The sequence below is a fragment of the Caulobacter sp. genome (assembly GCF_039596335.1).
Taxonomy (GTDB): domain Bacteria; phylum Pseudomonadota; class Alphaproteobacteria; order Caulobacterales; family Caulobacteraceae; genus Caulobacter.
The window spans coordinates 224819-336294 of sequence record NZ_JBCNJZ010000003.1; the positions used below are offsets into that span (position 1 = coordinate 224819).

Below are 111476 nucleotides of genomic sequence, written 5' to 3' on the forward strand. Positions count from 1 at the left end.
CAGCATCCGCGTCTCTCCATTTTTGTTGGGCGCGAGTGTGCGGATGCCGGCCGGGATTGGAAAGGCTTACCCATGGGCAAGCCTCCCGATCAGAATACCAGGCAGCCGGGCGGCTCGACCTTGAGGATCCGCAGCAGGCGTTCGTGGCCGTCGCGGTCGGGCCAGCTTATCGACTGGCCGACGGTCAGGCCGATCAGGCCGGCCCCCACGAGGGACAGCACTGAGATCTTGCCGGCCGCGATGTCGGCTTCCTTGGGATAGACCAGCAGCACCGAGCGGGCGACGCCGTTGGCGTCGTCCTCGAAGCGCACGGTCGAGCGCATGCGAACGACCTCGCCGGGCATGTCGGCGTCGGGGCGGATCTCGGCGCGGTCGATTTCGGCCAACAGCATGTCGGCGGCCAGCGGGGAGGCCTGCTGCATCTGCAGGGCCAGGGTGGACAGGCGTTCGACCTCGGTCTCGGCCATGATGATGCGAGGACGCGCGGCGGCGTCCGCTTGCGAGGGCATGGATAGCTCCTGGCGATGTGTAAAGGCGCGACGGCGCACGCACGGTGGGCCGGTCAAGGCGGAATGATGAGTGTTCGCCCCGAACGCTCGCGGCGGCAGGCGCGCGAACGGTTCGGGGCTAGTAGGCTGCGAGCAGGCTACCGCCGTGATGGCAGAAACGCCGGAAGATGGGGCGCGAGAACATGCGCCATTGTCCACCGCCGGCCCGGCTTGTCAAACCGGAGCTTAGGCGGCTTCAGACTTGCTGGTGGGCCGATCGAGGGCGGCGGCATCGGCCAGGGTGCGGGCCACGGCCGCGACGCTGACGGGCTTGCGCAGCACGATGTCGGCGCCCGCGTCCAGGAATTCGGTGGCTTCCTCGCCGTCGCCGTCGATCATGGCGACGATAGGAGCGTGGCGGTTGGGACCGTCGGCCTGGCGCAGGGCGGCCGCCGCGCCCGGGCCGTCCAGAACCGGCATCCGGTGATCCAGCATCAGCAGGTCGAACTCGGCGATCCGGGCCAGATCGGCGGCGCGGCGGCCGTTCTGGGCGTGGACCACCTGGTGGCCCAGCTGCTCCAGGATGGCGCGCAGCATGGCCGCGTTCAGGGCGTCGTCCTCGGCGATCAGGATGCGCAGGGTGCGCGGCGCGCCGGGCGGCTCGTTGGCGATGGCTTCCAGCTCCTCCTCGAACTCGCACTCGACGGCGGCGTCGAAGGGCAGGGTCAGGGTGAAGCAGCTGCCCACGCCCACGGCGCTGCGGGCCTCAAGCGCGCCGCCCATCAGCCGCGCCAGCTGGCGCGACAGCGACAGGCCCAGGCCCGCGCCGTTGACGCCGGCGCCGGTGCGCTCGACCCGGCGGAAGGGCTCGAAGGCCTGTTCCATCTCTTCGGTCGACAGGCCAGGGCCGGTGTCGGCGACCTCGACGGCCACCTGGTCGCCGCGCAGCTCGACGCGGACCTCGATGCGGCCGCGCACGGTGTACTTCACCGCGTTGCCCAGCAGGTTGGCGACGATCTGGCGGGTGCGCAGGGCGTCGGCGATCACCGCGCCCTTGTCGCGGCCGCGCAGCAACGGATCGATGTGGACGGCCAGCTCCAGCCCCTTGGCGGCGGCGTGCGGCTTGTCCAGCAGGACCAGGTCCTGGATCAGGCGGGCGGGATCGAAGGGCAGGGCCTCGACGCTGAGGCGGCCCGATTCGGCGGTCTCGGAGTCGAGCGTGGCGTTCAGCACCGAAATCAGGTCCTGGGCGGCGTCCAGCGCGGCGTTCAGCTGCTCGCGCGACGGCGCGGCGCGGCCGCCCTTGCCGGCGGCCGCGGCCAGCACGTGGGTCACGCCGGTCAGGCCGTTGCGGATTTCATGGCTCAGCGTGGCCACGATGTCGGACTTGGAGCGGGCCGTGCGTTCGGCGTCCTCCAGCACCCGCAGGCGCTCCTCGACCAGCTCCTCGTGAGCGACAGACAGATCGTGCTGGCGGCGGAACATGCGGTTCAGGATCAGGGCCAGCGTCAGGCCCAGCGCGGTGGCGCCGAAGGTCAGCTCACCTTCCTGGCGGTCACCGCCGCTGGAGAAGTGGGCGATCATCGGACCTGCCGCCGCGATCGGAGCGATGATCAGCAGGCCGGGCAGGTAGGGAGCGGCGAAGAAGGCGCACATCACCGCGCCGGCGGTGGCCATCAGCAGCAGGGTGTCGCGCGCGGGACCCGCGCCCTGGGCGAAGGCCGCGATCTGGCCGACCGCTAGCGCCCACAACACGCCGCACAGCACATAGACCCGCGCCCGGCGCGCCAGGTTCTGCGACGTGTCGTCGCGCAGGCCGTTGATGGCGACGTAGAAGGCGCCCCAGTTAATGGCGAAGACCGCGAAGGTGGCGGTCATCCAGATGCGGTTGGCGGCGAACGATCCGACCCACACGAACAGCGGCAGGCTGATCGCGAAAACCCCAAGCGCGTAAGGCAGCAGCGCGGACTGGGCGTCCAGGGCCTTGGCCAGTCGCGCGCCGTCCATCGTGTTGTCGTTCGGCCGGCGCTCTACGAGCAAGGTCGCGCTCCTGTTCATCGAGCGCGCATCATGGCGATGTGTGGTTTGTACCCAGTTACGGTGTATCGTTAATCCACAGCTTCGAAGCGCAAACAATCATTAAGCCTAACCGCCGAGGATCGACTCTCAGCATAGGTCGGGCGGAACCCCCATGGCCACCACACGCGCCGCACTCACCGATTTAGATATCCGCATGCTCGTGAAGGGCGCGACGCCGGACGAGCGCGCCCTCGCGGCCCATAAGCTGTGCCGCAGCATCGATCGCGCCACCCTCGACGAGGAGGGGCGACAGGTCGCCCACGACATCCTGCGGGTCATGGCCGCCGACGCCGCCGAGCTGGTGCGCCGGGCCCTGGCGGTCACCCTGAAGAACTCGCCGGTCCTGCCGCCGGACGTCGCCAACCGCCTGGCGCGCGATGTCGACAGCGTCAGCCTGCCGATCATCAACTTCTCGCCGGTGTTCACCGACACCGACCTGGCCGAGATCGTCCGCGTGGGCGGTCCGCGCCGCCAGATGGCGGTGGCCAAGCGCTCGAAGCTGTCGACCCGGATCACCACGCTGCTGGTCGACCAGGGCGACGAGGCCGTCGTGGCCGCGACCTGCGCCAACGACAACGCCCGCTTCTCGGAAGTGGCGCTGCAGAAGGCCCTGGACCGCTTCGCCAAGTCCGAGCAGGTGCTGCAGGCCGTAGCCTATCGCGCCGCCCTGCCGCTGGCGGTGACCGAACGCTTGATCGACATGGTCGGCGACCAGATCCGCGACCACATCCTGTCGCATCACGCCTTGTCGGCCGAGCTGGCCCTGGAACTGATGATCAGCGCCAAGGAGCGGGCCACCATCGACCTGGTGGACCAGGCCGGCCGCGCCGCCGATCCCAAGGCTTTCGTCGCTCACCTGCATCGCGTGGGCCGTCTGTCGCCCTCGCTGATCCTGCGGGGTCTGGCCCACGGCCACATGACCTTCTTCGAGTGGGCCGTGGCCGAATTGGCCGGCGTGCCGCATCACCGCACCTGGCTGATGATCCACGATGCGGGCCCGCTGGGCCTGAAGGCGATCTGCGAGCGCGCCGGCCTGCCGCCGCGCCTGCTGCCGGCCTTCCGCGCCGGCGTCGACGCCTTCCACGGCCTGGAGTTCGACGGTCGCGCCCACGATCGTGAGCGTTTCCAGGAGCGGATGATCCAGCGCTTCCTGACCTCGTCCCACGCCGTGTCGCGCGAGGACAGCGAGTACCTGCTGGAGCGCATGGACCAGAGCGTCGAGAAGCGTCAGGCCGCCTCGGCCTAATCTGCGCCCCGAACGGTTGTTCGAATTTGGACTGTGCAAGCGCTCGGACGTGCGCCAGACTTACCGTCATGTCTGATCCGTCGCTCGGGGATGCTCGTCCCGCCGCCACCGTACTGCTGCTTCGAGACGCGCCCGACTTCGAGGTGCTCATGGTCAAGCGGCACCACCAGATCGACTTCGCCGGCGGGGCCCTGGTGTTCCCGGGCGGCAAGAGCCACCAGGGCGACCACGACCCGCGCTGGCGCGAGCTGGCGTACGGCTTCGACACCGAATGCCAGGACGGCGCGCCACTGCGCATCGCCGCCATCCGCGAGGCCTATGAGGAAGCCGGAGTGCTGCTGGCTCGTGACAAGGACGGCGCCTTCTATGCAGGCGAGGCGGCCAAGGACATCCGCGCGGCGGTGGCCGAGGACAAGGTGGCCTTCATCGACGTGGTCGAGGATCTGGGCCTGAAGCTGGATCTGTCGGCCCTGACGGTGTTCGCCCGCTGGATCACGCCCAAGCTGATGCCCAAACGCTTCGACACCTGGTTCTACGTCGCCCACGCGCCGCTGGCTCAGCAGGCGATCTGCGACGGCCACGAGGCGGTCGATGCCGAGTGGATCGCCCCGGCGACCGCGCTGGACATGGCCGCGGCCGGCGCGCGCAAGGTGATCTTTCCCACGCGCATGAACCTGCAACTGCTGGCCGAAAGCGCCAGCCCGAGCGATGCAGTGACGAGGGCCGAGGGCAGGGCGCTGGTCACCGTCGAGCCGTGGGTCGACGGCCGCGTGCTGCGGATCCCCGGCAACGCCGGCTACGGCGCAGTGACTGAGCCGCTTGAGGCGCTCTAGGCCTTCGGCGCCGGCTCGGCGGCGTTGATCCAGTTGACGATATCGCCCAGCACCTTGGCCACGGCCTGGTCATAGGCCGGCACAATGGCTCCGACGCGGTTGTCGGCGGCGCGGATCTTGGCCTCGAAGATCTGGTCGCCGACCAGGGCGCGATCGCTGCTGCGGCTCAGGACGCCCCTGACGCGGACGACGATCTCGGGCGCGGCCTTGGGGCCCTGGTCATAGACCGCCTCGAAGGTGCGGACCTCCAGGCGCAGCACCAGCTCGGCCTTGCCGACCTCGCCGCGACCGATCAGGCGCGCGCGGCCCGGATCGTTCTCGAACGCCCGGGCGGTGGCTTCCTCGAACAGCACGAAGGCAGGCGACACCCAGCGGGCGCCGGCGATGTAGGCCACCTCGCCATTGGTGACGGTCTGGATGCGGTCGCCGGCCGCCGATCGGGTGAAGATGGTCGGAGCCTTCAGCACCCCGAACATCGCGCCGGGCGGGCCCTTGGAGACGTTCACCTCGGCCTGGCCGAAGCGGTACATACCGACCGGCTTGGTCTTCGGGAAGACGCTGATGCAGGCCGATAGGCTGACGGCGACCGCCGAGATGGCCGCGACGCGGAGCAGGTTACGGATCACGGCTGGACCTCCACTTCCTTGGCGGGCGCCTTGCCGACCAGGCTTCGGGGATTCTGTTCGACCTGGCCGACCAGACGGTCGAGGGACTCGGCGGCCCCCTGCAGGGTGACGATGGCGGCTGACAGCTGCGGCAGGCCGGTGGTGGCGAAGTCGCTGGTCGGACCTTCCAGCTTGCCGACCATGCCGCGGGCGTCCTTGGCGGCGGCCTTCAGCTCGGCGGCGGCGTCGCCCAATTCCTTCAGGGTGCGGCGGCCGTCGCCGTCGACGATGCCGTTGGCGGTCTTGGCCACCTCGGTGATCGACTGCGCCGTCTGGTCGATGCTCTGCAGCGCCTTCTGAGCGTCGGCGATGATCTCCTTGCGCTCGCGCAGTTCGGCGGTGACCGCCTGGACGTCGCTGAGCGAGGCGCTGAAGGTCTTGATGTTCTTGTCGCTGAGCACGCGGTTGACGCGGTCCAGGGCCTCGATCGTGCGGGTCAGCACCGTGCCGCCGCCTTCCAGCAGGTCGGACAGGGCGCTGCGCTGGCTGCGCAGGACCGGCACCTTGCCGCCCTCGACGGTGTCCTTCAGCAGCTCCTTGTTGGGCGAGCCGGCGGTGATCTGGACGTAGTTGACGCCCGTGATGCCCTGCGGCTCCAACGTGGCGTAGCTGTCGACCTTGATGGGCACGTCCGACGAGACGCGCACGCGGGCGATGACGCGGTTCGGGTCGGTCTTGTCCAGCTCGATGCGGCTGACCTCACCGACCTTGATGCCGTTAAAGTGCACCTCGCCGCCTTGAGACAGGCCGCGCACCGGACCGATGAACAGGATGTCGTACAGGTCGTAGTCGCGGCTGAAGCTGAGCTTGGCCAGCCAGACCACGAAGATCACCAGACCCATGAACAGGGCCAGCGAGATGGCCCCGACCAGGGCGTAGTTGGCGTTTCTTTCCATCAGTTACGTCCTCGCCTCGGCCTGGCTATGCGCAGGGGACGCGGCGGCGCGTCCTCGCGGGCCCAGGAAGTATTTCTGAATCCAGGGATGTTCCGAACGCTCGAGCTCGCGCACGGGCGCCACCTCGACCACCTTCTTGTCGGCCAGCACGGCGACGCGGTCGGTGATGGCGTACAGGCTGTCCAGGTCGTGGGTGATCATGAAGACGGTCAGATCCAGGCTGTCGGACAGGTCCTTGATCAACTCGTCGAAGGCCGCCGCGCCGATCGGGTCCAGGCCCGCCGTCGGCTCGTCCAGGAACAGCAGCTCGGGGTCCATGGCCAGGGCGCGGGCCAGGCCGGCGCGCTTGCGCATGCCGCCCGACAGCTCGGCCGGCTTCAAGGTCGCGGCGCGGGCGGGCAGGCCGACCATGGCGATCTTCAGGTCGGCAATTTCCTCGATCTCGCGCTTGGGCAGGCGGGTGTGTTCGTAGAGCGGCGCCGAGACGTTCTCGCGCACGGTCAGGTTCGAGAACAGTGCGCCCTGCTGGAACAGCACGCCCCAGCGGCGCTCGACCGACGACCAGCGCCGGCGCGAGGCCGTGCGCATGTCGCCGCCGAACAGGCGCACCTGGCCGCCGTCGGGGACCTTCAGGCCGATGATACTGTTGAGCAGCACCGACTTGCCGGTGCCCGAGCCGCCGACCACGCCCATGACCTCGCCGCGCTGGACCTGCAGGTCCAGGCCGTCGTGCACGACATTGTCGCCAAAGCACGAGACCAAGCCGCGCACCTCGATCGGGAACTTCTCCGACTCTGCCGACTCGGCGACAGGCGGGGGAGGCGGAGGCTGTTTGCGGGAGCGGGTCATATATCCAGCTCCATGAAGATCAGGGCGAAGACAGCGTCGATCAGGATAATGGCGAAGATGGCGTGGACCACGGCGGCGGTGACGCGGCGGCCCAGCGACTCGACGTCATTGCCGACCTCCATGCCCTGGCGGCAGCCGATGGCGGCGATCACCGCGGCCATGACCGGAGCCTTGCACAGGCCGATCCAGAAGTGGGTGACGCCGATATAGTCGACGATGCGCTGCAGGAAGAAGGTCGGCGACAGGTCCAGCACGACCCACACCACCAGCATGCCGCCGGCCAGGCCCGCCAGGGTGGCCACGAAGGTCAGCAGCGGGATGGTCAGCAGCAGGGCGGCGAAGCGCGGCAGCACCAGCGCTTCGTACGGGTCAACGCCCATGACCTGCATGGCGTCGACCTCCTGGTTCATCTTCATCGAACCGATCTCGGCCGCGAAGCTGGAGGCCGAGCGGCCGGCCAGCAGAATGGCGGTGATCAGGATGTTGAACTCGCGCATCACCGAGATGCCGATCAGCTCGACCGAGTAAACCTGGGCCCCGAAGTCGGTCAGCATGTTGGCGCCCAGCAGGGCCACCACCGCGCCGATGAAGAAGGTCGTCACCGCCACGATCGGCATGGCGTCCAGGCCTGCGCGCTCGGCCAGCGAGATGGTCGGCGCCCAGCGGATGCGGCGCGGATCGGCGATGCAGCGACCCAGGGCGCTGAGCAGGTGGCCCAGAAACACCAGGGTGCTGTAGCCGTCGCTGAACAGGCCATAGACGCCGCGTCCGACCCGCTCCAGCAGGGCGTGGAAGCCATTGGGGCGGATCGAGGGTTCGGGCTCGACCTGGATCGCCGCACCGACCAGTTCCAGCAGGCGCAGCACCTCGGGGCGGGCCTCGACGCGCTGGGCGTCTAGCCTGTCGCCGCCGGCCCGCAGGATGGCGTAGGCGCCGGCAGTGTCGCAGCGATTGACGCCGGTCAGGTCGAAATGGATGTCCTTGGGCGACTTGACCGCCGCGGACAGCCGCAAGCCGGCGTCCAGCAGGCCGCGAGCGGTCCAATCTCCCGAGAGCGCGGCCGTCGTGCGGCCGTCGTGCTCGGTCAAGATGAAGTCCGCCGGTAGCGCCATGAAATCCGTGAGCTTGTTTACGGGCTATATCCAAGCCCCGCGCAGGACCTGACAAGGGCAAAACGCGCCAAGGCGCAGCTTGTTTCTGCTTGTGGCGACTCTGTGACGAAAAGTTTGTGGAGAGAGGTGTGACCACGGGGCGCATCGCGTCCCGGTTCAATCTTGGTTAACGGATAACCGTCACGAACATGGTCAACGAAATCTTACCGTCGAGTCGGAGTACCTAGAGCATGAGCGCGGACGCGAAGCTGGACCAACGTATGGCCTTCATGCGCTTCGACGAACGTTCTCGCGCCGCCCTGCGGGCGCTGAAGCCCCTGATCGACAGCGAGATCGGGCCGGCGCTGGACAAGTTCTACGGCCAGGTCCGCAGCTTCCCCGAGGCGCGCTCGCGCTTCCGCGACGGCGAACACATGAACGGCGCGCAGTGCGCCCAGGCCGCCCACTGGCGCCGGATCGCCGAGGCCAACTACAACGACCGTTACGTCGCCGACGTCGAGCGCATCGGCCACGCCCATGTCGACGCAGAGTTGGAGCCACGCTGGTACATCGGCGGCTACGCCGTGGTGGCCGAGGAGCTGACCCGCGCCGTGGTCGCCAAGCGCGCCAAGGGCCTGTTCACCAGCGCCAAGTCCGACCAGGAGCTGGCCGACAGCCTTTCGGCCCTGAACAAGGCCGTGTTCCTGGACATGGATCTGGCCATCTCCAGCTATCTGGCGGTGATCGAGGACGAGCGCGCTGAGCTGGAAGCCGAGCGCCTGGCCGCCGAGCAGCGTCAAGCCGACGCGGTGAAGGCTGTCGGCGCGGCCCTGTCGCGCCTGGCCGCCGGCGACCTGACCGCCCGCATTGAAGGCGATCTGGCCCCCGAGTTCCAGGGCCTGCGCACCGACTTCGACCACGCCGTCGAATCCCTGAGCGAGGCCATGCGCGCCGTCGATCACTCGGCCGGCGGCATCCGCTCGGGCGCGGACGAGATCGCCCGCAGCGCCGAGGACCTGTCGCAGCGTACCGAGCAGCAGGCCGCGACCCTGGAACAGACCGCCGCCGCCGTCGAAGAACTGACCAGCGCCGTCAGCCGCACCGCCAAGGGGGCCCGAGAGGTTTCCTCGCGCGTCGGCGAGGCCTCGGCGGAAGCCGAGCGCTCGGGCGAGGTCGTCACCCGCGCCGCCGAGGCCATGACCAAGATCGAGGCCCAGTCGCAACAGGTGAACCAGATCCTGGGCGTGATCGACGAGATCGCCTTCCAGACCAACCTTCTGGCCCTGAATGCCGGCGTCGAAGCCGCTCGCGCCGGTGAAGCCGGTCGCGGTTTCGCGGTGGTCGCGCAGGAAGTACGGGCCCTGGCCCAGCGCTCGGCCAACGCCGCCAAGGAGATCAAGTCGCTGATCACCGAAAGCAGCCGGCAGGTCAGCGAAGGCGTCGACCTGGTCGGCCGGACGGGCGAGGCGCTGCGCGGCATCGTCGACAAGGTCGGCGGCATCGACGCCCTGGTGAACGACATCGCCGCCTCGACCGGCGAACAGGCCACGGCCCTGGGGCAGGTCAATTCGGCCGTGAACCAGCTGGACCAGGTGACCCAGCGCAACGCCGCCATGGTCTCGCAATCGACCGAGGCGACCCACGCCCTGCGCGTCGAGGCCCTGGACTTGTCGAACCGCGTCGGCGCGTTCCGCCTGGGCGGCCGTCCGCAGGTGGTGACCCCCGCCTTCCAGTCGACCTATCGCGAGCGTCCGGCCGAGAACCCGGTCCACGCCGCCCGCGCCCGCGTCGCCGCCTTCGCGCGTCCGGGCCGCTAAGGCTTCCTACTTCGGCGGCGGGGCCGTCGAGGCGCGGTGGATCAGGGTGAAGGGCAGCAGCTCTTCGCTCGGCCACTCCGGCGCCTCGTCGCCGCCCTTGGCCCGACCGATCAGCAGCCGCGCCGCCAATGACGACATCTCGGCGACGGGCTGGCGCACGGTCGTCAGCTGGGGCCTGCTGAAGCGGGCGCTGGAGCTGTCGTCGAAGCCCGCCACCGAGATGTCGCCCGGCGTCATCAGCCCGGCCTCGGCGATCGCGGCCATGCAGCCCAGGGCCATGTCGTCATTGCTGGCGAAGATCGCCGTCGGCCGCTCGGGCGTGGCCAACAGGGCCCGGGTCTGCTCGACCCCCGACTGGAAGGTGAAGTCGCCCTGGCGCACCCAGCTCCCGGCCACCGGCAGGCCGCGGGCGCGCATCGCCGCCAGATAGCCCTCGCGCCGGGCCTGGCTGGCGGCATAACGCGGCTCGCCGACGACGAAGCCGATGCGGCGATGGCCCAGGCCGATCAGGTGCTCGGTCATGTCGCGGGCGGCGGCGACATCGTCCATCCGCACGCGCGGCCCCGGGCCCTCGACGCGCTGGGGACCGACGCGGACATAGGGCGTGCCCGCCTTGTCCAGCATCTCCAGCACCACGGCGTCGTCGGAGGAGGGCGGGGTCAGGATGACGCCGTCGGGTTTCAGGGCGGCCAGGAAGGCGGCGACGTCCTGGCGGACGTTGGGGCCCTGGTGGTCGATCAGCTCGATCAGCAGGTGATAGCCGGCCTCGCGGCAGACCAGGGTCGCGCCCAACTGGACGCGCGACAGGTAGTCGGCGCCGCGCTCGCTCTGCCAGTGGTCGATGGTCAGGGCCGCATCGACAAAGACGGCGATCACGAACGAGCGCGAGCCGGCCAGGCTGCGGGCCGAAAGATTGGGGCTGTAGCCGAGGTCGCCCGCCGCCAGCAGCACGCGGTCGCGCATGGCGGGCCGAACGTTCGGCTCCTTGTTCATCACCCGCGACACCGTCTTGATCGAAACGCCCGCCTGGGCGGCGACGTCATAGATCGTCACCGAAGCCATCAGTCCGCCCCACGCCCCGCGAAATACCTGCACATGCTCACAACCTAGAGCGTAATCGCTCGGCTTGGAAACCTCTGGATCAAGTGTTGTAGCCCCTTGTCCGCAAGGCGTTGCGCAGCCACTGTCCCTCCGGCGCGGCGTAGACCGTGGGGAGGTGAGATGACGCCCGAGGAGGAAGCGCGGCCCAGGGAGCCCGTACGTGCGAGCTTCGTCGCCGCCTACACCCTCGCCCAGATCGGCGCCTTCGTATCCTTCCAACCCCTGATCCAGGTCCTGCTGCCGTTGAAGGCCGAGGCCATCGACCCCGTCGGCAAGGCGGTGGTGCTGAGCCAGGTGGCGTTCTTCGGCGCTGTGGTCGCCAGTCTCGCCAACCTGCTGGCCGGGGCGATCAGCGACCGCACCACCTCGCGATTCGGCCGTCGTCGCCCTTGGATGGTGGTGGGCGGGCTGGGGGCGGCCCTGGCCTATCTGGCGATCATGCAGGCCAAGACGCCGTTGGCCCTGATCGGCGGCATGATCCTGTTCCAGCTGACCTTCAACCTGTGCTTCTCGGCCCTGGTGGCGGTGATGCCCGACCGGGTGCCGGACACGCAGAAGGGCACGGTCGCGGCGTTCCTCAGCCTGGGCAATCCGATCGGCACGGCCATGGGCGCGATCATGGTGGGCGGCCTGCTGGTCGCAGAGGGCCATCGCTATGCGGCGATCTCGGCGGCGCTGCTGCTGGGCCTAGCTCCGTTCGTGCTGCGCCTGAAGGATCCGCCGCTGCCCAAGGCCGACGTGCCGCCGTTCAAGCTGGGTGAGTTCCTGGCCGGCCTATGGGTCAGTCCGCGCAAGCACCCCGACTTCGCCCTGGCCTGGATGGGGCGCTTCCTCGTGCTGATCGCGCTGAGCCTGGTCCAGTGCTACATGCTCTACTTCCTCAAGGACGTGATGGACTACGCCACCCTGTTCCCCGGCCGCCGCGCCGAGGAGGGTCTGGCGATCCTGACGGCGGTCTCGACCGTGGCCAGCATTCCGCTGGCCATGCTGGGCGGCCTGCTGTCGGACCGGCTGCGGCGACGCAAGCTGTTCGCGTTCGGCGCGGCCCTGACCCTGGCGATCGCCATGCTGGCATTTTCGATGTCGCCGACCTGGCCTGTGTTGGTCGCGGCCTATGTGGTGTTCGGTTGCGGCCTGGGCTGCTTCACCGCCGTCGACATGGCCTTGGTGGCGCAGGTGCTGCCCTCGCAGCGCGACGCTGGCAAGGATCTGGGCGTCATCAACCTGGCCAACACCCTGCCGCAAGCCCTGGCCCCGGTGCTGGCGGTGTGGAGCCTGGGGCCAACGCACCAGAACTTCCACGTCTTCTTCCTGATGGCTGCGGGCCTGGCCCTGACTGGCGGTCTGGTGATCCTGCCGATACGAGGGGTGCGCTAAGCCCCGAGGTTCTCCGTTGCCCCAGTTCCGCGTCGTCTCCGATCCCGACGATCCCGCCGTCGCCCCATTCCGGGCGATCAAGGAGCGCGACCTGGTGGGGCGAGAGGGCCTGTTCATCGCCGAGGGCGAGACGGTGCTGCGGGCCTTTGTCCGCGACGCGCCGGAGCGGGTGGTGTCGCTGCTGATCGATCCCAAACGCCGGGACAAGCTGGCCGAGGTCTTCGCCGGCCTGCCCGAGGACACGCCGGTCCACTTCGCCGACCAGGCCGTGCTGGACGCCATCGCCGGCTTTCACCTGCATCGCGGCGTGCTGGCGGTGGGTCACAAGCCTGAACCGATCGCGGCGCGCGACCTGCTGGCCAGCCTGCCGGAAAGGGCGGTGGTGCTGGTGCTGTGCGGCATCGCCAATCACGACAACATGGGCGGCATCTATCGTAACGCCGCCGCCTTCGGGGCTGACGCGGTGGTGCTGGACGCCGACTGCTGCGATCCCCTGTACCGCAAGGCCATCCGGGTCTCGGTCGGGGCGGTGCTGCCGGTCCCGACCGCCCATCTGGCGCGCGGGGAGGACATCGCCGATCTGCTGGCCGCGACCGGTTTCGAGGGGCTGGCGCTGAGCCCCTCCGCCGACGAGATCCTGGCCCGGCTGACGCCGCCGCCGCGCACCGCCGTGCTGCTGGGCGCGGAGGGGCCGGGCCTAACGCCGGCGGTGATGGCGCGGGTGCGGACCGTGGGCATCCCGATGGCGGGCGGCTTCGACTCGCTGAACGTCGCCACCACCAGCGGCATCGTCCTGCACCACTTGCGGTTCTCCTGACGGAAACCGGTTTCCAAATCGGACGAAGCGGCCTTAGGGTCGCGACCAACGAAAACCCGCCAGAAGGCTTGATCCCATGCTGAACCGTCGCGGCGCCCTGACTGCTTTCGTCGCCGGCGTCTTGGGATCCCTAGCGGCCCGGCGAGCGGAGGCCGCACCGGTGGACCAGTCCCAGATCACGCCCCCTGACCCGACCGAGGTCATCACCCTGTGGCCGGCCGGCGCGCCGGGCGGGGAGGGCGTCACGGTCACCGAAGAGATCATCGAGCGCGGCGACGCCAAGGGCCTGCGCGACCGGGCCATGGCCCACACCCGCAAGCCGATCCTGGTGGTGTTCCGGCCGAAAAAGCCGAACGGCGCGGCGGTCATGCTGATCCCCGGCGGCGGCTACCAGCGCGTGGTGCTGGACAAGGAAGGCTACGAGACCGCCCGCTGGCTGAACGAGCGCGGCTACACCTGCTTCGTGCTGTTCTACCGCATGCCAGCCGATGGCTGGGCGGCGGGCGGCGATGCGCCGCTGCAGGACGCCCAGCGCGGCATCCGCGTGGTCCGCTCCAAGGCCGCCGAGATGGGCTTCTCGCCCGACCGCGTGGCGATCATGGGCTTCTCGGCCGGCGGTCACCTGGCCGCCAACCTGACGGTTCGCTACGACGCCAAGACCTATGAACCGACCGACGCCGCAGACCAGCTGCCGACCAAGCCGAACCTGTCGGCCCTGGTCTATCCGGTCATCAGCATGGACACGGCGATCGCCCACGGCGGCTCGCGCGCCAACCTGTTGACCAAGGACGGCTCGGCCGAGCGCGCCCTGACGCTGTCGCCGGAAAAGCAGGTGCGTGAAGGCCTCTCGCCGGTGTTCCTGCTCCACGCGGCCGACGATCCGGGCGTGCCGGTCGAGAACAGCCTGGTGATGTTCGCGGCGCTCAAGGCCAAGAAGATTCCGACCGAGATGCACGTCTTCGAGGAGGGCGGTCACGGCTTTGGCCTGCGTTTCACGACCGGCAAGCCGGTGGCGGCCTGGCCGACCCTGTTCGAGACCTTCGCCAAGCGCCACGGGCTCTAGGCGCTACAGCCTTCCTTCTGGCTCAGGTTCCAGGCGGCGATCTCGGCGTCTCGGAACTTGATCCACTCGCCGCGCAGCACCGCCGGCCGCTTGCCGTGGCGCTCTTCCAGGAACTGTGCGCCGACCACGCGATCGGTGCGGAAGGTGCGGAACGCCTGGCGCAGCTCGCACCAGGCGATGATCATGCGGATGGTCTCGCGATAGCCCACCGTCACCGGCCAGATCACCCGGGCGCTGACCGCGCCGGCCCCGTCGCTGTAGTCCAGGCGGATCTTGCGACCGGCGTGGATCCAGGCGCGGACCTGGGCGACATCAATGCGGTCGGTCTCGGGCTTCCAGGCAGGGGAGGCGGCCGCGGCCGGCTCCAGAACGTAGGGCCGCAGGCGATCGGGCACGGCGGCGGCGATCTTGCTGATCAGGTCGTTGGCGGCCTTGGCCAGAACGGGGTCGCCGCGCCCGGCCACCCATTGCGCGCCCAGCACCGCCGCCTCGATCTCGTCGGGGGTCAGCATCAGGGGCGGCATGTCGAAGCCGGCCTCCAGCACATAGCCCACGCCGGCCTCGCCGCGGATCGGCGCGCGCTGGCCGACCAGGGCGGCGATGTCGCGATAGACGCTGCGCTTGGACGTCTCCAGCTCGGCGGCGATGGCGTCGGCCGTCACCGGCGCGCGGCTCCGGCGCAGGATCTGGATGATCTGGAAAAGGCGTTCGGCGCGTCTCATGACTTCGACTATCGGCCAGGGTTGCTGACAGCATGCTGGCAGTAGCCTGGCGGTAGCAAGTCGTCACCACGACATTCGAGATCGGAGAGGGACGATGATCACGCTGTTTGCCGCCGGAGCCGGGTTCGGGCTGCCCGAGATCAGTCCCTATGTCACCAAGACCGAGGTCCAGCTGAAGATGGCGGGCCTGGACTATCGCAAGACGCAGGGGTCTCGCGAGACCGCGCCCAAGGGCCAGTTGCCGTGGATCGAGGACTGCGCCCAGGCGATCGGCGACTCGACCTTCATCCGCGCCCACATCGAGCAGAAGTACGATGTCGACCTGGACGTGGGCTTGAGCGGCAAGGAGCGGGCCCAGGCGTGGGCGATCGAGCGGATGATCGAGAATCAGCTGGGTTGGGTATCGACCTGTTTCCGCTTCCTGGAGCCGGCCAATTTCGCGCGCGGGCCGGGCCGCTGGTTCGACCGGGCGCCTGAGGTCATGCGCGATGACCTGCGCCGGGGCCTGCTGGAGGCCGTGGCCGGCAATGTCCGCGCCGTCGGCGTGGGCCGACACCTGAGCGAGGAGGTCGTGTGGCTGGGCAGCCTGTCGCTGCGGTCGCTGGACGAGCTCCTGGAGGACAAGGCATATCTTATGCGCGACAGCCATCCGGTCGGCGTCGATGCGACGGCCTTCGCCGTGCTGGCGGGGATCCTGACGCCGTTCTTCGACTCGCCCCTGCGCTGCGAGGCCGAAAGCTATCCGCGTCTCGTGGAGTATGTCGGTCGGATGATGGCGCGGTTCTATCCGGCCCACCCGTGGGGGTTGCGTCAGGCAGCTTGACGCGGATCAACTGAAAACCATTGCACTGCGCCGCCATCCGGGGTTGTGATGGCGGCGAGATCAACCTTGTGCGCGCCAATTCGCCGCACAATTCAAGGTCTTGCGGCGCCAGCGCGGTGCGTGCTCCTTTGCGGCCCTGGAATCAGGGGGACTGGATGTCTGACAAGTTGGCGCCCGTGAGCGTTGAAACGGTGCTGAGGGCGATCTCGACAGAGATGTCGATCGCCGCCGTCGCGTGCGGACATCTGGATGTCGCCCTGGGCAAGATCCTGGAAGTCGTTCCCGCCGAGCACCGTCTGATGGTGATGCACGAGCTACACACCGTCGACCTGCTGGCCCAGCACGTCACCGCCCTGACCGACTTCACCGGCAACCTGTCGCAGCAGCACGGGCAGGGGGTGCTGGAGGTCAACGAGTCGCTGTCGGCGATCACGCTGGGCGATGTCGCTGCTCGCCTGCGCACGGCGATCACACCCGAATAATCCCTGACCGATACCGGAGCGTCCAAGGCGATCCGGATCCGTGGCCGCGCCGCCCACCGGGTGAGCGCGCGCTTTCGCGTGGGTGCCGGCCAGCCCGGCGCACCGTCCTCAGGCGGATTGATTGGCTACACATGTGCGAATAGTTCGCAATCGCTATTGCAATCTCGCAACAAGGAAATAAGAACGCCTCGCAGTCTCAGTTTTAGGCCGTGTCGGTACGGCTCTTGAGGGGGATATCGAGGATGAACAGCAGCAATCGCGGCTATGTGCGATCGCGCAGCCGCAGCGCGTTGAGCCTGAGCGCCGTCGCCGGCCTGGCCGGTCTGGGCCTGGTGCCCGCCTTGGCCCACGCGGCCGACGCGCCGCCCACCGCCGAAGGCGACAACGAGATCTCCAGCGTCAAGGTCGACGGGAAGAAAGACCACGCGTCCTCGTCGAAATACACCGCCAACCTGCGCGACACTCCGCAGACGATCACCGTGATCTCGTCCGAGACGATCACGGCGCAGAACCTGCTGTCCCTGCGCGAGATCCTGTCGACCCAACCGGGCATCACGTTCGGCGCCGGCGAGGGCGGCGGCGGCTACGGCGACAGCATCAATCTGCGCGGCTACTCGGCCAACAACGACATCACCGTCGACGGCGTGCGCGACAGCGCCCAGTACACCCGCACCGACTCCTTCAACCTGGAACAGGTCGAGGTCATCGCCGGCGCCAACTCGGTCTATTCGGGCTCGGGTTCGCTGGGCGGCACGATCAACATCGTCACCAAGACGCCCAAGGCCGCCGACCAGACCATCGTCAGCGCCGGGGCCGGCACGGATGCCTACGGTCGCCTGACAATCGACACCAACAAGCGCCTGACCGACACTATCGCGGTTCGCCTGAACGTCATGGGCCACCGCAACGACGCGCCGGGCCGCGACGTCGAGCAGTTCAAGCGCTGGGGTATCGCACCGTCGATCGCCTTCGGACTAGGCACGCCCACCCGCGTGACCCTGAGCTATGTCCACCAGAAGGACGACAACATCCCGCAGTACGGCGTGCCGTACTATGTCAACGCCCTGTACGACGGCCCGCTGCCGGGCGTGAAGCGCAGCAACTACTACGGCTACTCGAACGTCGACCGCCAGAAGAACGGCGTCGACTCGCTGACCGCCCGGTTCGAGCATGACTTCAGCGAGGACTTCACGGTCCGCAACCTGACCCGCTACCAGGAAGTGACGCAGTTCGTGCGGGTGAACCCGCCGCAGGGGACCTGGTGCCTGGCCAACGGCCAGCTGCCGACCGGCGCCAGCTGCGCCGCGCCGGGGACGTACCAGCCCAGCGGCCCGCGCGGCACCACGCGCGACAGCAAGAACAAGCTGTTCTACAGCCAGACCGACTTCAACGTCCGTTTCGCCACCGGCGCCGTGACCCACAACCTGGTGGCCGGCTTCTCGATCGGCGTCGAGGACTATCACCTCGACAACGGCAACTCGCTGCGCAATCCGGGCGGCGCGACGCCGAATCCGACCCTGCCGCTGATGTCGATCAGCGATCCCAACCACGTCTATACCGGCCCGCTGAACTTCGTGGTCACCGGCCGCAGCGACGGTCAGATGAACAACAAGGCCGTCTACCTGTTCGACACGGCCAAGCTCAGCGACAAGCTCGAGTTCAACTTCGGCCTGCGCTACGAGAAGAGCGACGGCGAGTATGTCACGACCTCGATCGCCACGCCCTATCCGGCGACGGGGCCGGTCGAGGTGGTCGCCCCGGTCGCCCGCAACGACGCCAATCTGTTCTCGTACCGCGCGGGCCTGGTCTTCAAGCCGGTCAAGAATGCCAGCCTGTACCTGGCCTACGGCAACACCCAGACGCCGTCGCAGGCCTCGGTCAATGGCGGTTGCGCCGTGCTGCCGGGCACCAACGGCTCGACCTGCAACGTCAAGCCCGAGAAGGGCGAGAACATCGAGGTGGGCGGCAAGTGGGAGACCTTCGAAGGTCGCCTGCTGCTGACGGCCGCGATCTTCCGCAACCAGCGCACCAACTACAAGGTGCCGTCGCCCGACCCGGTGACGATCCCCGACCAGCCGCTGGACGGCAAGTCGCGCGTCGACGGCTTCTCGCTGGGCGCCAGCGGCAAGATCACCGACCAGTGGTCGATCTTCGCTAATTACACCTATCTGGACAGCGAAGTGCTGCAGAGCGTCGCCGACGGTCGCGTCGACGTGACGGCCGGAAATCCGCTGACCAACACGCCGGAAAACTCGGGCAGCCTGTGGACGACCTACCAGGTCACGCCGCGGATTAGCCTGGGCTATGGCCTGACCTACCAGGGCGCGTTCTACCTGAACAACGGCGCGGCGCCGCTCTACAAGAGCCAGGACTATTGGGTCCACAACGCCATGGCCGCCTTCAAGGTCAATGACGCTATCGACCTGCAGCTGAACCTCAAGAACATCGGCGACGAGGAATACTACACCCGCGGCCGCCTGAACGGCTGGGCCACCCCGGGCGACGGTCGCGCCGCGGTGCTCAGCGCCAACTATCGGTTCTGATCAACTCCCCTTGAGATCGGAAACCTGACTCAGCGCCTCGCCCCTCCGGGCGGGGCGCTTCTTTGCGGCCCTAGCGGGCGGCGTCGCGCAGCGGACCCAGGGGCGAGGCGCGCAGATACTGGTCGATGATGGCGCGGAAGCCCGGCGGGCTGGCCTCGCGGGCCTGGGCGACCAAGGCCAGGGCCTCGTCCAGGCGACCGGCCTCGGCCAGCAGGCGGGCCAGGTTGAACTGCCCCCGGAAGTCGCCGCCCTGCGCGGCCTGGACGTAGCAGTCGCGCGCCTTGGCCAGGTCGCGCGGAACCAGGCGGCCCTCCTCGTGGAAGGCGCCGACGAAGTTGATCGACTTGGCGTGGCCCAGGGCGGCGGCCTTCTGGAACCACGCGAGCGCGGCGACCTCGTCCTGCTCGACCCCCGCGCCCAGGCCCAGGGCGCTGGCGTAGTTGTACATGCCCCAGTCCAGTCCGGCCTCGGCGGTGGCCTTGAACCAGCCGGCGGCGGCGACCTTGTCCACGGCCGCGCCCCAGCCCTGGTCCAGGCAGCGTCCGGTCATGTTCATGCCCATCGGGTGGCGCTGGTCGGCGGCCTTCAGGAACCAGGCGTACGCCTCGACCGGATCGGCCTTCACGCCGCGGCCGTCCAGCAGCATCTGGCCATAGACGGTCTGGGCTTCGGCCAGGCCGGCCTCGGCGCCAGCGCGCAGGACCGGCGCGGCCTCGGCCGGCGAGGTTTCCAGCAGAGCCTGGAGTGACGCGGTCGACAGCGTCTCCAGGCGAGTTACGCGGATGGGCGGCGGGGCGGGCGCGTCGATCAAGTTTGCTTCCAGCGGGGCAAGGCGGCCTCCAGCAGGGGAGGGAAGTGCCGCTTTTAATAGAGGTTGTTCTTGGCGTCCTGCTTCAGCGCGAAATCGATCACCTGCGAGGGGACTAGCAGCTTGAACTGGTCGCGGGCGATCTGGCCCAGGGTCGGAAACTCGCCCTTGGCCAAGCGCTTGTCGGGGTTCCACAGGTCTGACCGCCTCAAGGCTTTGGAGCAGTGGAAATAGACCTCGCGGATCTCGATCAGCACCACCGAGCGCGGGCGTTTGCCGTCGTGGGTGAAGCACACCATCAGGTCCTCGCGCGTGGTCACTCGGGCCAGGCCGTTCAGGCGCAGGGTCTCCTCCACGCCGGGGACCAGGAACAGCATCCCTACCGACGGCTCGCGCATGATGTTGGAGAGGGTGTCCAGCCGGTTGTTGCCGGGGCGGTCCGGGAAGGCGATCTCGCTGTCGTTCAGCGCATGGACGAAGCCGGGTTCGCCGCCGCGTGGACTGACGTCGCCCAGGCCGTTGGGCTGGCTGGAGCCGATGCAGCAGAACGGCGACAGCTCCAGGAACCGGCGGCTGTGCTTGTCCAGGGCGGGGAGGGCCTTTTCGGCGATGGTCTTGGCGGGATGGGCGTAGACCTCGCGCAGGCCGTTCTCGCTCGTGATCTCGCCGTTCATGCCGCCTACGTCCTCATCACAATGTTATTTTGCGAATGACTCGCAATAACATGCGTTGCATCGGAAGTCGACGATCCCCGGAATGGGGTGTTGTCGGACGGACACGGCCATCCCGAAAACATGTGGAGAAATCCTGGAGGGCAACCGGAAAAAGCGCAGGAAAACCGGCCCCAATCCTGAGATATCGTTGAGGAATTGTGGAGATTTGCGGGTTCCGGCGCGATGAGCGCGCAGAAAAAGTGTCACAAAAAGTGCGGCTGATTGTCTCTCAACCCGGTTAGCGCCGATCCCGAGGCGGCGAAGGGCAAGGCTTTTCCATTGGTGGGGACCAGGGGTCTTCGCCGCCGATTTTTTTCGGCTGCGCCACTGGAGAACTCCCTATGATCCGCGTTGGACACGTTAGCTTGATCGCGCTCGGGCTGAGCGCCTGCTTGGCGCTCGCTGGTTGCGGCGGCGCCGACAGCGTCGCTTCCCCGGGTGAGGGCAGCTTTGCCGGCGGCGGCGGCAACCCGACCAATCCGACCAACCCCACGACCCCGACCCCCGGCACCCCGGCGACGGACTGCCCCACCGGCTTCCTGAACGTCGGCACCGTGGCCAACAACACCCTGCGCAACTGCCAGCTGCCCGCCGCGATCACCGGCTCGCTGGTCGTTCCGCTGCGTGACGGCACCGTCTACTCGGTCAGCGGCCGCGTCGACGTCGGTCAGGACCAAGGCGGCGACGCCAACGCGCCGATCGCCGGCCGCGCCAAGGGCGTGCTGACCGTCGAAGCCGGCGTGAAGGTCTTCGGTTCGGCCGGTCTGGACTACATCGTCGTCAACCGCGGCTCGCAGATCTTCGCTCAGGGCACGGTCGCCCGTCCGATCGTCTTCACGTCGAAGCAGAGCATCGAAGGCCAGACCAACGCCGACTCGATCGGTCAGTGGGGCGGCATCGTCGTCCTGGGTCGCGCGCCGATCAGCAACTGCTCGGGCGCTGGCGCCACGCCGGGCACCGCCGGCTGCGAAGCCCAGGTCGAAGGCACCAACGCGTTCTACGGCGGCAACGCCGCCCAGGATAACAGCGGCGTCATGAGCTACATGCGCGTCCAGCACTCGGGCTTCGTGATCGTGGCCAACAACGAACTGAACGGCATCACCATGGCCGGCGTCGGCGCGGGCACGACCTTCGACCACATCCAAGTTCACAACAGCTCGGATGACGGCATCGAGTTCTTCGGCGGCACCGCCAACGGCAAGTACATCGTGCTGACCGGCAACGACGACGACAGCCTGGACACCGACACCGGCTACAACGGCGCCATCCAGTTCGGCATCATCGTCCAACGCGCCAACGGCGGTAACCGCGCCTTCGAAACCAGCAGCGCCGGCACCGCGCCGCGCTCGAACCCCAAGTTCGCCAACTTCACGGTCATCGGCCGTGGCGGCTCGGGCAACGACCTGCTGGTCGCCAACACCTCGACGAACAACGTCTGGGTCAACAGCGTCGTGGCCATGACCGCCTCGACCGCCGGCTGCATCGACATTGACGATGCGACCACCCAAGCCACGTTCCACTCGGTCGTGCTGGCCTGCGCCACGCCGTTCACTGACGACAGCAACGTGAACGCCGCCGCCGTCCAGGCGCTGTTCACCGCCGGCACCAACAACAGCTCGACCCACACCTCGACGCTGAGCGGCACCTTCATCAACGGCGCCAACGAGAACGCCCGCACCCCCTACGCGGGCATCACGGGCCTCAGCAGCTTCCTGACGAACCCGGGCTACATCGGCGCCGTCAAGGACGCCAACGACACCTGGTGGCAGGGCTGGACCTGCGGTCTGACCTCCAGCTCGACCTGCTGATCCAGAACGGGGGCGGTGTGAAAGCCGCCCCCGGCTCTATCCGACGTCCGCCAATCCAAGGTTCCCGAGATGAACAAGCTGTTCCCGCCTCTGAGCGGCCTTCTGCTCGCGACGTCGGCGCTGGTCGCGCCGCAAGTCGCCCTGGCGCAGGCGTCCGCCTCGCCGTCCACGCCCGCTCCCCAGCAGCTGGCCATGGCCGACACCGACCCGAGCTCCGTGTCGGAAGTCCTGATCCTGGGCCGCAACATCCCCGAGCCGATGCGGACCACGTCGGAAGTCGCCAGCTTCCTGACGCCGGAAGACCTCCAGCGCCAGGGTGACAGCACCGCCGCCGAAGCCCTGACGCGCGTCAGCGGTCTGAGCCTGGTGTCGGGCCGCTTCGTCTATGTCCGCGGCCTGGGCGAGCGCTATTCGTCGGCCCTGCTGAACGGCTCGCCGCTGCCCAGCCCCGAGCCCCTGCAGCGCGTCGTGCCGCTGGACCTGTTCCCCTCGGCGATCCTGTCGGGCGCGGCGGTCCAGAAGAGCTTCTCGCCCAACTATCCGGGCGAGTTCGGCGGCGGCGTCATCGACCTGCAGACCGTGTCGATCCCGGACGAGCCCTTCTTCGAGGTCGAACTGGGCACCGGCGGCAACACCGAGACCACGTTCAACCGCGGCCTGACCTACTACGGCTCGGACACCGATTTCCTGGGCTATGACGACGGCACGCGCAAGAAGCCGGCCGCGCTGCGTGAAGCGATCGCCACGGGCAAGCGCATCAACAGCGGCAACTTCACCAACGCCCAGCTGATCCGCATCGGCCAGAGCCTGGTCAATGCGAACCTCAACCTGATCCAAGTGAAGAACAAGATCCCGGCCAACTTCTCGGCCGACATCAGCGCCGGCCGCTCGTTCGACTTGGGCGACAAGCGCCTGGGCCTGGTGGCCATCGCCGGCTTCGAGAACAGCTGGCGTTCGCGCGAAGGCATCCAGCAGCAAGGCCTGGAGCAGCGTGGCGTTCTGGAGCCGCGCACCAGCTACAACTTCAACAACACCAGCAACAACGTCACGGTCAACGGCCTGGTGGGCCTGGGCCTGGAGTGGGGCGACCACGAGATCAAGTGGACCAACCTCTACGTCCACAACACCACCAAGTCGGCGCGCCAGCGCGCCGGTGAAGACTACGCCGCCGGCCAGAACGTGCTGGACAGCTATACCGAGTTCTTCGAGCGGAACCTGTACGACACCCAGCTGTCGGGCAAGCACGAGTTCGGGGCCTGGAACTTCGACTGGCGCGGTTCGTACGCCAAGTCCGAGCGCGATGCGCCGTACGAGAAGTTCATCCGCTATCGCCTGGAGAACGGCGTCTACTACCACAGCGCCTCGCAGGAGCAGAACTCGACCAGCTTCTCGACGCTGGACGACACCATGGCCAGCGCCGGCTTCGACGTGCAGTACACCCTGCCGCTCAGCTCGGGCCGCGACGCCATTTTCAAGGGCGGCTACTCGTACCTGGACAACCAGCGCGAAGCCGAACGTCGCGACTTCCGCTACCAGGGCGGCTCGATCCCGCTGACCGTGCAGCAAGAGCGCGTCGACTTCCTGCTGTCGGACTACAACATCGCTCAGGGCTACCTGACCTTCACCGAAATCACCGGCGGTGACGGCGCGGCGGCCTATGAGGCGGACCTGAAGGTCCACGCCGGCTACCTGCAGGTCGAGGCCGAGTTCCTGCCGCGTCTGCGCACCTCGTTCGGCGCCCGCGTCGAGCAGGGCAAGCAGACGGTCAGCGTCGTCGACCTGTTCGGCGGCGCCAAGGGCACTCCGACCGCGCTGGACAAGACCTATGTCCTGCCGGCCGCGACCCTGACCTACAACTTCTACGAGGACATGCAGCTGCGTCTGGGCGCGTCGAAGACGATCGCTCGCCCGCAGTTCCGCGAACTGGCCCCGCAGCAGTACTTCGATCCGGACAGCGACCGCCTGTTCATCGGCAACCCGTACCTGCAGGACACAGAGCTGACGAACCTGGACGCCCGCATCGAGTGGTACTTCGGCGCGAACCAGTACCTGTCGGGCGGCGTGTTCTACAAGGATCTGGAAAAGCCGGTTGAATCGGTCGTCAGCGAGCAGGGCTCGACGATCGTCCAGACCTACGTCAACGCCCCGAAGGCTTCGCTGTACGGCTTCGAAATCGACGCCAAGAAGACCTTCACCATGCCGATCGACGGCGCTTTCTTCAACTCGAAGGAATGGCTGATCGGCGCGAACTACACCTACTCTTCGTCGGACGTGAAGGTCGGTTCGGGCGACGTCGTCTACCCGCTGGCCGGTTCGGGCGCCCCGCGTCCGGCTTCGGACTACGTCAAGGACGGCAGCCAGCTGCAGGGTCTCTCCAAGCACCTGGCCAACATCCAGTTCGGCTACGAGGACAAGGAAGCCCGCGCCCAGGCCACCATCCTGGCCACGTACGTCAGCAAGCGGATCTCCGCGCGCGGTCGTCCGGACCAGCCCGACCTGCTGCAGGAGCCGGGCGTGACGGTGGACTTCACCTATCGCAAGGGCTTCGACCTGATGGATCGGGAGCTGGAGTTCACCTTCAAGGCCCGCAACATCCTGGGCGAGGACTTCGAGGAGTACCAGACGCTGGGCGGCGGCCGCGTGGACGCCAACACCTACGATCTGGGCCAGAGCTTCACCTTCTCGCTCTCGCACCGCTTCTAAGACCGGGCCGCAAGGCCTGAACTCTACAAGTTGAGAGCGCTCCCCATTCATCCGTATGGGGAGCGCTTTTCACATAAGTGTCGTGAAATCGTCGCTGAAACTACGGGCAAGGTCGGTATTCCGTCGTCGGAAATTGGGGTCGACGATGTTCACAAAGCTGGGTGAGACGGTTCGCGCCCACCGGCGCAGGGCGCTTCTGGCGCTGGAACTGGCGATGCTGCTGCTTGTCGCGTTGCAGGCCGCGCGGCTGATCTGGATCTTCGCCGCGCCGCCCGAGCCGACCGCCCCCAAGGCCGCTGCCAGCGTCTTCCGCGCGGTCGACCACAAGATCCTCACTTCTTTCGACGCTTTCGGCGCCTCGGGCGCCGCGCCCCAAGCCGGCGGCCAGGCCAACGTCGAGGGCTTCCGCCTCTATGGCGTGCGCCAGGACGGCGCCAGCGGCTCGGCGATCATCGCCGGCCCCGATGGCGTCCAGAAATCCTTCGCGGTGGGCGAGGCGGTGGCGCAGGGCGTGACCCTGGCGGCCGTCGGCGCCGACCATGTCGAACTCTCGCGCGGCGGCGCGCGCATGACCCTCTCGTTCCCGGAACGCCCATGACCAAGGTTCTCAGCCTGCGCGCTCGCGCCCGGGTGCTCGCCGCCAGCGCGGCGATCGCGCTCGCCATGCCGTTGGCGCCGACGGTCGCTCGGGCCCAGGCCCAGGTGCTGAACGTCCAGGACGCCGACATCCGCGTCTTCATCCAGGACGTGGGCAAGTCGACCAACACGACCTTCGTCATCGACCCGCGCGTCAAGGGCACAGTCTCGGTGACCAGCAACGGCCCGCTGAACCGTCGCGAACTGTTCGAGCTGTTCCTGGCCACCCTGCGCGCCAACAACCTGGTGGCCGTGCCGGCCGGCAACGGCGTCTATCGCGTCGAGCCCGCCGAGAACGCCGCCCGCCAGCCCAACGCCGCCGGCGGCCAGTTCGCCACCGAGGTCTTCCGCCTGCGCGCGCTGGATCCCGCGACCGCCGCCGACATGCTTAAACCCCTGGTCGGGCCGCAGGGGCAGGTGGTGGCCAATGCGCGCGGGGGCACGGTCGTGGTGGCCGACTACGCCGACAACATCCGCCGCATCCGCAGCCTGCTGGCCCAAGTCGACCAGGACCGCGCGAGTGTCCACACCGTCACCCTGACCAACAGCTCGGCGCGCGAGATCGCCCAGGTGATCAACGACCTGATCGCCGGGCCGGGCGCCGACGGTAAGGCCGGGCGCGGCGCGGTCACCGTGGTGGCCGTCGAGAGCAGCAACTCGATCCTGCTGCGGGGCGACGCCGACGCCGTCCAGCGCCTGCTGCCGCTGATCACCGACCTGGATCGCCGGGCCGAGTCCAGCGACGATATCCGCGTGGTCTTCCTGCGCCACGCCAACGCCGAGCAGATGCTGCCGGTGCTGCAGCAACTGGTGGGTCAGGCCCCGACGACGACGGCCAGCAGCGGCCGCGCCTCGACCAGTGGAACCACCGCCTCGACGCCCGCGCCGGCCACGACGGCGGCGTCCACGGCCTCGATCGCCCCGGCGGGCACGCGCGCCAGCGTCGCCCGCTATCCCGGCGCCAACGCCTTGATCATCAACGCTCCGCCCGAGACCCAGCGCACCCTGGCCGAGGTCATCCGCCAGCTGGACATCCGCCGCGAGCAGGTGCTGGTCGAAGCCATCGTGGTCGAGGTTTCCGACGACGCCGCCAAGCAGCTGGGCGTGCAGTTCCTGCTGGGCGGGACCAACGGCACGATCCCGTTCATGGGCACCAACTACACCAACGCCGCCCCCAGCCTGTTCCCGCTGGCCGCCGCCGCGGCCGCCGGCAACGACGCCGACACCGATGCGACGCGGGCCCTGCGCGACTCAGCAGTCAGCTCGCTGCTGGGCGCCGCGGGCGTCACCGGCGGCGTGGCCGGCCGCAGCGGCGACGTGCTGTTCGGCGCGATCATCAACGCGGTGAAAAAGGACAGCGGCTCCAACCTCCTGTCCACGCCCTCGATCATGACCCTGGACAACCAGGAAGCCCGCATCCTGGTCGGCCAGCAGGTGCCGATCACCACGGGCGAGGTGCTGGGCGACAACAACGCCAATCCGTTCCGCACGATCCAGCGTCAGGACGTCGGCGTGCAGCTGGAGGTCAAGCCGCAGATCAACGCCGGCGGCGGCATCACCCTGTTCCTGCGCCAGGAGGTCAGCGCCGTGGCCGGGCCGATCAGCGTCGGCTCGACCGAGCTGATCATCAACAAGCGCGAGATCGAGACCACCGCCCTGGTGGACGACGGCGATATCGTCGTGCTGGGCGGCCTGCTGGACCAGAACGAGACCGCCTCGACCCAGCGCGTGCCGGGCCTGGGCGATGTGCCGGGCCTGGGCGCGCTGTTCCGCAGCAAGGTGCGCGAGCGCGGGCGGACCAACCTGATGGTCTTTATCCGTCCTCGGATCATCAAGAGCGTCGACGACGCCCGCGCCGTGACCCTGCCGCGCCTGGACGCCATCCGCCGCGTGTCCCGCCTGGCCACGCCGGAAGGCGATAGCTCGCTGGACGCGGTGATCCGCGACTATCCGGCCATGACCCCGCCCGCGGCGCCGGCCAAATGACCACGGCCGTCCTCGACTACGGCTTCGCCAAGCGCCACGGCCTCGTGCTGCTGTCGATGGACGAGCGCGCGGTGATCGGCCTGCGCGAGGGCTTCGATCCGGCGGCCCTGGTCGAGGTGCGCCGCGCTCTCGGGGTGCCGCTGGCCTTGGAGCCGATGGCCACCGCCGCCTTCGACCGCAAGTTCTCGGAAGTCTATGCCGGGGCGGGCCTGGCCTCGGCCTCCAGCGGCGACGCGCTGGAAGACTCGCTGGGCCACCTGCTGGAAGACATGCCCACCGCCGCTGACCTGCTGGACCCGCAGGACGACGCGCCGGTCATTCGCCTGATCAACGGCTTGATCGCCGAGGCCGTCCGCTCGGGCGCCTCGGACATCCATATCGAGCCCTACGAGCAGGCCCTGGTCGTGCGCCTGCGCGTCGACGGCGTGCTGCGCGAAATCCTCAGCCTGTCGCCGCGCATCGCCGCCATGCTGGTCTCGCGCGTCAAGGTCATGGCCAAGCTGGACATCGCCGAGAAGCGCCTGCCACAGGACGGCCGCATCTCGCTGGCCCTGGGCGGCAAGAGCCTGGACGTCCGCGTCTCGACCCTCCCGGCCCGCATGGGCGAGCGGGTGGTGATGCGGATCCTGGACAAGGAGCAGGCGGGCCTGGGTCTCGCGGACCTGGGCATGTCGCCGCGCATGCTGTCGGCGCTGGAGGCGGCGCTGCGCGAGCCCAACGGCATTGTGCTGGTCACCGGGCCCACGGGCTCGGGCAAGACCACCTCGCTGTATGCCGGCTTGGCCATGCTCAACGACAAGAGCCGCAACATCCTGACCATCGAGGATCCGGTCGAATACGCCGTTCAGGGCGTGGGCCAGACCCAGGTCAACACCAAGGTCGGCATGACCTTCGCCGCTGGACTGCGGGCCATCCTGCGTCAGGACCCGGACGTGGTGATGGTCGGCGAAATCCGCGACGCCGAGACGGCCCAGATCGCCGTCCAGGCCAGCCTGACCGGCCACCTGGTGCTATCGACCGTCCACACCAACGACGCGGCCGGGGCCGTGGTGCGCCTGCGCGACATGGGCGTGGAGCCGTTCCTGCTGGCCTCGACCATGCGACTGATCATCGCCCAGCGCCTGGTCCGCCGCCTGTGCCCGCACTGCTCGGTCGCCGAGCCGGCCGATCCCGGCGCCGCCGCCCTGATCGACGTTCCAGCCGGCACGCCGCTGCGCCGCCCGGTCGGCTGCAGCGAGTGCGGCCACACCGGCTTCCAGGGCCGGGTCGGCGTCTATGAGGCCATCCGCGTCGACGACACCGTCCGCCGCCTGATCGGCCAGAACGCTTCGGAGCAGGAGATCGCCGAGGCCTCGCTGGATCACGGCCTGAAGGACGAGGCCCGCCGCTACGTGCTGGAAGGCCTGACCACGGTCGAGGAGGCCCTGCGCATCACCGGAGCGGGGGCGCGCGATGGCGAGGTTTGACTATGTCGCCCTCGACCTGGCCGGCGCCACGCGCTCGGGCCGCATAGAGGCCCGCGACCCCGACGAGGCTCGCGTCCAGCTGGAGCGCCGCCGCCTGGCGCCGGTCAAGATCGCCGCCCACGTCGCGCCACCGGCCAAGGGCAAGGTCCTGCGCGATCGGCTGGGCGGCCGCGACCGCTCGCTGTTCACACGCCAGCTGGCGACGCTGGTGGCGGTCTCGACCCTGGAAGAGGCCCTGCGCACCATCGCCCTGCAGGCCGACCGGCCCAAGCTGAAGCGCATCGTCGAGCAGGTCCACGCCGCCGTGCTGGAGGGCTATCGCCTGTCCGACGCCCTGGCGCGGCCGGCCGGGGCCTTCCCGCCGCTGTACCGGGCCATGGTCGCGGCCGGCGAGGCGTCCGGCGCCCTGCCGACCATCCTCGACCGCCTGGCCGACTTGCTGGACCAGCAGCAGAAGGTCGCCGCCAAGATCACCGCGGCTCTTGTTTATCCGGCCGTGCTGGCCGCCGTGGCCTGCCTGGTGGTGACCATCCTGATGGTCTTCGTCATCCCCAAGGTGGTCGAGCAGTTCGACTCCATGGGCCAGACCCTGCCGCTGCTGACCCGCATCGTCATCGGCGTGTCCGAGGGCCTGCAATCGTTCGGCTGGCTGATCGCGCTGATCCTGGCGGCGCTGATCGCGGCCTATCTGCGGGCGCTGCGCAACCCGGCCTTCAAGCTCAAGGCCGACCAGTTCTTTCTCGGTCTGCCGTTCCTGGGCCAGCTGATCCGCAACGTCCACGCCGCGCGCCTGGCCCGCACCCTGTCGACCATGATCGCCAGCGGCCTGCCGGTGCTGGAGGGCCTGGTCCTGACCGCTGGCACCGTCCGCAACGCCGCCCTGCGCGGCGGCATGGACGAGATGATCGCCGGCATCCGCGAGGGCGGGGCGCTGTCGACCGCCATGCGCCGCACGGGCGTCTTTCCGCCGGTGCTGATCTACATGACCGCCAGCGGCGAGAGCAGCGGCCGCGTCGACGCCATGCTGACCCGCGCCGCCGAATATCTGGAACGCGAGTTCGACACCTTCACCGCCACCCTGCTGAGCCTTCTGGAGCCGGCGATCATCGTCGTCCTGGGCGGCGTGGTGGCGACCATCGTCCTGTCGATCCTGCTGCCCATCCTGCAGATCAACACCTTGGCCATGAACTAGGAGCCCGAGATGAGCGCCCCCAACACGTCCCCGCGCCGTCGTCGCCGCCGTTCGCGCGAGGCCGGCTTCACCCTGGTTGAGATGATGGTCGTCATCGTCATCCTGGGCCTCTTGGCTACCGTCGTGGCGATCAACGTCCTGCCCAGCCAGGACAAGGCGATGAAGGAAAAGGCCCGGGCCGATGTCTCGGTGCTGGAGCAGGCGCTGGAAAGCTATCGCCTGGACACCTTCAACTTCCCGCGCACCGAGGACGGCCTGCAGGCCCTGGTGACGCCGCCGGCCAGCCTGGCCCAGCCCGACCGCTTCCGCGAGGGCGGCTATATCCGTCGCCTGCCCAAGGATCCGTGGGGTAACGACTACCAGTACCGCTCGCCGGGCCAGCATGGCGCGATCGACGTCTTCTCGTTCGGCGCCGACGGCCGCGAGGGCGGCGAGGGCAAGGACGCCGACATTGGCAACTGGGGCTGATCGCCAGACCCGCAAAGGACGGCGAGGGGGCTTCACCCTCGTCGAGCTCATGATCGTTCTCGTGATCATGGGCTTGCTGGCCAGCGCCGTCGTGGTCGCCTTGCCCAACGGCGGCCCCAGCCTGCCGCAGGAGGCCGAGCGCTTCGGCGCCGTGCTGCTGCGCGCCCGCGACGAGGCGGTGTTCGCCAATCACCAGGTGCGCGTGGTGCTGGCCGCCGACGGCTACCGCTTCGAGCAGCGCCAGGGCCGCGCTTGGCAGCCGCTGGAGACGCCGCCGTTCCGCGCCGGCGCCTGGACGATTGGCACGCAAGTGACCATCGCGCCCGAGGCCGCCGTCGTCTTTGAATCCACCGGCCAGGCGACCCCGGCCGAGTTCGCCTTCGCGCGCGGCGATGCGCGCCGCACCGTCGTCGTCGACACCGCAGGGAACGTCTCGCTCGATGCCCCGCGCCCGTTCTGAAGCCGGTTTCACCCTGATCGAGCTGCTGGTCGCCCTGGCGATTTTCAGCCTGGCGGCGCTCGCCCTGCTGAACCTAGCGGGCGAGAACACCCGCGCCGGCGCGCGCCTGGCCGACCGCGCCCTGGCCGAGGTGGTGCTGGACAATCGCGCGGTCGAGGTGATGACCGCTGCCGGGCCGCTGACTTTGGGCCGGACCGCCGGGATCGAGATGGCCGGCAATCGGCCCTGGGTTTGGGTGCGTCAGGTCAACCGCACGTCAGACCCGGCCCTGGTCCGCGTCGACATCGCCGTCTCCTCGCCGCGCGGGCGCACGCCCTCCGCGCAGGCGACCCTGTTCAGGGCGGCGCGATGAAACAGAACGGCTTCACCCTGGTCGAAGTGCTGGTGGCCCTGCTGATCTTCGCCCTGATCGGCGCGGCCGGCGTGGCGGTGATGGGCTCGACCCTGACGAACCAGGAGCGCGTGCGCGCCCATGTCGACCGTTATACCGAGCTGCAGCGGGCCCGCGCCATCCTCAAGGCCGACCTCTCCCAAGCCGCGGCCCGCCGCACGCGCGGCGAGGACGGCCTGCCGGCCCTGACCGCCTTCGCCGGTGGCAGCCCCTGGGGCGGGGGCGGACCGATCCTGGCCTTCACCCGCCGCGGCTGGGAGAACCCGGACGCGACCGCCCGCGCCTCGCTGCAATATGTCGAATACGTCCTGGTCGAGGGGCGGCTGGAGCGCCGCGCCCGCCCGGCCCTGGACGGTGCGCGCCTGGGGCCGCCGCAGGTGCTGCTGCGCGACGTGCGCGCCATCGAGCCGGCCTTCCTGTCGGCCGGCGCCTGGACTCCCGCCTGGAAGGGCGATCCGCAGAGCGACATCCCCGCCGCCGTCCGACTGAACATGCAGCTGACGGACCTGGGCCAGATCGACCAGCTGTTCCTGACCTCGGGAGAGGGCCGATGAAGCGACCCCACGAGGAAGGCGCGGCCTTGCTGACGGTGCTCTTGATGGTGGCCGTGATCGGCATCATCGCGGTCGGCGTGCTGGAGGACATCCGCTTCGGCATCCGCCGTGCGTCCAACGCCCAGATCGGCGCCCAGGCCCGGTGGTTCGCCCTGGGCGGCGAGCAGCTAGCCCGCAACCGCATCGACCAGCTGCTGCGCCGCGACCAGAACAAGACCTTGCTGGAGGGCGGCTGGAATGGCCGGGTCGTCGAGTTCCCGATCGAGGACGGCGTCATCCAGGCCAAGGTCAGCGACGCTACCGACTGCTTCAACCTCAACAGCGTGGTCGAGGCCAATGCCGGCGAGCCGTTCCGCCGCCGCGAGCTGGGCGTGCGCCAGTTCGCCAGCCTGCTGAGCCTGCTGGGCGTGGGCGATGGTCCGCAACTGGCCGAGAGCCTGGCCCAGTGGGCCGACAGCAACGACGTCGGCCCGCCCGGGACCGAGGACGACGGCTATGCCGAGGGGGGCATTCCCTATCGCACCGCCGGCGGCCCCCTGGCCGAGGTCAGCGAGCTGCGCGCGGTGCGCGGCTTCACGCCCGAGCTCTATGCGCGCCTGCGCCCCTATGTCTGCGCGCTGCCGACCACCGAACTGTCGCCGGTCAACGTCAACACCCTGCCGGTGGAGAAGGCCGTCGTGCTGTCGGCGATCACCACCGGGGCCGTGCCGCTGGAGAGCGCCCGCCGGGTGCTGAACGCCCGTCCGGCGCAAGGCTGGTCGGACGTCGAGGCCTTCTGGGGCCAGCAGGCCCTGGCCGCCACGCCGCCGATCGAGGGCGTGCGCAACCAGATCAAGTTCCGCACCCGCTACTTCTCGCTCGAGAGCCGCGTCGGCCTGGCCGGCGGCTCCACCTTCATGACCGCGCTGTTCGAGGCCGGATCCGTCGACCGGATCCGCCTCGTCGCCCGCCGCTGGACCCTGGAAGAATGACCCAACAGCGCCTCCTTCTGCTGCCCAGCGGCCCCGATGGGCCGGCCGAGATCGTCGAGCCCGGCGACTACGGCCCCGTGCGCCGTGTCCTGTCGGCCGATCAACAGGACGGGGGCTCGGCCCTGCTGGTGCTGCCCGGCGCGGCCGTGGTCAGCCGCTGGATGGAGCTGCCCGCCGGCAGCGCCGCCCAAGCCCGCGCCGCCGCCGCTTTCCGCATCGAGGGTGAGGTGGCCACCGACGCCGTCGGCCTGCACATCGCCGTGGGGCAGCGCGACGCCGAGGGGCGCATCCAGGTCGCCTGGATCGAGCGTGACCGGCTGCGCGCGGCGCTACAAACCGCTCAGGACCTGGGCGTCACCGTCACCGGCGCGACGCCCGACTACCTGCTGCTGCCCGACGACGCCGAGGGGAGGATGGTGCTGGCCGCGTTCGGCGACGGGCTGGGCGTACGCGGTCCCGGCCTGGCGTTCAGCGCCGAGCCGGAGCTGGCTTCGGCCGTCGTCGGCGACCAGCCGCACCGCTACATTTCGGCCGCGACCCTGGACGGCCACCTGCTGGCCAGCGCCGCCCATCCGGCCCTCGACCTGCTGCAAGGTCAGTTCGCGCCACGCGCCGAGGGGCAAGCGGGCGGCTGGAAACGGCTGGCGATCCTGGCCGCCGTGGTGGTGGTCTCGCCGCTGATCCTGCTGGGCGCCCAGGTCGCTCGCGACAGCCTCGCGGCCGGCAAGCTGGAGCGCCAGAACCGGGCGGCCGCCGTCAAGCTGGTCCCGCAGGCAGCGCGCTACGAGGATCCGGCCAAGTACGCCCTGGGGCGCCTTGCCGCCCGCGAGCGGCAGGGCTTCGGCGACCTGGCGGCGGCCTATCTGACCGCCGTGCGCTCGGCCCCCGGGATGCGGCTGGACACCCTCGTTTATGGCCGCGACGACGGGGCGATCCGCTCGTCGGTGTCCTACGCCAACTATTCGGACCTGGACCAGCTGCGCACCGCCCTGAAGGCCGGTGGCCTGGACCTGGTCGAGCAGGGCACCGTGACCGAAGGCCAGCGGGTGACCAGCGATCTGATCGTCAGGAGAAAACCATGAGCGCGGCCCTGCAGGCCTGGGACAGCCGCACGCCGCGCGAGCGGGTGCTGCTGGCGGTGATGGCCGCCGCGATCGTGGCGGTCGTCGGCTTCTACGGTGTCATCCAGCCCCTGAGGCTGGGGGCGGAAGACGCCCGCGAACGTGCCACCATCGCGCGCCAGCAGGCTGATGCGCTCGCCGTCGCCTCGCGCCAAGCCGCGCCGCGCGCCGCCGACACCCGGCCGGTCGGCGCGATCGTCGAGGCCAGCGCCGCCAGCCTGGGCGCGCCGATCGCCCGCAAGCGCCAGGAGGCCGACGGCGCCTTCACCATCTGGATCACCGCCGCCGACGCTCGCGCCCTGCTGACCTGGATCGCCGGGCTGGAGCGCCAGTCGGGCCTGTCCGTGGTGGGCGTCACCACCTCGCGCCTGGACAATGGCCTGGTCGAGGCCGAGGTCACCTTCGGGAGGACCGCGGCGTGAGCAGTCGCCTGCTGATTATCCTGCTGGTCGCCCTGACGGTCGTCCTCGTCATCGTCCTGGCCCCGGTGACCCTGCTGACCGATCGACTGTCGAACGGCGCCGCCGTGCGCGTGGCTGAGGCCAGCGGCACGGTGTGGGGCGGCAAGGTGCGCCTGACCACCGTTCAGGGCCGGGGTCTGGGCACGTTCAAGGTCGGGCTCTCGCCCTTGGCCCTGCTGACCGGCGAGACGCGCATCGCCGTTTCGGACAAGGCGTCGGCCCGCACCGCCGTCTTGCGCAACGGCAAGGACAAGGGCGTCGACAAGCTTACCGGCGCAGCCGTGCTCGAGGTCGAGGGGCTGACCGGCCGCGTCGAGCTGGAGAAGCTGGCCGTGCTGTTCCGCGACGGCCAGTGCCAGCGCGCCGAGGGCCAGGTCCGCTTCCGGCCGGCCGCCGATCCGCTGTTCGGCAAGACGACCTTTGCCGGCACGCCGGCCTGCATCGGCGGCGACTGGGTCACGCGCCTGACGCCTGTGAACGGCGGCGGGGCCACGGCCATCACCTTGCGCGTCGACGGGGCGGGGCGGTTCCAGGCCGAGATCGCCATGGCCATCGCCGATCCGTTGCTGGTCCAGGCGGCGCTGGACCAGGGCTTCGTCAAGGACGCGGCGGGCGTGCGAAAGATCGTGACCGTGCCGCTGCTGCCCTCAGCGCGCCAGAAGGCTGTGCAGGGGGCCTAGCAGCCAGGTCAGCCAGGCGCCGATCGCCAGGAAGACGCCGAACGGCAGGCGGTCGTCGAGGGCGACCTTGCGGCGCAGGATCAGCTGCGCCGCCGCCACGCTGAGACCCGCGACGCCGGCCCACAGCACCACCGAGGGCAGGCCGGTCCAGCCGGTCCAGGCCCCGATGGCGCCCAGCAGGCGCGGGTCGCCGCCGCCCAGGCCCTCGCGGCCGCGCAGCAGGCGGTAGAGGAAGGCGACCAGCCACAGCGACAGGAAGCCGGCCGCCGCGCCCAGCAGCGGCTCGGTCCAAGGCTGGCCCATCACCAGGATCGACACCCCTGTACCGACGACGCCCAGCGGCAGGGTCAGCATGTCCGGCAGCCAGAAGTGCTCGCCGTCGATCGTCGCCAGCAGCAGCAGCCACCAGCCGAACACGGCTGTCGCCAGGGACAGCGGGCCGGGGAACACCAAGACGCTCCAGGCGCCGAGGACCAGGCAGGCCAGTTCCAGCAGCAGGTAGCGCTTGGGGATCGCGGCGCCGCAGGTCCGGCAGCGGCCACGCAGAGCCGCGAAGCTGAGGATGGGGACCAGGTCGATCGGCGTCAGCTTGCGGCCGCAGCCGTCACAGGCCGACCGCGACGCCGCCCAGGGCCGCTCGGCCGGCAGGCGCAGGGTCAGCAGGCCGATGAAGCTGCCCACGAACGGTCCTAGCGCGACGGTGATGACGCTCCAGGCGATCGTGGGCAGCTGCATGCGGCCTTTCTAGGCCTTGGCGGGGCGGGGTGTCACCAGCATCCGGCCGTAGACGATGGCGAAGCCGCCGAACGCCAGGCCCCACAGCAGGGCGGCCAGGCCCAGCAGGCCGGCCATGGCCTCGGGGACTAGGGGCGCGGCGACCCGCAGGATCGTGGCCAGATTGGCGGCCAGGTAGATCGCCACGGTGGTGCGATCGGCCTGCAAGGGACGGCCAGTGTGGCCGCGGCTGGCGCGGGTCATCATCGCCAGGACCATGACGCCCATGGCGCCCGCCGTCAGCGCGTGCAGGCCGGCCGAGGATGGGATGAGGCCCGCGACGCCCAGGCCCAGCAGGATCAGGCCGGGGATAAGCCAGCCGTAGCCGACGTGCAGGATGGCCACCAGCGGATCGCGGCGGGCGGCCCAGCCGCGCCAGCGCCACAGCCGCACGGCGTGGACCAGGCCCGCCAGGACCAGCAGGGCGCCGACCGGGGCGGTGGTCGGCAGGACGACCCACAGCAGCATGGCCGCGACGGTCAGGACCAGGGCGGCCTTGTCGACGATGCCGAAGACGGCGGGCTCGACGGCGATGGCGCGGGCCTTCAGCCAGTTGCGGGTGAAGCTGGGCGTCACCCGGCCGCCGATCAGGGCCAGCATGATGGCGACGACGCCGATGGCCACGCGCTCGCCCATGCCACCAAGATTAAGGCCGCCCAGACCCACGGCGGTGTCCAGGTGGAAGCCAATATTGGCCAGGGCCAGTACGCCGGTTAGCAGGGCGATCGGCAGGTTTCGCCAGTTCTTGCCGGCCAGCACCTCGCGGGCGATCACCCCGGCGAACACCACCAGGAAGGCGCTGTCGATCACGGCGGCCCAGGGGGCGAAGGCCGGCGGGGTCAGCATGGCGATCCGGCCGGCCAGCCACAGGATCCATAGCCCCGCCAGCGGCGCGCCGATCACCGGCATCCGGCCCGTCCAGTTGGGCACGGCGGTCGTGAGGAAGCCGGCGACCACCGCGGCGATGACCCCGAACAGCATCTCGTGGACGTGCCAGTTGCGGTCGATGGCCAGCGGTCCGCCCAGGAAGGTCCAGACCCACAGCGGGACCGCCGCCGTAGCCCACACCGCCGCCGACAGGAAGAACGGTCGGAAGCCGTAGCTGAACAGGGGAGGGCCGGCATATTCCCGGCGGCGTTGGGCGGTGGACATGGGCGGTCTCCAAGAAGAACCGCCAGTCTCGCGCGAGGGGCCGCCGCGAACGTTGTCGGGGCGCAAAGATGACCGATGTTCCTTGAGCCTCGCCAAGGCTGCGCTTGATGGAAGTTTGACGTGGCGCAACGTCAGGTCGGGCGCCGGGGGCTAGGGTCGATGACCCGACCGCTGTCCGAGACGCCCCTCATGTCGATCAAACCCGCCGATCTGGCCCGCATCCGCGAGCTGCCGCTGCTGGCCAACGCCAGCGACGAGTCCATGACGCTCATCAGCCAGAGCGCCTTCCTGCAGTGGACGCCCAAGGGCGCCGACCTGGTCACCGAAGGCGACCACAACGACTTCCTGTACATTCTGCTGCAGGGCGCGGTGGAGCTGGAGGGCACCTGGCGCGACCGCGACTCGACCCTGGCCGTGCTGCGACCGCTGTCGACCTTCGTCGTCGCCTCGGTGGTGCTGGAGGCGCCGGCCCTGATGACTGCCCGCACCCTGGCGCGCAGCCAGCTGCTGATGGTGCCCGGCGAGATCTTCCGGAGGATCATCCGCGAGGATGCGCGCGTGGCCCTGGCGGTGATCGAGGAGTTGTCGGGCTGCTACAGCGGCGTGGTCCGCACCCTGAAGGCCTACAAGCTGCGCGCGCCGCTGGTGCGCCTGGCCAACTATCTGATCGTCCAGCAGCGCCGGCAGGGCGGGTCGATCGTGCGCCTGCCGCTGCAGAAGCGGATGCTGGCCTCGCTGCTGGGCGTCACGCCCGAGAGCCTGTCGCGAGCCTTCGCAGCGCTCAGCGAATACGGCGTCCAGGTCGACGGGCCGCTGGTGACCATCGCCAAGCCGGCCCTGCTGGCGCGGCTGGCCGGACCGGATCCGCTGATCGACAATCCGATGCCGGCGGCCGGCGTGCTGATGGGTCAGGCCAGCCGCGAGCGCGCCGCCCACGAGGACGGCGTGGTCGCCTGATGGCCTATCGTTCGATCAAGACCTATGGCGCGGACCGGGGCCTGTCCTGCGCCTATCGCCAGTGGGCGGCCGAGAGCCACTGCCAGCTGCTACATGGCTATTCGCTGGGTTTCGTGTTCGACTTCGCCGCCGAGCAGCTGGATACGCGCGGCTGGGTCGTCGACTTCGGCAAAAGCGGCTTCGGCGCGATCCGCGACTGGCTGCACCACATGTTCGACCACACCCTGCTGGTCGCCGCCGACGACCCGGCGCGTGCCGAGTTCGAGCGGCTGCAGCGTCTTGGCCTGGCCCAGGTGCGCATCGTCCCCGGCGTCAGCGCCGAGGCCCTGGCCGCGCACGTCTTCGAGCACGCCCAGAACTTGATCGCGATCGCCACCAAGGGTCGCTGCTGGGTCGCCAGCGTCGAGTGCCGCGAGCACGGCGCCAACGGGGCGGTCTACGAAAACCCCGACGCTGTGCTGCGTCAGGTCAGCGCCGAAGCGCTGACCCGAGCCTTACAAGGCGCGGCTTAACCGCACTTGGAATAGCCGCAGTCCAGGCAGCTGTCGCAGCCCTCCTTGCGCATCAGATTGGCCCCGCCGCAGCGGGGGCAGGCGCGAGGCACGAATGGACGGGCTGCGGCTTCGGGTTCTGCTTCCACCGGCTCGGCCTTGCGCGGCTCGCTCGGCGTGCGCGCCAAGTGCCGTTCCACGACCCCGCCGATCGCCGCCGGCAGCGAGGGGACGTAGCGGCCCGATAGCCAGGCGCCGCCCTGGGGATCGAACACCGCCTTCAGCTCCTCGGCCACGAAGGCCACGTCGCCGCCGCGCCGAAACACCGCCGAGATCATCCGTGTCAGGGCCAGGGTCCAGGCGTAGTGCTCCATGTTCTTGGAGTTGACGAAGATCTCGAACGGCCGCTCGCCGTCGGGGGCGTCGTTTATGGTCACGTAGACGGCGTGGGCGCTGTGCGGCCACTTGATCTTGTAGGTGACGCCATCCAGAGCGTCGCTGCGGGCCAGCAGATGCGTCGGCTCCGGCGGGGCGGTCGGCGCGTCGCTGGCCACCGACAGCACAGAGCCGGTGATGGCGTTCGGGCGATAGGTGGTCAGACCCTTGCAGCCCATCCGCCAGCCCTCGAGATAGACGTCGCAGAAGCGGTCGAAGTCGATGTCTTCGGGGCAGTTGACGGTCTTGGAGATCGAGCTGTCGACCATCTCCTGCGCGGCGGCCTGCATCAGCAGGTGCTGAGCCGGGGTCAGGGTCTGGGCCGTGACGAAAACGTCGGCCGGCGGGGCCTCGTCGCCGCGCAGGCGCTTCCAGACCGACAGGGCGTAGTCCTCGACCGCCTCGTCACGGGTGCTGCCATCGGGCTGGCGCACCTTGCGGACATAGGAATAGGCGAACACCGGCTCGACGCCCGATGAGACATTGCCGGCCACGATCGAGGTGGTGCCGGTGGGCGCGATCGAGGTCAGGCAGCCGTTGCGCAGACCGTGCTGGGCGATCAGGGCGCGGGTGTCGTCGTCCAGGTCCAGCAGGTTGGGTCGGTCCAGGATCGCGGGGTCGTAGAACGGGTAAGGGCCCTTCTCGGCGGCCAGTTCGGCGGACGCGCGATAGGCCTCGCGCTTGATCACGCCCAGCCAGCGACGGGTGGTCTCGGCGGCTTCTTCCGAGCCATAGGCCTGGCCGCAGAAGATCAGGGCGTCGGCCAGGCCGGTGATGCCCAGGCCCAGCCGGCGCTTGTCGCGCGCCTCCTTGCCTTGCGCCTCCAGCGGGAAGCGCGAGATGTCGATGACGTTGTCCAGCAGACGGATGGCGGTGCGGGTCAGCTCGGCCAGCCGCTCCTGGTCCAGCGCCGCGCCCGGCGTGAAGGGTTCGGGCACTAGCCGCGCCAGGTTGATCGAGCCCAGCAGGCAAGCGCCATAGGGCGGCAGCATCTGCTCGCCGCAGGGGTTCGAGGCGCTGATGGTCTCGCAATCGGCCAGATTGTTCTGGGCGTTGACCCGGTCGATGAAGATCACCCCCGGCTCGGCGCAGTCATAGGTGGCCTGCATCAACCGCTTCCACAGATCGGCGGCCGGTACGGTGCGATAGGTCTCGCCGCCGAAAGTCAGCGGCCACGCTTCGTCGCGTTGCAGGGCTTCCAGGAAGGCGTCGGTGACCAGGACCGACAGGTTGAAATTGCGCAGGCGCGTGGCGTTACGCTTGGCGTCGATGAAGGCCTCGATGTCGGGGTGGTCGATGCGCAGGCAGCCCATCATCGCCCCGCGCCGCTGGCCGGCCGACAGGATGGTGCGGCACATCGAGTCCCAGACGTCCATGAAGCTCAGGGGCCCCGAGGCGTCGGCACCGACTCCGCGGACCGGCGCGCCGGAGGGACGGATGGTCGAGAAGTCCATGCCCACGCCGCCGCCCTGCTGCATGGTCACGGCCGCCTCGCGCAGGTGGTCGAAGATGCCGGGCAGGTCGTCGGGCAGGGTCCCCATGACGAAGCAGTTGAACAGGGTCACCGACCGCGCCGTGCCGGCACCGGCCAGGATCCGCCCGGCAGGGATGAACTGGAAGTCCTCCAGCGCCGACAGGAAGCGGGTGCGCCAGGCGCTGCGGTGGTCGGGGTCCTCGGCCTGAGCGACGGCGTCGGCCACGCGGGCCCAGGTGTCCTGCACGGTGGCGTCGCCGCCGCCTTCCGCAGGGTGGAAGCGATACTTCGACGCCCAGATTTCCGCGGCCAGGGCGGTTTCGAAGGTCATGACGGGACTCCGGCTCGACTAGGGGGACATCGAGGCTCCCGGATTCGCCAGACGGGGGGATTGTCGAGGCGCAAGGACGCGGCGCTTTTGCGAGCGAGTCGCGGGATGCGCCCACAACCTTGATCGCGACGTGCGCGCCATTGTAGATCGCCGCCATCGCGGGGGCGCGATCGCTTACGGAGTCTGTAAGTGTTGAATGCAACGCACCGTGTCGGCGGACTCACGCCGGCCGCGGACCCATCTCTGCCGCCCAAACGGATCCTGGCGGCGCTTACCCCTCTCATTCTTCTCCTGGGCTCGCCGCTGGCGGCCAACGCTCAGGAGGCATCACGGAACTTCGGCGGGACCGAGCTCACCGACGGCGCCGACGCCATCACCAACGACAAGACCGTCGATCTCTTCGAGGACATCAATTTCGGCGAGGGTTCGGACTCGCTGACCAACAACGGCACGATCACCGTCGGGGCCAATGCGACGGCGCCGGTCCACGTGACGTTGCTGTCGCTGGAGGGTCTGAAGAACAGCGGCATGATCGACATGCGCAATGGCCGGGTCGGCGACGTTCTGGCCATGCCGGACGACTATAACGGCGCAGGCCAGGGCCGCCTGGGCCTGGATGTCGGGGCCAGCGGCGCCGACCAGCTGATCGTCGGCGATGTCGCCAATGGCAAGACGGCCATCGTCCTGGGCGGTCTCACCACTCAGACAGCGGTGCTGACCGGCGACAAAGGCCCGATCCTGGTCAAGGCCGGCGTCGGCTCGGCCAAGGACGCCTTCAGCATCGAGAACGACGAGATCGGCTTCATCCACTACAGCGTGGTGTTCGACCCGACCGCGGCGACCTATCGCCTGCAAGGGCAGGCTGGCCGGCGGGCCTTCGAGGCGTTGAAGATCTCCGAAGGCGCGGGCGCGGCCTGGCGTCAGACGGCGGACGCCTGGAGCGCCCACGTCGCTGGCCTGCGCGAGGCGGGCGAGGCCGCCAATGGTCCGGGCCTGTGGGGACAGGTGCTGGGCCAGCGGATGGATCGCGAAGACAGCATCGCCTCGGGCGACCGCAAGGTCACCACCGACTATCGTCAGACCAGCTACGGCGGCCAGGTCGGTGTGGACCTGATCAATGTCAGCCTGGGCGACGAGCATGTCGTGGCGGGCCTGACGGCCGGTTATCTCGACACCAAGATGCGCTTCAGCGGCGTCGCCGGTCAGGATGTGGATCTGGGCGTGGCCAACTTCGGCGGCTATCTCAGCCTGACCCGCAGCGGCTACTTCCTGAACGCCCTGGCCAAGGTCGACCGTCAGTCGATCAAGGCGCGGGCGGATCTGGACGGCCTGGCCGCCAAGTTCGACGGGACCTCGTACGGCGGCCAGATCGAGGCGGGCGGGCGTTCCGAGGACGGCGGCCTGTCCTATGAGAAGCTGGTCAGCATCGCCTATGTCAGCACGCGTCTGGACGACATGCTGGTCGCCGGCCAGCGGCTGGACTTCGAGAACGCTACCGGCTTCGTGGCCAAGGCGGGCGTGCGGGGGACCGCGCGCAACGACCTGCTGGGCGGCGTGCTAAGCACCTACGGCGCGGCGTTCGTGGTTCATGACCTGACGATCAAGAACCAGCTGGACTTCGCCAGCGGCGGCCAGATTGAGCGCCTGTCCCGAGACGGCGGCCGCACCTATGGTCAAGTCCTGGCCGGGGTCAGCTTCCGCGCCGTGGGCGGGGCGATCGCGTTCCTGGAAGCCGGCGGCGACTATGGCGGCGATCGTGAAGGCGGCAGCCTGCGACTGGGCGCCCGCTTCGGCTTCTGACCCCAAGGCCGTCGAGCCATGCAGGCTCGGCGGCCGATCAGGGCTCAGGCTTGTGGACGCGGCGCTCGATGCTGACGGCGCCGTTCGGGGCAAGGGGGAGGGTGTTCGGCGTCTTCCCGTGCAACAGCTTGCCCAGCACCCAGCCGGTGTCGCCGTGGGGACGCTTGAAGACCTTCACGCCATAGGGACCAAAGGCCAGGTCTGCGCCGTCGACGACCGTGCATCGCTGGAGGTTCGGGAAAGCAGCCTCGCCGAGATGGATGGTGGAGGCGCGCCGGTCTGGTCGGCGATGGCCGGGGCGTCGAGAGCATGGTCGTGGTGCATGTGAGCGACGAGCACGCCCGCGCTGTCCATCCGCTTGTCGAGGTCGGCTGCGGGTCCTATCGCCTGGGAGGCGGTGGTCCATAAGCCGGCGCCGCTAAAGGGTGTTATCGAAAATTGGCTAGACCATTTTCGGGCCGGCGATATACCGGTCAGGTATCTGGACGCGCCAAACTGGAGGGCTCGATGCTCAAGCGGCTTTCTCTCGCCGGGATGCTTGCGCTGTCCGTGGGGGCGGCGCGGGCCCAGGATCACGCGCCCGCCCAGCCGCTGACCAAGCCTGACGCCGAGGGGCAGAAGCCGCGCGCCACGGTCGTGATCGCGCCTTACCGCTTCAACGACATCCTCTGGGAGAACGACCGCACCGCCCACCGAATCTACAGCCGCGACCTGGAGAAGAACGAGCCGCCCTCGACCTCGGGCATCGACGCCTGGGGCAAGAGCGAGCGCTGGCCCTACATGGACCGCCAGCTGCGGACCGGCGACCAGCACGCCAACCACGGGGAGGGGCTGGACTTCTATGATGTGGGGACTGGTCGAGGCTCTGGCGGGCTGGGCGTCTGGGCCGACAACAAGCTGTGGACCTCGCGCAACTGGGCCGACTGGAAGATGATCCAGAACGGGCCGGACGTGGCCAAGTTCAGCGTCGACTACGCGCCCTGGCCCGTGGATGTGGACCGCAAGGTCTGGGAGACGCGCACCTTCACCCTGCCGCTGGGCACGAACTTCACCCGCATGGTCTCGACGATTAGCTCGGACAAGCCTGGGCCGCTGGTCGTCGGGATCGGCATCTCCAAGCGCAAGCGGGCCAGCGGCTCGGGCGTGTTCAAGAAGGACCTGGCCCCCGGCCGCGTCACCTTCTGGGAGCCGGCCGATCCGACCAAGGGTTCGATGGCCATCGCCCTGATGGTCGACCCGGCCTCGGTGGTCGAGGTGCGACAGGACTTCGACAACTACCTCGTCCTGATCAAGGTCGAGGCCGGCAAGCCCTTCGTCTACTATATGGGCGCGGCCTGGGACAAAGGCCTGGACTTCCACACCGCCGCCGAGTGGGACGCCTATGTGACGGCCCAGAAGCCCGACTTCGACCCCAACCGCTAGCAGCCCTTCGGCTGCTGGGCGGGGGCCAGTCGGATGTCTTCCAGCGTCAGCGATACAGCGCCCGTCGTCGACAGCTTGAACGGCTCACTGACGGCGGCGAGGTCGGCGCCGGCCTTGGCCAGGCAGGCCAGCGCGACTTCGGCGGTCTTCCAGGCGCCGACGCTGGCGCCGGCCAGGCCGAGATCCACCGCTCCGGCGCCTAGGCCGAAGCTGGCCGTGCTGCTCGTCGCCGCATCCAGGCGATAGCGGACGCGTAGCGCCAGGCCTTGCTGCGCCTGGGCCGTCAGGCTGACCGGCTTGCCCGAGAGGGTGACCGAGCCTGGACCGGCGAACACCAGTGAGCGCCCCGACTCCTGGGCCGAGCCGTCGACCACGGCGTAGCGCGAACCGCCGCCAGGCGTGGCGGCCTGACGCGATTGGCCGGCGCGGACCGCGCCGCTGGCGTCCTTCAGGCTCAGCGACCAGGGCGGGATGATGCGGCCATCGGCCAGGAAACGTTCGACGCCGCCGGCCAACACGCCGGAGACCTCGGCTAACTGTGAGACCTGCGCCGGCTGCTTGTAGGAGAGGCCATAGCCGTAGGCGAACTGCGGATCGTAGCCGGCCTGGCCGACGTTCAGCGGACCCTGGACGGCGGTCTTGGGCCAGGAGAACGACAGCTTGCCGGTGAAGTCGTGGCGCGGCTTACCGTCCGGGCCGGCGACCAGCACATCGGCGACACCGCCGCCCTCGGTCCCCGGCAGCCAGGCGGCCACGAAGGCGTCGGCGGCGTTGATCTCGGGATTGGTCCACAGCGGCCGGCCCGACAGGAACACCGCCACGGTCGGGACGCCCTTGGCCTTCAGCGCGCGCAGCAAGGCCAGCGGCCCCTCCGGCGCGAAGTCCAGGTTGTCGACATCGCCCTGGAACTCAGCATAGGGCGTCTCGCCGAACACGACCACGGCGACGGCGGGCTTGTCGGTGAAGGCGCCGTCGGGGCTGAGCACGGCCGAGCCGCCGGCGGCGGTAGCGGCGTCGCGCAGGCCGGCCCAGATCGACTGGCCCTGCTTGAAGTCGGCATTGGTGGCGCCCGTGCCCTGCCACGAGATGGTCCAGCCGCCCGAGGCTTGGCCGATGTCGTCGGCGGCCGTCCCGGCGACCAGGATCTTCGCGCCCGGCTTCAGCGGCAGCACGCCGCCGTTGTTCTTCAGCAGCACCAGCGACTTGCGCACGGCCTCGCGGGCGAGGGCGCGATGTTCAGGCGAGGCGATGACCTTGAAGTCACCCTCGGCGGCGGGGCGTTGGGCCTCGAACAGGCCGGTCTTGACCTTGACGCGCAGGATGCGGGTCACGGCCTGGTCCAGGCGGGCCATCGGGATCTCGCCCGACTTCACCTGCGCCAGGGTGTTGGCGTAGAGGCCCTTCCAGCTGTCGGGGGCCATGTACATGTCGAGGCCCGCGTTCATCGCCAGGGCGCAGCTTTCCTTGGTGCAGCCCGGCAGCTGGCCGTGGGCGTTCCAGTCGCCGACCGTGAAGCCGGTGAAGCCCAGCGGCCCGCGCAGCACGTCGGTCAGCAGGCTCTTGTTGCCGGTGTGCTTCTCGCCGTTCCAGCTGGAGAACGAGGCCATGATGGTCAGGACGCCGGCGTCGATGGCTTCGCGATAGCCCGACAGGTGGATGTCGATCAGCTCGCGCTCGCCGCCCTTGTAGTCGCCCTGGTCCAGGCCCGCCTCGGTGCCGCCATCCGCGAGAAAGTGCTTGGCCGAGCCGGCGATGTGGCCGTTGGCCAGGTGTCCGTTGGTCAGCTTGCCCTGCAGGCCCTCGGTCATCGGGCCTTCGTAGCGGCGGGCGATGTCTGGGCTCTCGGCGTATCCCTCGTAGGTGCGGCCCCAGCGGTCGTCGCGCGGCACGGCCAGGGTCGGGCCGAAGGTCCAGTCGGCGCCGGTGGCGGCCACTTCCAGCGCGGTGGCGCGCCCGATGCGGCGGATCAGGTCGGGGTCATGCGCCGCGCCCAGGCCGATATTGTGCGGAAAGAGGGTCGCCCCGACCAGGTTGTTGTGGCCGTGCACGGCGTCAATGCCGAACATCAGCGGCACGCGGGCGCCGGGACGCTCGGAGGCGGCCTGGCGGAAGGCGCGGACCATCTCCAGCCACTTGACCGCGTCGCCGCGCTCGTCGCCGAATGGACCCGAGCTGCCGCCGGCCAGCAGCGAGCCCAGCGGGTAGGTCAGCAGGTCCTCGGGCTTGATGTAGGAGATGTCGGCCTGGATGGTCTGGCCAACCTTCTCCTCTACGGTCATGCGCTTGAGGAGGTCGGCGACGAAGGCCTCGGTCTTGGCGTCGCTCAACGCCTTGGGGCTGGCGGCCTTGGGCCAGTTGGCCGGCTGGGCCTGGCTGGAGGGCCCGGCGACGGCCGGCGCGGCCGCCAGGATCGCGGCGACGCAAACGCCCGCGGCGAGTTCAAACCGGACCATGAGTACTCTCCCTAACGCTGTTCTTCCGGCCTCGTTAGCGGAGGAAGCGTATCGTGGCCAGACCAATCTGAGTTGTCTTCGAAATGGCTTGACCAAATCCGAGCGGCGGCTAGTGATGTCCCAAATAATGGGAGGTTTCGATGCAACGACGCAGCGGCGGCGCAGCCTTGGCGCTTGTTCTTCTGGCAGCGACCGCTTCATTCGGAACCGTCCAAGCCGCGCCCTCGGCGACAGCCCGAGCCGTCTCGCCGCTGGCGGTGGCTCGTCCGGTCGCTGACTGGCAACTGGCCCACATGGACCGCTTCGACTACGTCAGCAGCTTCCGCCACCACACCGAAGCGCCGCGCGACTGGATCCAGGCGACCTTCTATATCGGCCTGACCGACTTCGCTGACGCCACCAAGGATCCGCGCTACGCCGCCGCGCTGCAGGCGCACGGCGTCAAGGAGCAATGGGGCTTCGATGGCCGGCCGCGCCACGCCGACGCCGACGTCACCGGCCAGGTCTGGCTGTGGACCGCCGCGCGCTCGGGCGATCGCAAGCAGCTCGAGCCGATCACCGCGCGCTTCGACGCCGTGCTGGCCGCGCCGTCGACGGTGTCGATGGACTTCGTGCCCAAACCTCCGGAAGGCGGCGATCCCTATTGCCAGGCCCGCTGGTGCTGGAGCGACGCCCTGTTCATGGCCCCCGCCGCCTGGGTCGGCCTGTCGAACGCGACCGGCGATCCGCGCTACCTAGCCCATGCCGACCGCGAGTTCTGGGTGACCACCGACGCGCTCTACGACCCGGTCGAGCACCTCTATTTCCGCGACAGCCGCTTCATCGAGCGTCGCGACGCTGGCGGCCGCAAGATCTTCTGGGGGCGGGGCAATGGCTGGGTGTTCGGCGGTCTGGTGCGGATCCTGTCGGCCCTGCCGGCCGACCATCCCAGCCGTCCGCGCTACGAGGCGCTGTTCAAGGACATGGCCGCAAAGCTGATCACCCTGCAGGGCGCGCAAGGCTATTGGCCCGTCTCGCTGCTAGAGCCGCAAGACGTCCCCGAGACCAGCGGCACGGGTTTCTTCGTCTACGGCCTGGCGTGGGGGATCAACAACGGCCTGCTACCGGCCAAAACCTACAAGCCGGCGGCCGTGAAGGGCTGGAACGCCCTGCAGCACGCGGTCGGTCCGGACGGCAAGCTGGGCTGGGTGCAGCAGGTCGGCGTCGCGCCGGACAAGGTCACCGCGACCGATACCCAGCTCTACGGTGTCGGCGCATTCCTGATGGCCGCGACCCAGATGGAAAAGCTGAAGTGATCAAGGCGAGCTACGCCCTGGCGGCGGTCTTGGCCGCAGCGTGCCTGGCGCCCGCGGCTCAGGCCGCCGAGCCGGGGCCGCAGTGCGTCGGCGCCCAGGGCTACGCCGCCAGTTTCGGCGAGCGGCGCACGTTCCGCTGGCGTCCGGAATGGCTGGCGGCCAGCAAGGCCCGGCGCACCGACACGCCGGCCTACAAGGCGCTGATCAAGCGGGCCGACGCGGCCCTGGCCGGACCGGTCTACACGGTCACCGACAAGCTGCGCACGCCGCCCAGCGGCGACAAGCACGACTATATCAGCATGGGGCCGTACTGGTGGCCTGACCCGGCCAAGCCGAAAGGCGAGCCCTATGTGCGGCGCGACGGCCAGGTCAATCCGGAGCGCAACACCAAGGCCTTCGACGTCACGGCGCTGGAGGCGATGAGCGGGGCGGTCGAGGCGCTGTCGCTGGCCTACTACTTCACCGACGACGCCCGCTATGCCGACAAGGCCGCCCAGCTGCTGCGGGTCTGGTTTCTGGATCCGGCCACGCGGATGAACCCCAACGCCAGCTTCGCCCAAGGCGTGCCGGGCCGCACGCCGGGCCGCGCCGAAGGGGTTCTGGACACCTTCCGCCTGCTGCGCGTGGTCGAGGGCGTGGGCCTGCTGGCGCCGTCCAAGGCGCTGTCGGCTGCCGACCAGGCCGGGCTGGAGCGCTGGTTCGCCGACTATGCCCGCTGGATGCAGACCAGCCCGACGGGCCGCGAGGAACGGGCGGCCACGAACAACCACGGCATCTGGTACGACTATCAGCTGGCGACCTTCGCCCTGTTCGCCCGCGACGAGGCTCTGGCCCGCAAGGTCATCGCCAAGACCGGCGAGGTGCGGATCGCGCCCCAGGTCGCGGCCGACGGCGGTCTGCCCGAGGAGCTGAAACGCACCCGGGCGCTGCACTACAGCTATTTCGCGCTGGAGCCGCTGGTCGGCCTGGCCGACCTGGGCCGCTGCGTTGGCGTCGACGTCTGGGGTTACCAGACCAAGGACGGGCGCGGCCTGCGCAAGGCCTTGGGGTTCCTGGCCCCCTATGTCGGGCGCGAGGCCAGCTTCCCGCACAAGGAGCTTAATCCGGCCGGGGCGGCGGGGGAGGGCGCTGAGCTCTTCACCCTGGCGGCCTGGGCCTATGGCGACGCCGATTTCGCCAAGGCCGCTGCGGTGTCGGCTGAGGCCAGTCCCAATGCGCTCGAGCGGCTGCTGATCGCGCCCTACGAGCCCTGAAGTCTGTCGATCAAGCCGGGCGATGCGTTGATTTCGCCCACCCTCCCGTATCGACGGAACGGGCGGCTGGATCCTCCTCCAGCCGCCCACTTTTTTACGCTAGCGAGTGGCTGCGTACAGCGTCAGCCAAGCCGGCGGCGACTTGCTGGTGGCCTCCGACACCGCCTTCAGCACCGGCGCGTACCGGGCGTCCAGCTGCGTCGCCAGGGCGAAGGTCTGGACGCCGTTGGCGCGGTCCCACGGATGGGGCTGATATTCCTTCTGGCCCGCCGCCGCGCGCTGGGCGTCGAAGGCGATCTTCGAACGGGCGAACTCCTGATGGGTCTTCTCGCCCAGCGCATAGGGCGCCAGCCAGTCCAGCGCGCCGGGTAGGCTGGAGCCGGCGGCGCTCTTGCGCCCGAACCAGTCCTGGCCGTGGGTCTTGGCCGTCAGGGCCGCCATCATCAGCGGATCCAGGTCATAGGTGACGTAGTGCAGGGCGTCGCGTTCGTGGAAGTCGAACACCGTGCCGTCGGGATTGATGTTGGCGGCGATCTGCCGGTCGTAGGCGTCGCGCGCTCTGGTGATCAGCTTGGCGTCGCTGGTCAGGAAGGCGGCCATGGTCGCCAGCTTCACGCGGTGGCTTTGCCAATTGGTCTCGGGCTTGTCGCGTGGCTTGTCCATCGCGTCCAGATAGCCCTCGGCCATGGCGCGGGCGAAGCGCTGGATCTTCTCGCGCCCGGCCGGCGATATCTCCGAACAGGTCAGATCACAGGCCATCATGACCTGGTCGAAATGGGTCTCGTCGATCGGATTGAACGAGATCTTGTAGACGTCCGCCCAGGCCGTCAGGAAGTGCTCGGCCGACTCGAGATAGCGGCGATCGCCGGTCATCCGATAGGCCAGCGACAGGTTCAGCATGATCGGCAGGTCCTCGCGAGCCTTGGTGCTGATCTCGCGAATACCCTTTCCGGGTAGGGTGCCTTCGGTGTGAACGACCGGCAGAGGACCGGGTTTTCGGCTCAGTCCAGCCTGGGCGCGGCGCACGATCTCGACAGCTGCCGGACGGTCGCTCAGGCCGGGCAGGGCGGTGGTGAAGCGGCCGTCCAGAAGCGCGAAATCCTGGGCGTGGGCGGTGTTTGCGAGCGCCAGCGCACAGGCCGCGCCGGCGAGAAGATATCTGACCATCTGAAAAGCCTCCTCCTTGCGTGGCCGCTTCGTTTTGAGACGCGCTTCCACATTATGGTCTGACCATATAGCGGCGGTCAGGAAGATTGGCATTACCAATTCTTGACAACGTTGGACAGTCGTCAGATACGTCATCCCAAGGGAGCCGCAAAAGCGCGCCCAGGGAGGGAATTTTCAGATGATCCAAGATCGTAGACTCGTGCGCCGCGCCACGCTGCTGGCGTCCTGCGCCGTTCTGGCCATGAGCGCATCGGCGCAGGCCCGCCAGACCCAGCCGGCCGCGCCCGCGCAAGCCGAATCCGAGACGGTCGACGCCGTCGTCGTCACTGGCTTCCGCCAGGCCTATGCCAACGCCATCGCCACCAAGCGCGACACCCTGCAGATCTCGGACGGCATCTCGTCCGACGGCCTGGGCCGCTTCCCCGACCTGAACGTCGGCGAGGCCATCCAGCGCATCCCCGGCATCCAGATCAACCGCGAGGCCGACAGCCGCAACGCCACGATCAGCCTGCGCGGCCTGCCGGGCACCTTCGCCCGCACCACCCTGAACGGCGGCGCGTTCGCCGATCCGATCCTAAACGGCTCGACCCCGCTGGGCGCCTTCAACTCGGACATCTTCTCGTCGATCAACGTGATCAAATCGCCGATGTCGACCGACCTGGCCGGCGGCCTGTCGGGCAATATCGATCTGCGCATCGCTCCGGCGCTGCAGCGCAAGGACGGCGGCTTCGCCAAGGTCAGCTATGAGTACAACGACCTGGGCAACCTGGGCAGTCCGCTGGCCTCGATCGGCTACAACAAGCACCTGACCGACGACTTCGCCGTGTTCGGCGTGGTGGCCTGGAAGGACGAGAAGTTCCGCCGCGACTCGATCACCGTGAACTCGTGGGCCAACCGGCTGGGTTCGATCCAGGTCGGCAACCAGGCCACGCCCGGCAACAACCCGACCTATGACGCCCTGATCGCCCAGTATCCGGGCGGGGTCTACTATCCCAGCCAGACCCGCCAGCTGGTCAAGTTCAACCGCGGCACCACCCTGTCGGCGGCCACCGGCTTCGAGTGGCGGATGAACGAGAACTGGAAGTTCGGGGCCAACGGCTTCATCACCAAGCGCAAGCTGGACGAGGCCACCAACAACCTCCTCTATATCGACGCCGGCGGCGGGCAGGGCTCCAACACCGCCCTGACGGCGACCTCGGCCGTCGCCGTGATCAGCGACATCGGCACCCCCTTCGTGGTCAAGACGCCGAACGGCGACCGCGCCTACATCAACAAGTTCTCCGCCGCCAACATCAACACCTTCGACTCGATCCGTTCGGAGCCGGCCACCAACCAGACCTGGGCGATCAACCCGACCCTGGAATTCAAGACCGACGACTGGCGCGCCACCGCCAACCTGACCGTCTCGCGCGCCAAGGCGATGGCCAACCAGATCGAGTTCGACATCGTCCAGAACCCGTATCGCAACCTCGGCGCGGGCGGGCTGAACGGCATCACCACCTCGGTGGACCTGGGCGGCACGGACCTGTCGAACTACACGGCGATCCTGAACACGCCGCGCGCCACCCACCTGCCGACGGGCGGGTTCACGATCCCGGCCGCGGCCAACGCCGCCACCCAGGCCGGGGCTCAGATGCCGGGCCAGGCCGCCAACGTTCCGGCCGACCGCTTCGGCGTCACCGGCACCAACGGCCAGGCCAACAACAAGCTGGACTCGCTGCAACTGGATCTGGAGCGCTCGTTCGCCGAGAATCCGTTCCTGACCAGCTTCCAGTTCGGCGGCCGGGTCGAGCGCGGCGAGTTCACCTCGATCGGTTCGCGCAACACCTCGCTGGGCTCACAGACCCAGAACATCACGCCGGCCATGGCCGCCCAGCTGTCCTATGCCCGTGACTTCTTCGGCGGCAAGGCAAGCGGCGCGACGTCCAACTGGATGGGCGTTGACGTCAATCAGATCCTGAGCGTGTTGACGCCGATCAACACCAATCCGCGCTCGGCGACCAATCCCAACGGCCTGCCGGACCAGTTCGCCCTGGGCGCGCCCGGCGTGTTCCTGACGCCCTACGGCTTCATCAACAACTACTGGGACGGCAACTACTGGAACAACAATTTCAGCACCCGTAACGACGTCTACTCGCTGTACCTGACGGCGAAATTCAAGGCTGACGTGCTGAGCATCCCGGTGCGCGGCGCCGCGGGCGTCCGCTACGAGTACACCAAGAACGACATCACGGCCCTGGACTGCAAAAACTGCTCGGCCGCGACCTCGGTCGTCGCCGGTCCGATCAACCACAGCCTGACCACCCGCAAGACCGGCCAGAACTACGACTACTGGCTGCCGTCGCTGATCGTCGCCGCCGACCTGCGCGACGACCTGGTGCTGCGCTTTGCGGCCTATTCGACCTATGTCCGCCCGCAGCCGCGCGACAACGTGCCGACCTCCTTCGTGCAGGAGCCGATCAACCTGACGCCGCCGGTCGACCCGATCTACACGGTCACCATCGGGGCCACGGACATCAAGCCGTACACCTCGGACTCGTTCGACGCCTCGCTGGAATGGTACAACCGTCCCGGCGGCCTGGTCTCGCTGGCGGCCTATCGCAAGAAGATCGATGGCTATATCGGCCCGATCACCGACCAGTCGGTGCTGTGCCCGTCCAGCGGCGTGATCCCCGGCCTGGACGTCGCCCTGGGCACCCTGACCATCGACAACTCGGCCGGTACGCCGCGCTGCATGAGCTCCAACCAGTTCATCGGGGCCGGCGGGGTATTGAAGAACGCCCAGGTCAACATCAGCGGCCGCACCAACCAGAACCCGATGACCGTCACGGGCCTGGAATTCAACATCCAGCAGAACCTCGACTTCCTGCCCGGCTTCTGGAAGGGCTTCGGCGGCGCGTTCAACTACTCGCGCACCAAGATCGACGGCGTCGACACGGCGGGCAACAAGATCACCCTGCCCAGCGTGTCGAAGAACAACATCAACGTCATCGGCTACTACGAAGCCAAGTGGGGCGGCGTGCGTCTCGTCTACAACTGGCGCGACAAGTACGACCTGGCGGCTGGCAACTCGTTCGTCGGCGACGCCCGCACCGTCAAGGCGCGCAGCCAACTGGACGCTTCGGCCTCGTTCAACGTGACCCAGGATCTGACCCTTTCGCTCGACGCCTTCAACCTGACCGACGCGACCCGGTCGGAGTACGAGAACGACCCGATGCTGCCCCGCCGCATCGACTATGACGGCCGCACCTACCAGGTGACCGTCCGCGCCAAGTTCTAGCGTTCGACCCCCCACCGCCTTGCGGCCCAGGCGCTTCCTGCGCGCCTGGGCCGTTATTTTTTGAGGAGCAAATCGGCTGGCGCGTCGTTAAGAAAACAGACCGTCATCCTGGATGACGCGCACAGCGGCCGCAGAGTCGCGAGGGGAGGTGAAGATGTTCCGGCGCGCCGCTCCCGGTCGCCGCATTGATTACTGCGCTTTGGCGCTTTCGACCCTCTGCGTCCTCGCGCCAGTAAGCGCTGTCTCCCAGACGATGTCCCGTCCCGTCGCGCCGCGCGTGCTCGACCAGGACGCCTCCAGCCTGACTTTGGCGCTGCAGCGGCTAAGCCAGACGACGGGCGCGCAGCTGCTCTACGGGCCCGACCTCGTCGCCGGCCAGTCCGCCCCGGCCTTGAGAGGCCGCATGGGTGTGGAGCGGGCGCTGACCCAGCTGCTGTCCCGCACCGACCTGGCCTTCCGCCGGACCCCCTCGGGCGTGTTCGTCATCTATCGCGCGCGGTCGGCCGCGCGTCCGGTCCACGACGCTCCGGTGGTGCGCCAGGCCGCGTCGATCGAGCCGGTCGTCGGCCTGGAGGCGGTGGTCATCACCTCGGGCAAGCGCCTGGAGACCCTGGGCCGCTCCGACGCCTCGGTGCAGGCGCTGTCGAGCCAGATGATGGATCGCACCGGCGTGCGTGACTTCGAGGACCTGGCCAAGCTGGCCCCGTCCCTGACCATCTCGAAGACCACCCAGCCGGGCAACAACAGCATCAATATCCGCGGGGTGGGGACCTATTCCTATTCGATCGGCACCGAGCCCAGCGTGGTGGTGGTGGTCGACGACGTGCCCCAGGCCTTCCAGGCGATGGCGTTCTCGGCCCTGGCCGACGTGCAGCAGGTCGAGATCCTGCGCGGGCCGCAGAGCACCTTGTTTGGCAAGTCCTCGGCGGCCGGGGTGATCTACATCACCACCAAGCCGGCCAGCGACGTGTTCGGCGTCCAGGCCGAGGCGCTGATCACCGACGACCACGAGGAGCGGATGCAGGCGGCCGTCACTGGGCCGATCAGCGACACCCTGAAGTTCCGCGCCGTCGCCGCGTACAGCCGCTATCGGGGCACCGTCTACAACCTGGCCACCCGCCGCTGGCTGAACGGCCAGTCGGACGTCAATCTGCGGGCCAAGCTGGTCTGGACGCCGGGCGACGACTGGACGGTGTCGGTCTCGCCGCACATGACCCGAACCCTGTCGTCCTGCTGTGTGGGGGCGGACACCTACATCTCGCCCAACGCCACCCTGGCCCGGGCCGAACTGAACCGCGAGGCGGTGCTGCGCGGCATCGTGCCGGGGCCGGACAATCGCGAAGCCCGATACAACATCAACGCTCGGGGCAATTCCACCGACGTCGGGGTCAACGTCCGCGTCGTCGGAGCGGTCGGCTCGTGGCGGCTGACTTCGATCACGGCGGTGGATCGCTACACGCTCTACGACCGCCAGGACACCGACGCCACCGACCTGGACTACAGCCTGCTGGATCCGCGGCTGCCGCGCGGTGGCTCGGCCAATGGCGGCGACTTCCTGATCCGGGCGGAGAGCCAGGAGGTGCGGCTGAACAGTCCCTCGGGCGGGCGCTGGGACTATGTCGGCGGGCTGTATCTGGGCCGGACGCGGTCGGAGCGCTATTTCGTGCGCGGCTCCGACAGCCTGGGCGACTACAACGGCTTGCCGGCGCTGCCGACCACCAACAGTACCCTCTATTCGCGCTACATGGCCCGCACGACCCTGCGCACCTTCGCCGCGTTCGGCCAGGGCAGCTATGCGGTCAATGACCGGCTGTCGATCCTGTCAGGCTTGCGGTTGAGCCACGAGCGGATCGGCTATCGCTTCTACGACCTGGGCGCGGGCGTGACCTACGGCGCGCCGGCCTGTTCGCGCACCACGCCCTCGGTGGCGATCGAAACCTGCCACGCCGACACCGCGCTGAGCGGCCGGATCGGCCTGCAGGGCGCGCTGGCGCCGGGCCTGACCGCCTATGCCACCTACTCGACCGGCTACAAGGGCCGGGCCTATGACCTGACCAGCAGCCTGACCATGCGTACGCCGCTGGCCAGCGGACCCTATGCCGGCCTGCCGGCCGCCGATGTCGTGGCCGCCCAGCAGCCGATCGCCTCGGAGACGGTGGCCAATTACGAGGCGGGTGTCCGGGCGATCTCGGCCGATCGCAATCTCAGCTGGAACTTGACGCTCTACCAGGAGCGCTTCGCCGGCTTCCAGGCCCAGAGCCGCGACGACGCCATCGGCCTGAATGTGCTCAACAGCATCGGCAGCATGCGCGCCGAGGGCGTGGAGAGCGAGTTCAGCGCCCGCCTGACGCCACGCCTGACCCTGGCCGGCGCGGCCAACTACAACCGGGCGATCATGCGCGATTTCGCCAATGCCGCCTGCTATCTGGGCCAGACGGCGGCGCAGGGCTGCGTGGGCGGCCGTCAGGACCTGTCGGGCAAGACCCTGTTCAACGCCCCGCGCTGGTCGCTGAACCTCAACGCCTTCTACCAGCGGCCGCTGGCCGGCGATCGGCGGCTGGAGATCAACGCCGGCTACCGTTGGCGCTCGCGGGTGATCTTCGGTCTGCTGCAGGACCCCGCCTCACGCGACGGAGCCCAAGGCGTGCTGGACGTCTCGGCCGCGGTCGGCGGTCCGGGCTGGCGTCTGACCGGCTTCGTCGACAACGTCCTGGACCAGCGCATCGCCCTGACGCGGGGGCGCAATGTGCAGTGGAACCTGCTGGGCGTCGACGGCCGGCCGGCCCAGGCCACGCACTGGAAACCCTCGCGCGACAGTGGCCGCCACATGGGCCTGCGCCTGGCGGTGGATTACTGACGTGTGGTTTTCTTTGAGGATCGGGCGAGGAGGCGCGTCGGAACAGAAGAGCGGACAACAGAGCCGTCTTTGGGAGGTACTGGTCTAGGCATGGTCGCGCAGCCCAAACTCGATCCGCGCGAGCAGGCCTTCTTCGAGCGCCTGTCGGTGGCCTATCGCGGGCCGCTGATCGCCTATTTCCAGCGCCGTGTGCGCTCGCGCGAGGAGGCCGAAGACCTGACGCAGGAGGTGTTCCTGCGCCTGGTGCGGCGACCGGAAGGCGCGGACCTCGACAATCCCGAGGCGTTCGTGTTCAGCGCGGCGGTCAATCTACTGCGCGACCGGATGCGGCGGGACAAGACCTTCCGCAGCCACTTGAACGAGACCGAGCACCGGCAGGAACGCTTTGAGGGTATTTCGCCCGAGCGCGTCCTACAGGATAGGCAGGCGCTGCAGACGGTGATGCGGCGACTGGACGAGCTGGACGAACGGACTCGCGACGCCTTCATCCTGCACCGGCTGGAGGGCTGGAAGCACGCCGAGATCGCCCGCGCTTTCGGTGTGTCCGTCAGCTCGGTCGAGAAGTACATCATCAAGGCCCTGGCGCACCTGATGCGGTCGCCCGGTCCCTACAAGAGCTGAGCCGTGACGAACCCGTTGCAACAGTCCCTGATCGACGAAGCCGCCGCCGGCTGGGCCGCGCGGCGCCTGGGCGGCGACGCTATGGACGAAGCCGGCTTCACGCGCTGGCTGGACGAGAACCTGGCGCACGCCGAAGCCTATGACCGCGCCGAGGCCGCTTGGAGCCTGATCGGGCAGGGGGCGGGAGCGCCGGATTTACTGGCCGCCCGCCGCGACGCCCTGGCGCGCGCGCGTCGTCCCAAGGTCGTCCGGTTCGATCGCCGTCTGGCGGCCGCCGGCCTGGTCGCCGCCGTGGCCGCGCCGCTGGGCGGCGCCTGGTGGTGGAGCCGCCGGCGCGAGGACGACCAGCTGATCCAGACCGCCCTGGGCGAGCAGCGCACCTTGACCCTGGCCGACGGCAGCCGCGTGACCCTGGACGCCCTGACGGTCATGCGGGTGCGCTACACGCCCGGCCTGCGATCGATCGATCTGGTCGCCGGTCGCGCCTATTTCGAGGTGGCCAAGGACGCCAGCCGGCCGATGCGGGTCCGCGCCGGTCCGCGCACCGTCACCGCCCTGGGCACGGCCTTCTCGGTGCGCCGCGAGCCGCGCGAGACCATCGTCGTCCTGGCCGAAGGCAAGGTCTCGGTCAGCAATCACGAGAGCACGGCCGCCCTGGCGGTCATGCATCCGGGCCAGACCATGGTGTTGGGCGACGGCCTGGGCGTCAGTCCGCCGAGCGCTGTCGACTTGGACCGCGCCCTGGCCTGGCGGCGCGGGCAGGTGGTGCTGGACAATGTCGCCCTGGCCGACGCGGCCGCGGAGATGAACCACTACTCGACCCTGCAGGTGGTGGTCGCCGACGCCCGCCTGCGGACCTTGAGGGTCAGCGGCACCTTCAACGCCGGCGACAGCGCCGCCTTCGTCGAGGCCGTGCAATCCTACTTCCCGGTGCGGGTCGAAAAGCGCGCCACGACGGTGGAGCTGCACGCCGCGCGATAAAAATCGCGGGCCCCGAAAAAACTTTTGAGGAGGTCGCCGGCCAGCGCGTCGGAACGGTCAAGAGCAAGGTCGAAACGACCATCTTGGGAGGACCGTCCTTGAAGCTGACACCGGTTACTTGTGCCGCGCTCTCCAGCGGCATCCTGCTGGCCCTGGCGAGCCCTAGCCTCGCCCAGCCCGCGCCCATCCCCGCCTTCGACGCCACGGTCCGCGACCGCATCCAGCCCCAGACCGAGCAGCTGCTGATCAAGCTGGTGCAGGACGGCCGCAAGCTGGAGCTGGACGGCACCCCGGTGTTCAACGGCAGCGACAAGTTCCTGCCCGGCAAGATCGCCCTGGGCCTGGTGGACTATCTGATCGCCCTGCCGGCCGACGATCCGCGCCTGCCCAAGTACCTGGCCGACTTCCGCAAGATCGCCAAGCTGACGGCCGACGACGCCAATGACAGCTGGGGCGCCTACTACTACCTGTCGGCCCTGAACAAGCTGCGGGAAGCCGGCCGCCTGAAGGAGGCCGTCGATCCTCTGACCCTGGCCAAGCTGCGCGTGCGGCTGGACTGGCGGATGTTCGTCGACGTCGACACCTATGCGCTGATCGACCACCCCAACAACTACTACTGCGTGGCCTTCGCGATGGCCCGCCTGCGCACCCGCATGGGCTGGGACGACGGCGCGCCGGCCGAGAAGCTGTATTCCAAGATCGCCGAGCACTACGACCTCTATTCGGGCCAGTACGGCTTCGCCGACGAGACCGACGGCGACGGCCGCTTCGACCGCTACAGCGTGCTCTTGGCCGGCGAGATCGCCCAGCGCTACATCGAGACGGGCGGCAAGCCGCCGGCTGAGACCATCGCCTGGCTGCGCAAGTCGGCCGACGTGATGATGATGCGCCTGGACGCCGAAGGCCGCGGCTTCGAATACGGCCGCAGCATCGGTCCCTACGGCGAGACGGCGATCATCGAGGTGCTGACCGCCGCGGCGGTGCTGGATCTGCTGACCCCGGCCGAGAAGGATCTGGCCTATGCCTACTCGGCCCGCGCGGCGCAGCGCTATGTCGAGTTCTGGCAGGACCCCAAGACCGGTTCGGTGAACCTGTGGGACGGCGGCCGTCGCACTGACGACTATCGCGGCAAGTTCCGGATCCTGGGCGAGAACCTCTCCCTGGCTCACCAGTACGCCTACACCAGCGCCCACTGGGCGCGGATGGGCTATGCGGGCAAGGCTCCGGCCGCAGACTGGGCCAAGGGCCTCGCCACCCTGCCGCGCCGCCAGGTCACCTGGTTCGCCAAGGGCAAGTACGACCGCCTGCTGGTCAGCACCCGCGACGGCGACCGGATGGTCAGCCTGCCGGTGATCAACGGCGGCGCCAGCCAGCACATGCACAATCCGTACTTCCCGATCCCGTTCTCGCCCGGGATGCTGGAAGCCTCGCCCGACGGCGTCGCGCCGTTCCTGACCCCGCGCCTGACGCTGGCCGACGGCGCGCAGCTGATGCCGCTGGCCTACATCAAGGACGCCAAGGTCGAGGCCAAGGGCGCCCGCACCACCGTCTCTTGGCGCCAGGACGAACTGGACCGGATGGGTGAGCGCGCCCCTGTCGCCGACGCCCGCGTCTCGGTCGCCACGACCTATGTCCTGGAGCCTGGCCGCATCACCCGCACCGACGTCTTCACCCCGGCCAAGGGCGTGACCGTCAAGGACGTCGAGCTTCAGCTGGGTTCGTTCTCCAGCGGCCCAAGTCAGGCCGGCGGCGTCACCACCTTCGCCGACGGAGCGGTGCGCCGCTTCGCCGTCGAGGGGATCAAGGCCTGCGCGTCCAGCGCGCCGGGCCAGGACAAGGAATACCGCGCCGCGACCGGGGCCATGGCGACCAAGGTCGTCTGCCAAGGCGCGCCGGCGGCCGCCTCGGGGTCGTTCAAGATCACCTGGCGGATCGACTACCGCTGAGCGGAAACCGCCAACAAAAACAAAGATAAGTAAGAGGGGAAGAGCCTATGAAGTCCCAGTTCTATCGCGGCCTGCTGCTGTCGGCGGCCATCATCCTGCCGGCTCAAGCCTGGGCCCAGACCGAAGCGCCGCAGGCTGAAAGCGCCGCCGTCGACGAGATCGTCGTCACCTCGGCCCGCGCCACCCAGCGCAGCTCGATCGAGACCAAGCGCACCGCCAGCGTCATCGTCGACGGCATCGTCAATGACGAGATCGGCGCTCTGCCCGACAACTCGGTGGCCGACACGCTGGAGCGCATCACCGGCGTCACCGCCGACCGCTTCAAGGGCAACGCCAACGAGCTGTCCGTCCGCGGCCTTGGCCCGACGCTCAGCTTCTCGACCTTCAACGGCCGCGAGGTCTCGACCGCCGGTCCCGACCGCTCGGTGGCCTTCCAGCAGTTCCCGTCGGAACTGGTCAACGGCGTGCTGGTCTACAAGAGCCAGCAGGCCGACTTCCTCGAAGGCGGCCTGGCCGGCGTCATCGAGCTGAAGTCGATCCGTCCGATCGACTACGGCCGTCGCCGCATCCAGATGGAGGTGCGCGGCGCCTACCTGCCCAAGGACGACGACATCCGCGGCCGCAACGGCCTCGGCTATCGCGGCAACATCTCCTACACCGACAGCTGGGACACCAAGCTGGGCGAGATGGGGGTGAGCATCGGCTACCAGCGTCTGGATCAGGCCACGCCTGAGGACTACTACATCACCAACTCGGCCTTCGTGCCGTGCACCACCTATGCGGCGGCCCCCGGCACCTCGACGGCCAACTGCTCGAATGCTGCGACCGCGCCGACTGGCTCGACGATCGGCCCGCGCTACTTCGCCACCAGCGCCCGCACCTTCCAGGCCAAGGTCACCGACGAGGTGCGCAAGGCGGTGATGGGCACGTTCCAGTGGAAGCCGACCCCCAACCTCGACATCAGCCTGGACGGCCAGTACTCGACCCGCAACAGCGGTGAGCGCCGCAACCAGCTGGCCATCACCGAAGGCCTGCGCGGCATCCAGCCGCTGCTGGTCGGCGACGGCGGCGACTACAGCAACGGCGCCCTGATGCGCTACAGCGGCAACTCCAACCTCGAGATCCAGCTCGAGAACCGCCAGCGCAACGAGAAGTACATCGGCGGCGGCGGCGCGGTGACCTGGACGCCCACCGAGCGCCTGACGGTCAGCGGCGACCTGTCCTATTCGCAGTCACACCGCACCGAGCTGCAGAAGGCCACCAACATGCGCTCGGCCAACCGCGTGGCCTATACGCTGGACGCCACCGGCGACGAGGTCCCGTCGGTGACCTTCACCAATTTCGACGTCAGCGATCCCTCGAACTTCCTGATCGCCACGCCGACCAACAACAGCAACTACGCGCGCTATCGTCAGGTCACCGACCGCTTCGACAAGATCGGCGCAGTGCGGGCGGACGTGACTTACGAGCTGGCCGAGGATGGCTTCTTCCAGAGCATCAAGTTCGGCGGCCGCCTGTCGGATCACCGCCGCACCCAGGACGCCAACAACAACGCCGACGTGAACCTGCCCGTCGCCTATGACGGTCGTACGCCGGCCCAGCTGGTCGCCGCCGCCAACGCCAACTGCCGCACGCCGTTCGTCAACAGCAACTTCATGGACGGCAAGGGCAATGTCCGCTCGTGGGCGCTATTCGACAACGACTGCCTGTTCCGCACCTATACCGGCCGCGACAGCAACCCGCTGCCGTCCAACGCCCCCGGTCCGGAAGACTCCAACATCCGTGAGCGGATCAGCACCGCCTATGTGATGACCAACTTCCGCACCCAGCTGGGCGACACCCCGGTCTCGGGTAACGCCGGCGTCCGCTATGTGCGCACCCGCGTGCTGTCGAAGGGCTTCCGCGGCGAGGTCACCGTGACCCCGTCGACCGGCGGTTCGGCCGCGATTGTGATCCGCACCCCCGGCACCCCGCTGGAGGAGATCGAGGGCACGGGCGGCTACGAGTACTTCCTGCCCAGCGCCAACGTCGCGTTCGACCTCAGCGACGTGATGAAGCTGCGCCTGGCCGCCTACAAGGGCCTGTCGCGCTCGGGCATCGAGGACTTCAACGTCGGCATCACCCCGGTCGCCGACGCCAACGGCACCACGGTGGAATCGGTGCTGGTCAACAGCACCACCGGCAACCCGAACCTCAAGCCGATCCGCGGCTGGAATCTGGACGCCTCGCTGGAGTTCTACGTCAACCGCGACACCTCGTTCGCCGTCGCCACCTATTACAAGTGGCTGACGGGGGCGGCGTTCGACGCCCGCGAGCCGCTGCCGACCACGATCATCGCCAACGGCCAGCCGGTGACCTTCAACGCCATCGCGCCGGCCAACGACCCCAACACCCGCGAGCTGTACGGCATCGAGTTCAGCGGCAACCACGCCTTCACCTACCTGCCGGGCCTGCTCAGCGGCTTCGGCGTGTCGGGCAGCCTGGCCATCACCGAGGCCGACTTCGAGTTCGCCGACCCCTCGACGGTCGGTCCTTATGTCGATCCGGCCAACCTGATCGGCCTGTCGAAGTACACCGGCAACGGCTCGGTCTTCTGGGAGAACGACAAGCTCTCGCTGCGCGCCTCGTACCGCTACCGTTCGAACTACTTCAAGCCGAACAGCGGCTCGAACCGCAGCGTCAAGGGCTCGGGCTTCCTGAACCTGTCGGCGACCTACGACTTGACCAAGCAGGTCCAGTTGAAGCTGCAGGCGCTGAACGTCACCAACACCCGGGACATCATGTTCAAGCCCGGCGAAGACTCCATCACCGAGGTCAGCGACAACGGTCCGCAGATCTATTTCGGCGTCCGGATGCGCTTCTAAACCCGATCTCGGCGCGGTTTAATTCCTCGTTCCCATCGCGCCGACACTGTCCCGCCGTCCTCTCAAGCTTTGGGCGGTCCGTTAGTCTGACAGGTGCGTCGTCCCTCCCGGGGGCGCACCTGATCACGGATGCTCCCGCGCAGGCGGGGCGCGGGATTTTCTTCTTCGTTCCCGCAGGAGCCGTTTCATGAACCGACGCGACTTCTGTCTGGGGACAGCCCTCGCCGCCGGGGTCTTTGCGACCTCGGCGGCGGCAGGCTCTTCTCTGGATCTGGCCACCATTGACCGGGCGCGGATCCTCAAGGCGGCCGACCGCTATCTTGCCGAGGCGCCGGTGACCATCACCGCCTACAAGGCGCAGCGCAGCCCGGCCGGTCCGCACGACTACTATTCCGAGGCCGACTACTGGTGGCCCAATCCCGCCAAGCCGGATGGGTCCTACATCCGCAGGGACGGCTTTTCCAATCCCGACAAGTTCACCGCCCACCGCGATGCGGTGATCCGCCTGGGCGTCCAGCTGCCGGCCCTGGCGGCGGCCTACAAGGTGACCGGCCAGGCCCGCTATGCCGAGCATGCCGAAAAGCATCTGCACGCCTGGTTCGTCGCGCCCGAGACCCGGATGAACCCGCACCTGGAGCACGCCCAGGCGATCATCGGCGTCAACACCGGCCGCGGCATCGGCGTCATCGACACCCTGCACCTGGTCGAGGTCGCCCGCGCCGTCTCGGTGCTGAAGGCTGCGCGGCCCAAGGCGGCGGTCTATGCCCCCGCCACGGCCTGGTTCGACGCCTATCTGACCTGGATGACCACGTCGGCCAACGGGATCGACGAGCGGAACCAGAAGAACAACCACGGGACCTGCTGGGCGCTGCAGGCCGCCGAGTTCGCGCGTCTTGTGGGGCGTCTGGCCGAGCTGGACGTCGCGCGCCAGCGGATCAAGACTCTGATCCCCGGCCAGATCGCCGCCGACGGCTCCCAGCCGCTGGAGCTGGCCCGCACCAAGCCATACGGCTACTGCCTGTTCAATCTCGACGTCCTGGCCGCCTGCGCCCACGTGCTGTCGACGCCGCGCGAGAACCTCTGGACCTGGAAGGACGCGAGCGGCGGCTCCATCGCCGACGCCCTGGCCTGGATGGCCCCGTTCATCGCCGACAAGACGACCTGGCCGAGGCCCCCCGATGTCGAGGCCTGGGACGGCTGGCCGGTGCGCCAGCCCAGCCTGCTGTTCGGCGGCCTGGCCCTGAAGCAGGCGGACTATCTCGACCTCTGGAGGCGGCTGCATCCTGATCCCGCCGACGCGGAGATCATCCGCAACTATCCGCTCCGTCAGCCGGTGCTGTGGTTCGATGCTTAGGGCCGCTTTTTATCTGCTAGCCTTCGCCGGCGCAGCCCAGGCCGCCGAGGTCCGGCGCGAGCCGTTCGGCCAGACCCAGGCCGGCGTCGCCATCGTCAGGACGGTGCTGCGCAACGATCTGGGCATGAGCGTCGCGGCCATCGACTTCGGCGCGACCCTGACGGCGATCGAGACGCCCGACCGCCAGGGCAGGTTCGCCAATATCGTGATGAACCGCCCCGACATCGCCGCCTACGAGGCCAACCAGCGCCGCTATGGCGCGGTGGTCGGGCGCTATGCCGGCCGCATCACCGACGCGCGCTTCACCCTGGACGGGACGACCTACGCGCTCGAAGCCGGCCGTAACAACATGACCCTGCATGGTGGCTCGAACGGCTACGACAAGCGGGCCTGGACCAGCAGCCTGGTCTCCGACCGCCGCTCGATCGGCGTTCGCTATCGCCTGCTCAGCCCGGCCGGCGACCAGGGCTTTCCCGGCGCGGTCGAGCTGACGGTCACCTACCGGCTGATGCGCAAATCCAACGAGCTGCGCATCGAGTACGAAGCCCGCACCGACGCGCCGACGGTGATCAACCCCACCAACCACGCCTTCTTCAACCTGGCCGGGGCGGGGCAGGGGATGGTGCTCGACCATCGCGTCCAGATCGCCGCCGCCCGCTACGCCGAGGTCGACGCCCGCAAGGCCCCGACCGGCGGGCTGCCATCGGTGGACGGCACGGTGCTGGACTTCCGGACACCGCGGCGCGTGGGCGACGTGCTGAAGCTGGACGACCCGCTGCTGGCCTCCTCGAACGGCTTCGACCACAGCCTGGTCCTGGCCGATGCCGCCGCGCCGACGCCGAAACCCGCCGGCTGGATCGAAGACCCGGTCAGCGGCCGCCGCATGACCATCCTGACCACTGAACCCTCAGTGCAGTTCAATACCGGCAACGGCTTCGACGGCAGCGAGACTGGCTCGGAAGGCGTCGCCTATCCCCGCTACGCCGGCCTGGCCTTCGAGACCCAACACCTGCCCGACAGTCCGAACCAGCCAAGCTTCCCGGCCACGGTGCTGCGGCCAGGCAAACCCTTCCAGTCCGTCACGGTGCTGCGCTTCACGGCGCGGTGAGCCGGCTTAGCGGCCGCGGTAGGCGTCGGCGTTTGGCGCCAGGTAGCGTTGGGCAGCCCAGCAGGGTGGGTGGGTTGGGGTTCGGATCCTGGCCCAGGCGCCGCTGTGTCCCACGATCCGCACGCGGTCGCCGCGCCGCAGCTTGGCGACGACCTGGCCGGTGGGTTCGGGCGTCGCGCGGCACTTCAGGCTGGAGGCCGTCACGTGGCCGCGTTCCTCGGCTTGGACCGGATGGATCAGCGAGAAGCCCGCCAGCGTCGTCGCGATGGCGATCACAGCCAGGGCAGGTTTCATGGTCATCCGTTTCAGCAAGCCGCGCAGCAAGGTCTATCGGCTTCGGTAAAGCCTGCCAATTTGGCGATTTTGAGTAGGGGTCTGCATCGCTGGCGCAGCCTCGTCGTGGCGCCCCGAAGGGCGTTGCGTGGAAGCTCGAATTTTCCGGAAGGCAAAGAATGGTGGATGCGACAGGGATTGAACCTGTGACCCCCTCGGTGTGAACGAGGTGCTCTCCCGCTGAGCTACGCATCCGCCGGTGTGGAGAGGTCCGCCGAAGAGGACCGATCCGCGAGAGGAGGGGGTCTATAGTCTGGTGTTCGGCGCGGGGCAAGAGGCCAAAAGCGATAAGCAGGCCTGGGGCACATCCAAAAAGCTGTGGATGACCAGATCGGCCCCCAGGGTGTCGACCGGATCCTCGGTGTAGCCGAACGAGACGAGCACGCTGGGCACGCCGGCGTTCTTGGCGCCCAGGGCGTCGTTGATGCTGTCGCCGACCATGACGGCGCGGGCAGGATCGCCGCCGACGGCGGCGATGGCGGCGGCGACGTGGCGGCCGTCGGGCTTGGCGGCGGGGGCCAGATCGGCGCCGATCACCGCGTCGAAGAAGGGGGTCAGGTCGACGGCGTCCAGCAGGGCGACCGACAGGTTGGTCAGCTTGTTGGTGCAGACGACAAGCTTGGCGCCGGCGGTTTTCAGCTGGGTCAGGACCTCGACCACGCCGGGGAAGGGCGCGCTCTCGTCGGCAATGCGGTCCAGATAGATGGCGATGAAGCGCTCAACCAGGGTCGGGGCGCGATCGGCGCCGAGCGGCGCGCCGGCGGCGGCGAAGCCGCGCTCCAGCAGGGCGCGGGCGCCGCGGCCGACCATCAGCCGCACCTCGTCGAAGGGCAGGGGCGGCAGGGTTTCCTGGGCCAGGATGGTGTTCAGCGCGCCGACCAGATCGGGGGCGGTGTCGACCAGGGTGCCGTCGAGATCGAAGGCGATCGTGACCCCATTCAGGGCCTCTTTCAGGTCATGAAGCTGGCTCATGGGACTGGCCTTTCCGCCAATTGGGCGGCTAATGCAACGCTGAACGCGTCCCCCGCCTGTCTATCCGGTTCGGACGGAATCGTCCGAACCGGATAGACAGGCGAGGTCTCTAGATTCGGGGACGCGTTCGGGCGGCGAACCGCTCGCACTTCGCCTAACGCGTCCCAGGGAGTCGCCTTACGCCCATGACTGATTCCGTTTCGACTCCCGCCCGTCCCCGCGCCGCCGTGATCCTGGCCGCCGGCCAGGGCACGCGGATGAAGTCGCCGACGCCCAAGGTGCTGCACAAGGTGGCCGGTCGCACCCTGATGGACCTGGCGATCGACGCCGCCGAGGGGCTGGGCTGCGAGCGGATCGTGGTGGTGGTCGGCGCCCACAGCCCGCAGGTCGGCGAGGCCGCCCGCAAGCGCTTGGGTCCGAACACGACAGTGATCCAGGATCCGCCGCTGGGCACCGGCCACGCCGTGCTGGCGGCTCGCGAGGGCCTGGCCGATTTCGACGGCGACGTGGTCGTCACCTATGCCGACTGTCCGCTGACGACCGCGCCGGTGATCGCGCCGCTGTTCGAGCTGATCGCCAGCGGGACCGACGTGGCGGTGCTGGGCTTCGAGGCCGCCAACCCGACCGGCTATGGCCGTCTGGTCCTGGCGCCAGGGCAGGTGCTGCTGCGCATCGTCGAAGAGAAGGACGCCGACCTGGTCACCAAGCAGGTCAAGCACTGTAACTCCGGCGTGCTGGCCGCTGACCGCGCCACCCTGTTCAGCCTGCTGGCCGATGTCGGCAACGACAACGCCAAGGGCGAGTACTACCTCACGGACGTCGTCGGCCTGGCGCACGAGCGCAAGCTGACGACCGCCGTGGCCTTCGCGCCCGAGGCCTCGGTTCAGGGCGTCAATTCGCAGGCCGAGCTGGCCGCCGCCGAGGCGGTGTGGCAGGGCGCGCGCCGCCGGGCCCTGATGGTCGAGGGGGTGACCATGCCTGCGCCCGACACCGTCCACCTGTCGTGGGACACGCAAGTTTCCGCCGGCGCAGTGATCGAGCAGTTCGTGGTCTTCGGCCCGGGCGTCAGCGTCGCCAGCGGCGCGGTGATCAGGGCCTTCAGCCACCTGGAAGGCGCGGTGGTGGGCGAGGGGGCGCTGATCGGTCCCTATGCCCGCCTGCGGCCCGGCGCCGAAATCGGGCCTGAAGCTCACATCGGCAACTTCGTGGAAGTGAAGAAGGTCAAGGTCGGGGCGGGCGCCAAGGCCAACCACCTCAGCTATCTGGGCGACGGTTCGGTGGGCGAGAAGGCCAACATCGGGGCCGGCACGATCTTCTGCAATTACGACGGCTTCGAGAAGTTCGAGACCCATGTCGGTAAGGGCGCCTTCATCGGCTCCAACAGCGCCCTGGTCGCGCCCGTGCGGGTCGGCGACGGGGCGATGACCGGCTCGGGCTCGGTGATCACCAAGGACGTCGAGGACGGGGCCCTGGCTCTGTCGCGTGCCGAACAGACGACCAAGGCCGGATGGGCGACCAAGTTCCGCGCCCTGAAGCAAGCCCAAAAAGACGCCAAAATGAAGGACAGCAAGAAATGAGCGCCGACGACCAGAAGCGCGCCTCGGGCGAAGCCGCCGCCGAGCTCGTCGAGAGCGGCATGACGGTAGGCCTGGGCACCGGCTCGACGGCCGCCTGGTTCGTCAAGGCGCTGGCCGCCCGCGGTCTGAAGGACATCCGCGGCGTGCCGACTTCGGAAGCCACCGCCAACCTGGCCCGCGAATTGGGCATTCCGCTGGCGGCGCTGGACGACGTTAAGACGATCGACCTGACTGTGGACGGCGCCGACGAGATCGGCCCGGGCCTGTCGCTGATCAAGGGCGGCGGCGCGGCCCTGCTGCGCGAGAAGCTGGTCTGGGAAGCCTCGACCCGCTGCGTGGTCATCGCCGACGCGGCCAAGAAGGTCGAGGCCCTGGGCAAGTTTCCGCTGCCGATTGAGGTGGTTCGCTTCGGCCACGTCCACACCAGCTGGCGCCTGGCCGACATCGCCGCCGAGTTCGACCTGCCGCCGCCGCGCCTGCGCCAGGCCGATCGTGGCATGGTGGTCACCGATGGCGGCAATCTGATCTACGACATCGCCTCGGGCCGCATCGACGATCCGACAGCCCTGGCCGCGGCGCTGAAGAGCGTGACGGGCGTGGTCGATCACGGCCTGTTCCTGGACCTCGCCGACGAGGCTCTGGTCGGAACCGACGACGGTGTGGTGCGCCTCGTTCCGTGACGTCCTAAGTAAGCCATCCAAGCTAGAGTTCTTCCGGAGGCCGCGATGGCTGACTACGACTTCGATCTCTTCGTCATCGGCGCCGGCTCGGGCGGCGTGCGGGCGGGGCGTCTGGCGGCCATGACCGGCGCCAAGGTCGCCGTCGCCGAGGAGTATCGGGTCGGCGGCACCTGCGTGATCCGCGGCTGCGTGCCCAAGAAGTTCATGGTCTATGCCAGCGAGGTCACCAGCCAGCTGAAGACGGCCAAGGGTTATGGCTGGACGATCGGTGAGGCCAGCTTCGACTGGAAGAGCTTCATCCACGACAAGGACGTCGAGATCGCGCGCCTGTCGGGCATGTACGTCACCAACCTGCAGAAGGCCGGCGCGCACCTGCTGCACGGCCGCGCCCAGATCATCGACGCCCACACCGTGGAAGTGCTGCCCAAGGACGGCAGTGACGATGCGGGGACCTATACGGCCAAGAAGATCCTGATCGCCACCGGCGGCCGGCCGGTGAAGCCGGACTTCCCGGGCGCCGAGCACGGCTTCACGTCCGATGAGGCCTTCCATCTGCCCAAGCTGCCCAAGAGCATCCTGATCGTCGGCGGCGGCTATATCGCCGTCGAGTTCGCCGGCATCTTCAACGGCCTGGGCGTGCAGACGACGCTGCTGTATCGCGGCGCCAACATCCTGCGCGGCTTCGACGACGACGTCCGCGCCCACCTGGCCGACGAGCTGGAAAAGCGCGGCATCAAGGTGGTGCTGGGCTGTTCGCACCAGAAGATCGAGAAGAACGACGACGGCGTCCTCGTCAGCACCCTGACCAACGAACTGACCTTCGAGACCGAGGCCGTGATGTTCGCCACCGGCCGCGACCCCTATGTCGAGGGGCTGGGCCTGGAGAAGGTCGGCGTGAAGCTGAACGACAAGGGCGCGATCCAGGTTGACGAGCACTCCAAGACCAATGTCTCCAGCATCTGGGCCGTCGGCGACGTCACCGACCGCATCAACCTGACGCCGGTGGCGATCCGCGAGGGCGCGGCCTTTGCGCAGACCGAGTTCTACAACAACCCGACCACCTTCGATCACGACTGCGTCGCCTCGGCGGTGTTCTCCCAGCCGCCCGTGGGTTCGGTAGGCATGACCGAGGCCGAGGCGCGCCACGCGTTCGGCGGGGCCGACATCTACCGCTCGGTGTTCCGTCCGATGAAGATCACCTTCTACGGCGGCCAGGAGCGCTGCCTGGTGAAGCTGGTGGTGAACCCTGAGGACCAGAAGGTCGTCGGCGTCCACGTGGTTGGCCCGGACTCGCCGGAGATCATCCAGATGGCCGCCGTCGCCGTGAAGATGGGCGTGACCAAGCAGCAGTGGGACTCGACCTGCGCGGTGCACCCGACCCTGGCCGAAGAGCTGGTCACCCTGCGCGAGAAGTACATGCCCGTCGAAGTCGGCGGGATTGGATGACGCAAGACGAGGTCCTGGGAGAGGGCGAGCGCCGGACGCGCTGGCTGGGCGGCGTGGCCGTCTTCCTGATGGTGATGACGCCGCTGCTGGGCTACCTGGCTCCGCTGGGCTTTGCGCCGCTGCTGACCCTGGTCGGCCTGCTGGCGATCCCGGGCCTGACGTCCTCTAGCCTGGCGCGCTCGCGGCCGGCCATCGGGCCGATGGCGCTGCTGGCGGTACTGGTGGTCTGGGCGCTGATCAGCCTGTCCTGGAGCCCGGCCGCGCCGGACGTCGAGCGGATCAAGCGCGGCAAGGACATCGGCAACTTCACGGCCCTGAAGCTGCTGCTGCAGCTGGTTTTCTACGGCGCGGCGGTGGCGGCGCTGGGGACGATGTCGCGGCGCTCGGCGCGCCTGGCCGGCTGGGTGATGCTGGTCGGCGTGGGCCTGCTGGCCCTGATCGGCGTGCTGGATGGCCTGCTGAAGGCGGGCATCTACCAGGCCGCCCGGGTGGCGATCGGCGATCCGATCCGCCCGGACCTGGCGATGGTCAAGGTGTCGCTGGCCATGTACCCGCTGGCCCTGCTGATCTGGCCCTGCGCGCGCATCCTGGACGCCGCGGGCTTCCGCGGCCGCAACGTCCTGATCGCCCTGCTGGCCGGGGCGATCGCCCTGGGCGGCCACCTGACTGGGGCCGATGCGCCGGTGGCGGCCATCCTGCTGGGCGGCCTGACCTGGCTGGGCGTGCGGGTGCTGGGCAAGCCCTTCACGCGCACCCTGATCCCGATCGTGGTCACCCCGTTCGTCTTCGCGCCGATGGTGGTGCTGTGGGGCGTACGCTCGGGCTTCTTCTCGTGGCTGCACGTGCTGGTGCCGCCGTCTTGGGATCACAGGCTGAACATCTGGGCGTTCACCGCCGACCAGATCCTGCACCACGCCCTGCGCGGCTGGGGGATCGACGCGGCCCGCACCTTCGGCGACGCCATTCCGCTGCACACCCACAACGCCGCCATGCAGCTGTGGCTGGAGCTGGGGGCGGTCGGCGCGGCCTTGGTCGCGGCCTTCTTCGCCTGGGTGCTGTACCGGGTCGTGGGCTGGACCGAGGAAAGCCGTCGCGACGGGGCCATGGCGGCGGCGGCCACGGTGTCCTATCTGGTGATCGGCGGTTTGAGCTTCGGCGTCTGGCAGGAATGGTGGCTGGCGCTCGGGGCGCTGACCGTCATCGCCTGCGGTGTCGCGCAAAAAACCGGCGCTGCTTTCCGGTAACGCGACAACGAAATTTCTAGCCCGGGTCTATCTGCGGTATCGCGCCGCACGATTTTGCCTTTTTATTCCTTTCGCGGTATCTACGCCGCCCTTCTAGTTACAGAGCCTGACATGACCGCCCGTTGGACCCCCGCCGCCTGGAGAGCTAAACCCGCCAAACACATCCCGTCCGATTATCCGGATGCGGGCGCTGTGGACCGGGTCGAGCAGACGCTTCGCCAGATGCCGCCGCTGGTGTTTGCGGGCGAGGCGCGTCGTCTGAAGAGCCTGCTGGGCGACGTGGCCGAGGGCCGCGCGTTTCTGCTGCAGGGCGGCGACTGCGCCGAGAGCTTCAAGGAATTCCACGCGGACAACATCCGCGACACCTTCCGCCTGATCCTGCAGATGGCGGTGGTGCTGACCTTCGCCGGCGGCAAGCCGGTCGTGAAGGTGGGCCGCATCGCCGGTCAGTTCGCCAAGCCGCGCTCGGAGCCGATCGAGACGATCGACGGCGTGACGCTGCCGTCCTATCGCGGCGACATCATCAACGGCATGGACTTCAACGACGCCGAGCGTCAGCCCGACCCGGACCGCCTGCTGAAGGCCTATGGCCAATCGGCCGCGACCCTGAACCTGCTGCGCGCCTTCGCCAGCGGCGGTTATGCCGACCTCTACAACATCCACCGCTGGACGCTGGGCTTCGTGGGCGACAGCCCGCAGGGCGCGCGCTACCGCGAGCTGTCGGAGAAGATCAGCGAGGCCCTGACCTTCATGTCGGCCGTCGGCGTCACCCCCGACACCCAGCCCGACCTGAAGCGCGTGGAGTTCTTCACCAGCCACGAGGCCCTGCTGCTGGGCTTCGAGGAAGCCATGACCCGCGTCGATAGCACCTCGGGGGACTGGTACGACACCAGCGCTCACCTGCTGTGGATCGGCGAGCGCACCCGTCAGCTGGACGGTGCGCACATCGAGTTCATGCGCGGCGTGAAGAACCCGATCGGCCTGAAGTGTGGCCCGACCATGGAGGGCGACGACCTCCTGCGTCTGATCGACGTGCTGAACCCGAACAACGAACCGGGCCGCCTGACGCTGTACGGCCGCTTCGGCTCGGACAAGATCGCCGACCGCCTGCCGCGCCTGATGAAGGCGACCAAGGCCGCTGGCCGCTCGGTGGTCTGGGCCACCGACCCGATGCACGGCAACACACTGAAGGCCTCGACCGGCTACAAGACCCGTCCGTTCGACCGCATCCTTGGCGAGGTGAAGAGCTTCGTGGAGATCGCCCAGGCCGAAGGCGTCCACCCGGGCGGCGTCCACCTGGAGATGACCGGCCAGAACGTCACCGAATGCCTGGGCGGCGCCCGTGCGGTCTCGGAGACGGATCTCGCCGACCGCTACCACACGCACTGCGACCCGCGTCTGAATGGCGAGCAGGCGCTGGAACTGGCGTTCCTGGTGGCCGAGAAGCTGAAGGCCGCCCGCGACGACCAGCGTCGCCAAGCCGTCGGCCAGGACTAAGGATTATCAGCGAACGGCGCTATCTGGCGCTGTTCGGCGGACCTGTATAGCGTCCTTCCCATAAGAGAACGTCCCCAGCGGAACGTTCCAGGGGAGGACGCGATGGTTGATCGTGGCGTCGAGCGCCGCGCGCTCATGGGACTGATCGCCGGCGCCGCAGCCTCGCCCAGCGTGGTGCTGGCCGGGCAGGACGCGCCGCCCGCAACGCCAACCACCGACCCCCTAAAATATCTGGACGCCGCCCGGCGGCTGACCGTGCGAACCTTGGTCAACGGAGAGGGGCCGTTCGATTTCCTGGTCGATACCGGCGCCAACAGCTCGGTGATCACAACGGAGCTTGCGGCCGCCCTTTCCTTGCCGCGCGGCGGGGTCTTTCGGCTGCACAGCATTGCGGGCTCGCAGGCGGTGGAGACGGCGAAGGTCGCCAGCCTGGGGGCCGGACGACGTGTCCGCCACAACATGACCGTCTCGATCTTGCCCCGTGCGCAGCTGCGCATGGACGGTGTGTTGGGTCTGGACTGGCTGAGCCGCGCGAGCCTGCTGCTGGACTACAAGCGGCGACGCATGACCGTGGGCGAGGCCTTGCCGGTGGCCGACGCTATGACGGTGATCGTCAAGTCGCGGCTCTTGCGCAGCGGCCTGACTCTCGTGGACGCCTTCATGCCGCTGCAGCGCCTGATCGCCTTCGTCGATAGCGGCTCGACCACCACGGTGGGCAACCTGGCGCTGCTGGACGCCGCCCGCGACAACGACGCAGTGCTGGGGCCGCTGATGGCGACCGAGTTGCGCAGCGTGACCGGCCAGGTGATGCCCGGGCGCCAAGCGATTCTCTCGCGTCTGACCGTCGGCAAGATGACGCTGCGGAACGTGCCGCTGGTCATAGGACCCATCCACACCTTTGATTATTGGGGCTTTCGCGAGCAACCGTCGATCATCATCGGCTCGGACATCCTGCAGCGGTTCGACACGGTGGCCATGGACTTCAAGCGTAACGAGGTTCGCTTTCGCGTCCCGGGTTGAACCCAGACATGCTTTGAAGCGCGTTAGGTTTGCGATGCAGCACCGGTCGGCTTGACCCGACCCCCGGCGCTCTCCAATGGTTGTTTTAATAGGGAGAGCCGTATGCGTCTGAGCGTGAAGATCAAGCGGGAGCTGAAGTTCCTCGGGGGGCTGACCCGGACGCTGAAGCGCGTGAAGTCGATCGCTCCCGACAGCAACAACCTGATCTGCGACGACCTGGAAACGGCCGTCGACAAGTGGCGCGACCGCCCCGCCATCACCTTCGAAGGCAAGACGATCAGCTATGCCGAGCTGGACGCCATGGCCAACCGCTACGCGCACTGGGCCAAGGGGCAGGGGATCACCCGCGGCCAGACCGTGGCGCTCTTCATGCCCAACCGGCTGGAGTACATGGCCATCTGGTACGGCCTGACCAAGGTCGGCGTAGCCACGGCCTTGATCAACAACCAGCTTACCGGGGCTGCCCTGGCGCACTGCCTGAAGATCTCTCAGGCCATGCACTGCATCGTCGATCCCGAGACCTCGCCGTGCTTCGAGGATGTGAAGGGCCAGCTGGACCGCCACGTGCACCAGTGGGTCCTGGGCGCGGCCCACGGCGAGCAGCGCGATCTCGTCAAGGCGTTGAAGAGCTGCAGCCAGCTGCGCCCCGACCGCGAGACGGCCCGCGACGGCCTGGTGGCCAAGGACACGGCGCTGTTCATCTTCACCAGCGGCACGACCGGCCTGCCCAAGGCCGCGCGCATCACCCACATGCGCGCCCAGCTCTACATGCGCGGCTTCGCGGGGTCGACCGGGGCCAAGGAAACCGATCGTATCTACGTCACCCTGCCGCTGTACCACGCCACCGGCGGCCTTTGCGCCCTGGGCGCGGGCCTGCTGAACGGCGGCTCGATCGTGCTGCGCAAGAAGTTCTCGGCCACCCACTTCTGGCCCGACATCGTCAGCGAGAACTGCACGATGTTCGTCTATATCGGCGAGCTGTGCCGCTACCTGGCCAACCAGCCCGAGCACGACCTGGAGCGCGCCCACAAGCTGCGCCTGATCTTCGGCAACGGCCTGCGCCCCGACGTCTGGAACGACATGCTGGACCGCTTCAAGGTCGGCGACGTGCTGGAGTTCTATGGTGCGACCGAGGGCAACGTCTCGCTGTTCAACTTCGACGGCCGGCGCGGCGCGGTGGGTCGTATCCCGCGCTATCTGCGCAGCAAGTTCAACATCCGCATCGTCAAGTTCGACGTCGAGACCGAGCAGCCGATCCGCGGGACCGACGGCAACTGCATCGAGGTCAAGCCCGGCGAGGTGGGCGAGTGCATCGGCTCCATCGGCAGCGACGCGCGCTCGAACTATGTCGGCTATGCCGACAAGGCCGCCACCGAGAAGAAGGTGCTGCACGACGTCTTCAGCAAGGGCGACGCCTGGTTCCGCACCGGCGATCTGATGCGCATCGACGGCGACGGCTACATCTATTTCGTCGACCGCATCGGCGACACCTTCCGCTGGAAGGGCGAGAACGTCGCCACCAGCGAGGTGTCCGAGCGCCTGGCCGGCTTCGACGGCGTACAGGAGATCAACGTCTACGGCGTCAAGATCGCCGAGCTGGACGGCAAGGCCGGCATGGTCTCGCTGGTCACCACGCCCGAGTTCGACCTCGAAGCCTTCGCCAAGCATGTCGACGAACAGCTGCCGACCTATGCCCGCCCGCTGTTCGTGCGCCTGCAACCGGCCATCGAGACCACCGGCACCTTCAAGTACCGCAAGATCGACCTGGTCACCGAGGGCTTCGACCCCGCCAAGACCAAGGACCCGCTGTACTTCCGCGACCCGGAAAAGGGCTATGTGAAGATCACCAAGGCCCTGCACGCCAAGATCGAGGGCGGGGCCTTCAAGCTCTAGGGCGCTGGTCCTCCGGTTCGGGGAGGAGGGCGTCGGCGACGACCTCCTCGAGCACGGCCAGGTCCACGTCCTTCACGGACCTGAACCGGATGCAGTAGCCGGTGATCGTGCAGGTCCCGCAAGTCCTGGCGCTTGGCCGGGGGCTGGGCGTCGATATAGCTGTCGATCTGTTCGCGCACTGTCATGCGGGGCCTCCTCTTCCTGGAGAAGACGATCCGGCGCGGCCGCAGCCGACAGGGCGCTCCGACTTTTCTCGGCCGCGCGCGCCATGGCGGACGTCCGTGCGGGGTGTTACAGGCCCGTCCCTATACTCAGGCATGTGAAAAGAGCTGGCGATGATTCAACCGGGCGCGACCTTCAAGGACAATCTCCAGCACTTGCCGGCCGTCGACGGCGTGCAGCGCATCGACCTGACCAACGCCCAGGGCGCCGTGGTCGCCAGCATCGAGAACGCGCCCGGCAAGCAGGGCTCGCTGGCGGTCTATCAGTATCTGCACCAGCAGTTCGGGGCCCTGGACGCCAAGGCCGCCGAGCACGGCCTGGCGGTGTTCGGCGAGCACGCGGCCGACGCCCGTCAACGTCCTGGCGCGCACCCCAACATCGACCGCCTGATCGCCATCGTCGACGGCGGAGAGGCCCTGGCCATCGCGGTCGTCGCCGCCGGCTGAACCCCGGCTCAGAGAGGCGGCGGTCCGTCCCGCCACTGCGGCCATTCGGCGACGATGCGGTCCACGACCCGCGACCCGACCGCGCCGATATTGGCGACCGTTTCGGCGAAGCCGCCGGCCGTCTGGCCCGGCGCAGGATCCAGGTGCTGCAGGGTGGTTTCCCCGGGCGCGCCCTGGTCGAAATTGACCGCCCCGCGCAGGCTCAGGATGCGGTCCGTGCCCCACTGGCGCTTGATCACCAGGGCCAGGGCGGCGGCCTCCATCTCGGTGATGACGTAGTCGTCGGCGCCGTAGAGCTTGGCGATGTACTGGGCCTCCTTCGACAGGCCCGGGCCGTGGAAGAAGGCATCGCCGGTCATGTGCGTGCCGAGTGTCACCGAGGGCGCAGCGCGGGCGCGGGGATCGGCATAGCGCATGCGGTAGCGGCGGGCGTCGTCGCTGTCCTGCAGGGGAGCGCCTTGGGACAGGCGGACGGCCCAGGCCACCAGGGCCGGGTTCAGCTGGAAGCGGCGATAGTCCTCATAACCGGCCCGCGGCATGAAGGTCGGCGCGCCGGGCGTGTTCTCTTCCGGCGCCCAGCGGTGGCCCAGGTCGTAGTCGACCAGCCAGCTGCCCCACGAGACGTCGCCGATCGTGCCGCGCGACGGCGGGGTCCCGCCGACGCCGCTGAGGATGAAATAGGCCTGCGAGAAGTCGTAGGCCGGGTCCAGCAGGATGGCCTGCATCGAGGCCGAGGCGTTGACCTTGCCCATGCCCAGGGTCGCGCCGCAGACGCCGTCGGCGTCGCAATAGACGGGCTTCAGCGCGCCTCGCACCGTTCGGGGCGGGCTCTGGCGCCAGTAGCGCTCGTACCAGGGCTGGAACTCGCCGGCCCGGTCGCCGGTGTTCTCGCCGATCTCGAACATGGCCGCGACGAAGACCTTCACCTTGATCGGGGCAGGGGCGGGGGCCTGAGCCCGGGCGACGCCGGAGAAGGTCAGGGCGGCCAGCAGGGTGGCGGCCAGGCCTAGGATCTTGTGACGGTTCATGGCGGCCTGTTCCCCGAGATCCTGACTGGTCCTCGAGGCTAAAGGCTGGGACGGCCGCCGCCAACCCGGGCGGGGTCATTATCCGGCCCAGAGTCGCCCGGCGCCTTCAGCTCGCGCAGGGCTTGCCGTCCAGCTTGCGCTGATAGGCCTCCGCCAGGCTCAGATAGGGCGGCAGGAAGGTGTGCAGGGCGATCGGCTTGCCATCGGTCGTCGTCCCTGCCACGCCGGCCCGCAGCTCGAAGTGCAGGTGGATGGTGGTGGGCGTGCCGCCGAAGTCGTTGGACACCTTGCCCAGCTTTTGCCCGGCCACGACCTTGTCGCCTTCCTTCACCGCCAGGGTCGCCATCTGCATGTGCAGGTAGCGATAGGTGTAGTGCGGCGCGGCCTTGGCGACGAGCGTCACCGTATAGGTCCCGATGTCGGTCACCGTGCCGGCCTCGGCGGCGACGGCCCAATGCTCGTTCTTCTTGCAGCTGGCCGGGCGGATGTCCTGGCCCTGGTGGCCCGTGCCGGCCCCGGCGCACAGCGGGTTGGCGCGCGAGCGGGCCTCGCAGAAGTTGTCACGCCAGGGCAGGCTGTAGTTCAGCGTATCGCATTGGCTGGGCTTGCCGGCCGGACCCATGCCGCCGCCCGGGCCATAGACCTGGGAATTGGCGAAACCGGCCTCGGCCAGCGGCCAGCACATGGTCGGCGACCACACCGTGCGGTCCAGATAGCCGGCGCCCTGGCCGGTCGGCAACGACCCGGCCGGATTGTGCGGGAAGCTGGCGCCCGACGGCGCGGACGGCTCGCTGGGCTGCACGGCCGGTTCGGGGCTGGGCGGCACGGGCTCGCTGGACGGCTGCTCGGCCCCGCCGTCGACCGGCGCGTCGTCGGGCTTGGGCGGCCCCGGCTCGGGCGAGGGCGGATGGACCGCGCCGCCGGCGGTCTTGGTGGTGTCGTCGCAAGCAGCCAGCGAGCCAGCGGCGAGCAGGGCGGTCAGAAGGAAAGGCAGGGCGCGCATGGTCAGCCTCCCAGCCCGGCGGCGGCGCGGGCGGCCTGGCCCATCACAACGGCGTTGGTCTTGCCGACCAGGCCCAACACGTAGTTGTCGTCGACGCAGCGCGGGTCGCTGGGCGCGTCGCAGCGGATCTCCACCGTGTAGAGCACACCGTAGCGCACGAAGCTGGCCAACTGGCCGTCGACCGTGCGCTGGACGGTCAGCATCTCGGCGGCGTCCCCCTCGATCTTCAGCGGCTTGTTGGCGGGCAGGGGCACGGTCGTGGTCGTGCCGCTGAACGACACCCCGCCGCCGGCCGTGTCGGCGGTGATCGTGTAGTAGTCGCCGAAGCTGTAGATCCGCGCCCCGGCCGCCAGCTTGGCGTCGCGTGGCAGCAGGATCGGCACGGCCATGCGGTCGACCTCGGCCCTGTCGAGATTGGCCCCCAGGCTCTCGCCCGCGCCGCCCGACTGCCTCAAGCCGCCGACCGCGCCCTGCCAGTCCACCCGGCTGCGCGGCGGGTCGACAAAGGCGGCGGCGATCCCTGGCCGAATGGTCGGTGCGCCTGTGGCGTCTCTGGGTGCGTTGCCCTGCCGCGTCTGGGCCAGGCTAAAGGCCGCCCCCGCAACCGTCACGACAACGACCGCCCCCGCGATCGTCCATGCTCTTTGGTGACGCATCGGCTTCCCCCACAGAACCGTGTTCTTTCAATCCATAGCGCGAAACAGCGACGCTGTTAACGTTTTCCGATGCTGCGGTGCGATTGTGTGGGGCGGGGTTCGTGGCTATATGGCGAGACCTCATAGCGGGCCTTGTGTGTGGCGGCTCGGAAAACAACAGTTCCATCAAAGGGATAGGTTTCCCCGCCATGCTTCTGACCATGCTCAAGGCCAAGCTGCACCGCGCCACGGTCACCCAGGCCGACCTCGACTACGAAGGCTCGATCGCCATCGACCGCGACCTGCTGGACGCGTCGGGCATCCTGCCCAACGAGCAGGTCGACGTGCTGAACATCACCAACGGCGCGCGCTTCACCACCTACGCCATTGAGGCCCCGCGCGGCTCCAAGGTCATCGGCGTGAACGGCGCGGCCGCCCGCCTGGTGCAGAAGAACGACCTCGTGATCGTGGTCACCTACTGCCAGATGGCCGCCGAGGAAGCCCGCAACTACGCCCCGACCGTGGTGCTGCTGGACGAAGGCAACCAGATCAAGAAGGCGGCCTGATGCGGCGCCTGATGCGGGGTTTGCTGCTGCTGGGCCTCACCTTAGGTCTCATGGGGGCGGGTCTGTCGGCCTGCTCGCCCAAGTTGCCCGAGGGCGTCGACGAGAGCGCGCTGGTCGAGGCGATCGGCCGCTCGATCGGCTCGCCCTCGACCTGCGTGGTGATCGGCGACGAAAAGGGCCGGCTGGTCTGGCGCGCCGGCGGCTACGTCACCTGCGCCCGCACCCTGCCGACCTGCGACGGGGCCGAGACCACGGCCGAGGCGCTGCTGAAGACCAGCGCCGGCAAGCCCGCCCGCTTCTTCAGCTGTCCCAATCCCGCCGTGGCCGCCAACACCGTCGGCTGGGCCATTGGTCCGGTGCCGGCCAGCCCGGGCAAGCCGTCCCAGGCCCTGACCTATGTCGCGGTCATGGAGGGCGAGAAGGCCCTGCCGGGGCTGGAGATCCAGGACCGGGTCGAGCGGGCCTTCAAGAAGGCCGGCTTCTAGGGCCAGATACAAACCAGCCGCCGCCGGATCGCTCCGACGGCGGCTTTTTCGTGCGTCCCGGGAAGGGCGCTTACTTCGCGGCTTCGTAGGTGGCGCTGACGTCCACCCGAACCTTCAGCTCACCGGCCGAGATGCTGGTCGAGTCGGCCATTTCGCGCTTGGCGAAGGCCATGACCGGCATCGGCGGGGTCGGCTGGCTGAAACCCGCGCCTTCGTTCAGATTGACCAGGCGCACGGCCTTGTAGCCGGTGGCGCGGCCATACAGCTCGGCCTTGGCCTGCAGCGCCTTGACGGCTTCCAGGCGGGCGGCGTCCTCGGCGACCTGCGGGTTCTTCAGGCCGAAGCTGATGCCGTTGATGGTGTTGGCGCCGGCGCCGACCGTGGCGTCGACCGCCGCGCCCAGCTTGGTCAGGTCGCGCACCGTGATCGTCACCTGGTTCGAGGCCTGATAGCCGGTCAGCTTCGGCGGCTGATTCTGCTCATAGGCGTATTGGGCGTTCAGGTTCAGGTTCGAGGTCTGGATGTCGCGCTCGGCGATGCCGGCCTTCTTCAGGGCGGCCATCACCTGGTTCATCTGCGCGCCGTTAGCCTTCATGGCTTCGGCGGCGGTGGCCTGCTGGGTCTGCACGCCCAGAGTAATGGTGGCCATGTCCGGCGCGACATTGGTCTCGCCATAGGCCGACAGGCTGAAGGTCGTGGCCCGGAAAGCGGCGTCGTTCTGGGCCAGGGCCGGCGCGGCCGCGCCCAGCAGCAGCGCACCGCCGACCAGGGCAGGCAGGGCGATGGCGGGGAGGCGGCGAGCGGTCTTGATCATCGTGTTTCTCCAGGGCTGTCCGGCGCAGGGGAAGTGTGGCCGAACACCTACGGTTCCTTTGGTGACAGTTCCAACCTGAACCGGAGCTTTAAGCCGCGTTCGGCTCATGTTATTCGCCGGCTCTCGCGTACGCTCACACGTATCCGCGCGGGCCTGTAGCTCAATGGTTAGAGCCGACCGCTCATAACGGTCTGGTTGGGGGTTCGAGTCCCTCCGGGCCTACCAAACCTTCCCAAGATTGAAAGTTATCCACAGGGGACCTCCCTAGGGGAGGAGACGCTTCCTCCTCACCCGTGAATTGGGGGAGCTGGCCCGAAGGGCTGGAGGGGGCGCTGTATCCCCATGCTTTTCCGGAGGCGGCTAAGCGATTTCAACCGCTTACACGAAAACGCAGATTTCTTATCCTCGGCGCCCGGGGCGGCCTCATGCTTTGAACATGACCCAAGCCCAGACTCCCGCCCAATGGTGCGCCGCCCTGCAAGCCAAGATGATGGCCGCCCTCGACGCGGCCTGGGATCTGGCCGAGCGCAGTGATGATCCCGCCGTGCTGCTCAAGGCGCGCGACAAGGCCCGCGTGTGCGGGCAGATGGCCGCCGCCGCCCGCAAGGTCGCTGCCTTGGTCCCCGCGCCCAAGGTCAAGGCTGGGGCGCCCGTCGCCGATCCTGAAGCCTTCGAGGAGGTCCGGGTTCAGGTCGCCGCCCTGGAGGCCGCCGTCGAGGTGACCGGCGCGCTCGATCCCGGCGCTGCGCCCGGCAAGCCGCCCGCCGCCCAGGCCGTGGCCATGCGCGCGGCGTTGCGGAAACTCGGACGTCGTTAGTTCTCTATTTGTTCCAATTTCCGACACATCATGATCGTCGTGAGTCTGCGTCAGATCCGGACGCATGGGCTTTCGAGACCGATCGACTCTTCGCCTCCCGCCCGGCACATTTCTTAACGGCGGGGCCGCCTGGGGCGCCCTTGAGCCGACATTCCCAAGATCCCGGGCTGAGGAGGCCTCGATGGAGTTCGATCCCGATCGCCTGCGCGCGATCGTGGGCGCGCTGGGCGGCGTGGCCGTCTACGGCTTGGTGCTGGCCGGCGCGCCCGACCGCGCCGCCTTGCGCGAGCTGCTGATCCGGCTGGCCTGCGCCACGCCGGCCGCGGTCATCCTGGCCGTGTTCTTCGTCAAGGCGGCGCTGCCGGTGATCCCGTGGACGCCGCTGCGCGAGGCCTATCTGTTCGGCTTCATCGTCGGCGCGTTCAGCTGGGAGCTGCTGCCGCTGCTGTTCCGGGTGGTCAAGCGCCGCGCGACCGAGCGGGCCGAGAAGCTGTAAGGCCTCAGGGCGTCGTGAATCAGGGGGCGGTGAAGCGGTCCGAGACGAACCGGGCCAGGCGACCGGCCAGACGCGGAGGGGCGACGTTGCTGAGGGCGACGACGACGCCTTCGCCGTCGGCGATGATCCGCAGTTCGGCGGACATGCCGGGGGCGATCCCGTTGTGGCCGACGATGGGCAGCGCGCCGGGATAGATCGCAACGCCATAGCCGAACCGCATGCCGTCACCGTCGTCGAAGCGGGCGGTGGTCAGGATCCGCCGGTGCTCGGCGTCCAGCAGGCGGCCGTCATATAGCGCGATCGCAAACTTCAGCAGATCCTGGGCCGTCGCATAGCCGCCGCCGGCCGGCGTGCCGCGCCAGGGCAGGGTGGGGCGGGTATAGGCCGCCTCTTCGTGTTCGTAGGCGACGGCGCGATCGGGCACATCGACGGTCTCGGGTTCGAAGCCGCTGCCGGTCATGCCCGCCGGCGCGAAGACGTGGTCGCGCATGTAGTCGGGATAGCTCTGGCCTGACACGACCTCGACCACTCGGCCCAACAGGATGAAGCCGTAGTTGGAATAGTCCCACTTGGCGCCAGGCTCGAAGTCCGGGGCGCGGGCGCCGTAGAGGTCGATAAAGTCCTGGGGCGTGCGCAGCGCCTCACGCCGGGCGTCGTACGCCGGCCCGAAGATGTCGCCGGCCCTGCCGCTGTGGCTCAACAGGTGGTGCAGGGTGACCTTCCGTGCCCAGGCGGCGTCGGGATAGGCCTTCAGATAGGTGATCAGCGGCGCGTCCAGATCGACCTTGCCGGCCTGGACCAGCTGCAGCACGGCGACGGCGGTCTGCATCTTGTTGACCGAGCCGATGCGGAAGCGGGTCTCGGCGCGGTTGGGGATCTGGCGCTCGCGGTCGGCCCACCCCTGGGCGAAGGTCGCGAACGGCTGGCCGCGACGGGCGACCAGCACCACGCCCGAATAGTCCTCACCCAGTTCCGCCAGCCGTCCGGCCAGGGCCTGGCTCAGAGCAGCGTCGTTCAGGCGCGCTGGCGGGGCGACCTGGGCCAAGGCAGGCGCGGAGAGGGTGAGCGCCAGGACGCTGGCGAGGGCGAGGCGCTTCATCGATCGGTCCATGATGGTTGAGCAAGGCTCGCCCTGGCCGGTCGTCGGGTCAATGGCTCTCTTTGAGGTTTAGTAAGGGCGGCCGGCCTAGATGGAGCCAAACGGAGGGTTTTCGATGTCTCGCGCCCTGATCCACGCCGTCGTCGGCCCTGTCGTCGCAAGCCTGCTGCTGCTGGCGATCACCTTCACCACCGATCTTCTGTTCCGGATGGGCGCGCCCGGTAAGCTGGTCGCCCAGCTGACCGAGGTGGTTTCGAACATGCTGCGGCCTGGCCCTCTGCTGCTGTTTCCGTTTTGGGCGCTGCTGGCGTGGCTGGGCATGGTCATCGCCGACGCGCGCCGGCCCCGAACCGTGCTGGGCAGGCTGCGTCTGGCGACCGGCGCGCTGCTGGTCGGCGGACCGGGCGTGATGGCTCTGCTGACCTATTGGCGCACACCCGGCGGCGGGCCGCTGGCCTGGGCGCTGATCGGGGGCGGTGCGCTCGTGGTCTGTCGCTGGCTCTGCCGGCTGGCCGGTGCGGAACAGATCTGGCGCGAGACGGCCGTTCGGACGCGGACGGCGGCCATCCCGGAGAGCCGCGCAGTGTTCGGTCGTCGCGGACTGACCTGAGATCGCGATCAAACCCCTCTGACATCCCCCGCGCGGCGCGCTATATCCCCGCCATGGCCGAAGCGTTCAACGACATCATCCTCTCCGCCGACAAGGCGACCCGCTATGCCGAGGTCGCCGACGAGATCGCGTCCGTGCTGGACGGCGAGCCCAATGTCACCGCCCGCATGGCGACGGTGGCCTCGATGCTGGCCAACAGCTTCGACCACTATTTCTGGACCGGCTTCTACGTTGTGGATCCCGCGAAGGAGCGCGAGCTGGTGGTCGGGCCCTATCAGGGCACGCTGGGCTGCCTGCGCATCGCGTTCGGTCGCGGCGTGTGCGGAGCTGCAGCGTCCACGGGTGAGACACAGCTTGTCCCAGATGTGCACTCATTTCCGGGACACATCGCCTGCGACGGTCGCTCGCAGAGCGAGGTGGTCGTGCCGGTCTTCGGTCCGGACGGCCAGCTGATCGCTGTTTTCGATGTGGATTCAGACCGTCCCGCGGCGTTTGACGAGACCGACCAGCACTGGCTGGAGACCATCCTGAGAACGACGTTCGGCTAAGTGTCGGCTGGCTGACACATGGCCTGACGATTGCAGGCTTTGGTCCATCTTTCCCTAACCCGCCCCGGAGTAGGACAGATGGACATGTTGGACGTCGAGACCTTTCACCCGAGCCTGCTGAGCGCCGAAGACGTGGCGTTGTGGCGGAGCCTGGCGAGCGCCGGGCAGGGCTTCGGCAATCCCTTGCTGGGTCCCGATTTCGCCCTGGCCGTCGGCAAGGTGCGCGAGGACGCGCGTGTGGCTGTGGCCCGCCGCGACGGCCAGACCCTGGGCTTTCTGGCCTATCACCATCGTCCCGGCGGTCTGGCGCGGCCGATCGGCTCGCCGCTGTCGGACTATCATGGTCTGGTCGGCCGTCCCGACGCCAATCTGCGGATCGAGGACGTGCTGCGCGCCGCCGGCGTCAGCCTGTTCCGCTACACCGGCCTGATGGATCCGCACGGGGTGTTCCCGGCCGCGTCGCGCACCGATCGTACGGCCTATGTCATCGATCTGGCCGATCTGACCGCCGAGGCCTATCTCGAGGCCGTCCGGGCGCAGAGCCCGAAGAAGATCAAGAACTACCGCCGGCTGGACAACAAGCTGGGCCGCGAGGTCGGCGAGGTGCGGCTGGTGGCCGGCGATGCCTCGCGCGAGGCCTTCAACCAGCTGATCGACTGGAAGCGTGAGCAGCTGATCCGCACGGGCGGCCACGACTTCTTGCGTTCGGACTGGACGCGCGAGCTGATGGCCGACCTGTTCGCCCAGCGCGACGGCGATTTCCGCGGCTGGATGATCAACCTCTATGCCGGCGACGAGCTGGTCGGCGGCCACTTCGGCATTCGCCAGGGCGACGCCTATCACCCGTGGATCGCCTCGACGAACCCGGCCCACGCGGCCTGGTCGCCGGGACAGATCTTCTTCCTGCGGGCCATCGCCGCCATGCCGGAGATGGGCCTGACTCGCTACGACCTGGGTCCGGGCCACGACCACTACAAGCGTAGCTACGCCTTCAGCGCGGTGACGATCGGCGAGGGCGCCGCGACGGCGGCCAGCATCGCCGGCCGCATGGCCCTGTCGGTCGAGAGCGCCTGGAGCCTGGCCGGCGCCCATAGCACCGGTCCGGTCGGCCAGCTGCGCCGGCGCATGGAAGCCATCGCCAGCACCGAACTGACCATGGGCGGCCGGGTGCGTGACTTCGTCGAAGCGGTCGCCGCCAAGGCGCAGCGCCGGCATGGAGAGCATCCGGAGGGCTGATGGCGCGCGTGACGATCATGATCCCGACCCAACGACGTCCCGACGGCCTGGCCGTCGCGGCGCGTTCGGTGTTCGGCCAGGCCGGCGTCGATCCTTCGACGCTGGAGCTGGTGATCGTCGACAACGACCAGGTCCCGTCGGCCCAATCCGTGGCGAATGACCTGGCCAAGACCGCGCCGTTCCCGGTCCTATATGTCCACGAGCCGCGCCCTGGCGTAGCCTTCGCCCGCAACGCCGGCATGGCCAAGGCTTCGGGCGACCTGATCGCCTTCCTGGACGACGACGAGGAAGCGCCGGCCGGCTGGCTCGCCGGGCTGCTGGCCGCGCGTGAGCGCTTTGACGCCGACGTGGTGTTCGGACCGGTGAAGACCCGCGCCCCGGCCCATGTCGTCGAGCACCGCGACTATCTGGAGCGCTTCTTCTCCCGCGAGGGACCTTCCGAGGCGGTGGTTCTCGATCGCCACTATGGCTGCGGCAACAGCCTGCTGCGCCGCGCAGCCCTGCCGGACCCGGTCGCGCCGTTCTCGCAAGAGCGCAACCACATCGGCGGCGAGGACGACATGCTGTTCGGCCACATGGGCGCGGCCGGCGCGCGCTTCGCCTGGGAGCCGGCCGCCTGGGTCTGGGAAGAGCCGGTGCTGTCCCGCCTGAACCTTCGCTACACGATCGCCCGCGCCTTCGCCTACGGCCAGGGGCCCAGCTCGCACTGCGCCGCGGCGATCCCGAGAGATTACGTGGGCGTGGCCCGCTGGATGGTCATCGGCCTGGGACAGGCGGCCGTGTTCGGCGCCGTCGCGGGCTTCAAGTGGCTGACCCGCGCCCACGACCGCGCCGACTGGCTGGACCGCGCCGCCCGGGGGCTGGGGAAGACCCTGTGGTTTGGCCCCTTCAAGATCCAATTCTACGGGAGGACCGCATGAGCGTGATCACCGACTGGACGCCGGAAAAGGCCAAGGCCTTCGGCCAAGAAAACCTGATGTTCAAGCACGCGCTGCATGAGCGTCCGATGTTCGACGACGAGGGGCTGGCGCGCCTGCTCGACCTCTATCCCCGCGACAGGCTGGGCGTCTTCACCATGGGCGAGGACCCCAAGGCCTGGACGACCTGGCGCAAGGGTTCGGCCGGCAATCTGACCGGCGACCAGCTGCTGGAAGGCGCTAAGACCGGCCGCATCTGGCTGAACCTGCGCCAGACCAATGACCACGTGCCGGAATACGCCGCCCTCAGCGACGAGATCTTCGCCGACAAGCAGGCGCATGTGCCGGGCCTGCACACCTTCAAGCGCGACGTCGGCATGCTGATCAGCAGCGCCAACGCCCAGGTCTTCTACCACCTCGACGTGCCGCTGGTGTCGCTGTGGCAGATCCGCGGCGAGAAGAAGGTGTGGGTCTATCCGGTGGCCGACCCCTATGTAGGCGACCTGGCGCTGGAGAAGATCGTGCTGCGCGAGACCGCCGAGCAGTTCGCCTTCGAGCCCGAATGGGACGCCGCCGCCCAGGAGGTCACCCTGACGCCGGGCAACATGGTCACCTGGCGTCAGAACGCCCCGCACCGTATCGAGAACGGCCCGATGCTGAACGTCTCGATCTCTATCGAATTCATGACCCCGCCCGCCCTGATGCGCGCCAACGTCATCTACGCCAACGGCGTGCTGCGCCGCCGCCTGGGCGCCAAGCCGCGCATCCAGAACGGTTTCGGCCCCACGGCCCTGGGCAAGCTGGCGGTCGCGCGCGGCGCCAAGGCGCTGGGCCTGCAAACCCCGCACGTGCGCCACCTGCCTGTCACCTTCGGCCTGGATGCGAGCCGGCCGGGCGTTTTGATTGAGGGACCTCAAGCCTAGAGCTTGCCCGCTGTCGCGCTTTGCCCCACATCCTTAGGTGATGAGTAAAGCGGTCACGATCGAACTGGGGGAGGGCGCCGAGCATGACGCTCGCGCCCTGCGCAACGCCTTCGGATGCTTCACGACCGGGGTGACGGTGGTCACCACCCTGGCCGAGGACGGTCGCAAGGTCGGGCTGACCGCCAACTCCTTCACGTCGGTGTCGCTGAATCCGCCGCTGGCCCTGATCTGCGTCGACCTGAAGTCGGCCAGCCTGCCGGCCCTGGACGCGGCCGGGCGCTTCGCCGTCAACGTACTGCACGCCGAGCACCAGGCCCTGGCGCGACAGTTCGTGCAGAAGGACGCTGACCGCTTCGCCGGGCTCGAGACCGAGACCTGGCGCACGGGCGTGCCGATCCTGCCTGGCTGCATGGCCAATTTCGAATGCGAGACCCACCAAGTCTTCGACGCCGGCGACCACCGGGTCTATGTCGGGCGGGTGGTCAAGCTGCGCTACGATCCCGACCACGAGCCGCTGGTCTATCTGCAGGGCCGGTTCCGTAGGGTGCATGTCGACGCCGAGTGAGGCGGGGCTATAATCACCCCGAAAATAAAGCGTCAGGGAGCGCATCATGCGAGACATCGCCCATTTCGTGAACGGCCAGGCCCTGGTCGGTAGCTCCGGCCGGTTCGGCGACGTCTTCAATCCCAATACCGGCGAGGTCCAGGCCCGGGTCCAGTTCGCGACCGACGCCGAGCTGGACGCCGCCGTCCAGGTCGCCGCCAAGGCCCAGGTTGGCTGGGCCGCGACCAACCCCCAGCGCCGCGCGCGGGTGATGTTCGAGTTCAAGCGCCTGATCGAGCGCGACATGAACTCGCTCGCCGAGATCCTGTCGTCGGAGCACGGCAAGGTCATCGCCGACAGCAAGGGCGACATTCAGCGCGGCCTGGAGGTGATCGAGTTCGCCTGCGGCATCCCCCACATCCTGAAGGGCGAATACACCGAGGGCGCGGGCCCTGGCATCGACATCTATTCGATGCGCCAGCCGCTGGGCGTGGTTGCGGGCATCACCCCGTTCAACTTCCCGGCCATGATCCCGATGTGGATGTTCGGCATCGCCATCGCGGTGGGCAACAGCTTCATCCTCAAGCCGTCGGAAAAGGATCCGACCGTGCCGGTGAAGCTGGCCGAGTTGATGATGGAAGCCGGCGCGCAAGTTGGCCAAGAGATGGAGGGCGTGCTGAATGTGGTTCACGGCGACAAGATCGCCGTCGACGCCATCCTGACCCACCCGCTGATCCGCGCCGTCAGCTTCGTCGGCAGCAGCGATATCGCCCACTACGTCTACCAGACCGGCACGGCGAACGGGAAACGCGTCCAGGCCATGGGCGGGGCCAAGAACCACGGCATCGTCCTGCCCGACGCCGACATGGACCAAGTCGTGAAGGACCTGTCAGGCGCGGCCTTCGGCTCGGCCGGCGAGCGCTGCATGGCCCTGCCGGTGGTGGTGCCGGTCGGCAAGAGCACCGCCGACGAACTGCGCGAACGCCTGGTCGCCGAGATCGGCACACTGAAGGTGGGGGTCTCCACCGATGCCGACGCCCATTACGGTCCGGTGGTCAGCGCCGCCCACCGCAACAAGATCGCCGACTACATCCGCATCGGCCAGGAAGAGGGCGCGGAGCTGGTGGTCGACGGCCGTGACTTCGCGCTGCAGGGCTACGAGAAGGGCTTCTTCATCGGCCCGTCGCTGTTCGACGGCGTGACCAAGGGCATGAAGACCTATCAGGAAGAGATCTTCGGTCCCGTCCTGCAGATCGTGCGCGCCGAGACCATGGACGAGGCCATGGCCCTGCCGTCCGAGCACCCGTACGGCAACGGCGTGGCCATCTTCACCCGCAACGGGCGCGCCGCCCGCGAGTTCGCCAGCCGGGTGAACGTCGGCATGGTCGGCATCAATGTGCCGATCCCGGTGCCGGTGGCCTATCACACGTTCGGCGGCTGGAAGCGCAGCGCGTTCGGCGACACCAACCAGCACGGCGTCGAGGGCGTGAAGTTCTACACCAAGGTCAAGACGGTGACCGCCCGCTGGCCGGAAGGCGATGTGGGCGACAGCAGCTTCGTCATCCCGACGATGAAATAGGAGACGGCTGAGTGGCGCTGCTTCGACGTTCGTTCCTGGCCGGCGCCGCCGCCTTCGCGGCCGCCCCGGCGCTCGCCCAGATCTCTAAGCTGACTGGGGCCGAATGGGCCGCCATCGGCCAGTACGGCGACAAGGCCGCGCCGCTGACGGTGTTCGAGAAGGACGGCGCGCTCCATGTCGACGGCGCGGTCCTCACCTTGGCGCGGCTGACGGGGCAGGGCGCCGGCCGCTACGCCATCGCCGGCGGCGGCGAGTTGGTGCTGGAGAAGGGCGCGGTTCGGCTGAACGGCGCGCGCCTGGCCTTCCACGACTTCGGGGCCGAGGCGCAGGACGCCATCCACGCCGCCGTCCGCGCCGACCCGGTCGCGCTGCGCCAGCGGGCCCTGGCCGCGACCCCGCCGGTCGAGACCCAGACCCACCGGCCGGCTGACCTCGTCGACCTGACCACCGTCGACCCGCGCATCAAGCTCGACATCCGCTATGCGGGCTCGAACAACTTCATGGGGATTCCGCTGTACGAGCGCGCCGCGGCCTATCTGCAACGCCCGGCCGCCGAGGCCTTAGGCCGCGCCCAGGCGGCGTTGGCGGCCAAGGGCTATGGTCTGCTGATCCACGACGCCTACCGGCCGTGGTTCGTGACCTGGATGTTCTGGGAAGCCACCCCGCCCGAATACCACGCCTTCGTCGCCAGCCCGGGCAAGGGCTCGCGCCACAATCGCGGCTGCGCGGTGGACCTGACGCTATACGATCTGAAGACCGGCAAGGTCGTCGACATGCCCAGCCGCTACGACGAGTTCTCGCCCCGCGCCTATGCCGACTTCGTAGGCGGCACGACGAAGCAGCGCGCCGCCCGGGCGGTGCTGCGCCAGGCCATGGAGGCCCAGGGCTTTGAGGTCTACACCGAGGAGTGGTGGCACTTCGAACACAAGGACTGGCGGGAGTACGGGATCGGGACGCAGACGTTCACGGAGCTGGCGCAGGGTCGGTGACCGCTGAGGGACCGAAACCTCGCCCTTCGACAGGCTCAGGGTGAGGTTTCTAGTGCGACGCCGAAAGTAGTCCTCGGCAAGTAGCCCTCACCCTGAGCCTGTCGAAGGGCGAGGGCGGCCGCTCCGCGCCAGATCTGGGAGCGCCTCCCAGGCGCCTTGGATCACGGCTTCCTTCTTCGCACGGCTCCAGCCCTTGAGCTGGCGTTCGAAGGCGATGGCGTCGGTGATGAACTGGAAGTCGCCAGCCCAGACCAGCTCCACGGGGCGACGGCGATAGGTGAAGGCTTTCGGATCGAGGCCGGCATTGTGCTCGCTTACCCGGACCGCGGGATCCGGTCCGCGATGTGAGCCGACGTAGTAGAGACCGTCCGAGCAGCGCAGGATGTAAACCCAGGCGGATTGGACATCGTACATGTGCGACCCTCCAGCGTCGGTGGGGCCGAAACCTCGCCCTTCGACAAGCTCAGGGTGAGGTTTCTAGTGCAGGTCAGTAGCCCTCACCCTGAGCTTGTCGAAGGGCGAGGCGTCACCCCCGCGGCCGCCACGCGATCACGTCCGCGCTATGTCCAACCCCGGCCTTGGCGCACATGGTTCGCACCGGGCACGCTCCGCAGCTGGGCCCTTCGTGCGGGCACAGCATCTGGCCCAACCCCCGTTTCATCAGCCAGTGCAGTTCGAAGAGGTCATCCGCCGTCCAGGCGTCCGGCGCCAGGCTCATCAGCGTGTGGTAGGTCTGGGTCGCGTCGCCGGCGCCCACCAGGCCGATGCGCTTGGCGACGCGGTCGACGTGGGTGTCGACGACCAGGGCCCGCATGCCTAAGTCGCTGAAGTTCAACACGCAGGCGGCGACCTTGACGCCGACGCCGGGCAGGGCCTGCAGCTCCCATCTGGCCTGGTCGACCTCGAGTGTCTTGAGGTGGTTCAGCGACAGCCAACCGACCTTGGCCTCGATCATCTTCAGGGCGGTGGTCAGGTGGCGGGCCTTGTCGCCGGGGAAGGTGACGTCCTGGATGACCCGGGCCACGGCGGCGACCGGGGCGCGGGCCAGGTCTTCCCAGCACTTGAACTCGGCCCGCAGCTTCAGGAAGGCGTTCCACGAGACGGCGTCCTGGGTGCGGCCGCTGATCGACGACTTCACCAGCTGCGAGATCGGGTCCATCCGCGCCTGCGGCCGCTGCGCGCCGAACTCGCAGAGCAGGGCGTCGCGGACGCTTTCCAGCGGCGATCGGGCCAGGCCTAGGGACAGCTGCATGGAAACTCGCCGTGCAAGAACATAATGAGAACATTATGCGCGCGCGACAGGCTTTGTCCACAGGCCTTGTGCGCAGAAGCCCTTGCGAACATGTTCATCACCACGCCGGCGGAGCCAAAAACCCCGCCCCTCGGCGCTGAATGTCGATAGGGCTAGCGCTGGTAACGGCCCCACAGCGCCGTGACGCGGCGGCGCAGGCGCTGGAAGGCGACGCGAACCGGCGTCGGGGCGGCGGCCGGATGGGGCCGCTCCTCCTCGGGCAGGGTGACGCCGGCGAAGCGGACGATCAGGTCGCGCAGTTGCGGCTCCTGCACGGCCAGGGCGGCCTCGACCGGAGTCATCCACTGCAGGGTGCGCTGGCCCTTCTCGGGGAACACGGAGCGCTCGCCGGTGACCTGCATCGGGAAAACGTCGACCGTGACCAGCCGCGCCGCGCCGCTCTTCAGCCGCTTGAGGTACTCGTACTCGCCGACGGCCGTGTGTTCGATGACGCCGTCCAGGCCGGCTTCTTCCAGGGCTTCCTGGGCGGCGGCCTGCCAGGCGGTCTTGTTCTTCATCGGCCAGCCCTTGGGGATCACCCAGCGGCGGGTCTCGCGCGAGGACACCAGCAGGATGCGCAGGTCTTCACCCTCGCCCCGCCAGGGCAGGGCGGCGACCTGACGGCGCTTGCCGTTGCCGGACTTGCGTCCCGCCTGCTGTTTGCCCCGCGACGTCGTCACGTCATCCAGAACCCGAGGTAGTAGAACAGCGCCGCCGTCAGGGCCGCCGCCGGCAGGGTGACGATCCAGGCGATGACGATGTCCTTGGCCACGCCCCAGCGCACGGCCGAGACTCGGCGCGAGGCGCCGACGCCGACAATAGCGCCCGTGATCGTGTGCGTTGTCGAGACCGGAACACCAACATGGGTTGCAAGGAAGAGGGTGATCGCGCCGCCCGTCTCGGCGCAGAAGCCCTGCATGGGGGTCAGGCGGGTGATCTTGCTGCCCATGGTGTGGACGATGCGCCAGCCGCCGAACAGGGTGCCCAGACCCATGGCCGCCTGGCACGAGAGCACGACCCAGAACGGGATGTGACCCGGCTCGTTGGTGGCGCCGTGGGCGAACAGCAGGGCGGCGATGATGCCCATGGTCTTCTGGGCGTCGTTGCCGCCGTGGCCCAGGCTGTAGAGGGCGGCCGAGACGAACTGCAGCTTGCGGAACACCCGGTCGGCGAAGAACGGCGAGCTCTTCACGAAGGTCCACGAAACGATCAGCACCAGCAGCAGCGCGAGAATGAAGCCGAAGGTCGGCGACACCACGATGCCGGCCGCCGTCTTGCCCAGGCCCGCCCACTGGATGGCGCTAAGGCCGCCGACCTTGGCGATGGCTGCGCCGACCAAGCCGCCGATCAGGGCGTGCGAGCTGGAGGAGGGGATGCCCGCCCACCAGGTCAGCAGGTTCCAGCTGATCGCCCCCATCAGGGCGGCGAAGATCAGGCGGTCGCTGATGATGTGCGGATCGACGATGCCCGAGCCGACCATCTTGGCCACGTGCAGGCCGAAGAATAGAAAGGCGATGAAGTTGAAGAACGCCGCCCAGATCACCGCCCACTTGGCCGACAGCACCCGGGTCGAGACGATGGTGGCGATCGAGTTGGCGGCGTCGTGCAGGCCGTTCAGGAAGTCGAACGCCAGCGCGACGACGACCAGGAAGACCAGGATCAGGAACGTGGGGTCCACAGGGATCAGACCTGCTCGACGACGATGCCGCTGATGCGGTTGGCCACGTCCTCGAAGCGGTCCATGACCTTTTCCAGGTGGCTGTAGATATCGACGCCGACGATGAAGGTCATCGGGTCGCCGCCAGCCTGGCTGGCTTGGAACAGATCCTTCCGGCCCTGGTCGTACATCTGGTCAGACTGGTCTTCGATCTGGGTGATCTTCACCGCGATGTCCGACAGCTTCTGGGCGTTCAGGCGCATCTTGGGCAGCAGGTCGACCGCCTCGAGGGTCAGTTCCGCGGCCTCGACGATGATACGGGTCATCTCGCGCATCTGCGGCTCGAAGGTCTTGACCTCGAACAGGCTGACGACCTTGGCGGTCTTGCGCATCTGGTCGATGGCGTCGTCCAGCGAGGTGGTCAGGTCCTGGATGTCGCTGCGGTCGAACGGCGTGATGAAGCTGCGGCGTACGGCGACCATCACCTGTCGGGTGACCTCGTCGGCCTCGTCTTCGTGCAGGTCGACACGGGCGCTGGCCGGGCCGACGGCGTCGCCGCCCGCGGTCATGTCGTGCAGCGCCTGGGCGCCTGCGACCAGGGTGCGGGCATGGGCCGAGAAGAGGTCGAAGAACTTGTCTTCCTTCGGCATGACGGCCTTGAACAAGCCCAGCATCGTCGTTCTTTCCTGAAATGGTATCGCAATCATCCGTATAGGGATGACGTGCGGGCGCACCGGAACCACGGAAGGGGCGCAGGCGTCAAATCCTAATGTTTCAAAGTCGTTCTCGGGGTCGCGCGATCGCCTTGCCTGGTGCAGGATCGCCACTTGTCGAAGTTGGGAGCTGCGTCATGGCCTTCACCCTGACCATCAACGGAGAGGCCCGTGTGGCCGATGTCGAGGGCGACACGCCGCTGCTGTGGGTGCTGCGCGACACTCTGGGACTGGTCGGGGCCAAGTTCGGCTGCGGTGCGGCGATCTGCGGCGCCTGCACGGTGCATATCGACGGCGTTCCGGTTCGCTCTTGCGTCATGCCGGTGCGCCGGGTCGGGACCAAGGCGGTGACCACTATCGAGGGCGTCGGCGCGACCCCGGTCGGGGCCAAAGTGCAGGAAGCCTGGAAGACCATCGACGTGCCGCAATGCGGCTACTGCCAGGCCGGCCAGATCATGTCGGCCACGGCCCTGCTCAACGCCACGCCCCGGCCGACCGATGACGACATCGACGCGGCCATGGACGGTAACCTTTGCCGCTGCACGACGTACTTGCGCATCCGCGAGGCCATCAAGGCCGCCGCCGGTACGGAGGCCTAGGATCATGGACGGCGAGATCCTGCGCGACCCGACCCGGCGCTTCGTTCTCACCAGCGGCGCGGCCGTCGGCGGCGGCCTGCTGTTCAGCTTCAGCGTGGCGGCGGAAGGCCAGGCGGCTGAGGCGGCGGCGACCTTCAACGCCTATGTCCGTATCGCACCGGATAGCGGCGTGACCATCGCCTCGAAGATCCCGGAGGTGGGGCAGGGCATCAAGACCGCCATGCCGATGCTGATCGCCGAGGAGATGGACGTCGACTGGTCGGCCGTCACGGTCGAGCAGGCTCCAGCCGACTTCAAGACCTATGGTCGCCAGGTGGCCGGCGGCAGCATGGCCACGACCCTGGAATATGACGGCTTCCGCCGCGTGGGGGCCAGCGTCCGGGCCCTGCTGATCGCGGCGGCGGCCCAGCGCTGGAAGGTCGCGCCCGACAGCCTGACGACCGAGCCTGGCTTCGTCGTCCACGCCGCCAGCAAGCGCCGCACGGCCTATGGCGAACTGGCCGAAGCCGCCGCCAAGCTGACCCCGCCCGATCCCAAGACCCTGGCCCTGAAGGACCCCAAGGCCTTCCGCATCATCGGCCAGAGCCACAAGAGCCAGAACCTCGACGCCATCACCACCGGCCAGCCGCTGTACGGCATCGACGTGCGCGTGCCCGGGATGCTGTTCGCCACCTTCGCCAAGGCCCCGGTCTATGCGGCCAAGGTGGCCTCGGCGGATCTGGCAGCGGCCAAGGCGGTGAAGGGCGTGAAGGACGCCTTCATCATCGAGGGCGGCACGAACCTGCAGGGCCTGATGCCGGGCGTGGCGGTGGTCGCCGACACCTGGTGGGCGGCGCGCAAAGGCCGCAACGCGCTGAACATCCAGTGGGCCGACCACCCGACCGCGGCCCAGAGCACCGCCGCCTTCGCGGCCAAGGCCGCCGAGCTGGCCAAGTCGCCGCCGCAGCGCGTGGACCACGCCGACGGCGATGTCGACGCGGCCCTGAAGGGCGCGGCCAAGGTGGTCTCGGCCGCCTACAGCTACCCCTTCATCGCCCACGCCAATCTGGAGCCGCAGAACTGCACGGCCCACGTCAAGGATGGGAAGGTCGAGATCTGGGCCCCGACCCAGAACCCCGAACCGGGCCGCAAGCTGGTCGCCGCCGCTCTGAACGTGCCGGAAGAGGCGATCACCATCCACCTGATCCGCGGCGGCGGCGGCTTCGGCCGGCGACTGAACAACGACTACATGGTCGAGGCCGCCGCCATCGCGGCCAAGGCCGGCGTGCCGGTCCAACTGATCTGGACGCGCGAGGACGACCTCCAGCACGACTTCTACCGCCCCGGCGCCTGGCACAACTTCACTGCCGGCCTGGACGCGGCGGGCAAGGTCGTGGCCTGGAACGACCACTTCGTCAGCTTCGGCAAGGACAAGGAATTCGCCCCCAGCGCCGGCTTCAACGCCAGCCAGTTCCCGGGACGGGCGATCGACAACTATCGCCTCGAGGTCTCGGTGATGCCGCTGGGCTTCCCGACCGGGCCGCTGCGCGCGCCGGGCAACAACGCCTTCGGCTTCGTGCTGCAGAGCTTCACCGACGAGTTGGCGTTGGCGGCCGGGAAGGACCCGGTCGCCTTCCGCCGCGAGCTGCTGGGCGAGCCGCGCCTGCTGGGCAAGCCGGGCGAGCGCGACAGCTTCCACACCGGCCGCATGCGCGGCGTGCTGGACAAGGTCGCCGACATGTCCGGCTGGGGCCGCAAGCTGCCGACGGGCACGGGCCTGGGCGTCTCCTGCCACTACAGCCACCTGGGCTATGTGGCGGTGGTCATGCAGGTTACGGTCAAGGAGGGCGCCCTGAAGATCGACAAGGTCTGGACCGCCGCCGACGTCGGCCGTCAGATCATCAATCCCAAGGGCGCCGACCAGCAGATGCAGGGCTCGATCCTGGACGCCATCAGCTCGACCCTGCGCCAGGAGATCACCTTCGAGGGCGGGGCGGCGGTGCAGAGCAACTTCGGCGACTTCCAGCTGCTGCGCATGTCCGAGGCTCCGCCGATCGAGGTGGCCTATGTGCTGTCGGACAACAATCCGACCGGCCTAGGCGAGCCGGCCTATCCGCCAGCCCCGGCGGCGCTGTGCAACGCCATCTTCGCCGCCACGGGCAAGCGCATCCGGTCCTTGCCGATCGGCGACCAACTGGCCTAGGACCAGCGGCTAGCTTCCAGGAAGGTTCGTTCATGGCCCAGGTCACCGTCGTCGATCACCCGCTCGTCCAGCACAAGCTGACCCGGATGCGCGACAAGACGACCTCGACCAAGACCTTCCGCGCGCTGATGCGCGAGGTGGCGACCCTGATCTGCTACGAGGTCACCCGCGACCTGCCGATGGACGAGGTCGCGATCGAGACGCCGGTCGCCCCGACCACGGCCCGCGAGATCGCCGGTAAGAAGCTGGTCTTCGCCCCGATCCTGCGCGCGGGCCTGGGCATGGCCGAGGGCATGCTGGACCTGGTCCCGTCGGCCCGCGTGGCCCATGTCGGCCTCTATCGCGACCACGAGACGCTGGAAGCGGTGGAGTACTACTTCAAGGCCCCGGAAGACATCGCCGGCCGCCTGGTCATCGTCGTCGACCCCATGCTGGCCACCGGCCACTCGGCTATCGCGGCGATCGCGCGGCTCAAGCAGTCGGGCGTCACCAACCTGCGCTTCGTCTGCCTGTTGGCCGCGCAGGCGGGCGTGGACGCCCTGCGGGCCGCGCACCCGGACGTGCCGATCTGGACGGCGGCGATCGACGCGACGCTGAACGAGCACGGCTATATCGTCCCGGGCCTGGGGGACGCGGGCGACCGGACCTACGGGACGCGGTAGGGTCTATTTCTTGGTGGCGTCCTTCACGGCGTCGCCAAGCTCGCCCTGCTTCACATTGCCGGCGACCTTGTCCTTCTGGCCTTCCTTCTTCAGGTCCTCGTCTCCGATGACCTTGCCGACACCGGACTCGACCTTGCCGACGGTCTCCTGCTTGCGCCCGGCGTCCTTGTCGCAGGCGCTGAGGCCGGCGAGCGCGATGAGGGCGGCGACGGTGAAGGCGAGGGGACGGATCATGGTCTGGGCTCCGAGTTGTTCGCTCGGAACGCAAACGGAGCCATGAACGATCCCGCGAAGCTTCAGGTCGGTCGCTGCGCCGTATGCCGGATCCGCACGACCTCGACAGTGTTCGCCCTGACCCGGTAACGGATGACGTAGGGCTGGACGACGACGAGTTCATGGAGCCCGCCCGGCGCCGACCGTCCCCGCTGCGGATGGCTTTCGAGCGTCTCGATGGCCTCAAGAAAGCGCGTCGCCAGGCGCTGAGCTGCGAGGGGTGATCCCTGCGCGTGGATGTAGGCGCACGCCTCGTCCAACTGATGGAGCGCCAGGGCCGAGACGGTGACGGTGTAGACCGTGGGCTTCGAAGTCATGCGCCGATCTTGGCGTCACGACGCCCCGGGTTGTAGGTCGGTTCAGTCGCCTGTGCGCGGCGTAGGCGGGCGTTCGGCCGTTCCCCAGGAGCGAAGCCAGCGCTTCACGGCCTCGCCCGATACGACACGTCCCGCGTCGAGATCGGCCAAGCCTTGAGTGTCGGCCGCTTTCTCAGCAGCGTTGTCGCCATCGCGCAGATCGGTGGGCTCTAGCTTCATAGCGCTCGGAGAATAGCACTATCAGAGGCCCTCCGGGAGCCTTAGTCCGCCAGCGCCCGCACAAACGCCTTCACCACTGTGGCCGAATTATTCGAGGCCAGGGCCATGAAGGTGTGCATCTCGTTGGCGCCCGCGCCGCCGCCGGCCAGGTCAGAGAGGCTGCGGAAGGCGACGAAGGGGGTCTTGTTGACCAGGGCGACGTGGGCGACGGCGGCGGTTTCCATGTCGACCACCCGGGCCTTGAACGTGGCGCGCAGATATTTGCGGTAGTCGGCGTTGTCGAGGAACACCGGGGCCGAGACGCCGGCGCCGCCGACCACCACCTTGGGCGGATGGGCCAGGCACTTGTCGGCCGCGCAGCGCTTCATGGCGACCTGGGCGGCGACCTTGCGGGCGGTCTCCAGCAGGGCCGGATCGGACGGGAACCAGACGCGAGCCGGAGCGCCCAAAGCGTCGCCCGGCATGTGGATGCCGCGCGGATAGATCATGCCGTAGTTGGCCAAGTCGGTGGTGCGGATCTCGGGCGAGATCTCGTAATCCCCTTTGCCCTTGTCGCGGGCGAAGGCGCTTTCCAGGTTCTGGGCCCACTGGTCGGCGACCACCACGTCGCCGATGTCCAGGCTCTCGTCGACGCCGCCGGCGATCCCCGAGAACACGATGCGGGTGATGTTGAAGCGGTCCAGCGCCATCTGGGTGGTCATGGCGGCGTTGACCATCGACACGCCGCTGAGGAACACCACGACGGGCTTGCCCTCCATCCGGCCGGTCATGAACTGGACGCCGTTGACGTCGTAGGTCTTCTGCTCGCCGGTCGCCGCGTTCAGCGCGCCGATCTCGGGCGGGAAGGCCGAGATCACCGCCACGCGCGGGGTGTCGTCCAGGCGCTGGGCCATCACCGGCGTGGTCAGCAGAGCAAGGCAGGCGAGGGCGAGTAGGGGCAGACGCATGACGACTCCTTGGAAGGCGCCGCCTGCTTAGCGAGGCGCGGCCTTCGCCCCAAGCGTAACTTTCACGCCCTTAAACCGCCGGATGTGGTTTGACGCCTTAACCATCTTCAGGTTTGTACCGCAATCGATGGCACAGCGTATTCCTCTGATCTACGTCGCCGACGATGACGACGCGACGCTCGAGTTGGTCGAAGCCTTTTTGTCCCGCGACGGGCTGGAGGTGACGGGGTTCATGGATGCCGAACAGCTGATCGCGGCGATCCCCACGCGACGGCCCGACGCCATCCTGCTGGACGTGCGCATCCCCGGCCAGAGCGGCCTGGACGCGCTGCGGGCGCTTAAAGAGTCCGACCACGCCGACATTCCCGTGCTGATGCTGACCGGCGATGGGCGCCTGGACCGCATCGTCCAGGCGATGCAGCTGGGCGCGACGGGCTATGTGATGAAGCCGTTCGACGGCCCCAAGCTGGTCGGCGAGGTCCGGGCCATGCTGAAGAGCGGCCGGCCGCTCTAGGCCAGCAGGCTCTGCACCCAGGCCACCAAGTTGTTCCACCAGGCCAGCACCTGCTGCCACAGGCTGGGCGGCGCAGCCGGGGCCGGCGGCGGGGCGGGCTTGACCTCCACCGGCACAAACCAGCTGGGCGCGGCCGGCGGGGCGCAGTTCATGCGCATGCCCACGCCCTTAAGATAGCCGCGGCGCACGCTGCCGCTCTCGATGGCCTTGCGGATCGCCTTGTCGTGCTTGGCCGCGCCGGTCAGCTTGCGCACCCAGCTGCGGAATGGCAGCACGTCGCGGGTGGTGTCGCGCACGCCCGAGACGCCCAGGCCGTAGGCGGCGTCGGCGACCTTCTTGCCGCGCGAACGCTCGTCCGGCGGCGGGACCTCGTCCAGGTCGGGACCGAGCGCCGCGTCCAGCCGGCCGATCTCGGCGGCGATCGGCTCGCAGCGGTCCAGCCCGTTCACGTCGTAGGGATCCTCGACAGCCCGCTGCAGCACGGGCGGAATGGACTTCTGCTTGAGGTTCAGGTCCTCCAGCGGCGCGGTCGCCGCATCGCGGAAGGTGTCGCGCTGCTGCATCGTGCCCTGGTCCGTGCGGGCCAGGGACGGGCCGGCGAGGGCCAGCAGCAGGAGGGCGGGGGCGAGGCGGATCACGGACGCCGCACCACTTGTCCGCCCTTCATCACGAAGACGACGGCCTTGGTCGCCTCGATCGCCTGGGTCGGGTCGCCGGTCACCGCCACGATATCGGCCAGGTAGCCGGGCTTCAGCTGGCCCAGGTCGTGGGCGCGGCCCAGCACCTTGGCGTCGACGGCCGTGGCGGCCAGCAGGGCCTGGGCCGGGGTCATGCCCTCACGCACAAGCCAGACCAGCTCGCGAGCGTTGTCGCCGTGCTTGAAGACCCCGACGTCGCTGCCCATGCCGATGGTGACGCCGTTCTTGACCGCCAGCTTGAAGGCGCGCTCGGCATTCTGCATGGCCGCGGTCGGCGGGGTCTGGCCGGCGACATAGCCGCCGAAATAGGTCGAGGTGCTCTCCACCGCCGTCAGGGTGGGGAAGAAGACGACGCTCTTCTCGGCCATCAGCTTGAAGGTGGCGTCGCTGCCGCCGTATCCGTGCTCGATCGTGTCGACCCCCGCCAGGATCGCCCGCCGCATGCCCTCGTCGCCCGAGGCGTGCGCGGCCACGGGGCGGCCGCTGGAATGGGCCGCCTCGACCAGGGCCTTCAGCTCCTCGAGGCTGAAGGTCGGCCGCGTCGCGCCGTCGGGACCGAAGCGATAGTCGGCATAGACCTTGATCCAGTCTGCGCCCGAGCCGGCCTGCTGGCGCACGGCCTTGACCACCTCGTCGACGCCGCTGGCTTCTTGCGCCCCTTGGGGCAGCTCGGCCTCGGGATTGTAGTTGCGGCGGGCCGGGCCGTAGGAATTCGTCGCCACGATCGCGTTGGTCGCCACGAACAGGCGCGGACCTAAGATCAGGCCGTCATTAATCGCCTTCTTCAGCGGCGCGTCGGCCGCGCCCACACCCTCGGTGCCCAGATCGCGCAGGGTGGTGAAGCCGGCCTCCAGCGTGGTCTTGGCTTGCACCGCCGCGCGCAGGGTGCGGTAGGTCGGGCTCTCCTTCAGCACCTGATCGTCCCACAGGGTCTCGTTGTAGGGATGCAGGAAGAGGTGGCTGTGCAGGTCCATCAGGCCCGGGATCAGGGTCGCGCCGGGCAGGTCGACGATCTCCGCGCCGGTCGCGTCGATCTGCGCGGCGGGGCCGACGGCGGCGATCTTGTCGTCCTTGACCAGCACCGCCCAGCCCTCGCGCGGCGGACCGGCGCTCTCGGCGGTCCAGACCCGGGCGGGCTTGAGCAGGATCGGCTGGGCGGCCTGGGCGAAGCCGGGGCTCAGGATCAGGGCGAGGGCGGTCAGCAAGCGGCGCATGGACGACTCGAAGGTTGGACGCCCAGCTAAACCCGTTCAGCCGCCAAAGCGAAGATGGATCAGCGGGTAGGGACGGCCCTGGCTGTCCAGGTCCGAGCGGCCGGTGCGCGTAAAGCCCATATGCTCGTAGAAGCCCACGGCCTGGGCGTTCTGCTCGTTGACGTCGGTGGTCAGGGCGGGGTGAACGGCCAGGGCGTAGTCGATCATGATCGCGCCGATGCCGGCTCCGCGGTGCGCGGGATCGATGAACAGCGCCTCCATGTGGCCGTCGTCGATCAGCATGAACCCCAGCGGCCGGTCACGATCATCGACGGCCAGGGTCATCGGAGCATAGGGCAGAAAGCCTTCGACCTCACGGCCGATGGCGGCCCGGTCTTCGGGCGTCAGGAAGTCATGGGTGGCGTCGACGGCCGCGGCCCAGATCTCGACGACACGCGCGCCATCGTCGGGGCGGGAAGGGCGGAGCTTGATCATGGGCAGGGTCTACTCGGCCATTGCCGGCCACGCCAGCCGCAGTCGAAATCCTCTCCCTATGGGAGAGGAGAGGACCCGCCGCGCAGCGGTGGGGAGGTGAGGGGTTACACCGGCTGACGTTTAAACCCCTCACCCTCCCACGCCGGCGGCGCGGGCCCCTCCCTCTCCCTATGGGAGAGGGAGGCAATGCGGCAGCTCAGATTTCCTGGTTGTACTTGCCGACCCGGTCGCCCAGGCGCGGCTTGACCTCTTCGCGGAACAGCGCCCGCATGTCGTCTTCGGACTGGGTGCTCTCGACAACGACCACGACTTCGGGCTTGTTCGAGGAGGCGCGGACCAGGACCCACGAGCCGTCTTCCAGGTGGACGCGGACGCCGTTGACGGTGATCACCTCGGTGATCTTGCGGCCCAGGATCGAGCCGCCGGCGGCGAACAGGTCCTGGTATTCCTTCACGACGTCAGCCACGACGCCGTACTTCACTTCGTCGCCGCACTTGGGGCTCATGGTCAGGGAGGTGAAGGCCACCGGCAGGGCCTTGCGCATGTCCGACAGCTTCACGCCCGGATTGCGGTCCAGCATGGCCAGGATGGCGGCCGCGGCGGTCAGGCCGCAGTCGTAGCCGTAGCCCAGGTCGCCGTTCATGAAGAAGTGGCCGCTCTTCTCGAAGCCGGCCAGGGCGCCCAGCTCGGCGCTCTTGCGCTTGATGTAGCTGTGGCCGGTCTTCCAGTAGATCACCTTGCAGCCGTGCTGCTGCAGGATCGGGTCGGTGGCGTAGAGGCCGGTCGACTTCACATCGACCACGAACGTCGCGCCGGGGTTCAGCGGGGCGAGATCCCGGGCCAGCATCAGGCCGATCTTGTCGGCGAAGATCTCCTCGCCCTCGTCATCCACCACGCCGCAGCGGTCGCCGTCGCCGTCGAAGCCGAAGGCCAGGTCCGCGCCGGTCTCGCGCACGGTCGCGGCCATGGCGTGCAGCATCTCGGCGTCTTCGGGATTGGGATTGTACTTCGGGAAGGTGAAGTCGAGGTCGGTGTCCATCGGCACGACCTCGGCGACGCCCATCTTCTGCAGGGCCTCGACCACGAAGGCGCCGGCCGTGCCGTTGCCGCAGGCGGCGATGACCTTGAGGGGACGGGTGACGCTGGCGCGCTTGGCGACGTCGTCGATGTAGCGCTGGGCCTCGCCCTGGACGCGGATCAGCTTGCCGCCGTCGCGCTCGACGAATTCCGCGCCCAGGACGATGGCCTTCAGGCGGCTCATCTCGTCGGGGCCGAAGGTCAGGGGCTTCTGGGCGCCCATCTTCACGCCGGTCCAGCCGTTCTCGTTGTGGCTGGCGGTGACCATGGCCACGCAGGGGATGTCCAGGTCGAACTGCGCGAAATAGGCGGTGGGCGACAAAGCCAGGCCGATGTCGTGCACTTCGCAGCCGGCGCCGACCAGGCCCAGGATCAGGGCGTTCTTGATCGAGGTCGAATAGGAGCGGAAGTCGTGGCCGACCACGATCTTCGACTGGCCCAGTTCCTGGATGTAGGTGCCCAGGCCCAGGCCCAGCGCCTGCACGCCCAGCAGGTTGATCTCGGGGCCGAACAGCCAGCGCGCATCGTACTCGCGGAAGCCGGTCGCCTTGACCAGCGGCTCGTTTTCGTAGGCGGCGGTATTCGCAACGAGATCGGCGCGGGGCGCGGAGAACATCGACAGGCTCGCTTTAGTTGTGATGGCGTGGCTTTAGCCGCCTGAAGTCCAGGCGACTAGCGCGTTCGCATGACAAAGTTCGATTAAATCGAATGTGACTTAGATCACGCCGGCGCGAAGCAGGTCGTGGACATGCAGTATGCCGACCGGTTGGTCAGCCTCGACCACGAACAATACGGTGATCCGGCGCTCGTTCATGATCTTCAGCGCCTCGGCGGCCAGGGCCCCCGGCGTGATGGTCAGGGGCGAGCGGGTCATGACCTGGTCGGCGGTGTGCTGCAGCAGGCCATCCATGTGGCGGCGCAGGTCGCCGTCGGTGATCAGGCCGACCAGGCGACCTGCCGCGTCGATCACGCCCACCGCGCCGAAGCGCTTCTCGCTCATGACCAGCAGGGCGTCGGGCATGGCGGCGGTGGCGGGGATCAGCGGCAGCTCGCCCTGGCCATGCATCAGGTCACCGACCGTGCGCAGCATGGCGCCCAGCTTGCCGCCGGGGTGGAAGACGCGGAAGTCGCTGGCGGTGAAGCCGCGGCGCTCCAGCAGGGCCACGGCGATGGCGTCGCCCAGGGCGATCTGCAGAGTGGTCGAGGTGGTCGGGGCGTTGACCTCCGCCGTCGCTTCCGGCGCGTCGGGCAGCAGCAGCACGATATTCGCGCCCTGGCCCAACTGGCTGCCGGCGAAGGCGGTCATGGCGATCAACGGGATCGCGAAACGGTTGGCATAGGCGATGACGTCGGACAACTCGCGCGCTTCGCCCGACTTCGACAGGGCCAGCACCACGTCGTCGGGGCCGATCATGCCGAGGTCGCCGTGGCTGGCCTCGGCGGGGTGGACGAACATCGCCTGGGCGCCGGTCGAGGCCAGGGTGGCGGCGATCTTGCGCGCCACGTGGCCGGACTTGCCCATGCCGGTGCAGACGATGCGGCCCTTGGCGGCGAACAGGGTCTCGACCACCTGGGTGAAGGCCTCGCCCAGCGACTCGGACAGGGCGCGCAGCGCGTCGGCCTCGGTCAGCAGGACCCGGCGGCCGATGGAGACGGCGTCGAAACTCATTGGTCCATCTTGCCCGCGGCTTCGACGGCCTTCTTGGCGGCCTCGTCGCGACGACGCGCGGCTTCCTTTTCCTTCTGGATCTTGGCCTTCATCTCGGGGGTCTGCTGCACCGGCGTGTGGCCGAACGGGCCCCACGAACGGTCGCCCTGACCCTGCGGCCAGACGAGGGAAAAGGCGATCAGCGCCACGGCGACGAGGCCCATCAGCGGCATGAAGAAGCGATCCGGCATGGCGCCGCTATAGCACGACCAGGCCCGAGGGGGAGGGGCGAGAACGAGGCCGTTATAGGGCAGGTTGTAGGGCATCCGCGCTTGACGCTCGCGGCGGCTGGCCTTAGCCCGCCCTGACACCTCCCGATATGAAGGAAGCCCGATGCCGACGCTCGTCCTGCTCCGCCATGGCCAAAGCCAGTGGAACCTGGAAAACCGCTTCACGGGCTGGGTCGACGTCGACCTGACCGCCGAGGGCGAAGCCCAGGCCAAGAAGGGCGGCGAACTGATCGCGGCCGCCGGCCTGGACATCGACCACGCCTTCACCTCGGTGCAGACCCGCGCCATCCGCACCGGCAACCTGGCCCTGGACGCGGCCAAGCAGTCGTTCGTGCCGGTGACCAAGGACTGGCGCCTGAACGAGCGCCACTACGGCGGCCTGACCGGCCTGAACAAGGCCGAGACCGCCGAGAAGCACGGCGTCGAGCAGGTCACCGTCTGGCGCCGCTCGTACGACGTGCCGCCGCCGGAACTGGCCCCAGGCGGCGAGTACGACTTCGCTGCCGACCGCCGCTACAAGGGCGCGACCCTGCCGTCGACCGAGAGCCTGGCCACCACGCTGGTCCGCGTTCTGCCCTACTGGGAAAGCGACATCGCTCCGCACCTGAAGGCCGGCGAGACCGTGCTGATCGCCGCCCACGGCAATTCGCTGCGCGCCATCGTCAAGCACCTGTTCAATGTGCCGGAAGACAAGATCGTCGGCGTCGAGATCCCGACCGGCAATCCGCTGGTCATCGAGCTGGACGGCGACCTGAAGCCGACCAGCGCGCGCTATCTCGATGAAAGCCGCGCTGAGACGCTTCCCCAGATCGGGTAATCGTTTAAATTAACCTTTGCCAGAAGCCCTTGGAAACACGGCGTTAATTCTGCGCGTTGCATGGTAGCCCTTCAGTCCGGGATTCCATGCGAGAGATGAGCGCCGCCGCGCAACCGACCCAGGAGTACAAGCGCCTGACGCAGCATGATGTCGACGTCATCTGCGCCAAGCACGATCGCCTGTGGACCGCCCGGTTGGGCGGGGCTCGCGCCGTGTTCACCTTCTGCGACATTTCCGGCCTGTCGATGACGGGCCGGAACCTGTGCGACGCCGACTTCACCGGCGCCATCATGGTCGGTTGCGACCTGCGCAAGACCAAGCTGGACAACGCCAATCTCTACGGCGCCGACATGCAGGGCGCGGACCTGACCGACGCCTCGCTGCGCCGGGCCGACCTGCGCGGCTCCAGCCTGCGCGGCGCCAATCTGACCGGCGCCGACATGTTCGAGGCCGATCTGCGCGAGGGCACGATCGCCGCCGCCGACCGCAAGGAAGGCTTCCGCGTCATCGAGCTGACCCAGCGCGAAGCCTACGCCACCGGGGCCAACCTTTCGGGCGCCAATCTGGAACGCTCGCGCCTGTCGGGCATCGTGGCGACCAAGGCCGACTTCAGCGACGCGATCCTCAAGGACGCCAAGTTGGTCCGCGCCAATCTCAAGCAAGCCAATTTCAACGGGGCCAACCTGGCCGGGGCCGATCTGTCGGGCGCCAACCTGGCCGGGGCGGACCTGCGCAATACGGTGTTGGTCGGCGCCAAGACCATGTCGTGGAACATCAACGACACCAATCTGGAAGGCGCCCTGACCGACAAGCCGGCCGGCACCAGCGTGTCGGACATGCCCTACGAGCAGATGATCGCCGACCACGCGCGATGGATCGAGACGGGCGGGGCCGAGGGCAAGCCGTCGGTGTTCGACAAGGCCGACCTGCGTAACCTGCGCTCGATCCGCGGCTTCAACCTGACGGCCCTGTCGGCCAAGGGCGCGGTGTTCTACGGCCTCGACATGGAGGGCGCCCAGATGCAGGGCGCGCAGCTGGACGGCGCGGACCTGCGAGCCTGCAACCTGCGCCGGGCCGACCTGCGTGGCGCGCGGCTTAAGGGCGCCAAGCTGACGGGTTCGGACCTGCGCGACGCCCAGCTGGGCCCGCTGCTGATCGCCGCCGACCGCGTGCTGCCCGTCGACCTGACCGGCGCGATCCTGGCCAATGCCGACCTTGCCCGCGCCGATCTACGCCAAGCCAAAATGGCGGGGGCGGACGTCTCGCGCGCCAATTTCAGCGGCGCTCAGTTGCGTGACGTCGACCTGACCGGCGCGATCCGCCTAGGCGCGCGTGGGCTGGACGACGTGATCTGACCCTTACGCGATATTTTCGCGACATTCGGACGCAGGCTTAACGGTTCGCTCGTCCATCGGCCTCTACAGTGCGCGTAACTTAAGAAAAGAACCTAACGGGGAACCTACGTTATGAACGCCGCGCAAAGCGTGGCCGGGCGTCGTCGCCTGAGCCAAGCCGAGCTCGACATGATCGTAACGGCGCACGAGAAATTCGTTACCGGCAAGCAGGGCGGCAAACGCGCCTCCCTTCGCTTCATGCAGCTGTCGGGCCTTGATCTGTCGTTCCGAAACTTGACCGACGCGGACCTGTCCGCCTCGATCCTAGAAGGCTGCCGCATGGTCCGCACCAAGCTGGATCGCGCCAGCTTGTTCGGCTGCGACCTGCGCAAGAGCGACATGCGCCAGGCCTCGCTGATCCGCGCCGACCTGCGCGGCGCGTGCCTGCGCGGCGCCAACCTGGCCCAGGCCGACCTGACCCAAGCCGATTTCCGCGAAGGCCAGATCGCCATTCCGCATCCTCGCAAAGGCCTCGACACCTTGCGCCACGAGACGCGGCAGGGTGAAGTGGACGAAGTGAACTTCTCCGGCGCCACGCTGGACGGCTCCCAGTTCGAAGGCGTGTCGGCATTCAAGGCCGATTTCAGCGACTGTTCGTTGCGCGGCGCCAAACTCGCGGGCGCCAATCTGAAAGAAGCCAATCTGGTCGGGGCCATTCTGGACGGCGCCGACGTCAAGGGCGCGAACCTGGAAGGCGCCAACCTGACCGGCGCGGTGATGGCCGGGGTCGACACCTCGACCGCCCGCGTCAGCGGCGCCCACATGAACGGCGCGCTGCGCACCTCGACGCCCGAGGCGGTGTCGCGGGCCCAGGCGCTCTACAAGATGTGCATGGACAACCAGCTGTGGTGTCAGACCGGCGGCAAGGAGGGCGCGTGCGCCCGCCTGGACGGCGAGGATCTGCGGCCGCTGGGCGCCAAGCTGAAGGGCCTGCGCCTGACCGCCATGAGCGCCAAGGGCGCCTGCATGGTGGGCCTGGACCTGTCCGGCGCTCAGCTGCAGGGCGCGAACCTGGCCGGCGCCGACCTGCGGGCCGCCAATCTGCGCGGGGCGGACCTGCGCGGGGCCAAGCTGACCGGCGCCAACCTGACCAAGGCCGACCTGCGCCAGGCGTTCCTGTCGCCGCTGCCGCTGGGACCGGCTCGCCAGACCCAGGCCAACCTGCAGGGCGCGCGCGTGCGCTACGCCATGATGCAGGCCGCCGACCTCAGCGAGGCGGTGCTGGACGGCGCCGACCTGCGCGGCTCGGACTTCACCGGGGCCCGTGTGGCCAAGGCCAGCTTCCGGGACGTCGAGCTGAGCTCGGTGCAGGGGCTGGAGTTCTAGGTCCCTCCGAACACGAAAAAGGCGGCGTCTTGCGACGCCGCCCAAGTTCAGAGGGGATTAGGGGAGACTAGGAACTCAAGGCCGCCGCTTAGGCGGCCTTTTCGCCTTCGATCAGGGTCGAGGACGGGTTCGACTTGATCTCCACCGTGCGGGGCTTGAGGGCTTCCGGCAGCTCGCGCTTCAGGGCGATCGACAGCAGGCCGTTCGACAGATCGGCGTCGACCACCACCAGGTAGTCGGTCAGCTGGAACTTGCGCTCGAAGTTACGCTCGGCCAGGCCGCGGTGCAGGTACTGCTTGGCGTCGCCGTCGTTGGCCGCCTTGCGACCGGTGACGGTCAGCAGGTTTTCCTTCACCTCGACGTTCAGCTCTTCGGGCTTGAAGCCGGCCACCGCGATCTCGATGCGGTAGTCGTTCTCGCCGGTGCGTTCGATGTTGTACGGGGGATAGCCCGAGGCCGTTTCACTGCGGGCCGCAGCGTCGAGCTGGGCGGCGAGGCGGTCGAAACCGACGAGCGAACGGTGCAGGGGCGACAGGTCGAAAGTACGCATAGAGTCAGATCCTTCTTATCAAGCAAGGTCTTCAAAAGGTTCGTCCCGTGGCGACCCGAGTTCGGCGTCGCCTGTGGTCCGGAAGGCCCGGGTTTCCAGCGCCTTCGTGAAACTAGTTGGTGAGCGGATTTCCACGTTCAAGGGCTTGCCTCGATGGTGAACGTGAATCGTTTGACGCACCCCTCGTCGCGGTTAAGGTCGCCCCGCTCCATCACCGAAGGACACGCCGCCATGCTCCGTCGCCACGTCATGCTCGCCGCCGCCGTGCTCACCCTGGCCGCGCCCGCCGCCGCCTTCGCCGAGGACGCCGCCCTGAAGGCCGCCGTCGCCTCGAAGACCCGTCCCGCCGCTGATGTCGCCCGCGACGGCGCCCGTCACCCGGTCGAGAGCCTGACCTTCTGGGGCCTGAAGCCCAAGCAGACCGTGATCGAGATCTCGCCCGGCGGCGGCTACTGGACCGAGATCCTGGCGCCGTACGCCAAGGCCACCGGCGGCCACTACATCGCCGGCGTCGCCGACCTGTCGAACCCGAAGATCTCGGAAGGCGCCAAGAAGGGCCGCGCCGACTTCGAGGCCCGCTTCGCCGACCAGGCCAAGTACGGCCATGTCGCCTACGCCAATTTCGGCGCGACCTCGGGCCCGCTGGGCGCGCCGGGTTCGGCTGACCTGGTTCTGACCGCCCGCAACGTCCACAACTGGACCGGCGCGCCGGGCATGGCCGACAAGGTGTTCGCCGACTTCTTCGCCGTGCTGAAGCCGGGCGGCCTGCTGGCCGTCGAGGATCACCGCGCCGACCCGCGCTCGGAAAAGGCCGCCGACGGCTATCTGAACACCGCCACGGTGGTCGCTATCGCCAAAAAGGCCGGCTTCGTCCTGGACGCCCAGTCCGAGATCAACGCCAACCCGAAGGACACCAAGGACCACCCGTTCGGCGTCTGGACCCTGCCGCCGACCAAGCGCACGGCGCCGGGCGGCCAGCCGGCCGATCCCAACTTCGACCGCAGCAAGTACGATGCGATCGGCGAGAGCGACCGCATGACCCTGCGCTTCAAGAAGCCGGCCTAAGCCGGGTGGTGTTTTCCGTGAGGGATTGGTCGCGGCGGGGTGTTCTGGCCGGCGTGGGCGCGTTGGGTCTCTCGGCCTGCGGCAAGAAGGACGAGGCCGCCCAGGCGCCGGCCAAGCCGGCCGAGAAGGCTCCGCCCAAGACCATCCAGGCGGTGGTCGCCGGCGACTGGCGCTCGGCCGACGACCGGGCGCGCGACGTCTGGCGCCATCCGGTCGAGAGCCTGACGTTCTGGGGCCTGAAGCCCGGCCAGACCGTGGTCGAGTTCTGGCCCGGAGCGGGGTGGTACACCGACATTCTCGCGCCGTACCTGGCTGACACCAAGGGCAAGCTCTACGAGGCGGTGCTGCAGGCCAGCGATCCGGCCGATCCGGCCGCCGCCGAGATCGTCGAGGCCTACCGCCGCAAGCTGACCGAGAAGAAGCGCGTCTATGGCGACGTGACCTTCACCGCCTTCGGGCCGACCAGCGGTCCGGTCGCGCCGGACGGTTCGGCGGACCTGGTGCTGTTTCTGCGCAACCTGCACAACTGGATGGCCGGCGGCATCGCCGAGAAGGCGTTCAAGGACGCGCTGGCGGCGCTGAAGCCGGGCGGGATCCTGGGCGTC

General features: G+C 68.6%; 106 protein-coding genes and 2 tRNA genes (2 of these 108 running past the window's edge). 67 read left to right on the top strand and 41 right to left on the bottom strand.

Annotation, left to right across the window (positions count from 1 at the left end; genetic code table 11):
* The 3 genes from ABDW31_RS07650 to ABDW31_RS07660 form a co-directional block, all read right to left on the bottom strand.
* Positions 1 to 6 carry the start of a CaiB/BaiF CoA-transferase family protein gene (locus ABDW31_RS07650; RefSeq protein WP_184717953.1) on the bottom strand. Its footprint begins 1185 nt before the window's first position, so the window shows 6 of its 1191 coding nt (coding positions 1–6); its start codon is at positions 4 to 6; its stop codon lies beyond the left edge, outside the window.
* Positions 7 to 89: 83 nt separating this feature from the next.
* Positions 90 to 509, bottom strand: coding sequence for a nucleoside diphosphate kinase regulator (rnk, locus tag ABDW31_RS07655; RefSeq protein ID WP_184717955.1), 420 nt, complete (start codon positions 507 to 509; stop codon positions 90 to 92).
* Between the two features lie 225 nt (positions 510 to 734).
* On the bottom strand, positions 735 to 2528 hold the full coding sequence (locus ABDW31_RS07660; protein WP_184717957.1) for an ATP-binding protein: 1794 nt from the start codon (positions 2526 to 2528) through the stop codon (positions 735 to 737).
* 151 nt (positions 2529 to 2679) lie between these two features.
* On the opposite strand from ABDW31_RS07660, the gene spbR reads away from it, so the two are divergent.
* A complete protein-coding gene (gene spbR / locus ABDW31_RS07665; RefSeq protein ID WP_184717959.1) occupies positions 2680 to 3813 on the top strand; it encodes a pole-localized protein SpbR in 1134 nt (377 codons plus the stop codon).
* Between the two features lie 68 nt (positions 3814 to 3881).
* Positions 3882 to 4646 carry an NUDIX domain-containing protein gene (locus tag ABDW31_RS07670; RefSeq protein WP_184717961.1) on the top strand — a complete coding sequence of 255 codons (765 nt, stop codon included), beginning with the start codon at positions 3882 to 3884 and terminating at the stop codon, positions 4644 to 4646.
* Here the strand turns inward: ABDW31_RS07670 and ABDW31_RS07675 are convergent.
* From ABDW31_RS07675 to ABDW31_RS07690, 4 genes are read right to left on the bottom strand one after another with little or no spacing between them, the layout of a single operon-like run.
* A complete protein-coding gene (locus ABDW31_RS07675) occupies positions 4643 to 5272 on the bottom strand; it encodes an ABC-type transport auxiliary lipoprotein family protein (protein ID WP_184717963.1) in 630 nt (209 codons plus the stop codon). The two genes, ABDW31_RS07670 and ABDW31_RS07675, sit on opposite strands and share 4 nt — an antisense overlap.
* Positions 5269 to 6207 (bottom strand): MlaD family protein, encoded by a 939-nt coding sequence (locus ABDW31_RS07680; protein WP_184717965.1) that lies wholly within the window; start codon positions 6205 to 6207, stop codon positions 5269 to 5271. Before ABDW31_RS07680 ends, ABDW31_RS07675 begins: the two co-directional genes overlap by 4 nt.
* Before the next feature lie 3 nt (positions 6208 to 6210).
* Positions 6211 to 7056 (bottom strand): ABC transporter ATP-binding protein, encoded by an 846-nt coding sequence (locus ABDW31_RS07685; protein ID WP_184717967.1) that lies wholly within the window; start codon positions 7054 to 7056, stop codon positions 6211 to 6213.
* Positions 7053 to 8168 carry an MlaE family lipid ABC transporter permease subunit gene (locus ABDW31_RS07690; protein ID WP_184717969.1) on the bottom strand — a complete coding sequence of 372 codons (1116 nt, stop codon included), beginning with the start codon at positions 8166 to 8168 and terminating at the stop codon, positions 7053 to 7055. Before ABDW31_RS07690 ends, ABDW31_RS07685 begins: the two co-directional genes overlap by 4 nt.
* A 230-nt stretch (positions 8169 to 8398) precedes the next feature.
* On the opposite strand from ABDW31_RS07690, the gene ABDW31_RS07695 reads away from it, so the two are divergent.
* Positions 8399 to 9964 (top strand): methyl-accepting chemotaxis protein, encoded by a 1566-nt coding sequence (locus tag ABDW31_RS07695; protein ID WP_184717971.1) that lies wholly within the window; start codon positions 8399 to 8401, stop codon positions 9962 to 9964.
* A gap of 6 nt (positions 9965 to 9970) precedes the next feature.
* On the opposite strand, the gene ABDW31_RS07700 is transcribed toward ABDW31_RS07695, so the two are convergent.
* Complete coding sequence (locus ABDW31_RS07700; RefSeq protein ID WP_184717973.1) at positions 9971 to 11026, bottom strand: LacI family DNA-binding transcriptional regulator; 1056 nt, start codon at positions 11024 to 11026, stop codon at positions 9971 to 9973.
* Positions 11027 to 11185: 159 nt separating this feature from the next.
* Here ABDW31_RS07700 and ABDW31_RS07705 point away from each other — a divergent pair, with 159 nt between their 5' ends.
* The 3 genes from ABDW31_RS07705 (at position 11186) to ABDW31_RS07715 (ending at position 14322) form a co-directional block, all read left to right on the top strand.
* Positions 11186 to 12442, top strand: a complete 1257-nt coding sequence (locus tag ABDW31_RS07705) for an MFS transporter (RefSeq protein ID WP_184717975.1) — start codon at positions 11186 to 11188, stop codon at positions 12440 to 12442.
* 16 nt (positions 12443 to 12458) lie between these two features.
* Positions 12459 to 13259 carry an RNA methyltransferase gene (locus tag ABDW31_RS07710; RefSeq protein WP_184717977.1) on the top strand — a complete coding sequence of 267 codons (801 nt, stop codon included), beginning with the start codon at positions 12459 to 12461 and terminating at the stop codon, positions 13257 to 13259.
* Between the two features lie 76 nt (positions 13260 to 13335).
* Entirely contained in the window at positions 13336 to 14322 is a 987-nt protein-coding gene (locus tag ABDW31_RS07715) for an alpha/beta hydrolase (protein ID WP_184717979.1), read from the top strand.
* Here ABDW31_RS07715 and ABDW31_RS07720 read toward each other — a convergent pair.
* Positions 14319 to 15044, bottom strand: a complete 726-nt coding sequence (locus ABDW31_RS07720; RefSeq protein WP_184717981.1) for a YafY family protein — start codon at positions 15042 to 15044, stop codon at positions 14319 to 14321. The genes ABDW31_RS07715 and ABDW31_RS07720 overlap by 4 nt on opposite strands.
* Positions 15045 to 15138: 94 nt before the next feature.
* Here ABDW31_RS07720 and ABDW31_RS07725 point away from each other — a divergent pair, with 94 nt between their 5' ends.
* The 3 genes from ABDW31_RS07725 to ABDW31_RS07735 all read left to right on the top strand — a co-directional run bounded on the left by ABDW31_RS07725 (position 15139) and on the right by ABDW31_RS07735 (position 18892).
* Positions 15139 to 15867 carry a glutathione S-transferase family protein gene (locus ABDW31_RS07725; protein WP_184717983.1) on the top strand — a complete coding sequence of 243 codons (729 nt, stop codon included), beginning with the start codon at positions 15139 to 15141 and terminating at the stop codon, positions 15865 to 15867.
* Positions 15868 to 16022: 155 nt separating this feature from the next.
* On the top strand, positions 16023 to 16349 hold the full coding sequence (locus tag ABDW31_RS07730; RefSeq protein WP_184717984.1) for a hypothetical protein: 327 nt from the start codon (positions 16023 to 16025) through the stop codon (positions 16347 to 16349).
* Positions 16350 to 16591: 242 nt separating this feature from the next.
* Positions 16592 to 18892 (top strand): TonB-dependent siderophore receptor, encoded by a 2301-nt coding sequence (locus tag ABDW31_RS07735; RefSeq protein WP_184717986.1) that lies wholly within the window; start codon positions 16592 to 16594, stop codon positions 18890 to 18892.
* A 70-nt stretch (positions 18893 to 18962) separates the two neighbouring features.
* On the opposite strand, the gene ABDW31_RS07740 is transcribed toward ABDW31_RS07735, so the two are convergent.
* Positions 18963 to 19703, bottom strand: a complete 741-nt coding sequence (locus ABDW31_RS07740) for a tetratricopeptide repeat protein (protein WP_221444648.1) — start codon at positions 19701 to 19703, stop codon at positions 18963 to 18965.
* Between the two features lie 53 nt (positions 19704 to 19756).
* On the bottom strand, positions 19757 to 20374 hold the full coding sequence (locus ABDW31_RS07745) for an MSMEG_1061 family FMN-dependent PPOX-type flavoprotein (protein WP_184717988.1): 618 nt from the start codon (positions 20372 to 20374) through the stop codon (positions 19757 to 19759).
* Between the two features lie 431 nt (positions 20375 to 20805).
* On the opposite strand from ABDW31_RS07745, the gene ABDW31_RS07750 reads away from it, so the two are divergent.
* The 14 genes from ABDW31_RS07750 (at position 20806) to gspN (ending at position 35310) form a co-directional block, all read left to right on the top strand.
* Positions 20806 to 22221, top strand: coding sequence for a hypothetical protein (locus ABDW31_RS07750; protein ID WP_343698457.1), 1416 nt, complete (start codon positions 20806 to 20808; stop codon positions 22219 to 22221).
* 69 nt (positions 22222 to 22290) lie between these two features.
* The gene (locus tag ABDW31_RS07755; RefSeq protein ID WP_343698458.1) at positions 22291 to 24924 is read left to right on the top strand and encodes a TonB-dependent receptor; all 2634 of its coding nucleotides are present in this window, start codon (positions 22291 to 22293) and stop codon (positions 24922 to 24924) included.
* A 145-nt stretch (positions 24925 to 25069) separates the two neighbouring features.
* The gene (locus ABDW31_RS07760) at positions 25070 to 25522 is read left to right on the top strand and encodes a type II secretion system protein N (protein ID WP_184717993.1); all 453 of its coding nucleotides are present in this window, start codon (positions 25070 to 25072) and stop codon (positions 25520 to 25522) included.
* Positions 25519 to 27546, top strand: coding sequence for a type II secretion system secretin GspD (gene gspD / locus ABDW31_RS07765; protein WP_184717995.1), 2028 nt, complete (start codon positions 25519 to 25521; stop codon positions 27544 to 27546). Before ABDW31_RS07760 ends, gspD begins: the two co-directional genes overlap by 4 nt.
* Positions 27543 to 29012 (top strand): type II secretion system ATPase GspE, encoded by a 1470-nt coding sequence (gene gspE, locus ABDW31_RS07770; RefSeq protein WP_184717997.1) that lies wholly within the window; start codon positions 27543 to 27545, stop codon positions 29010 to 29012. The genes gspD and gspE overlap by 4 nt, the downstream gene beginning before the upstream one ends.
* A complete protein-coding gene (gene gspF / locus ABDW31_RS07775) occupies positions 28999 to 30204 on the top strand; it encodes a type II secretion system inner membrane protein GspF (RefSeq protein ID WP_184717999.1) in 1206 nt (401 codons plus the stop codon). The genes gspE and gspF overlap by 14 nt, the downstream gene beginning before the upstream one ends.
* Positions 30205 to 30213: 9 nt before the next feature.
* Positions 30214 to 30672 (top strand): type II secretion system major pseudopilin GspG, encoded by a 459-nt coding sequence (gspG, locus tag ABDW31_RS07780; RefSeq protein ID WP_184718001.1) that lies wholly within the window; start codon positions 30214 to 30216, stop codon positions 30670 to 30672.
* Positions 30587 to 31132 (top strand): GspH/FimT family pseudopilin, encoded by a 546-nt coding sequence (locus ABDW31_RS07785; RefSeq protein ID WP_184718003.1) that lies wholly within the window; start codon positions 30587 to 30589, stop codon positions 31130 to 31132. The genes gspG and ABDW31_RS07785 overlap by 86 nt, the downstream gene beginning before the upstream one ends.
* Positions 31113 to 31484, top strand: a complete 372-nt coding sequence (gene gspI / locus ABDW31_RS07790; RefSeq protein WP_184718004.1) for a type II secretion system minor pseudopilin GspI — start codon at positions 31113 to 31115, stop codon at positions 31482 to 31484. The genes ABDW31_RS07785 and gspI overlap by 20 nt, the downstream gene beginning before the upstream one ends.
* The gene (gspJ, locus tag ABDW31_RS07795) at positions 31481 to 32077 is read left to right on the top strand and encodes a type II secretion system minor pseudopilin GspJ (protein ID WP_184718005.1); all 597 of its coding nucleotides are present in this window, start codon (positions 31481 to 31483) and stop codon (positions 32075 to 32077) included. Before gspI ends, gspJ begins: the two co-directional genes overlap by 4 nt.
* Positions 32074 to 33048, top strand: coding sequence for a type II secretion system minor pseudopilin GspK (gene gspK, locus ABDW31_RS07800; protein WP_184718007.1), 975 nt, complete (start codon positions 32074 to 32076; stop codon positions 33046 to 33048). Before gspJ ends, gspK begins: the two co-directional genes overlap by 4 nt.
* The gene (gene gspL / locus ABDW31_RS07805; protein ID WP_343698459.1) at positions 33045 to 34130 is read left to right on the top strand and encodes a type II secretion system protein GspL; all 1086 of its coding nucleotides are present in this window, start codon (positions 33045 to 33047) and stop codon (positions 34128 to 34130) included. The genes gspK and gspL overlap by 4 nt, the downstream gene beginning before the upstream one ends.
* A complete protein-coding gene (gene gspM, locus ABDW31_RS07810) occupies positions 34127 to 34591 on the top strand; it encodes a type II secretion system protein M (RefSeq protein ID WP_184718010.1) in 465 nt (154 codons plus the stop codon). Before gspL ends, gspM begins: the two co-directional genes overlap by 4 nt.
* Positions 34588 to 35310 (top strand): type II secretion system protein N, encoded by a 723-nt coding sequence (gene gspN / locus ABDW31_RS07815; protein ID WP_184718019.1) that lies wholly within the window; start codon positions 34588 to 34590, stop codon positions 35308 to 35310. The genes gspM and gspN overlap by 4 nt, the downstream gene beginning before the upstream one ends.
* Here gspN and ABDW31_RS07820 read toward each other — a convergent pair.
* Both ABDW31_RS07820 and ABDW31_RS07825 read right to left on the bottom strand, forming a co-directional pair.
* Entirely contained in the window at positions 35278 to 36045 is a 768-nt protein-coding gene (locus tag ABDW31_RS07820; RefSeq protein ID WP_184718021.1) for an A24 family peptidase, read from the bottom strand. The genes gspN and ABDW31_RS07820 overlap by 33 nt on opposite strands.
* 9 nt (positions 36046 to 36054) lie before the next feature.
* Positions 36055 to 37236, bottom strand: coding sequence for an NnrS family protein (locus ABDW31_RS07825; RefSeq protein WP_184718023.1), 1182 nt, complete (start codon positions 37234 to 37236; stop codon positions 36055 to 36057).
* Between the two features lie 189 nt (positions 37237 to 37425).
* Here ABDW31_RS07825 and ABDW31_RS07830 point away from each other — a divergent pair, with 189 nt between their 5' ends.
* Together ABDW31_RS07830 and ABDW31_RS07835 are read left to right on the top strand one after the other, a co-directional pair.
* Positions 37426 to 38193, top strand: coding sequence for a cyclic nucleotide-binding domain-containing protein (locus ABDW31_RS07830; RefSeq protein ID WP_184718024.1), 768 nt, complete (start codon positions 37426 to 37428; stop codon positions 38191 to 38193).
* The gene (locus tag ABDW31_RS07835; RefSeq protein ID WP_184718026.1) at positions 38193 to 38705 is read left to right on the top strand and encodes a 6-carboxytetrahydropterin synthase; all 513 of its coding nucleotides are present in this window, start codon (positions 38193 to 38195) and stop codon (positions 38703 to 38705) included. The genes ABDW31_RS07830 and ABDW31_RS07835 overlap by 1 nt, the downstream gene beginning before the upstream one ends.
* Here ABDW31_RS07835 and ABDW31_RS07840 read toward each other — a convergent pair.
* Positions 38702 to 40924, bottom strand: coding sequence for an adenosylcobalamin-dependent ribonucleoside-diphosphate reductase (locus ABDW31_RS07840; protein WP_184718028.1), 2223 nt, complete (start codon positions 40922 to 40924; stop codon positions 38702 to 38704). The genes ABDW31_RS07835 and ABDW31_RS07840 overlap by 4 nt on opposite strands.
* 189 nt (positions 40925 to 41113) lie before the next feature.
* On the opposite strand from ABDW31_RS07840, the gene ABDW31_RS07845 reads away from it, so the two are divergent.
* The gene (locus tag ABDW31_RS07845; RefSeq protein ID WP_184718030.1) at positions 41114 to 42724 is read left to right on the top strand and encodes a hypothetical protein; all 1611 of its coding nucleotides are present in this window, start codon (positions 41114 to 41116) and stop codon (positions 42722 to 42724) included.
* A gap of 37 nt (positions 42725 to 42761) precedes the next feature.
* Here the strand turns inward: ABDW31_RS07845 and ABDW31_RS07850 are convergent, their stop codons facing one another.
* Entirely contained in the window at positions 42762 to 42902 is a 141-nt protein-coding gene (locus tag ABDW31_RS07850; RefSeq protein ID WP_184718032.1) for a hypothetical protein, read from the bottom strand.
* Between the two features lie 329 nt (positions 42903 to 43231).
* Here ABDW31_RS07850 and ABDW31_RS07855 point away from each other — a divergent pair, with 329 nt between their 5' ends.
* The gene (locus ABDW31_RS07855) at positions 43232 to 44146 is read left to right on the top strand and encodes a DUF4861 family protein (protein ID WP_184718034.1); all 915 of its coding nucleotides are present in this window, start codon (positions 43232 to 43234) and stop codon (positions 44144 to 44146) included.
* Here ABDW31_RS07855 and ABDW31_RS07860 read toward each other — a convergent pair.
* A complete protein-coding gene (locus ABDW31_RS07860; protein WP_343698460.1) occupies positions 44143 to 46599 on the bottom strand; it encodes a glycoside hydrolase family 3 N-terminal domain-containing protein in 2457 nt (818 codons plus the stop codon). The two genes, ABDW31_RS07855 and ABDW31_RS07860, sit on opposite strands and share 4 nt — an antisense overlap.
* Before the next feature lie 140 nt (positions 46600 to 46739).
* Between ABDW31_RS07860 and ABDW31_RS07865 the strand changes: the two genes are divergently transcribed.
* Together ABDW31_RS07865 and ABDW31_RS07870 are read left to right on the top strand one after the other, a co-directional pair.
* Positions 46740 to 47894, top strand: coding sequence for a glycoside hydrolase family 88 protein (locus ABDW31_RS07865; protein ID WP_184718038.1), 1155 nt, complete (start codon positions 46740 to 46742; stop codon positions 47892 to 47894).
* Positions 47891 to 49147 carry an alginate lyase family protein gene (locus ABDW31_RS07870; protein WP_184718040.1) on the top strand — a complete coding sequence of 419 codons (1257 nt, stop codon included), beginning with the start codon at positions 47891 to 47893 and terminating at the stop codon, positions 49145 to 49147. The genes ABDW31_RS07865 and ABDW31_RS07870 overlap by 4 nt, the downstream gene beginning before the upstream one ends.
* Before the next feature lie 99 nt (positions 49148 to 49246).
* Here the strand turns inward: ABDW31_RS07870 and ABDW31_RS07875 are convergent, their stop codons facing one another.
* Positions 49247 to 50314: an alginate lyase family protein gene (locus ABDW31_RS07875; protein ID WP_184718042.1), complete on the bottom strand. Its 1068-nt coding sequence runs from the start codon at positions 50312 to 50314 to the stop codon at positions 49247 to 49249.
* Between the two features lie 178 nt (positions 50315 to 50492).
* Between ABDW31_RS07875 and ABDW31_RS07880 the strand changes: the two genes are divergently transcribed.
* The 8 genes from ABDW31_RS07880 (at position 50493) to ABDW31_RS07915 (ending at position 65325) form a co-directional block, all read left to right on the top strand.
* Positions 50493 to 53594: a TonB-dependent receptor gene (locus tag ABDW31_RS07880; RefSeq protein WP_184718044.1), complete on the top strand. Its 3102-nt coding sequence runs from the start codon at positions 50493 to 50495 to the stop codon at positions 53592 to 53594.
* A 253-nt stretch (positions 53595 to 53847) separates the two neighbouring features.
* The gene (locus tag ABDW31_RS07885) at positions 53848 to 56451 is read left to right on the top strand and encodes a TonB-dependent receptor (RefSeq protein WP_184718046.1); all 2604 of its coding nucleotides are present in this window, start codon (positions 53848 to 53850) and stop codon (positions 56449 to 56451) included.
* Between the two features lie 90 nt (positions 56452 to 56541).
* Positions 56542 to 57072 (top strand): sigma-70 family RNA polymerase sigma factor, encoded by a 531-nt coding sequence (locus ABDW31_RS07890; protein WP_184718048.1) that lies wholly within the window; start codon positions 56542 to 56544, stop codon positions 57070 to 57072.
* Between the two features lie 3 nt (positions 57073 to 57075).
* Positions 57076 to 58053, top strand: coding sequence for a FecR domain-containing protein (locus tag ABDW31_RS07895; RefSeq protein WP_184718050.1), 978 nt, complete (start codon positions 57076 to 57078; stop codon positions 58051 to 58053).
* A gap of 98 nt (positions 58054 to 58151) precedes the next feature.
* The gene (locus ABDW31_RS07900) at positions 58152 to 59999 is read left to right on the top strand and encodes a hypothetical protein (RefSeq protein WP_343698461.1); all 1848 of its coding nucleotides are present in this window, start codon (positions 58152 to 58154) and stop codon (positions 59997 to 59999) included.
* 47 nt (positions 60000 to 60046) lie between these two features.
* Positions 60047 to 62863 carry a TonB-dependent receptor gene (locus ABDW31_RS07905; RefSeq protein ID WP_184718054.1) on the top strand — a complete coding sequence of 939 codons (2817 nt, stop codon included), beginning with the start codon at positions 60047 to 60049 and terminating at the stop codon, positions 62861 to 62863.
* A gap of 187 nt (positions 62864 to 63050) precedes the next feature.
* Positions 63051 to 64217 (top strand): alginate lyase family protein, encoded by a 1167-nt coding sequence (locus ABDW31_RS07910; protein WP_184718056.1) that lies wholly within the window; start codon positions 63051 to 63053, stop codon positions 64215 to 64217.
* A complete protein-coding gene (locus ABDW31_RS07915) occupies positions 64210 to 65325 on the top strand; it encodes an aldose epimerase family protein (RefSeq protein WP_184718058.1) in 1116 nt (371 codons plus the stop codon). Before ABDW31_RS07910 ends, ABDW31_RS07915 begins: the two co-directional genes overlap by 8 nt.
* Positions 65326 to 65331: 6 nt before the next feature.
* On the opposite strand, the gene ABDW31_RS07920 is transcribed toward ABDW31_RS07915, so the two are convergent.
* From ABDW31_RS07920 to ABDW31_RS07930, 3 genes are all read right to left on the bottom strand, one after another.
* Positions 65332 to 65625 (bottom strand): SH3 domain-containing protein, encoded by a 294-nt coding sequence (locus ABDW31_RS07920; protein ID WP_184718060.1) that lies wholly within the window; start codon positions 65623 to 65625, stop codon positions 65332 to 65334.
* A gap of 153 nt (positions 65626 to 65778) precedes the next feature.
* A tRNA-Val gene (locus ABDW31_RS07925) sits at positions 65779 to 65853 on the bottom strand.
* 51 nt (positions 65854 to 65904) lie between these two features.
* On the bottom strand, positions 65905 to 66630 hold the full coding sequence (locus ABDW31_RS07930; protein ID WP_184718062.1) for a phosphoglycolate phosphatase: 726 nt from the start codon (positions 66628 to 66630) through the stop codon (positions 65905 to 65907).
* Positions 66631 to 66815: 185 nt separating this feature from the next.
* On the opposite strand from ABDW31_RS07930, the gene glmU reads away from it, so the two are divergent.
* From glmU to ABDW31_RS07970, 8 genes are all read left to right on the top strand, one after another.
* On the top strand, positions 66816 to 68207 hold the full coding sequence (gene glmU, locus ABDW31_RS07935) for a bifunctional UDP-N-acetylglucosamine diphosphorylase/glucosamine-1-phosphate N-acetyltransferase GlmU (RefSeq protein WP_343698462.1): 1392 nt from the start codon (positions 66816 to 66818) through the stop codon (positions 68205 to 68207).
* Positions 68204 to 68887 (top strand): ribose-5-phosphate isomerase RpiA, encoded by a 684-nt coding sequence (gene rpiA, locus ABDW31_RS07940; RefSeq protein ID WP_184718066.1) that lies wholly within the window; start codon positions 68204 to 68206, stop codon positions 68885 to 68887. Before glmU ends, rpiA begins: the two co-directional genes overlap by 4 nt.
* 45 nt (positions 68888 to 68932) lie before the next feature.
* Positions 68933 to 70333, top strand: a complete 1401-nt coding sequence (gor, locus tag ABDW31_RS07945) for a glutathione-disulfide reductase (protein WP_184718068.1) — start codon at positions 68933 to 68935, stop codon at positions 70331 to 70333.
* The gene (locus ABDW31_RS07950; protein ID WP_184718070.1) at positions 70330 to 71577 is read left to right on the top strand and encodes an O-antigen ligase family protein; all 1248 of its coding nucleotides are present in this window, start codon (positions 70330 to 70332) and stop codon (positions 71575 to 71577) included. Before gor ends, ABDW31_RS07950 begins: the two co-directional genes overlap by 4 nt.
* 111 nt (positions 71578 to 71688) lie before the next feature.
* Positions 71689 to 73074 (top strand): 3-deoxy-7-phosphoheptulonate synthase class II, encoded by a 1386-nt coding sequence (locus ABDW31_RS07955; protein WP_184718072.1) that lies wholly within the window; start codon positions 71689 to 71691, stop codon positions 73072 to 73074.
* 102 nt (positions 73075 to 73176) lie between these two features.
* Complete coding sequence (locus ABDW31_RS07960) at positions 73177 to 74094, top strand: retropepsin-like aspartic protease (protein ID WP_343698463.1); 918 nt, start codon at positions 73177 to 73179, stop codon at positions 74092 to 74094.
* Between the two features lie 102 nt (positions 74095 to 74196).
* Complete coding sequence (locus ABDW31_RS07965; RefSeq protein WP_184718076.1) at positions 74197 to 75987, top strand: long-chain-acyl-CoA synthetase; 1791 nt, start codon at positions 74197 to 74199, stop codon at positions 75985 to 75987.
* A 335-nt stretch (positions 75988 to 76322) separates the two neighbouring features.
* Complete coding sequence (locus ABDW31_RS07970) at positions 76323 to 76655, top strand: DUF2322 family protein (protein WP_184718079.1); 333 nt, start codon at positions 76323 to 76325, stop codon at positions 76653 to 76655.
* A gap of 8 nt (positions 76656 to 76663) precedes the next feature.
* Here the strand turns inward: ABDW31_RS07970 and ABDW31_RS07975 are convergent, their stop codons facing one another.
* The 3 genes from ABDW31_RS07975 to ABDW31_RS07985 all read right to left on the bottom strand — a co-directional run bounded on the left by ABDW31_RS07975 (position 76664) and on the right by ABDW31_RS07985 (position 79342).
* Entirely contained in the window at positions 76664 to 77683 is a 1020-nt protein-coding gene (locus tag ABDW31_RS07975) for a purine nucleoside permease (protein WP_184718081.1), read from the bottom strand.
* Between the two features lie 106 nt (positions 77684 to 77789).
* A complete protein-coding gene (locus ABDW31_RS07980) occupies positions 77790 to 78686 on the bottom strand; it encodes a peptidoglycan DD-metalloendopeptidase family protein (RefSeq protein ID WP_184718083.1) in 897 nt (298 codons plus the stop codon).
* 2 nt (positions 78687 to 78688) lie between these two features.
* A complete protein-coding gene (locus tag ABDW31_RS07985) occupies positions 78689 to 79342 on the bottom strand; it encodes a hypothetical protein (protein WP_184718085.1) in 654 nt (217 codons plus the stop codon).
* Positions 79343 to 79530: 188 nt separating this feature from the next.
* Between ABDW31_RS07985 and panD the strand changes: the two genes are divergently transcribed.
* Together panD and ABDW31_RS07995 are read left to right on the top strand one after the other, a co-directional pair.
* Positions 79531 to 79887, top strand: coding sequence for an aspartate 1-decarboxylase (panD, locus tag ABDW31_RS07990; RefSeq protein ID WP_172268659.1), 357 nt, complete (start codon positions 79531 to 79533; stop codon positions 79885 to 79887).
* Positions 79887 to 80372 carry a hypothetical protein gene (locus ABDW31_RS07995; RefSeq protein WP_343698464.1) on the top strand — a complete coding sequence of 162 codons (486 nt, stop codon included), beginning with the start codon at positions 79887 to 79889 and terminating at the stop codon, positions 80370 to 80372. Before panD ends, ABDW31_RS07995 begins: the two co-directional genes overlap by 1 nt.
* Before the next feature lie 70 nt (positions 80373 to 80442).
* Here the strand turns inward: ABDW31_RS07995 and ABDW31_RS08000 are convergent, their stop codons facing one another.
* On the bottom strand, positions 80443 to 81186 hold the full coding sequence (locus ABDW31_RS08000) for an SIMPL domain-containing protein (RefSeq protein ID WP_184718087.1): 744 nt from the start codon (positions 81184 to 81186) through the stop codon (positions 80443 to 80445).
* Between the two features lie 149 nt (positions 81187 to 81335).
* Here ABDW31_RS08000 and ABDW31_RS08005 point away from each other — a divergent pair.
* The 3 genes from ABDW31_RS08005 (at position 81336) to ABDW31_RS08015 (ending at position 82499) form a co-directional block, all read left to right on the top strand.
* A tRNA-Ile gene (locus ABDW31_RS08005) sits at positions 81336 to 81411 on the top strand.
* A gap of 211 nt (positions 81412 to 81622) precedes the next feature.
* Positions 81623 to 82003 (top strand): hypothetical protein, encoded by a 381-nt coding sequence (locus ABDW31_RS08010; RefSeq protein ID WP_184718089.1) that lies wholly within the window; start codon positions 81623 to 81625, stop codon positions 82001 to 82003.
* Between the two features lie 181 nt (positions 82004 to 82184).
* Positions 82185 to 82499: a hypothetical protein gene (locus ABDW31_RS08015; RefSeq protein ID WP_184718091.1), complete on the top strand. Its 315-nt coding sequence runs from the start codon at positions 82185 to 82187 to the stop codon at positions 82497 to 82499.
* A gap of 19 nt (positions 82500 to 82518) precedes the next feature.
* Here ABDW31_RS08015 and ABDW31_RS08020 read toward each other — a convergent pair whose 3' ends face one another.
* The gene (locus tag ABDW31_RS08020) at positions 82519 to 83598 is read right to left on the bottom strand and encodes a serine hydrolase domain-containing protein (RefSeq protein ID WP_184718094.1); all 1080 of its coding nucleotides are present in this window, start codon (positions 83596 to 83598) and stop codon (positions 82519 to 82521) included.
* A gap of 115 nt (positions 83599 to 83713) precedes the next feature.
* On the opposite strand from ABDW31_RS08020, the gene ABDW31_RS08025 reads away from it, so the two are divergent.
* The 8 genes from ABDW31_RS08025 to ABDW31_RS08060 all read left to right on the top strand — a co-directional run bounded on the left by ABDW31_RS08025 (position 83714) and on the right by ABDW31_RS08060 (position 90944).
* A complete protein-coding gene (locus ABDW31_RS08025) occupies positions 83714 to 84208 on the top strand; it encodes a hypothetical protein (protein ID WP_184718096.1) in 495 nt (164 codons plus the stop codon).
* A gap of 53 nt (positions 84209 to 84261) precedes the next feature.
* On the top strand, positions 84262 to 84756 hold the full coding sequence (locus ABDW31_RS08030) for a GAF domain-containing protein (RefSeq protein WP_184718097.1): 495 nt from the start codon (positions 84262 to 84264) through the stop codon (positions 84754 to 84756).
* Positions 84757 to 84840: 84 nt separating this feature from the next.
* Positions 84841 to 85992 (top strand): GNAT family N-acetyltransferase, encoded by a 1152-nt coding sequence (locus ABDW31_RS08035; RefSeq protein WP_184723753.1) that lies wholly within the window; start codon positions 84841 to 84843, stop codon positions 85990 to 85992.
* Positions 85992 to 86912: a glycosyltransferase family 2 protein gene (locus ABDW31_RS08040; protein WP_184718099.1), complete on the top strand. Its 921-nt coding sequence runs from the start codon at positions 85992 to 85994 to the stop codon at positions 86910 to 86912. The genes ABDW31_RS08035 and ABDW31_RS08040 overlap by 1 nt, the downstream gene beginning before the upstream one ends.
* A complete protein-coding gene (locus ABDW31_RS08045; protein WP_343698465.1) occupies positions 86909 to 87832 on the top strand; it encodes a hypothetical protein in 924 nt (307 codons plus the stop codon). The genes ABDW31_RS08040 and ABDW31_RS08045 overlap by 4 nt, the downstream gene beginning before the upstream one ends.
* A gap of 40 nt (positions 87833 to 87872) precedes the next feature.
* The gene (locus tag ABDW31_RS08050) at positions 87873 to 88397 is read left to right on the top strand and encodes a flavin reductase family protein (RefSeq protein WP_184718103.1); all 525 of its coding nucleotides are present in this window, start codon (positions 87873 to 87875) and stop codon (positions 88395 to 88397) included.
* Between the two features lie 46 nt (positions 88398 to 88443).
* Positions 88444 to 89955, top strand: a complete 1512-nt coding sequence (locus tag ABDW31_RS08055; protein ID WP_184718105.1) for a CoA-acylating methylmalonate-semialdehyde dehydrogenase — start codon at positions 88444 to 88446, stop codon at positions 89953 to 89955.
* 11 nt (positions 89956 to 89966) lie between these two features.
* Positions 89967 to 90944, top strand: coding sequence for a M15 family metallopeptidase (locus ABDW31_RS08060; RefSeq protein ID WP_184718107.1), 978 nt, complete (start codon positions 89967 to 89969; stop codon positions 90942 to 90944).
* Between the two features lie 87 nt (positions 90945 to 91031).
* Here ABDW31_RS08060 and ABDW31_RS08065 read toward each other — a convergent pair whose 3' ends face one another.
* From ABDW31_RS08065 to ABDW31_RS08085, 5 genes are all read right to left on the bottom strand, one after another.
* The gene (locus tag ABDW31_RS08065) at positions 91032 to 91358 is read right to left on the bottom strand and encodes a GIY-YIG nuclease family protein (RefSeq protein WP_184718109.1); all 327 of its coding nucleotides are present in this window, start codon (positions 91356 to 91358) and stop codon (positions 91032 to 91034) included.
* A 112-nt stretch (positions 91359 to 91470) separates the two neighbouring features.
* A complete protein-coding gene (locus tag ABDW31_RS08070) occupies positions 91471 to 92196 on the bottom strand; it encodes an endonuclease III (protein WP_184718111.1) in 726 nt (241 codons plus the stop codon).
* Between the two features lie 152 nt (positions 92197 to 92348).
* Complete coding sequence (locus tag ABDW31_RS08075; RefSeq protein WP_184718113.1) at positions 92349 to 92915, bottom strand: NUDIX hydrolase; 567 nt, start codon at positions 92913 to 92915, stop codon at positions 92349 to 92351.
* Entirely contained in the window at positions 92912 to 93913 is a 1002-nt protein-coding gene (locus tag ABDW31_RS08080; RefSeq protein WP_184718114.1) for an inorganic phosphate transporter, read from the bottom strand. The genes ABDW31_RS08075 and ABDW31_RS08080 overlap by 4 nt, the downstream gene beginning before the upstream one ends.
* Before the next feature lie 5 nt (positions 93914 to 93918).
* Positions 93919 to 94566, bottom strand: a complete 648-nt coding sequence (locus ABDW31_RS08085) for a DUF47 domain-containing protein (RefSeq protein WP_184718116.1) — start codon at positions 94564 to 94566, stop codon at positions 93919 to 93921.
* A 176-nt stretch (positions 94567 to 94742) separates the two neighbouring features.
* Between ABDW31_RS08085 and ABDW31_RS08090 the strand changes: the two genes are divergently transcribed.
* From ABDW31_RS08090 to upp, 3 genes are read left to right on the top strand one after another with little or no spacing between them, the layout of a single operon-like run.
* Positions 94743 to 95204 (top strand): (2Fe-2S)-binding protein, encoded by a 462-nt coding sequence (locus tag ABDW31_RS08090; protein ID WP_184718118.1) that lies wholly within the window; start codon positions 94743 to 94745, stop codon positions 95202 to 95204.
* Positions 95205 to 95208: 4 nt separating this feature from the next.
* A complete protein-coding gene (locus ABDW31_RS08095) occupies positions 95209 to 97386 on the top strand; it encodes a molybdopterin cofactor-binding domain-containing protein (protein WP_184718120.1) in 2178 nt (725 codons plus the stop codon).
* Positions 97387 to 97418: 32 nt separating this feature from the next.
* Positions 97419 to 98048: a uracil phosphoribosyltransferase gene (gene upp, locus ABDW31_RS08100; RefSeq protein ID WP_184718122.1), complete on the top strand. Its 630-nt coding sequence runs from the start codon at positions 97419 to 97421 to the stop codon at positions 98046 to 98048.
* A gap of 3 nt (positions 98049 to 98051) precedes the next feature.
* Here the strand turns inward: upp and ABDW31_RS08105 are convergent, their stop codons facing one another.
* The 4 genes from ABDW31_RS08105 to ABDW31_RS08120 form a co-directional block, all read right to left on the bottom strand.
* A complete protein-coding gene (locus ABDW31_RS08105) occupies positions 98052 to 98282 on the bottom strand; it encodes a CsbD family protein (RefSeq protein ID WP_221444649.1) in 231 nt (76 codons plus the stop codon).
* A 62-nt stretch (positions 98283 to 98344) separates the two neighbouring features.
* Positions 98345 to 98638 carry a type II toxin-antitoxin system RelE/ParE family toxin gene (locus ABDW31_RS08110; RefSeq protein ID WP_184718124.1) on the bottom strand — a complete coding sequence of 98 codons (294 nt, stop codon included), beginning with the start codon at positions 98636 to 98638 and terminating at the stop codon, positions 98345 to 98347.
* A gap of 42 nt (positions 98639 to 98680) precedes the next feature.
* Positions 98681 to 98857, bottom strand: a complete 177-nt coding sequence (locus ABDW31_RS08115; RefSeq protein WP_343698466.1) for a CopG family transcriptional regulator — start codon at positions 98855 to 98857, stop codon at positions 98681 to 98683.
* Positions 98858 to 98898: 41 nt separating this feature from the next.
* Entirely contained in the window at positions 98899 to 99804 is a 906-nt protein-coding gene (locus ABDW31_RS08120; RefSeq protein WP_184718126.1) for a 5'-methylthioadenosine/S-adenosylhomocysteine nucleosidase, read from the bottom strand.
* Between the two features lie 127 nt (positions 99805 to 99931).
* Between ABDW31_RS08120 and ABDW31_RS08125 the strand changes: the two genes are divergently transcribed.
* The gene (locus ABDW31_RS08125) at positions 99932 to 100318 is read left to right on the top strand and encodes a response regulator (RefSeq protein WP_184718128.1); all 387 of its coding nucleotides are present in this window, start codon (positions 99932 to 99934) and stop codon (positions 100316 to 100318) included.
* On the opposite strand, the gene ABDW31_RS08130 is transcribed toward ABDW31_RS08125, so the two are convergent.
* The 6 genes from ABDW31_RS08130 to ABDW31_RS08155 form a co-directional block, all read right to left on the bottom strand.
* On the bottom strand, positions 100315 to 100956 hold the full coding sequence (locus tag ABDW31_RS08130) for a hypothetical protein (RefSeq protein ID WP_184718130.1): 642 nt from the start codon (positions 100954 to 100956) through the stop codon (positions 100315 to 100317). The genes ABDW31_RS08125 and ABDW31_RS08130 overlap by 4 nt on opposite strands.
* Positions 100953 to 102230, bottom strand: a complete 1278-nt coding sequence (locus ABDW31_RS08135; protein WP_184718132.1) for an amidohydrolase family protein — start codon at positions 102228 to 102230, stop codon at positions 100953 to 100955. Before ABDW31_RS08135 ends, ABDW31_RS08130 begins: the two co-directional genes overlap by 4 nt.
* Before the next feature lie 36 nt (positions 102231 to 102266).
* Positions 102267 to 102704, bottom strand: a complete 438-nt coding sequence (locus ABDW31_RS08140) for an acetyltransferase (RefSeq protein ID WP_184718134.1) — start codon at positions 102702 to 102704, stop codon at positions 102267 to 102269.
* Between the two features lie 196 nt (positions 102705 to 102900).
* A complete protein-coding gene (locus tag ABDW31_RS08145; RefSeq protein ID WP_184718136.1) occupies positions 102901 to 104397 on the bottom strand; it encodes a phosphomannomutase/phosphoglucomutase in 1497 nt (498 codons plus the stop codon).
* A 99-nt stretch (positions 104398 to 104496) separates the two neighbouring features.
* Positions 104497 to 105450, bottom strand: a complete 954-nt coding sequence (locus ABDW31_RS08150; RefSeq protein ID WP_184718138.1) for a KpsF/GutQ family sugar-phosphate isomerase — start codon at positions 105448 to 105450, stop codon at positions 104497 to 104499.
* Positions 105447 to 105662 (bottom strand): hypothetical protein, encoded by a 216-nt coding sequence (locus tag ABDW31_RS08155; protein WP_184723759.1) that lies wholly within the window; start codon positions 105660 to 105662, stop codon positions 105447 to 105449. The genes ABDW31_RS08150 and ABDW31_RS08155 overlap by 4 nt, the downstream gene beginning before the upstream one ends.
* 160 nt (positions 105663 to 105822) lie before the next feature.
* Here ABDW31_RS08155 and gpmA point away from each other — a divergent pair, with 160 nt between their 5' ends.
* The 3 genes from gpmA to ABDW31_RS08170 all read left to right on the top strand — a co-directional run bounded on the left by gpmA (position 105823) and on the right by ABDW31_RS08170 (position 109256).
* The gene (gpmA, locus tag ABDW31_RS08160; RefSeq protein WP_184718140.1) at positions 105823 to 106536 is read left to right on the top strand and encodes a 2,3-diphosphoglycerate-dependent phosphoglycerate mutase; all 714 of its coding nucleotides are present in this window, start codon (positions 105823 to 105825) and stop codon (positions 106534 to 106536) included.
* Between the two features lie 95 nt (positions 106537 to 106631).
* Positions 106632 to 107891 (top strand): pentapeptide repeat-containing protein, encoded by a 1260-nt coding sequence (locus tag ABDW31_RS08165; protein ID WP_184718142.1) that lies wholly within the window; start codon positions 106632 to 106634, stop codon positions 107889 to 107891.
* Positions 107892 to 108002: 111 nt separating this feature from the next.
* On the top strand, positions 108003 to 109256 hold the full coding sequence (locus ABDW31_RS08170) for a pentapeptide repeat-containing protein (protein WP_184718144.1): 1254 nt from the start codon (positions 108003 to 108005) through the stop codon (positions 109254 to 109256).
* An 88-nt stretch (positions 109257 to 109344) separates the two neighbouring features.
* Here the strand turns inward: ABDW31_RS08170 and ABDW31_RS08175 are convergent, their stop codons facing one another.
* Positions 109345 to 109806: an Hsp20 family protein gene (locus tag ABDW31_RS08175; protein ID WP_184718146.1), complete on the bottom strand. Its 462-nt coding sequence runs from the start codon at positions 109804 to 109806 to the stop codon at positions 109345 to 109347.
* 231 nt (positions 109807 to 110037) lie between these two features.
* On the opposite strand from ABDW31_RS08175, the gene ABDW31_RS08180 reads away from it, so the two are divergent.
* Both ABDW31_RS08180 and ABDW31_RS08185 read left to right on the top strand, forming a co-directional pair.
* Positions 110038 to 110871, top strand: coding sequence for a class I SAM-dependent methyltransferase (locus ABDW31_RS08180; RefSeq protein WP_184718148.1), 834 nt, complete (start codon positions 110038 to 110040; stop codon positions 110869 to 110871).
* 5 nt (positions 110872 to 110876) lie between these two features.
* Positions 110877 to 111476: the 5' portion of a class I SAM-dependent methyltransferase gene (locus ABDW31_RS08185; protein WP_184718150.1), read on the top strand. Its footprint extends 297 nt past the window's final position; the window shows 600 of its 897 coding nt (coding positions 1–600); its start codon is at positions 110877 to 110879; its stop codon lies off the right edge, out of view.

Bases quoted from the DNA above. Each gene is read 5' to 3' on its own strand.
- rnk (WP_184717955.1), bottom strand. From the start codon at position 509: ATGCCCTCGCAAGCGGACGCCGCCGCGCGTCCTCGCATCATCATGGCC.
- spbR (WP_184717959.1), top strand. From the start codon at position 2,680: ATGGCCACCACACGCGCCGCACTCACCGATTTAGATATCCGCATGCTC.
- ABDW31_RS07670 (WP_184717961.1), top strand. From the start codon at position 3,882: ATGTCTGATCCGTCGCTCGGGGATGCTCGTCCCGCCGCCACCGTACTG.
- ABDW31_RS07680 (WP_184717965.1), bottom strand. From the start codon at position 6,207: ATGGAAAGAAACGCCAACTACGCCCTGGTCGGGGCCATCTCGCTGGCC.
- ABDW31_RS07685 (WP_184717967.1), bottom strand. From the start codon at position 7,056: ATGACCCGCTCCCGCAAACAGCCTCCGCCTCCCCCGCCTGTCGCCGAG.
- ABDW31_RS07690 (WP_184717969.1), bottom strand. From the start codon at position 8,168: ATGGCGCTACCGGCGGACTTCATCTTGACCGAGCACGACGGCCGCACG.
- ABDW31_RS07695 (WP_184717971.1), top strand. From the start codon at position 8,399: ATGAGCGCGGACGCGAAGCTGGACCAACGTATGGCCTTCATGCGCTTC.
- ABDW31_RS07700 (WP_184717973.1), bottom strand. From the start codon at position 11,026: ATGGCTTCGGTGACGATCTATGACGTCGCCGCCCAGGCGGGCGTTTCG.
- ABDW31_RS07705 (WP_184717975.1), top strand. From the start codon at position 11,186: ATGACGCCCGAGGAGGAAGCGCGGCCCAGGGAGCCCGTACGTGCGAGC.
- ABDW31_RS07715 (WP_184717979.1), top strand. From the start codon at position 13,336: ATGCTGAACCGTCGCGGCGCCCTGACTGCTTTCGTCGCCGGCGTCTTG.
- ABDW31_RS07720 (WP_184717981.1), bottom strand. From the start codon at position 15,044: ATGAGACGCGCCGAACGCCTTTTCCAGATCATCCAGATCCTGCGCCGG.
- ABDW31_RS07725 (WP_184717983.1), top strand. From the start codon at position 15,139: ATGATCACGCTGTTTGCCGCCGGAGCCGGGTTCGGGCTGCCCGAGATC.
- ABDW31_RS07730 (WP_184717984.1), top strand. From the start codon at position 16,023: ATGTCTGACAAGTTGGCGCCCGTGAGCGTTGAAACGGTGCTGAGGGCG.
- ABDW31_RS07735 (WP_184717986.1), top strand. From the start codon at position 16,592: ATGAACAGCAGCAATCGCGGCTATGTGCGATCGCGCAGCCGCAGCGCG.
- ABDW31_RS07745 (WP_184717988.1), bottom strand. From the start codon at position 20,374: ATGAACGGCGAGATCACGAGCGAGAACGGCCTGCGCGAGGTCTACGCC.
- ABDW31_RS07755 (WP_343698458.1), top strand. From the start codon at position 22,291: ATGAACAAGCTGTTCCCGCCTCTGAGCGGCCTTCTGCTCGCGACGTCG.
- ABDW31_RS07760 (WP_184717993.1), top strand. From the start codon at position 25,070: ATGTTCACAAAGCTGGGTGAGACGGTTCGCGCCCACCGGCGCAGGGCG.
- gspD (WP_184717995.1), top strand. From the start codon at position 25,519: ATGACCAAGGTTCTCAGCCTGCGCGCTCGCGCCCGGGTGCTCGCCGCC.
- gspE (WP_184717997.1), top strand. From the start codon at position 27,543: ATGACCACGGCCGTCCTCGACTACGGCTTCGCCAAGCGCCACGGCCTC.
- gspF (WP_184717999.1), top strand. From the start codon at position 28,999: ATGGCGAGGTTTGACTATGTCGCCCTCGACCTGGCCGGCGCCACGCGC.
- gspG (WP_184718001.1), top strand. From the start codon at position 30,214: ATGAGCGCCCCCAACACGTCCCCGCGCCGTCGTCGCCGCCGTTCGCGC.
- ABDW31_RS07785 (WP_184718003.1), top strand. From the start codon at position 30,587: ATGGCGCGATCGACGTCTTCTCGTTCGGCGCCGACGGCCGCGAGGGCG.
- gspI (WP_184718004.1), top strand. From the start codon at position 31,113: ATGCCCCGCGCCCGTTCTGAAGCCGGTTTCACCCTGATCGAGCTGCTG.
- gspJ (WP_184718005.1), top strand. From the start codon at position 31,481: ATGAAACAGAACGGCTTCACCCTGGTCGAAGTGCTGGTGGCCCTGCTG.
- gspK (WP_184718007.1), top strand. From the start codon at position 32,074: ATGAAGCGACCCCACGAGGAAGGCGCGGCCTTGCTGACGGTGCTCTTG.
- gspL (WP_343698459.1), top strand. From the start codon at position 33,045: ATGACCCAACAGCGCCTCCTTCTGCTGCCCAGCGGCCCCGATGGGCCG.
- gspM (WP_184718010.1), top strand. From the start codon at position 34,127: ATGAGCGCGGCCCTGCAGGCCTGGGACAGCCGCACGCCGCGCGAGCGG.
- ABDW31_RS07820 (WP_184718021.1), bottom strand. From the start codon at position 36,045: ATGCAGCTGCCCACGATCGCCTGGAGCGTCATCACCGTCGCGCTAGGA.
- ABDW31_RS07825 (WP_184718023.1), bottom strand. From the start codon at position 37,236: ATGTCCACCGCCCAACGCCGCCGGGAATATGCCGGCCCTCCCCTGTTC.
- ABDW31_RS07830 (WP_184718024.1), top strand. From the start codon at position 37,426: ATGTCGATCAAACCCGCCGATCTGGCCCGCATCCGCGAGCTGCCGCTG.
- ABDW31_RS07835 (WP_184718026.1), top strand. From the start codon at position 38,193: ATGGCCTATCGTTCGATCAAGACCTATGGCGCGGACCGGGGCCTGTCC.
- ABDW31_RS07840 (WP_184718028.1), bottom strand. From the start codon at position 40,924: ATGACCTTCGAAACCGCCCTGGCCGCGGAAATCTGGGCGTCGAAGTAT.
- ABDW31_RS07855 (WP_184718034.1), top strand. From the start codon at position 43,232: ATGCTCAAGCGGCTTTCTCTCGCCGGGATGCTTGCGCTGTCCGTGGGG.
- ABDW31_RS07860 (WP_343698460.1), bottom strand. From the start codon at position 46,599: ATGGTCCGGTTTGAACTCGCCGCGGGCGTTTGCGTCGCCGCGATCCTG.
- ABDW31_RS07865 (WP_184718038.1), top strand. From the start codon at position 46,740: ATGCAACGACGCAGCGGCGGCGCAGCCTTGGCGCTTGTTCTTCTGGCA.
- ABDW31_RS07875 (WP_184718042.1), bottom strand. From the start codon at position 50,314: ATGGTCAGATATCTTCTCGCCGGCGCGGCCTGTGCGCTGGCGCTCGCA.
- ABDW31_RS07880 (WP_184718044.1), top strand. From the start codon at position 50,493: ATGATCCAAGATCGTAGACTCGTGCGCCGCGCCACGCTGCTGGCGTCC.
- ABDW31_RS07885 (WP_184718046.1), top strand. From the start codon at position 53,848: ATGTCCCGTCCCGTCGCGCCGCGCGTGCTCGACCAGGACGCCTCCAGC.
- ABDW31_RS07890 (WP_184718048.1), top strand. From the start codon at position 56,542: ATGGTCGCGCAGCCCAAACTCGATCCGCGCGAGCAGGCCTTCTTCGAG.
- ABDW31_RS07905 (WP_184718054.1), top strand. From the start codon at position 60,047: ATGAAGTCCCAGTTCTATCGCGGCCTGCTGCTGTCGGCGGCCATCATC.
- ABDW31_RS07910 (WP_184718056.1), top strand. From the start codon at position 63,051: ATGAACCGACGCGACTTCTGTCTGGGGACAGCCCTCGCCGCCGGGGTC.
- ABDW31_RS07915 (WP_184718058.1), top strand. From the start codon at position 64,210: ATGCTTAGGGCCGCTTTTTATCTGCTAGCCTTCGCCGGCGCAGCCCAG.
- ABDW31_RS07920 (WP_184718060.1), bottom strand. From the start codon at position 65,625: ATGACCATGAAACCTGCCCTGGCTGTGATCGCCATCGCGACGACGCTG.
- ABDW31_RS07930 (WP_184718062.1), bottom strand. From the start codon at position 66,630: ATGAGCCAGCTTCATGACCTGAAAGAGGCCCTGAATGGGGTCACGATC.
- glmU (WP_343698462.1), top strand. From the start codon at position 66,816: ATGACTGATTCCGTTTCGACTCCCGCCCGTCCCCGCGCCGCCGTGATC.
- rpiA (WP_184718066.1), top strand. From the start codon at position 68,204: ATGAGCGCCGACGACCAGAAGCGCGCCTCGGGCGAAGCCGCCGCCGAG.
- gor (WP_184718068.1), top strand. From the start codon at position 68,933: ATGGCTGACTACGACTTCGATCTCTTCGTCATCGGCGCCGGCTCGGGC.
- ABDW31_RS07950 (WP_184718070.1), top strand. From the start codon at position 70,330: ATGACGCAAGACGAGGTCCTGGGAGAGGGCGAGCGCCGGACGCGCTGG.
- ABDW31_RS07955 (WP_184718072.1), top strand. From the start codon at position 71,689: ATGACCGCCCGTTGGACCCCCGCCGCCTGGAGAGCTAAACCCGCCAAA.
- ABDW31_RS07960 (WP_343698463.1), top strand. From the start codon at position 73,177: ATGGTTGATCGTGGCGTCGAGCGCCGCGCGCTCATGGGACTGATCGCC.
- ABDW31_RS07965 (WP_184718076.1), top strand. From the start codon at position 74,197: ATGCGTCTGAGCGTGAAGATCAAGCGGGAGCTGAAGTTCCTCGGGGGG.
- ABDW31_RS07970 (WP_184718079.1), top strand. From the start codon at position 76,323: ATGATTCAACCGGGCGCGACCTTCAAGGACAATCTCCAGCACTTGCCG.
- ABDW31_RS07975 (WP_184718081.1), bottom strand. From the start codon at position 77,683: ATGAACCGTCACAAGATCCTAGGCCTGGCCGCCACCCTGCTGGCCGCC.
- ABDW31_RS07980 (WP_184718083.1), bottom strand. From the start codon at position 78,686: ATGCGCGCCCTGCCTTTCCTTCTGACCGCCCTGCTCGCCGCTGGCTCG.
- ABDW31_RS07985 (WP_184718085.1), bottom strand. From the start codon at position 79,342: ATGCGTCACCAAAGAGCATGGACGATCGCGGGGGCGGTCGTTGTCGTG.
- panD (WP_172268659.1), top strand. From the start codon at position 79,531: ATGCTTCTGACCATGCTCAAGGCCAAGCTGCACCGCGCCACGGTCACC.
- ABDW31_RS07995 (WP_343698464.1), top strand. From the start codon at position 79,887: ATGCGGCGCCTGATGCGGGGTTTGCTGCTGCTGGGCCTCACCTTAGGT.
- ABDW31_RS08000 (WP_184718087.1), bottom strand. From the start codon at position 81,186: ATGATCAAGACCGCTCGCCGCCTCCCCGCCATCGCCCTGCCTGCCCTG.
- ABDW31_RS08010 (WP_184718089.1), top strand. From the start codon at position 81,623: ATGACCCAAGCCCAGACTCCCGCCCAATGGTGCGCCGCCCTGCAAGCC.
- ABDW31_RS08015 (WP_184718091.1), top strand. From the start codon at position 82,185: ATGGAGTTCGATCCCGATCGCCTGCGCGCGATCGTGGGCGCGCTGGGC.
- ABDW31_RS08020 (WP_184718094.1), bottom strand. From the start codon at position 83,598: ATGAAGCGCCTCGCCCTCGCCAGCGTCCTGGCGCTCACCCTCTCCGCG.
- ABDW31_RS08025 (WP_184718096.1), top strand. From the start codon at position 83,714: ATGTCTCGCGCCCTGATCCACGCCGTCGTCGGCCCTGTCGTCGCAAGC.
- ABDW31_RS08030 (WP_184718097.1), top strand. From the start codon at position 84,262: ATGGCCGAAGCGTTCAACGACATCATCCTCTCCGCCGACAAGGCGACC.
- ABDW31_RS08035 (WP_184723753.1), top strand. From the start codon at position 84,841: ATGTTGGACGTCGAGACCTTTCACCCGAGCCTGCTGAGCGCCGAAGAC.
- ABDW31_RS08040 (WP_184718099.1), top strand. From the start codon at position 85,992: ATGGCGCGCGTGACGATCATGATCCCGACCCAACGACGTCCCGACGGC.
- ABDW31_RS08045 (WP_343698465.1), top strand. From the start codon at position 86,909: ATGAGCGTGATCACCGACTGGACGCCGGAAAAGGCCAAGGCCTTCGGC.
- ABDW31_RS08050 (WP_184718103.1), top strand. From the start codon at position 87,873: ATGAGTAAAGCGGTCACGATCGAACTGGGGGAGGGCGCCGAGCATGAC.
- ABDW31_RS08055 (WP_184718105.1), top strand. From the start codon at position 88,444: ATGCGAGACATCGCCCATTTCGTGAACGGCCAGGCCCTGGTCGGTAGC.
- ABDW31_RS08065 (WP_184718109.1), bottom strand. From the start codon at position 91,358: ATGTACGATGTCCAATCCGCCTGGGTTTACATCCTGCGCTGCTCGGAC.
- ABDW31_RS08070 (WP_184718111.1), bottom strand. From the start codon at position 92,196: ATGCAGCTGTCCCTAGGCCTGGCCCGATCGCCGCTGGAAAGCGTCCGC.
- ABDW31_RS08085 (WP_184718116.1), bottom strand. From the start codon at position 94,566: ATGCTGGGCTTGTTCAAGGCCGTCATGCCGAAGGAAGACAAGTTCTTC.
- ABDW31_RS08090 (WP_184718118.1), top strand. From the start codon at position 94,743: ATGGCCTTCACCCTGACCATCAACGGAGAGGCCCGTGTGGCCGATGTC.
- ABDW31_RS08095 (WP_184718120.1), top strand. From the start codon at position 95,209: ATGGACGGCGAGATCCTGCGCGACCCGACCCGGCGCTTCGTTCTCACC.
- upp (WP_184718122.1), top strand. From the start codon at position 97,419: ATGGCCCAGGTCACCGTCGTCGATCACCCGCTCGTCCAGCACAAGCTG.
- ABDW31_RS08105 (WP_221444649.1), bottom strand. From the start codon at position 98,282: ATGATCCGTCCCCTCGCCTTCACCGTCGCCGCCCTCATCGCGCTCGCC.
- ABDW31_RS08110 (WP_184718124.1), bottom strand. From the start codon at position 98,638: ATGACTTCGAAGCCCACGGTCTACACCGTCACCGTCTCGGCCCTGGCG.
- ABDW31_RS08115 (WP_343698466.1), bottom strand. From the start codon at position 98,857: ATGAAGCTAGAGCCCACCGATCTGCGCGATGGCGACAACGCTGCTGAG.
- ABDW31_RS08120 (WP_184718126.1), bottom strand. From the start codon at position 99,804: ATGCGTCTGCCCCTACTCGCCCTCGCCTGCCTTGCTCTGCTGACCACG.
- ABDW31_RS08125 (WP_184718128.1), top strand. From the start codon at position 99,932: ATGGCACAGCGTATTCCTCTGATCTACGTCGCCGACGATGACGACGCG.
- ABDW31_RS08135 (WP_184718132.1), bottom strand. From the start codon at position 102,230: ATGCGCCGCTTGCTGACCGCCCTCGCCCTGATCCTGAGCCCCGGCTTC.
- ABDW31_RS08140 (WP_184718134.1), bottom strand. From the start codon at position 102,704: ATGATCAAGCTCCGCCCTTCCCGCCCCGACGATGGCGCGCGTGTCGTC.
- ABDW31_RS08145 (WP_184718136.1), bottom strand. From the start codon at position 104,397: ATGTTCTCCGCGCCCCGCGCCGATCTCGTTGCGAATACCGCCGCCTAC.
- ABDW31_RS08150 (WP_184718138.1), bottom strand. From the start codon at position 105,450: ATGAGTTTCGACGCCGTCTCCATCGGCCGCCGGGTCCTGCTGACCGAG.
- ABDW31_RS08155 (WP_184723759.1), bottom strand. From the start codon at position 105,662: ATGCCGCTGATGGGCCTCGTCGCCGTGGCGCTGATCGCCTTTTCCCTC.
- gpmA (WP_184718140.1), top strand. From the start codon at position 105,823: ATGCCGACGCTCGTCCTGCTCCGCCATGGCCAAAGCCAGTGGAACCTG.
- ABDW31_RS08165 (WP_184718142.1), top strand. From the start codon at position 106,632: ATGAGCGCCGCCGCGCAACCGACCCAGGAGTACAAGCGCCTGACGCAG.
- ABDW31_RS08170 (WP_184718144.1), top strand. From the start codon at position 108,003: ATGAACGCCGCGCAAAGCGTGGCCGGGCGTCGTCGCCTGAGCCAAGCC.
- ABDW31_RS08175 (WP_184718146.1), bottom strand. From the start codon at position 109,806: ATGCGTACTTTCGACCTGTCGCCCCTGCACCGTTCGCTCGTCGGTTTC.
- ABDW31_RS08180 (WP_184718148.1), top strand. From the start codon at position 110,038: ATGCTCCGTCGCCACGTCATGCTCGCCGCCGCCGTGCTCACCCTGGCC.